General features: G+C 65.8%; 90 protein-coding genes and 1 pseudogene. 38 read left to right on the plus strand and 53 right to left on the minus strand.

All coding sequences use genetic code 11. The features are described from left to right. The 4 genes from VFH65_RS16295 to VFH65_RS16310 form a co-directional block, all read left to right on the plus strand. Positions 1-420: DoxX family protein (locus tag VFH65_RS16295; RefSeq protein ID WP_353322816.1), on the plus strand; the 420-nt coding region annotated here is incomplete at its 5' end. 187 nt (positions 421-607) lie between these two features. Beyond that, complete coding sequence (locus VFH65_RS16300) at positions 608-1810, plus strand: RNA-guided endonuclease InsQ/TnpB family protein (protein WP_353322817.1); 1203 nt, start codon at positions 608-610, stop codon at positions 1808-1810. Then, positions 1702-2121, plus strand: a complete 420-nt coding sequence (locus tag VFH65_RS16305; protein ID WP_353322819.1) for a transposase — start codon at positions 1702-1704, stop codon at positions 2119-2121. Before VFH65_RS16300 ends, VFH65_RS16305 begins: the two co-directional genes overlap by 109 nt. 59 nt (positions 2122-2180) lie before the next feature. Then, positions 2181-2336 carry a hypothetical protein gene (locus VFH65_RS16310; protein ID WP_353322946.1) on the plus strand — a complete coding sequence of 52 codons (156 nt, stop codon included), beginning with the start codon at positions 2181-2183 and terminating at the stop codon, positions 2334-2336. Between the two features lie 77 nt (positions 2337-2413). On the opposite strand, the gene VFH65_RS16315 is transcribed toward VFH65_RS16310, so the two are convergent. From VFH65_RS16315 to VFH65_RS16325, 3 genes are read right to left on the minus strand one after another with little or no spacing between them, the layout of a single operon-like run. Next, the gene (locus VFH65_RS16315) at positions 2414-3412 is read right to left on the minus strand and encodes an NAD(P)H-dependent flavin oxidoreductase (RefSeq protein ID WP_353322820.1); all 999 of its coding nucleotides are present in this window, start codon (positions 3410-3412) and stop codon (positions 2414-2416) included. Next, on the minus strand, positions 3412-4164 hold the full coding sequence (locus VFH65_RS16320) for a 3-hydroxyacyl-CoA dehydrogenase (protein WP_353322821.1): 753 nt from the start codon (positions 4162-4164) through the stop codon (positions 3412-3414). The genes VFH65_RS16315 and VFH65_RS16320 overlap by 1 nt, the downstream gene beginning before the upstream one ends. A gap of 17 nt (positions 4165-4181) precedes the next feature. Beyond that, positions 4182-5273 (minus strand): CaiB/BaiF CoA transferase family protein, encoded by a 1092-nt coding sequence (locus VFH65_RS16325; protein WP_353322823.1) that lies wholly within the window; start codon positions 5271-5273, stop codon positions 4182-4184. Between the two features lie 79 nt (positions 5274-5352). Here VFH65_RS16325 and VFH65_RS16330 point away from each other — a divergent pair, with 79 nt between their 5' ends. Both VFH65_RS16330 and tet(V) read left to right on the plus strand, forming a co-directional pair. Next, entirely contained in the window at positions 5353-6174 is an 822-nt protein-coding gene (locus VFH65_RS16330) for an enoyl-CoA hydratase (protein WP_353322824.1), read from the plus strand. Between the two features lie 127 nt (positions 6175-6301). Further along, positions 6302-7585 (plus strand): tetracycline efflux MFS transporter Tet(V), encoded by a 1284-nt coding sequence (gene tet(V), locus VFH65_RS16335; protein WP_353322825.1) that lies wholly within the window; start codon positions 6302-6304, stop codon positions 7583-7585. A gap of 7 nt (positions 7586-7592) precedes the next feature. Here the strand turns inward: tet(V) and VFH65_RS16340 are convergent, their stop codons facing one another. The 3 genes from VFH65_RS16340 to VFH65_RS16350 are packed head-to-tail and all read right to left on the minus strand — an operon-like array spanning position 7593 to position 10050. Then, positions 7593-8285, minus strand: a complete 693-nt coding sequence (locus tag VFH65_RS16340; protein WP_353322826.1) for a CPBP family intramembrane glutamic endopeptidase — start codon at positions 8283-8285, stop codon at positions 7593-7595. Further along, positions 8282-9430: an NAD(P)H-binding protein gene (locus VFH65_RS16345; RefSeq protein WP_353322827.1), complete on the minus strand. Its 1149-nt coding sequence runs from the start codon at positions 9428-9430 to the stop codon at positions 8282-8284. The genes VFH65_RS16340 and VFH65_RS16345 overlap by 4 nt, the downstream gene beginning before the upstream one ends. Beyond that, positions 9427-10050: a TetR-like C-terminal domain-containing protein gene (locus VFH65_RS16350; RefSeq protein ID WP_353322829.1), complete on the minus strand. Its 624-nt coding sequence runs from the start codon at positions 10048-10050 to the stop codon at positions 9427-9429. Before VFH65_RS16350 ends, VFH65_RS16345 begins: the two co-directional genes overlap by 4 nt. 88 nt (positions 10051-10138) lie before the next feature. Here VFH65_RS16350 and VFH65_RS16355 point away from each other — a divergent pair, with 88 nt between their 5' ends. Next, the gene (locus VFH65_RS16355) at positions 10139-11170 is read left to right on the plus strand and encodes an aldo/keto reductase (protein WP_353322830.1); all 1032 of its coding nucleotides are present in this window, start codon (positions 10139-10141) and stop codon (positions 11168-11170) included. Here the strand turns inward: VFH65_RS16355 and VFH65_RS16360 are convergent. Further along, on the minus strand, positions 11167-11700 hold the full coding sequence (locus VFH65_RS16360; RefSeq protein WP_353322831.1) for a gamma carbonic anhydrase family protein: 534 nt from the start codon (positions 11698-11700) through the stop codon (positions 11167-11169). The two genes, VFH65_RS16355 and VFH65_RS16360, sit on opposite strands and share 4 nt — an antisense overlap. 46 nt (positions 11701-11746) lie before the next feature. On the opposite strand from VFH65_RS16360, the gene VFH65_RS16365 reads away from it, so the two are divergent. Then, complete coding sequence (locus VFH65_RS16365; RefSeq protein WP_353322832.1) at positions 11747-12667, plus strand: SDR family NAD(P)-dependent oxidoreductase; 921 nt, start codon at positions 11747-11749, stop codon at positions 12665-12667. Between the two features lie 101 nt (positions 12668-12768). Here the strand turns inward: VFH65_RS16365 and VFH65_RS16370 are convergent, their stop codons facing one another. Continuing rightward, positions 12769-13725, minus strand: coding sequence for a GlxA family transcriptional regulator (locus tag VFH65_RS16370; RefSeq protein ID WP_353322833.1), 957 nt, complete (start codon positions 13723-13725; stop codon positions 12769-12771). Between the two features lie 82 nt (positions 13726-13807). Between VFH65_RS16370 and VFH65_RS16375 the strand changes: the two genes are divergently transcribed. Together VFH65_RS16375 and VFH65_RS16380 are read left to right on the plus strand one after the other, a co-directional pair. Continuing rightward, positions 13808-15085, plus strand: coding sequence for an MFS transporter (locus tag VFH65_RS16375; RefSeq protein ID WP_353322834.1), 1278 nt, complete (start codon positions 13808-13810; stop codon positions 15083-15085). A gap of 91 nt (positions 15086-15176) precedes the next feature. Beyond that, positions 15177-15902, plus strand: a complete 726-nt coding sequence (locus tag VFH65_RS16380) for a fasciclin domain-containing protein (protein WP_353322835.1) — start codon at positions 15177-15179, stop codon at positions 15900-15902. A gap of 3 nt (positions 15903-15905) precedes the next feature. Here VFH65_RS16380 and VFH65_RS16385 read toward each other — a convergent pair whose 3' ends face one another. Genes VFH65_RS16385 through VFH65_RS16395 form a run of 3 tightly spaced genes read right to left on the minus strand, consistent with a single transcriptional unit; the run spans position 15906 to position 19014 of the window. Next, positions 15906-17048, minus strand: coding sequence for an acyl-CoA dehydrogenase family protein (locus tag VFH65_RS16385; RefSeq protein ID WP_353322836.1), 1143 nt, complete (start codon positions 17046-17048; stop codon positions 15906-15908). After that, positions 17048-17860: a crotonase/enoyl-CoA hydratase family protein gene (locus VFH65_RS16390; protein ID WP_414688436.1), complete on the minus strand. Its 813-nt coding sequence runs from the start codon at positions 17858-17860 to the stop codon at positions 17048-17050. The genes VFH65_RS16385 and VFH65_RS16390 overlap by 1 nt, the downstream gene beginning before the upstream one ends. Beyond that, positions 17857-19014: a thiolase family protein gene (locus VFH65_RS16395; protein WP_353322837.1), complete on the minus strand. Its 1158-nt coding sequence runs from the start codon at positions 19012-19014 to the stop codon at positions 17857-17859. The genes VFH65_RS16390 and VFH65_RS16395 overlap by 4 nt, the downstream gene beginning before the upstream one ends. 206 nt (positions 19015-19220) lie before the next feature. Between VFH65_RS16395 and VFH65_RS16400 the strand changes: the two genes are divergently transcribed. Continuing rightward, on the plus strand, positions 19221-20012 hold the full coding sequence (locus VFH65_RS16400) for a FadR/GntR family transcriptional regulator (protein WP_353322838.1): 792 nt from the start codon (positions 19221-19223) through the stop codon (positions 20010-20012). On the opposite strand, the gene VFH65_RS16405 is transcribed toward VFH65_RS16400, so the two are convergent. Further along, positions 19987-21750 carry a DUF3556 domain-containing protein gene (locus VFH65_RS16405; RefSeq protein ID WP_353322840.1) on the minus strand — a complete coding sequence of 588 codons (1764 nt, stop codon included), beginning with the start codon at positions 21748-21750 and terminating at the stop codon, positions 19987-19989. The two genes, VFH65_RS16400 and VFH65_RS16405, sit on opposite strands and share 26 nt — an antisense overlap. Before the next feature lie 82 nt (positions 21751-21832). Between VFH65_RS16405 and VFH65_RS16410 the strand changes: the two genes are divergently transcribed. Beyond that, a complete protein-coding gene (locus VFH65_RS16410; RefSeq protein ID WP_353322842.1) occupies positions 21833-22534 on the plus strand; it encodes an alpha/beta fold hydrolase in 702 nt (233 codons plus the stop codon). On the opposite strand, the gene VFH65_RS16415 is transcribed toward VFH65_RS16410, so the two are convergent. Beyond that, complete coding sequence (locus tag VFH65_RS16415) at positions 22531-23052, minus strand: DoxX family protein (protein ID WP_353322843.1); 522 nt, start codon at positions 23050-23052, stop codon at positions 22531-22533. The genes VFH65_RS16410 and VFH65_RS16415 overlap by 4 nt on opposite strands. 22 nt (positions 23053-23074) lie before the next feature. Continuing rightward, positions 23075-23839, minus strand: a complete 765-nt coding sequence (locus VFH65_RS16420; protein ID WP_353322845.1) for an SDR family NAD(P)-dependent oxidoreductase — start codon at positions 23837-23839, stop codon at positions 23075-23077. Positions 23840-23864: 25 nt separating this feature from the next. Here VFH65_RS16420 and VFH65_RS16425 point away from each other — a divergent pair, with 25 nt between their 5' ends. Next, a complete protein-coding gene (locus tag VFH65_RS16425) occupies positions 23865-24470 on the plus strand; it encodes a TetR/AcrR family transcriptional regulator (RefSeq protein ID WP_353322846.1) in 606 nt (201 codons plus the stop codon). Here the strand turns inward: VFH65_RS16425 and VFH65_RS16430 are convergent. Continuing rightward, a complete protein-coding gene (locus VFH65_RS16430; protein WP_353322847.1) occupies positions 24412-25692 on the minus strand; it encodes a saccharopine dehydrogenase family protein in 1281 nt (426 codons plus the stop codon). The two genes, VFH65_RS16425 and VFH65_RS16430, sit on opposite strands and share 59 nt — an antisense overlap. A gap of 49 nt (positions 25693-25741) precedes the next feature. On the opposite strand from VFH65_RS16430, the gene VFH65_RS16435 reads away from it, so the two are divergent. Further along, positions 25742-26335, plus strand: a complete 594-nt coding sequence (locus tag VFH65_RS16435) for a QsdR family transcriptional regulator (protein WP_353322848.1) — start codon at positions 25742-25744, stop codon at positions 26333-26335. Here the strand turns inward: VFH65_RS16435 and VFH65_RS16440 are convergent. Continuing rightward, positions 26328-27587 (minus strand): DUF1298 domain-containing protein, encoded by a 1260-nt coding sequence (locus tag VFH65_RS16440; RefSeq protein ID WP_353322849.1) that lies wholly within the window; start codon positions 27585-27587, stop codon positions 26328-26330. The two genes, VFH65_RS16435 and VFH65_RS16440, sit on opposite strands and share 8 nt — an antisense overlap. A 24-nt stretch (positions 27588-27611) precedes the next feature. On the opposite strand from VFH65_RS16440, the gene VFH65_RS16445 reads away from it, so the two are divergent. After that, entirely contained in the window at positions 27612-28415 is an 804-nt protein-coding gene (locus VFH65_RS16445; RefSeq protein WP_353322851.1) for an SDR family NAD(P)-dependent oxidoreductase, read from the plus strand. 15 nt (positions 28416-28430) lie between these two features. Here VFH65_RS16445 and VFH65_RS16450 read toward each other — a convergent pair whose 3' ends face one another. From VFH65_RS16450 to VFH65_RS16510, 13 genes are all read right to left on the minus strand, one after another. Then, a complete protein-coding gene (locus tag VFH65_RS16450; protein WP_353322852.1) occupies positions 28431-29333 on the minus strand; it encodes an alpha/beta fold hydrolase in 903 nt (300 codons plus the stop codon). 5 nt (positions 29334-29338) lie between these two features. After that, the gene (locus VFH65_RS16455; RefSeq protein ID WP_353322853.1) at positions 29339-30019 is read right to left on the minus strand and encodes a hypothetical protein; all 681 of its coding nucleotides are present in this window, start codon (positions 30017-30019) and stop codon (positions 29339-29341) included. After that, positions 30016-30756, minus strand: a complete 741-nt coding sequence (locus VFH65_RS16460) for an Mce protein (RefSeq protein ID WP_353322855.1) — start codon at positions 30754-30756, stop codon at positions 30016-30018. Before VFH65_RS16460 ends, VFH65_RS16455 begins: the two co-directional genes overlap by 4 nt. Then, positions 30720-32228, minus strand: coding sequence for an MlaD family protein (locus VFH65_RS16465; RefSeq protein WP_353322857.1), 1509 nt, complete (start codon positions 32226-32228; stop codon positions 30720-30722). Before VFH65_RS16465 ends, VFH65_RS16460 begins: the two co-directional genes overlap by 37 nt. Position 32229: 1 nt before the next feature. Further along, positions 32230-33384: a virulence factor Mce family protein gene (locus tag VFH65_RS16470; RefSeq protein WP_353322938.1), complete on the minus strand. Its 1155-nt coding sequence runs from the start codon at positions 33382-33384 to the stop codon at positions 32230-32232. Beyond that, complete coding sequence (locus VFH65_RS16475) at positions 33384-34721, minus strand: MCE family protein (RefSeq protein ID WP_353322859.1); 1338 nt, start codon at positions 34719-34721, stop codon at positions 33384-33386. Before VFH65_RS16475 ends, VFH65_RS16470 begins: the two co-directional genes overlap by 1 nt. Then, on the minus strand, positions 34718-36076 hold the full coding sequence (locus VFH65_RS16480) for an MCE family protein (protein ID WP_353322861.1): 1359 nt from the start codon (positions 36074-36076) through the stop codon (positions 34718-34720). The genes VFH65_RS16475 and VFH65_RS16480 overlap by 4 nt, the downstream gene beginning before the upstream one ends. Continuing rightward, positions 36073-37104: a virulence factor Mce family protein gene (locus VFH65_RS16485; protein ID WP_353322862.1), complete on the minus strand. Its 1032-nt coding sequence runs from the start codon at positions 37102-37104 to the stop codon at positions 36073-36075. Before VFH65_RS16485 ends, VFH65_RS16480 begins: the two co-directional genes overlap by 4 nt. Positions 37105-37141: 37 nt before the next feature. After that, entirely contained in the window at positions 37142-38593 is a 1452-nt protein-coding gene (locus VFH65_RS16490; protein ID WP_353322863.1) for an MCE family protein, read from the minus strand. Positions 38594-38597: 4 nt separating this feature from the next. Then, entirely contained in the window at positions 38598-39452 is an 855-nt protein-coding gene (locus VFH65_RS16495) for an ABC transporter permease (protein ID WP_353322864.1), read from the minus strand. Further along, positions 39449-40216, minus strand: coding sequence for an MlaE family ABC transporter permease (locus tag VFH65_RS16500; RefSeq protein WP_353322866.1), 768 nt, complete (start codon positions 40214-40216; stop codon positions 39449-39451). The genes VFH65_RS16495 and VFH65_RS16500 overlap by 4 nt, the downstream gene beginning before the upstream one ends. Positions 40217-40638: 422 nt before the next feature. After that, the gene (locus tag VFH65_RS16505) at positions 40639-41112 is read right to left on the minus strand and encodes a VOC family protein (RefSeq protein WP_353322868.1); all 474 of its coding nucleotides are present in this window, start codon (positions 41110-41112) and stop codon (positions 40639-40641) included. Positions 41113-41172: 60 nt separating this feature from the next. Beyond that, the gene (locus VFH65_RS16510) at positions 41173-41793 is read right to left on the minus strand and encodes a TetR/AcrR family transcriptional regulator (RefSeq protein WP_414688437.1); all 621 of its coding nucleotides are present in this window, start codon (positions 41791-41793) and stop codon (positions 41173-41175) included. A gap of 96 nt (positions 41794-41889) precedes the next feature. Here VFH65_RS16510 and VFH65_RS16515 point away from each other — a divergent pair, with 96 nt between their 5' ends. The 4 genes from VFH65_RS16515 to VFH65_RS16530 all read left to right on the plus strand — a co-directional run bounded on the left by VFH65_RS16515 (position 41890) and on the right by VFH65_RS16530 (position 46567). Next, complete coding sequence (locus VFH65_RS16515) at positions 41890-42747, plus strand: alpha/beta fold hydrolase (protein WP_353322871.1); 858 nt, start codon at positions 41890-41892, stop codon at positions 42745-42747. Next, on the plus strand, positions 42744-45686 hold the full coding sequence (locus tag VFH65_RS16520) for an aminotransferase (RefSeq protein ID WP_353322873.1): 2943 nt from the start codon (positions 42744-42746) through the stop codon (positions 45684-45686). The genes VFH65_RS16515 and VFH65_RS16520 overlap by 4 nt, the downstream gene beginning before the upstream one ends. An 80-nt stretch (positions 45687-45766) precedes the next feature. Continuing rightward, the gene (locus VFH65_RS16525; RefSeq protein WP_353322875.1) at positions 45767-46183 is read left to right on the plus strand and encodes a hypothetical protein; all 417 of its coding nucleotides are present in this window, start codon (positions 45767-45769) and stop codon (positions 46181-46183) included. Positions 46184-46192: 9 nt separating this feature from the next. Then, positions 46193-46567, plus strand: coding sequence for an SgcJ/EcaC family oxidoreductase (locus VFH65_RS16530; RefSeq protein ID WP_353322877.1), 375 nt, complete (start codon positions 46193-46195; stop codon positions 46565-46567). Here VFH65_RS16530 and VFH65_RS16535 read toward each other — a convergent pair. After that, positions 46564-47517: a hypothetical protein gene (locus VFH65_RS16535; RefSeq protein WP_353322879.1), complete on the minus strand. Its 954-nt coding sequence runs from the start codon at positions 47515-47517 to the stop codon at positions 46564-46566. The two genes, VFH65_RS16530 and VFH65_RS16535, sit on opposite strands and share 4 nt — an antisense overlap. 31 nt (positions 47518-47548) lie before the next feature. Between VFH65_RS16535 and VFH65_RS16540 the strand changes: the two genes are divergently transcribed. After that, entirely contained in the window at positions 47549-48331 is a 783-nt protein-coding gene (locus VFH65_RS16540; RefSeq protein WP_353322940.1) for an adenylate/guanylate cyclase domain-containing protein, read from the plus strand. Here VFH65_RS16540 and VFH65_RS16545 read toward each other — a convergent pair. Then, positions 48328-48492, minus strand: coding sequence for a hypothetical protein (locus tag VFH65_RS16545; RefSeq protein ID WP_353322880.1), 165 nt, complete (start codon positions 48490-48492; stop codon positions 48328-48330). The genes VFH65_RS16540 and VFH65_RS16545 overlap by 4 nt on opposite strands. 37 nt (positions 48493-48529) lie before the next feature. Between VFH65_RS16545 and VFH65_RS16550 the strand changes: the two genes are divergently transcribed. Beyond that, the gene (locus VFH65_RS16550) at positions 48530-49207 is read left to right on the plus strand and encodes a guanylate cyclase (RefSeq protein WP_353322941.1); all 678 of its coding nucleotides are present in this window, start codon (positions 48530-48532) and stop codon (positions 49205-49207) included. 126 nt (positions 49208-49333) lie between these two features. Here VFH65_RS16550 and VFH65_RS16555 read toward each other — a convergent pair whose 3' ends face one another. The 6 genes from VFH65_RS16555 to ychF form a co-directional block, all read right to left on the minus strand. Further along, positions 49334-50335, minus strand: a complete 1002-nt coding sequence (locus tag VFH65_RS16555) for a DUF2993 domain-containing protein (protein ID WP_353322882.1) — start codon at positions 50333-50335, stop codon at positions 49334-49336. Between the two features lie 66 nt (positions 50336-50401). After that, complete coding sequence (locus VFH65_RS16560; RefSeq protein ID WP_353322884.1) at positions 50402-51649, minus strand: serine hydrolase domain-containing protein; 1248 nt, start codon at positions 51647-51649, stop codon at positions 50402-50404. Positions 51650-51762: 113 nt separating this feature from the next. Continuing rightward, positions 51763-52149, minus strand: a complete 387-nt coding sequence (locus VFH65_RS16565; RefSeq protein WP_353322885.1) for a RidA family protein — start codon at positions 52147-52149, stop codon at positions 51763-51765. 41 nt (positions 52150-52190) lie between these two features. Then, a complete protein-coding gene (locus VFH65_RS16570) occupies positions 52191-52454 on the minus strand; it encodes a type II toxin-antitoxin system RelE family toxin (RefSeq protein ID WP_353322887.1) in 264 nt (87 codons plus the stop codon). Further along, positions 52451-52735 (minus strand): type II toxin-antitoxin system Phd/YefM family antitoxin, encoded by a 285-nt coding sequence (locus VFH65_RS16575; RefSeq protein ID WP_353322889.1) that lies wholly within the window; start codon positions 52733-52735, stop codon positions 52451-52453. Before VFH65_RS16575 ends, VFH65_RS16570 begins: the two co-directional genes overlap by 4 nt. A 51-nt stretch (positions 52736-52786) precedes the next feature. Then, positions 52787-53860 (minus strand): redox-regulated ATPase YchF, encoded by a 1074-nt coding sequence (ychF, locus tag VFH65_RS16580; RefSeq protein ID WP_353322891.1) that lies wholly within the window; start codon positions 53858-53860, stop codon positions 52787-52789. An 84-nt stretch (positions 53861-53944) separates the two neighbouring features. Here ychF and VFH65_RS16585 point away from each other — a divergent pair, with 84 nt between their 5' ends. Continuing rightward, complete coding sequence (locus VFH65_RS16585; protein WP_353322893.1) at positions 53945-54982, plus strand: DUF6542 domain-containing protein; 1038 nt, start codon at positions 53945-53947, stop codon at positions 54980-54982. Here the strand turns inward: VFH65_RS16585 and VFH65_RS16590 are convergent. Both VFH65_RS16590 and VFH65_RS16595 read right to left on the minus strand, forming a co-directional pair. Next, positions 54979-56700, minus strand: coding sequence for a penicillin-binding transpeptidase domain-containing protein (locus VFH65_RS16590; RefSeq protein WP_353322943.1), 1722 nt, complete (start codon positions 56698-56700; stop codon positions 54979-54981). The two genes, VFH65_RS16585 and VFH65_RS16590, sit on opposite strands and share 4 nt — an antisense overlap. Before the next feature lie 86 nt (positions 56701-56786). Then, positions 56787-57788 carry a 4-hydroxy-3-methylbut-2-enyl diphosphate reductase gene (locus VFH65_RS16595; RefSeq protein ID WP_353322894.1) on the minus strand — a complete coding sequence of 334 codons (1002 nt, stop codon included), beginning with the start codon at positions 57786-57788 and terminating at the stop codon, positions 56787-56789. A gap of 54 nt (positions 57789-57842) precedes the next feature. Between VFH65_RS16595 and VFH65_RS16600 the strand changes: the two genes are divergently transcribed. The 4 genes from VFH65_RS16600 to VFH65_RS16615 are packed head-to-tail and all read left to right on the plus strand — an operon-like array spanning position 57843 to position 61023. Beyond that, a complete protein-coding gene (locus VFH65_RS16600) occupies positions 57843-58406 on the plus strand; it encodes a lipid droplet-associated protein (protein WP_353322895.1) in 564 nt (187 codons plus the stop codon). Beyond that, positions 58403-59638, plus strand: a complete 1236-nt coding sequence (gene xseA, locus VFH65_RS16605; protein ID WP_353322897.1) for an exodeoxyribonuclease VII large subunit — start codon at positions 58403-58405, stop codon at positions 59636-59638. The genes VFH65_RS16600 and xseA overlap by 4 nt, the downstream gene beginning before the upstream one ends. Beyond that, positions 59635-59847 carry an exodeoxyribonuclease VII small subunit gene (locus tag VFH65_RS16610; protein ID WP_353322898.1) on the plus strand — a complete coding sequence of 71 codons (213 nt, stop codon included), beginning with the start codon at positions 59635-59637 and terminating at the stop codon, positions 59845-59847. Before xseA ends, VFH65_RS16610 begins: the two co-directional genes overlap by 4 nt. Before the next feature lie 51 nt (positions 59848-59898). Beyond that, on the plus strand, positions 59899-61023 hold the full coding sequence (locus VFH65_RS16615; protein WP_353322900.1) for a 3-beta-hydroxysteroid dehydrogenase: 1125 nt from the start codon (positions 59899-59901) through the stop codon (positions 61021-61023). Between the two features lie 25 nt (positions 61024-61048). On the opposite strand, the gene VFH65_RS16620 is transcribed toward VFH65_RS16615, so the two are convergent. Together VFH65_RS16620 and VFH65_RS16625 are read right to left on the minus strand one after the other, a co-directional pair. After that, positions 61049-61327: a DUF1876 domain-containing protein gene (locus VFH65_RS16620; protein ID WP_353322901.1), complete on the minus strand. Its 279-nt coding sequence runs from the start codon at positions 61325-61327 to the stop codon at positions 61049-61051. 59 nt (positions 61328-61386) lie between these two features. Then, positions 61387-61845 carry a DUF5994 family protein gene (locus tag VFH65_RS16625; RefSeq protein ID WP_353322903.1) on the minus strand — a complete coding sequence of 153 codons (459 nt, stop codon included), beginning with the start codon at positions 61843-61845 and terminating at the stop codon, positions 61387-61389. A 407-nt stretch (positions 61846-62252) separates the two neighbouring features. Between VFH65_RS16625 and VFH65_RS16630 the strand changes: the two genes are divergently transcribed. From VFH65_RS16630 to VFH65_RS16640, 3 genes are read left to right on the plus strand one after another with little or no spacing between them, the layout of a single operon-like run. Next, a complete protein-coding gene (locus VFH65_RS16630) occupies positions 62253-63797 on the plus strand; it encodes an arylsulfatase (RefSeq protein ID WP_353322905.1) in 1545 nt (514 codons plus the stop codon). Between the two features lie 2 nt (positions 63798-63799). Then, positions 63800-64711, plus strand: a complete 912-nt coding sequence (locus VFH65_RS16635; RefSeq protein ID WP_353322907.1) for an HAD family hydrolase — start codon at positions 63800-63802, stop codon at positions 64709-64711. After that, positions 64704-65582 carry a formylglycine-generating enzyme family protein gene (locus VFH65_RS16640; RefSeq protein WP_353322908.1) on the plus strand — a complete coding sequence of 293 codons (879 nt, stop codon included), beginning with the start codon at positions 64704-64706 and terminating at the stop codon, positions 65580-65582. The genes VFH65_RS16635 and VFH65_RS16640 overlap by 8 nt, the downstream gene beginning before the upstream one ends. Positions 65583-65655: 73 nt before the next feature. Here the strand turns inward: VFH65_RS16640 and VFH65_RS16645 are convergent, their stop codons facing one another. Then, entirely contained in the window at positions 65656-66117 is a 462-nt protein-coding gene (locus VFH65_RS16645; RefSeq protein ID WP_353322910.1) for an SRPBCC family protein, read from the minus strand. 83 nt (positions 66118-66200) lie between these two features. Here VFH65_RS16645 and VFH65_RS16650 point away from each other — a divergent pair, with 83 nt between their 5' ends. Genes VFH65_RS16650 through VFH65_RS16660 form a run of 3 tightly spaced genes read left to right on the plus strand, consistent with a single transcriptional unit; the run spans position 66201 to position 69083 of the window. Continuing rightward, the gene (locus tag VFH65_RS16650) at positions 66201-66974 is read left to right on the plus strand and encodes an SDR family NAD(P)-dependent oxidoreductase (protein WP_353322912.1); all 774 of its coding nucleotides are present in this window, start codon (positions 66201-66203) and stop codon (positions 66972-66974) included. Then, positions 66971-67801: an SDR family NAD(P)-dependent oxidoreductase gene (locus VFH65_RS16655; protein ID WP_353322914.1), complete on the plus strand. Its 831-nt coding sequence runs from the start codon at positions 66971-66973 to the stop codon at positions 67799-67801. Before VFH65_RS16650 ends, VFH65_RS16655 begins: the two co-directional genes overlap by 4 nt. Before the next feature lie 52 nt (positions 67802-67853). Then, on the plus strand, positions 67854-69083 hold the full coding sequence (locus VFH65_RS16660; RefSeq protein WP_353322944.1) for an AI-2E family transporter: 1230 nt from the start codon (positions 67854-67856) through the stop codon (positions 69081-69083). Here VFH65_RS16660 and VFH65_RS16665 read toward each other — a convergent pair. Further along, positions 69064-69891: a dienelactone hydrolase family protein gene (locus tag VFH65_RS16665; protein WP_353322915.1), complete on the minus strand. Its 828-nt coding sequence runs from the start codon at positions 69889-69891 to the stop codon at positions 69064-69066. The two genes, VFH65_RS16660 and VFH65_RS16665, sit on opposite strands and share 20 nt — an antisense overlap. A gap of 8 nt (positions 69892-69899) precedes the next feature. After that, positions 69900-70535 carry a DUF4245 domain-containing protein gene (locus tag VFH65_RS16670; RefSeq protein WP_353322917.1) on the minus strand — a complete coding sequence of 212 codons (636 nt, stop codon included), beginning with the start codon at positions 70533-70535 and terminating at the stop codon, positions 69900-69902. Between the two features lie 54 nt (positions 70536-70589). Here VFH65_RS16670 and glpX point away from each other — a divergent pair, with 54 nt between their 5' ends. From glpX to VFH65_RS16695, 5 genes are all read left to right on the plus strand, one after another. Further along, a complete protein-coding gene (gene glpX, locus VFH65_RS16675; protein ID WP_353322918.1) occupies positions 70590-71618 on the plus strand; it encodes a class II fructose-bisphosphatase in 1029 nt (342 codons plus the stop codon). 22 nt (positions 71619-71640) lie between these two features. Next, a complete protein-coding gene (locus tag VFH65_RS16680) occupies positions 71641-73065 on the plus strand; it encodes a class II fumarate hydratase (protein WP_353322919.1) in 1425 nt (474 codons plus the stop codon). Positions 73066-73115: 50 nt separating this feature from the next. Beyond that, the gene (locus VFH65_RS16685) at positions 73116-75899 is read left to right on the plus strand and encodes a helix-turn-helix transcriptional regulator (RefSeq protein WP_353322921.1); all 2784 of its coding nucleotides are present in this window, start codon (positions 73116-73118) and stop codon (positions 75897-75899) included. Positions 75900-75933: 34 nt separating this feature from the next. Then, positions 75934-78684, plus strand: coding sequence for an ATP-binding protein (locus VFH65_RS16690; protein WP_353322922.1), 2751 nt, complete (start codon positions 75934-75936; stop codon positions 78682-78684). Positions 78685-78765: 81 nt separating this feature from the next. Then, positions 78766-78987 carry a hypothetical protein gene (locus tag VFH65_RS16695; protein ID WP_353322923.1) on the plus strand — a complete coding sequence of 74 codons (222 nt, stop codon included), beginning with the start codon at positions 78766-78768 and terminating at the stop codon, positions 78985-78987. On the opposite strand, the gene VFH65_RS16700 is transcribed toward VFH65_RS16695, so the two are convergent. The 6 genes from VFH65_RS16700 to VFH65_RS16725 form a co-directional block, all read right to left on the minus strand. Further along, positions 78984-79865 (minus strand): polysaccharide deacetylase family protein, encoded by an 882-nt coding sequence (locus VFH65_RS16700; protein ID WP_353322924.1) that lies wholly within the window; start codon positions 79863-79865, stop codon positions 78984-78986. The two genes, VFH65_RS16695 and VFH65_RS16700, sit on opposite strands and share 4 nt — an antisense overlap. A 74-nt stretch (positions 79866-79939) precedes the next feature. Beyond that, on the minus strand, positions 79940-81253 hold the full coding sequence (locus VFH65_RS16705) for a PhoH family protein (RefSeq protein ID WP_353322926.1): 1314 nt from the start codon (positions 81251-81253) through the stop codon (positions 79940-79942). 191 nt (positions 81254-81444) lie between these two features. Further along, a complete protein-coding gene (locus tag VFH65_RS16710) occupies positions 81445-82266 on the minus strand; it encodes an acyl-ACP desaturase (RefSeq protein ID WP_353322928.1) in 822 nt (273 codons plus the stop codon). Between the two features lie 53 nt (positions 82267-82319). Beyond that, positions 82320-83603 (minus strand): serine hydroxymethyltransferase, encoded by a 1284-nt coding sequence (glyA, locus tag VFH65_RS16715; RefSeq protein ID WP_353322945.1) that lies wholly within the window; start codon positions 83601-83603, stop codon positions 82320-82322. A gap of 83 nt (positions 83604-83686) precedes the next feature. Then, positions 83687-85162 (minus strand): glycine hydroxymethyltransferase, encoded by a 1476-nt coding sequence (locus VFH65_RS16720; protein WP_353322930.1) that lies wholly within the window; start codon positions 85160-85162, stop codon positions 83687-83689. 101 nt (positions 85163-85263) lie between these two features. After that, positions 85264-86487, minus strand: a complete 1224-nt coding sequence (locus tag VFH65_RS16725; protein WP_353322931.1) for a DUF885 domain-containing protein — start codon at positions 86485-86487, stop codon at positions 85264-85266. 31 nt (positions 86488-86518) lie between these two features. Between VFH65_RS16725 and coaA the strand changes: the two genes are divergently transcribed. After that, on the plus strand, positions 86519-87457 hold the full coding sequence (coaA, locus tag VFH65_RS16730; protein WP_353322932.1) for a type I pantothenate kinase: 939 nt from the start codon (positions 86519-86521) through the stop codon (positions 87455-87457). 41 nt (positions 87458-87498) lie between these two features. Here coaA and VFH65_RS16735 read toward each other — a convergent pair whose 3' ends face one another. The 3 genes and pseudogenes from VFH65_RS16735 to VFH65_RS16745 all read right to left on the minus strand — a co-directional run. Next, entirely contained in the window at positions 87499-87906 is a 408-nt protein-coding gene (locus tag VFH65_RS16735; protein ID WP_353322934.1) for a hypothetical protein, read from the minus strand. 94 nt (positions 87907-88000) lie between these two features. Beyond that, positions 88001-88405, minus strand: a complete 405-nt coding sequence (locus VFH65_RS16740; protein ID WP_353322935.1) for a hypothetical protein — start codon at positions 88403-88405, stop codon at positions 88001-88003. An 80-nt stretch (positions 88406-88485) separates the two neighbouring features. After that, a pseudogene (locus tag VFH65_RS16745) lies at positions 88486-89146 on the minus strand (hypothetical protein); the annotation flags it as partial.

An 89146-nucleotide genomic window follows, 5' to 3' on the forward strand; every position in this document is an offset into this window, starting at 1 on the left:
ACGTCCGGCTTCATGGAGACCGGTGGCTGGCGGCTACCGAAATTCGCCGCTTTCATGGTCACGGCCGCGGAAACCCTCGGCGGAATCGGGCTGGTTTTGGGCGTGCTGACGCCCTTGGCGGCGTGTGCGGTAATCGCCGCGATGATCGACGCCTGGGCGGTCAACGTCTCGGCGGCCGCATTCTGGTCTGAGCCGTTCAACGTGCCGTTCATGGTGGCGGTCGGGGCGACGGCGCTGCTGTTCACCGGCGCCGGCGCCTACTCGGCCGACGCCAAGATCTTCGGCCGGGCCGGATGGTCTTCCCGGATCGCAGTTGGACTGCTGGTCGTGGCGGTCGTCGCCGCTGTCTTGACCTGGGTTTTGCTGAACGGGACCAACCCCATCCACTTCACCGCCCCGCCAGCGATGCCTACTGGCTAAACATGGCTGTCCACCACGTGGCTACCTTCGGCACGGTGAAATCGGCGATGCGCACCCATACGGTATCCGACAAATCTGAGTCGTAGCGTCGCCGACCGCGAAGGCGTTTCGGGTCACAGCCAGCCGCCCGTGGTCACACCCGGCCGACACCACACTGCGCGTCGGGATGCTGTCGGTGGGTGCTGGAATGCTCGCTGGCGAGATGAGCCGGCACGCCACATTCAAGTTCTGCCTTGACCCCACGGTCGAGCATTGCATGGTGCTGGCTCGGCATGCCGGGGCGTCACGGTTCGCGTTCAACCAGTGCCTTGCGCTGGTGAAAACCGCCCTCACCCAACGCAGCATCGATCCAGGCACCGAGGTGCCGTGGAGCGGGTTTGATCTGATCAACGCGTTCAACGCGTGGAAGAAAACCGAGGACGCCGGCCGGATGTTCGTCGTCGACGCCGAGGGCACCGTCGACACCGAGGCGACCGGTCTCGCCTGGCGTGCCCAGGTGTGCCAGCAGGTGTTTGAGGAAGCCGCCGTTGATCTGGGCCAAGGATTGAAATCCTGGTCGGACTCCCGCTCGGGCAAGCGCAAGGGCAAACGCGTCGGTTTCCCGAAGTTCAAGAAGAAAAGCGGTGCTCTGCCATCGTTTCGACTGCGCAATAAGCACCGCGAGGGCCGCCCGCCTGCGATCCGCGTCGGCGAGAACAATCGGCCCCGCTCGATCACACTGCCGGGTATCGGGCAGATCGGGGTGCACGACGATACCCGGCGGCTGCGGCGCATGCTCGCCACGGGCCGGGCGAAGATCCTGTTCGCCACTATCAGCCGCCGCGCGGGTCGGTGGTGGGTAGCGCTGAACCTGGAGACCGCCGACCTGCACCCGGCCTACCAGCACCCGGCCCACGAACCTAACGATCTCAGCGGCTGGGTCGGCATCGACCGCGGCCTGTCGGCGTTCCTGGTAGGCGCCGACGCGGACGGCACCGAAGTCGCCCGCTTTCAGGAGGGGCCGAAAGCGCTTGCCGGCGGCCTCCAACGGCAACGTCGGCTGGCGAAATCGGTATCGCGCAAGAAGAAAGGATCCCGTAACCGCCATGCCGCCGCAGCCAAGCTCGCGCGGCACCACCATCACGTTGCCAATATCCGGCGGCATTTCCTGCATCAGGTCTCCAACGCGCTGGTCAAGACTCACGACCGGCTCGTCATCGAAGGCCTGAATGTGTCCGGGTGCTGGCCAACCACCGCCTCGCCAGGGCGATCTCGGATGCGGGCTGGGCCGAGTTCGCGCGGATGCTGGCCTACAAACAGGCATGGCGTGGCGGCGAACTCGTCATCGCCGATCGGTGGTTTCCGTCGAGCAGGCTGTGCCCGGTTTGCGGGGCCATCAACCGCGATCTGACCCTCGCCGATCGCGTGTTCACCTGCACGTGCGGCCATTCCGCCGACCGCGACGCGAACGCCGCGACGAACCTCGCCCACTGGGGCGAACAGCATCACCTCGACCCCCGGACCCCCAAGCACGGAGGCCGGGCCACCAACGCCCGCCGACGGGACGGCGCTGACCAGCAGCCTTCGTGTGCCGGTGAAACCGACCCGGGTGACGCGGGAACCGACGTTCGGACTGCGACAGCGGCTTCAGAACCGACGATCGCCCGAGAAGGGCGGTGCCGATCAACTCATAAGAGCGGTTCGGCACGCTTTACTGGCTAGAAACCTACCCGTAAGTAGGATTGCCACCATTTTCCGAATCGTGACTCAAAGTCCTCTTAATGGTGACACCTACTGTTCAGTACATGTGGATCGACGACACCAGTGCTGATGTCATCAAGGTTGACTTCGAGGCGCTCTACCACGGCGATGTCCTGGTAGAGGGCGATACCTCGGAGCAGCTCGACGACGAGCACCCGCTGCCAACCGCAGTCTGAGCAAGCGCGCGCCACGCGGCGCGCGCTCACCCGGGACTAGTTTGCCCGACAGGGCGCCTTGTCGATCTCCTATTTTCTTAGGCCACGTTCTCTTCTGCCGGCGGCTCGAGCATGTCGCCAAGCCGGCCAGTGATCAGGTCTTCGGCCTCGTCGACGATGCGTGACACCAATTCCCCGACCGTCGGGATGTCGTTGATCAGGCCCATCGAGGTGCCGACGGACCAGATGCCGGCGTCGACGTCACCGACCTCATACACCTTGTTGCCGCGCACGCCTGCGACCAGATCCTTCACGTCGGGGAACTGTCCGCCGTTGTTCAGGATCTCCACGACCTCGCGCGACACCGCATTGCTCGCCACCCTGGCGGTGTTGCGCAGCGGCCGGAAGATCAGCTCGGTGTCGAGCTCACTTCCTGCGACGATCGCTTCCTTGACGTTCTGATGGATCGACGACTCCACCGTGCACATGAAGCGACTGCCCATGTTGATGCCATCGGCACCCAGCGCCAGTGCCGCCACCAGACCGCGCGCGTCGGCGAACCCGCCGGACGCGATCATCGGAATCGTGATCTTCGATGCGGCCGCCGGAATCAATACCAGGCCCGGAATGTCGTCCTCGCCGGGATGGCCGGCGCACTCGAAGCCGTCGATGCTGATGCCGTCGACACCCAGACTCTGCGCTTTCACCGCATGCCGCACCGAGGTGCACTTGTGAAGCACCTTGATCCCGTTCTCATGGAACATCGGCAAGTGCGGCGCCGGATTGGATCCCGCGGTCTCCACGATCTTGATGCCGGCGTCGACGATCACCTGGCGGTACTCGTCATAAGGCGGCGGGTTGATGGTCGGCAGGATCGTCAGGTTCACGCCGAACGGCCTGTCGGTCAGCTCCCGCGTCTTGGCGATCTCGCGGGCCAAATCCGCAGGCGTCGGCTGGGTCAGCGCGGTCAGAAAACCCAGAGCGCCCGAGTTCGCCACCGCCGCAACGAGTTCCGCGCGCCCCACCCACTGCATACCGCCCTGCACAATGGGGTGCTCGACCCCGAAGGTCTCAGTGAACTTCGTCGTCAATGTCATCAGCGCGGTGCCATCCGGATCGCGCCGTCCAGGCGAATGACCTCGCCGTTGAGCATCGGGTTCTCCACGATGTGCACGGCCAGCGCGCCGTACTCGTCTGGCTTACCGAGGCGCGACGGGTGGGGCACCTGCTTGCCCAGCGACTCCCGGGCCGGCTCGGGCAACCCGGCCAGTAGCGGCGTGTCGAACAGGCCGGGTGCAATGGTGACGACGCGGATGAGCTCGCGAGACAGATCGCGGGCGATCGGCAGCGTCATACCGACGACCCCGCCCTTGGATGCCGAATACGCCGCCTGGCCGACCTGGCCGTCGAAGGCCGCGACCGACGCCGTGTTGACGATGACGCCTCGCTCCTCCCCGACCGGTTCGGTCTTGGCCATGCGCTCGGCGGCAAGCCTGATCACGTTGAAGGTGCCGATCAGGTTGATCTCAACGATCTTTCGGAACGCATCGAGCGGAAAAGGGCCGTCCTTGCTCAACGTCTTCATCGCGTTTCCAGTGCCTGCACAGTTCACGGCGATGCGAAGCGGCCCAAGCTTTTCGGCGGCGTCGAGTGCGGCGGTCACCGCGGCTTCATTGGTGACGTCGGTCTCGGCGAAGACGGCGCGGTCACCAAGCTCGGCGACGGCCTCCTTGCCGCGGATGTCGAGCACGACGACCTGCGCACCGGCGTCCAGCAGACGCTTCGTGGTGGCAAGGCCGAGCCCGGAGGCGCCGCCGGTGACAACGGCTACGGCGTCTTTGATCTCCACTTAGTGAATTCCTCTCTCTATACCCAGTCGCGTAGAACGGCTTCGGTATCCGCGCCGGCATCTCCGGGCGGGGTTGGCGTCGGGGGCACGCTGCGGGAGAACCGCGGCGCGGGCATCGGCTGCAGGTAGTCGCCGTCGCGGTAGAAGGTGTCGCGCTCGGTGATGTGCGGCTCGGTTTCGACCTCGCCGAACGACAGCACCGGCGTCACGCATGCGTCGCTGTCGGCGAAGACCTTCGCCCAGTGGTCGCGGTCCTTGGAGGCGATGACCTCGGTCAGCCGGGCGCGCAACTCGGGCCAGCGGCTGATGTCGTTCTGGGCGGGCAGGTCTTCGCCATCGAGGCCGAGGCCTTTGAGCATCTCGGCATAGAACTGCGGTTCGATCGCGCCGACCGCGATGTGGCGCCCATCGGAACATGTGTAGGTGTCGTAGTAAGGCGCGCCGCCGTCGAGCATGTTGACTCCGCGCTCGTCGGACCAGAGTCCGTCGGCCCGGAAGGCCCAGATCATTTGGGCCAGCACGCTGGAACCGTCGACCATCGCCGCGTCGACCACCTGGCCCTTGCCCGACGTCTGCCGTTCCCACAGCGCAGCGAGGATGCCGACGAGCAAGAACATCGAACCCCCGCCGAAGTCTCCGGTGAGGTTCAGCGGCGGGACCGGGCGTTCGCCTGCCCGGCCGATCGAGTGCAGCACACCGTTGAGCGAGATGTAGTTGATGTCGTGTCCGGCCTGCAGGCGACGCGGACCCGTCTGGCCCCAACCCGTCATCCGCGCGTAGACCAGGCGCTCGTTGACCTTCGAGCAGTCCTCAGGCCCGAGTCCCAGCCGCTCGGTCACGCCGGGCCGCAAGCCCTCGACGAGCACGTCGGCCTTGGCGACCAGCTTGAGCACGAGGTCCCGGCCCTCGTCGGTCTTGAGGTTGGCGGCCACGGAACGACGGTTGCGCAGCGTGGCTTCGCGCTTGCTGGTCGGAATGCCCCCGAGCTTGCCAGGGCGCTCGATCCGCACCACGTCGGCGCCGAGGTCGCCGAGGATCATCGCGGCGTGTGGACCAGGCCCGATGCTGGCTAATTCGATGACTCGCAAACCGTGCAGTGGTCCCGCCATGCCTATAACCGCCCTCCGTTGGTCGACCGCCGACATAGCTTACTTGTATAACCAAGTCGGCCGGATCTAGGGTGCAGCCATGACAACGATCGACTCCGCCGCGCAGACCTATGCCGGCATCGACGACCTGTCCGTCGCGCTGACCGATGGCGTGCTGTCGGTGACGATGAACCGGCCGGACAGCCTCAACTCGCTGACGGCGGCGATGCTGACCGCCATCGGCGACACGTTGGGACGAGCCGCCGGCGATCCGCGGGTCAAAGTTGTGCGACTCGGCGGATCGGGTCGCGGCTTTTCCTCAGGTGCGGGGATCAGCGAGGAAGACCACGCCAACCCTGGCGCGAGCGGCACCCCGGCCGATGTGCTCGACGCGGCCAACCGCGCGGTCCGCTCGATCGTGAACCTGCCGCAGCCGGCTGTGGCCGTGGTGCAGGGACCGGCGGCAGGCGTCGGCGCATCGTTGGCTTTGGCGTGCGACGTCGTATTGGCCTCGGAAAAGGCGCTTTTCATGCTTGCCTTCACGAAGATCGGGTTGATGCCGGACGGCGGTGCGTCGGCGTTGATCGCGGCGTCGGTCGGCCGTCACCGCGCCATGCGGATGGCGTTGTTGGCCGAGCGCATCTCGGCCGCGGAGGCACTCGACTGGGGACTGGTCACCGCCGTCTATCCGGCCGACGAGTTTGACGTCGAAGTGGACAAGGTGATCTCGACGCTGGTGTCCGGGCCCGTAGTGGCGCTGCGCAAGACCAAGCAGGCCGTCAACGCCGCGACGCTCACCGAGCTCGAGGCTGCGTTCGAGCGGGAGACGCAGGGCCAGTTGCAGCTACTGGAATCCAACGATTTCCGGGAGGGCACCAAGGCGTTTCAGCAGCGCCGGCCAGCGAACTTCACCGACGCCTAACTCCCCGCGACCGACCGTGTTTGCACGGCGACACGCCGCGTAGATGCGTACAAAAGCGGTCGCTCGCGGCGCTTGAAGACCCGAAAATCGTTGGACTTCCCCGCAGTCCGTCGGACACCATCGACGGGTGAGTACGCAATACGACGTTGAACAGCCGGTGGCCAACGCCGGCGGTTGGCGCGTACTCGCACCCTTTCGGTCCCGCGAGTACCGCCTGCTGATGGCGGCGGTGTCCTTGTCGATCTTCGCCGAGGGCATGTGGGCCGTCGTGATGGCGCTTCAGGTCATCGAACTTTCCAACGACCCGACGTCGCTGTCCCTGGTTGCGACGTGCTTGGGCGCCGGCCTGGTCGCCTTCGTCCTCGTCGGTGGAATCGCCGCCGACCGGATCAGCCAGCGCGCGATCATCATCGCCGTCGAAACGGTCAACGTCATCGCCGTCTCCGCCATCGCCGTGCTGGGTCTTCTTGGCGCCCTGCAGATCTGGCACATGGCGGTCGCCGCGGCGGCGTTGGGTATCGCCGCGGCGTTCTTCTTCCCCGCCTACAGCGCCATCCTGCCGCGAATCCTGCCTGCCGAACAGCTGTTGGCAGCCAACGGAGTGGAAGGCGTGGTGCGGCCCGTCTTTCAGCGCGCCGTCGGCCCCGCGGTGGCCGGCGTCGTCGTCGGTGCGACGTTTCCCAGTCTCGGCGCCGTCGCCGTCGCGGTACTGTTCGCCATCGGGCTGCTACTGCTGGTGGCCACCCGCCCGGCGATGAAAACCCCTGCGCAGGAAACGGAACGGCCGCGTCTGCTTCGCGATCTGCGCGACGGCTTCGTGTTCATGCTGGGCACACCGTGGCTGCTTTGGACGCTTCTGTTCGCGAGCATGTTCGTGCTCGTGGTCCTCGGCCCCATCGAAGTCCTGCTGCCGTTCATCGCCAAGCAGCGATTCGAGGACGGCGCCCAGATGTTCGGCTTCATTCTGGCGTTCTTCGGCCTCGGTAGCGCTCTCGGCGCTCTGGCAGTGTCATCGGGCCGGCTGCCGCGTCGCTACCTCACGGTGATGCTGATGATGTGGAGTGTCGGCTCGATCCCACTGGTGGTGTTCGGCTTCACGTCGTCGTTCGCGGTGATGGCCGTTGCGACGTTCGTCATCGGCTTCACCGACGGAGCGGGCATGGTCATCTGGGGCACGCTGCTTCAGCGGCGCGTCCCGACCGAGATGCTGGGCCGGGTATCGAGCCTGGACTTCTTCGTGTCGCTGGCCTTCATGCCGGTCTCGTTCGCGATCGTCGGGCCGCTGTCGAAAGTCGTTTCCATGCAGACGATCTTCTTGGTGGCTGGCATCGCGCCTGTGCTGCTGGCGGCGGTGGCCATGTGGGCCGCGCGGATGCGCCAGGACGAGTTGGCCCACCCCCTGCGGGGATAATCCAGCGTTAGACGCCGAACACCGGCGGCAACGCCAGCACCATGATCAGGCCCCAGAAGAAGTGGGTGAGTACAGGTGCCAGCACCCCGCCGGTGACTCGGCGCTCGTATGCGCACACGGCGCCGAGGATCACTGCGGCGAACGCCAGCATCGGATTACGGGTGGCCAGCACGGCCGCGACGTTGACGATCGTCGAGATGATGGCGGGATAGGCGTTGCCCAACGCGGTGTACAGCGCGCCACGAAAGTACAGTTCCTCGGCGACACCGTTGACCACGGTGATGAACACCACCAGCGCCAGCGGCCCGTAGTCAGCGAATTCCAGTACCCGCGTGATGTATTCGCGCACTCCGGGGATCTCGCGCGCCACCAGGCCACCGACCAGGAACGCGCCACCGGCCGCCACGCCCACCAGCGTCCCGGTGATCCACGGGCGCTGGTTTCGGCCGCGGAACCGCACACACCCCAAGTGCAGCGGGCCCGACGCGAACGCGCCGACGGTCCACACCGCCGCCAGCGCAAGGGTAAGCCAGTAGAACGACGAGTCGCCGGGCTGACGAGTCAGGGAATACCCAAGCAGCGCAGCGCCGATCACCAGTACGACAGCGACGACGATGCGACGGCGCCGAATCAGTGCGGGCGGTTCGTGATAGGGCACAGCAACAGTCGTGGCGATGTCGCGCACTTCGCGCAGGGTCATGCGGGGTTCGCCTTCGGTACGAGGCTGACCAACGTGTCCAGCCCAGTGCGCACCGCGGCGGCGACGGGGCCCGGCACGGCGCCGAACAGACCAAAGACCGGGTGGACGAACGGCGGCGTGATCGCCCGGGCCAACTGCTGAAGGCGCAGTGTGTCGCCGCCGGCCCAGATCGGGTCCGTGTCGGCGAGATGGTGTGGATCGGTGAGCGCGTTGACGGGCTGGGGCCGGTTACTCCTCAGCGCGCGGGAGATCGCGTCGTCAATACAGATCAGGCCGCCAGGCGGGTCCCCTACCACGTCGCGCAGTCGCCCTTCCGACGCCATCATCGGATGGTCAAGGGACTCCACCAGATCCGAGGCCAGCCCGCCCGGCACGGGGAGCACGGCCGACGTCATCCACGACACGACCCCGGTCTTTACGCCATGGATGGGCAGCCCGGCGCGCCACTTGCCCGATATTCGCGCGTAGGCCCGCAGTAGGTCACCGTAGGAGGTGGTCTCGGGGCCGTAGATGTCGTATGCGCCCGCAGGCACCCGGTCGGAATCGGCGGCCGCGACGAGGTAGTGGAGCACGTCGGAGATCGAGATCGGGTCGATCGGGTTCGCCGACCACTCCGGCAGCGGGATGAACAGAAACCGGTCGCCGACGTAGCGGAGCATCTCGAACGACGTCGACCCGGCCCCGATGATCATCGCCGCACCCAACCACACCACCTCGGGCCCGCCCTCGATGCTCAACGCGTGTGCGACCTCGGCGCGGCTGGTCAGGTGCTCGGAGAGGTCCTCTTCGTCGGGGACGAAACCGCCGAGATACACGATTCGACGGACACCGGCCTCCTTCGCCGCGCTCGCGACATTGCCGGCGGCAAGGTTGTCGGCATCGCGGAAGTCGGGCTGGCCGATGCCGTGCACCAGGTAATACAACACGTCGATCGGACCCGCCTCGGCGAAAGCGTTCTTCGCAGACGCCTCGTCATGGGCGTCCAGAGTCACGCCCGTGATGTCGTCGTGCCAGCCGAAATCGGCCAACCGCGCAGGGTTTCGGGTGGCAGCGACGACGTCGTGCCCCGCGTCTAGCAGGGCGGTGACGAGCCGCGAACCGACGTAGCCGGTGGCGCCGGCAACCAGGATCCGCACGGTATTCACCGTACGGCTGTACCCCGCCCACTCCGTACGAAAACGCCAGCAGCGATGCCGGCCATCGCCGCATCCACCGCGCGGTGTGCATCCTTAGCGGTGAGACGTCTTGTGCTGGTGAGGAATTGGTAGTAGAGCGGCGCGGATACCTGCCGGATGGCAGCCGCCGCATCAGTCCCTTGGGGGGCTTCACCCCTGGCGACCGCGTCGACCACACATCCCGACCACTCCGTGACACGGCGGTCATAGAACGTCGATAACGCCTCGGCCGTCCGCTGATCACACGTGGCTGCGGCGATGATCGCCTTGAAAAGCCGGCCCTGCCGGGGATCCGCCAGCGTGCGCCGCACCAGCGCGGCATTCGCACGCAGATCGCCCCGAAGCGATCCGGTATCGGCGCGGGGCAGCGATTGCTCGGCCATGTCGCACAGCAGATCGGTCACCAACGCGGGCACGGACCCCCAGCGGCGGTACACGGTCGACTTGCCAACACCCGCGCGTTGGGCGACATCGGTGAGTTCCAGCCCGTGCAGGCCCGACTCGACCAGCATGTCGCCGGTGGCGCGCAGCACCGCCGCCCGCACGGCGGCGGTCCGCCCACCCGGTCGCGTTGTGCCCGATTCAGTCATGAACCCATGTTAACGGGAACAGAGTTTCATTAGATGCTGTTGTGCCGATAGAGTGTTAACGAAACTACAGTCCTTTTAAGGAGGAAGTATGGAGTATCGACGGGTCGGCGACTCGGGCCTCGTAGTGTCCGAATTGAGCCTGGGTACGGCCACATTCGGCGGAGTAGGCGACTTCTTCGGGGCATGGGGCGACACCGACGTCAAACAGGCCCGCGCGTTGATCGACCTGTGCCTCGACGCAGGAATCAACCTGTTCGATACGGCCGACGTGTATTCCGATGGCGCATCGGAGCAGGTCTTGGGCGAGGCGCTGCGCGGACGGCGCGACGACGTGCTGATCTCGACCAAGGCCAGCCTGCCAACCGGCCCCGACGATTGGGGGTCGTCGCGCTCACGGCTTCTTCGGGCCGTCGACACCGCGCTGTGCCGGCTCAAAACTGACCGCATCGACCTGTTCCAGCTGCACGGTTACGACGCGTACACACCGATCGACGAGGTGCTGCAAACCCTGCAGATGCTCGTCGAGCAGGGAAAGGTCCGCTACACCGGCGTATCCAACTTCTCCGGGTGGCAGCTGATGAAGTCGCTGGCGTGCGCCGACGAGAGCCACCGACCACGCTATGTCGCGCATCAGGTGTACTACTCGCTCGTCGGCCGCGACTACGAGTGGGAACTCATGCCGCTGGGCCTCGAGGAAGGCGTCGGGGCCATCGTGTGGAGCCCGCTGGGCTGGGGCCGGTTGACGGGAAAGATCCGCCGTGGCCAACCGCTGCCCGGTCGCAGCCGGCTGCATGCGACCGCCGCCGCGGGTCCACCCGTGGACGACGAGGCGCTGTTCGCGATCGTCGATGTGCTCGACGAGATCGCGGCCGAGACGGGCAAGACTGTGCCGCAGATCGCCCTCAACTGGCTGCTGCGCCGGCCGACGGTGTCGTCGGTGATCATCGGCGCCCGCGACGAGGCGCAGCTTCGCGACAACCTCGGGGCGGTCGGCTGGCGACTCGACGCCGAGCAGATCGCACGGCTCGACGCCGTCAGCGCCCGCGAGGCCCCGTATCCCTACTTCCCGTACTTCCGCCAGGAGGGGTTCGCGCGGCTCAATCCGCCCATTGCGGTCTAGCTGGTGGCGTCGCGGTGCACCTCGATGAGCCGCTGGTAGACCTGCGCATTGTGGCGGTTGTTGGCGACCTCGGCGTCACTGAGCTCGCGCCGAACACTGCCAGGCACTCCCGTCACCAGTGACCGCGGCGGCACGACGATGCCCTGCGGAACCAGTGCACTCGCAGCGATCAGCGAGCCCGTCCCGATGTGTGCGCCGTTGAGGATGACCGCGCCCATGCCGATGAGCGCATCGTCTTCGACGACGCAGCCGTGCAGGACCGCGTTGTGGCCGACGCTGACGCCTGCGCCGATGCTGACCGGGAACTCGGGGTCGACGTGGATCGTCACCCCGTCCTGGATATTGGTGCCGAATCCGATCTCGATGGGCTCGGCCTCGGCGCGCAACGTGGCTCCGTACCAGACGCTGGCCCTGGCGGCGAGCGTGACCTGACCGATCACGCTTGCATTTGGGGCAATCCAGGATTCGGGATGCAGTTGGGGCGCGCGACCGCGAATGGGCAGGATCAGCGGCTCATGCATGCGCGTCATCGTATTCACCCGTTGTTTGCCGCTCGGCTACGCTCCTCAATTGCTCATGGATAAACCCACCGCCCTCGACGTGGTCGACGGCGTCGACCTGACCGGCAAGACCTGTGTGGTCACCGGCGCCTCGGCTGGGCTCGGGCGCGAGGCCGCACGCGCGCTGGCCGCGACCGGGGCGCACGTCGTGCTGGCGGCTCGCAATGCCGCGGCCCTCGAGGAGACACAGCAGTGGCTGCGTGAGGATCTGCCAGAGGCTAAGACCTCGGCGGTGCGTCTCGACCTGACCTCGCTGGTCAGCGTGCGCGCGGCCGCGGCGGCGATTCAGGACATCGCGCCCGTCATCCATGTACTGATGAACAATGCCGGCGTGATGTTCACGCCCTTCGGCCGGACGTCCGACGGCTTCGAAATACAGTTCGGCACAAACCATCTCGGCCACTTCGAACTCACGCGACTGCTCACGCCGCAGCTCGTCGCTGCCGAGGGAGCGCGGATTGTGATCCTGTCATCGGAGGGTCACCGGATGGCCGACGTGGATCTCGACGACCCCAATTGGGAACGACGCGAATACGACAAGTTCGCCGCGTACGGTGCCTCGAAGACCGCCAACGTCCTGCACATGGTCGAGCTGGACCGGCGGCTGCGTGATAGCGGAGTCAGGGCGTATTCGGTGCATCCAGGCGTTGTCGCAACGTCATTGGCTCGCCACATGACCCGCGATGACTTCGACAACCTGAGCCAACTCGCGCCGGCGGGTCCCAGCACGAAAACGATCGACGTCCGCCGCGATTTCGCGATGCCCGAACACGGAGCGGCCACCCAGGTGTGGGCGGCGGTGAGCCAGGAACTGGCGGACGTCGGATCCGTGTATCTCGCAGACTGCCGGATCCGTGACAACGTCGCGCCGTACGCGCTAGACACTGACCGCGCCATGGCGCTCTGGGAATTGTCGGAAAGCTTGTGCGACGGCTGAGGATTCGGGTTCGAAGTTCTAGTGACGCCGAAAGCGACGTTAGACGGCCAAAGTGCGAGTGGGTCGCCGCAAAACGTCGATTTCGGCGAAAGCCCAGAGCCTCAAACGCCTTGGTACGTCTTGCGATAACTCGACGGCGACATGCCAACCCCGCGGCGCAAGTGGTGGCGCAGGTTGCCGCCCGAGCCGAGGCCGGAGAGCCGGGCAACCTCGTCGACGGGCAGATCGCGCGACTCCAACAACTCACGGGCCCTGTCGATCCGACGGCGCCGTACCCAGACGCCCGGTGACTGACCGGTCTCCTCGCGGAATCGACGGTTGAACGTGCGGGCACTCATCTTGGCGTGCCGCGCCAATCGCTGCACCGACAGTTCCTCGTCGAGATGCCGCAACGCCCATTCCCGGGTTGCCGCGGTGGAGTAGTCATCGGGTTCGGGCACCTGCCGGTCGATGAACTGGGCCTGACCGCCTTCACGCCACGGGGGCACCACGCAATACCTCGCCACCGCGTTGGCCACCTGTGCCCCGTGATCGGAGCGAATGATGTGCAGGCACAAGTCAATTCCCGCGGCCAGCCCCGCAGAGGTCAGCACATCGCCGTCGTCGACGAACAACACGTTCTCGTCGACCCGCACCTCGGGGAACATCCGCCGCAACGTGTCGGCGAATTTCCAATGCGTGGTGGCTGGTCGCCCATCGAGCAGGCCAGCTGCGGCGAGCACGAAGGCGCCGGTGCAGATCGACACCATCCGCGTGCCGGGCCGGATCGTCGCGAACGCCGCCGTCGCCTCCGGTGTGAGAACGCCGTCGACGCGAGCCGGCGCATAACGCGTCCCTGGGATGACCACCGTGTCCGCGGTGGCCAGCGCCTCCGGACCAGCCGCGGGCACAATGTCGAAGCCGGTGGTCGACGCGACCGGTTCCCGCGTCAGCGCGCAGGCAATCACCTCGTAGAGCGGATCGCCGCCGGCGTCGGTCGCATTGGAGAACAGCGTCGGCGCGATCGTGGCGTCGAACCCCACCACCGGCGGCAGCAGCAATACCGCGATGCGATGCATGCCGCCATTCTGGCATGTTTTTGACGAATAGTGTCATTCATGCCACTGGTCAGGTCGTGGACCTTTCGGCGACAGTGATCCGGTGACGTTGGCCGCCGCAGAGAAGAACACGCCCCTGGGCCGCATCCACTGGGCGTGGGTGGTGGCCGCCGTCAGTTTCATCGCGATCCTCGGCGCTGCGGGTTTCCGCTCAGTGCCCGGCGTGATGATGAACCCGCTGCACCACGAGTTCGGCTGGTCGCACGGCGTGGTCGGGTTGGCGATGTCGGTCAACATGACGCTGTTCGGCCTGACCGCACCGTTCGCAGCGGCGTTGATGGACCGCTTCAGGGTGCGTCCGGTGCTGTCGGCGGCGCTGATGCTGATCGCGACCGGATCGGCGCTGAGCGTGACGATGACGGCCAGCTGGCAGCTGGTGCTGTTGTGGGGCGTACTGGTCGGTGTCGGCACCGGCTCCATCTCGATGGGATTCGTCGCCACCGTCGCGACGCGATGGTTCGAGGCGCGCCGCGGCGTGGTCACCGGCGTGCTGACGGCCGCGAGCGCGACTGGTCAGTTGATCTTCCTGCCGGTCGTCGCCGAGGTCACCACCAGGCACGGCTGGCGATGGGCATCGCTGATCGTCGCCGCAGCCGCGCTTGGCGTGGTGCCGCTGGTGGTGGTCTTCATGCGAAACTACCCGCAGGACAAGGGCTTAACGCCCTACGGCGCAACGACAGCCGAGCCGGCCGTGGTACCCGCATCGAGTTTCCGCGCGGCGTTCGACGGGCTGCTGCTGGGTGTTCGCGTGCCGGCGTTCTGGCTGCTGGCCGCCAGCTTCGCCATCTGCGGGATGACCACGAACGGTTTGATCGGCACCCATTTCATTCCCGCCGCCAATGACCACGGCATGCCCACCACCGTCGCCGCCGGGCTGCTGGCCACCATCGGCATCCTCGACGTCGCAGGAACGGTGTTCTCGGGCTGGCTCACCGACCGTGTCGACCCGCGGTTGCTGCTGGTCGTGTACTACACCGGGCGCGGCATCTCGCTGCTGTTGCTGCCCTCTTTGCTATCGCCCCAGGCCGAACCGAGCACGTGGGTATTCGTGATCTTCTACGGCCTGGACTGGGTGGCCACCGTGCCGCCGACCATCGTGTTGTGCCGCAATTACTTCGGCGCACGGACGCCGGTCGTGTTCGGCTGGGTCTTCGCGTCGCACCAGCTCGGCGCCGCCGTCGCTGCCGCGGGTGCCGGCTGGCTGCGTGACCTGCAGGGCGGCTACGACACGGCGTTCTACCTCGCGTCTGGCCTCTGCTTCGTCGCCGCGCTGCTCTGCGCAAATGTGCGAAAAGCGCAGGTCAGCATGCCTGGAGTGTGATTCGGGCCAGATGGTGACTTTGCCGTGGAGCATTGGCTGCCTTTAACATGCGATGCGGGTTGAGGGGACCTGACGAGCCGAGGAGCCGGAGTTGAAGACGCGCATCAGCAAGACCATGGGCGCTGTAGCGGGCGTTGCCGCGATCGCAATGTCGATCCCGCTGGCGATCAACGCATACGCCGAGCCCGCGGAGCCGACACCGACGCCGATCGAGAATCCGTACCCCGATCTGCAGGGGCCCGGCTGCGACGCGTTCAGGACATCGCTGCCCAATTACAAGACGCTGGCGAACGTGCCGGTCGGGCAGGCAATGGCCAGCATCCCCGACATTTCCACCTTCAACTCGCTGGCGTCGGGCCAGGCGAACCCCACGGTCAACATGGTGCCGATGCTCGACAACGGCCCGTACGTGGTGTTCGCGCCGACCAACGAGGCATTCGCCGAGCTGCCACAGCTCGATGCGCTGAAGGCGGATCCGGCGGCGCTGACCAAGCTGCTCTACTACCACGTGTTCCTCGGCCTGCTCGGTGTCGACGACGTGAAGGGCCAGCGCCCCACGCAGGAGGGCACCGAGATCAAGGTGACGGGCAAGGGCGGCGACATCAAGATCAACGACACCGCCAAGGTGCAATGCGGCGCGATCCAGGCCGCCAACGCCCGGATCTACTTGATCGACACGGTCCTCGATCCGGCGCTCGGCCCCGAGCCGATCACGCCGTCGGCGACGTCAAGCACGACGACCACCACCACGACGACGACCACCGAGACCACGGCGTCGCCGACCGAGACGCCTGCCGCGGACGCGCCGATCGGCTGAGGCCTACAGCCCTAGGTCGCGGCCGATGATCTCCTTCATGATCTCGGTCGTGCCGCCGAAGATGGTCTGGATGCGTACGTCGACGTAGTCGCGGGCGACCTTGTACTCGTTCATGTAGCCGTATCCACCGTGCAGCTGCACGCAGTTGTCGACGACTCGCTTGCCGAGCTCGGTGCACCACCACTTGGCCTTGGAGGCCTGCACCGCGGTGAGCTCGCCGTCGACCACTGCGCGCAGGCATCGGTCGACGTACTGTTCGGCGATCTCGAGCTCGGTGTCCATCTCGGCCATCAGGAACCGGTTGTGCTGGAAGCTGCCGATCGGCTGCCCGAACGCCTTGCGGTCCTTGACGTATTGCAATGTCTCGCGCCAGGTTTCGCGGGCACCGGCGACCGCGGCGATCGCAATGGAGAGGCGCTCGGACGGCAGGTTGTGCATCAGGTGATAGAAGCCCTGCCCTTCCTTGCCCAGCAGGTTGTTACCCGGCACCCGGACGTTCTCGAAGTGAAGTTCGGCGGTGTCGGCGGCGTGCAGGCCCATCTTGTCGAGCTTGCGGCCGCGTTCGAAGCCCTCCATACCGCGTTCGACGACCAGCAGCGAGAACCCCTTGTGCCCGGCTTCGGGGTCGGTGCGGGCGACGACGATCACGAGGTCGCAGTTGATGCCCGCGGAGATGAATGTCTTGGAGCCGTTGAGGATCCAGTCGTCGCCGTCGCGCACCGCGGTGGTCTTGATGCCGGCCAGGTCGCTGCCTGCGCCCGGTTCGGTCATCGCGATGGCGCCGATGAGTTCACCGGTGATGTAGCCGGGAAGCCACCGCTGCTTCTGCTCTTCGGTGGATAGCGATGCGAAGTACGGGCCGACGATGTCGTTCTGCAAGCTCAGGCCCGGAGTGGCAGGGCCGAATTTCGAGAACTCCTCGACGATCACGGCATTGAAGCGGAAGTCGTCGACGCCCCCGCCGCCGAACTCCTCAGGCATGTTGAACCCGATGAGGCCGTATTTGCCTGCGGCGACATACGATTCGCGGTCGACGAGTCGCTCCGCTTCCCACTTCTCGACGTGCGGGGCGCATTCCTTCTCGAGGAACTGCCTGGCGGTTTCCCGCAACTGTTCGTGCTCGGGTTCGAATACCAGTCGTTTCATTAGCGGGCCTTCCAGACGGGCTGCCGCTTCTCGGCGAACGCCCTCGGTCCTTCCTTGGCGTCCTCGGACATGATCAGCGTGGAGATCTCGCGCATGGTGCGTGACCAGCCGGCCTCGTCGTCGGTGATCACGCCGTCGTCAACACCGACGGCCACGCGCTTGCTCGCCTGCACGGCCAGCGGCGCATTTACAGTGATCCGGTCGGCGAGCGCCAGCGCGGCGTCCAACTCGGTGCCGTCGGGAACCACCGCATTGATCAGTCCCCACTTCAGCGCGTCGGCCGTCGACATCGGCTCGCCGGTGAACAGCAACTCCATGGCCACCTTGCGTGGGAGCTGATCAGCGATGCGGAATGCCCCACCGGCGGCAGCGATCAGACCCCGCTTGACTTCGGGCAACCCGAACGACGCGCTCTCCCGCGCGACGACAAGATCACTGGCCAAGGCGAGCTCAGTGCCGCCGCCCAGAGCGGTGCCGTTCACCGCGGCGATGGTGGGCTTGTCGATGAAGTGGCGGACGTAGCCGCCGAAACCCCACTTGGGTTGTTCGGGGTGCATGATGTTCTCGCCCTTGGCCAGTGCCTTGAGATCGGCTCCGGCGCAGAAGGATTTGTCGCCGGAGCCGGTGATCACCACGACGCGTACATCGGGATCCTGCTGGGCTTCGGCCATCGCGTCACCAACGGCAATGCTGACCGCGGCGTTGACCGCGTTGCGCGCCTCGGGTCGGTTGATGGTGATGACCATGACGGACCCGCGGCGCGTAACAAGCGCCGCAGAGTCGAGCCGAGCTTCGGTCACCGCCTCATTCACAACAGCTCCAAGATGGTGGCGTTGGCCTGGCCGCCGCCCTCACACATGGTCTGCAGACCGTACTGAATTCCCTTGTCCCGCATGTGATATAGCATCGTGGTCATGATGCGTGCACCGGACCCGCCAAGCGGATGGCCGAGCGCGATGGCCCCGCCGTTCGGGTTGAGCTTCTTCTCGTCGGCACCGATGTCCTTCAGCCAGGCCAGCGGCACAGGGGCGAACGCCTCGTTGACCTCGAACACGCCGATGTCCTCGAGCCGCAGCCCGGAGCGCTTCAGCACCTTCTGGGTTGCGGGGATCGGCGCGGTCAGCATGATCACCGGATCGGCGCCGGCAAGCGTGGCGGTGTGCACCTTGGCGATCGGCTTGAGCCCCAACGACTTCGCCTTCTCGGCCGACATGAACAGCAGTGCGGCCGACCCGTCGGAGATCTGCGACGAGTTGCCGGCATGGATGACGCCGTCCTCCTTGAACGCCGGCTTGAGCTGAGCCATCTTCTCGATGGTGGTGCCGCGGCGGATCCCCTCGTCCTTGAGCACTACATTGTTTTCAGAGCCGCCCTTCTGCTCCTTGATGGCCACGATCTGGTCGTCGAACGCGCCCGAATCCTGAGCGGCAGCGGCCTTGTCGTGTGAAGCCAACGAGAACTCGTCGACCGCGGTGCGGTCGAAGCCCCACTGCTCGGCGATCATCTCGGCGCCGATGCCCTGGTTCGGGGTCTGCGTGTAGCGATTGCGGAACGCCTCGGGGTAGGGATGGCCGCCGTTGGCCAGCGAGGAACCCATGGGCACCCGCGACATCACCTCGACTCCGCCGGCGACCACCACGTCGTAGTGGCCCGCCACCACGCCTGCCGCCGCGAAGTGCACTGACTGCTGACTCGACCCGCACTGCCGGTCGACGGTCACGCCAGGAACGCTCTCCGGCCAGCCGGCGGCCAGTACCGCGGTGCGGGCGATGTCGAGCGCCTGCTCGCCTGCCTGCATGACGCAGCCCCAGATGACGTCGTCGACGATGCCGGGGTCAACGCCGGCCCGCTCCACGAGGCCGTTGAGCACCTGCGCGGACAGCTCGCCGGGATGCACACCCGACAGCCCGCCGTTGCGCTTGCCAACCGGCGATCGCACCGCCTCGACGATTACCGCTTCAGCCATTGGATTCTCCTTCGAAGTTGCGTGGGGCTATCCCAGACGGGTCCACTGTCGAACGTAAACGAACAAGGTTTACTAGGTCAACCTACTGGTTGGTAGGTCTCAGACTGCGGCGGGCACTACGATCAGCAGGTCGGCCGTCCTCCCACATGGTTTACTGAGTTGCATAACAGGCCGGCAGGCCGATGAGGTTGTTATTGGGAGAGGTAGTGACTCGAAGCACACCGCTGGCGCCGATGATGGGCCCGAATGCCATCAACGCGAGTGCGGCGGTCCGGTCCCCGAAGACGGCCGAGCTCGTCGCGGGCACGCTGCGCCGCATGGTGGTCGACGGTCAGCTCAAGGATGGCGACTTCCTGCCCAACGAGGCCGAGCTGATGGCCCACTTCGGCGTCAGCCGGCCGACACTGCGCGAGGCCGTTCGAGTGCTGGAGTCCGAGCGCCTCGTCGAGGTGCGGCGTGGCTCGCGCACCGGCGCCCGGGTGCTGGTGCCTGGGCCGGAGATCGTCGCCCGCCCTGCAGGCCTATTGCTCGAGCTGTCGGGCGCCACGATCGCCGACGTCATGGTGGCGCGCGCAGGCATTGAGCCCATGGCTGTGCGGCTGCTGGCCGAATCCGGCACCCCTGAGGCGTTCGACGAGCTCGACAAGATGCTGCAGGAGCACATACCCGCCGGCTGGCAGTCGGGCCGCCTTGCGGAAACCACCGGCGACTTCCACCGCAAGGTGGTTGAGCTGTCCGGCAACTCGACGCTGGGGATCATCGCGGGCATGCTGCACGAGATCACGGTGCGGCACACCGCATTCGTGTTCAAGAAGGGCCGGCCCGTATCCAAGGCGGACTACGAGAAGCTGATGCGGTCCTATCGGCGGCTGATGCAATTGTTGCGCTCGGGCGACGGTGCCGGGGCGGAGGCCCATTGGCGCAAGCACCTCGATGTGGCACGCAACCTGATGCTGGAGGGACTCGAGACCGTCAAGGTCCGCGACGTGATGGGCTGACCGCGCCGTCGCTGTCCTTCTGCCACGTCACGTGCACGGGGACATCGTCGTCCCAGGGCTGACGCGTCACCATATCAGCGACTTTCACGTAACCCCTTTCGAATTCGCCGGTGGCGGCGTCGACCAGCCGGTATTGCTGGGTCTGCCGCTGGATCGGTTGCGCGTCGAGAAGTAGTACGCGAACTTCGCCGGGTTCGAAGTGGCATCGCTCCTGCAGAGCCTCGATCAGCTGCTCGTTGTGCATGTGGCCGTCGCCGAAGTTCCAGCCGATAGCGGTGCTGCAGATCCGCTCGCCGTCGGTAAGGACATAGTCGCTCTCGTTGTGTCCTGCCATCGCACGGTGCGCAAGCGTGAACATCGCACGGCCGTGAGTGTTGAAGGCGCGGAACGCATATCCCATGTAGAGGTACATCTGGGCGGTTTCCGGGCTGCCGTAGTACCGCTCCATCTGCGCCTGCGGCATGCTCGCAATTGACACGACGCCCTTTTCGATCTTCTCTGCGGCCGACGGCTTCACGCACCACAACCCGGTGTCCCAGTTGCCGGCGTAGTACCGCATTCCAGGGAGGAAGGAAACCTTGCGCGGGAACAGGTTTCCGACAATCACCGTGCCTGCGACGACGACGAACAACACAATCGGCCATGGGCTCTGCAGGTCGCCGAGGCCAAGCCCGGAGTGGCCGACGAACAGCGCCAGCACGGAGAACATCATGAACACGTTCCACTCCAGCGGCACGCCCATCGGTATCGACGACAGAATTCCGAAGTGGAAGCACAGCATGATGAATGCGGCGATCGCCGTCGCCCAGCCGCCATGGGAGAAGAACAACACCAGCGGGACGAGCCCCTCGATCGCGGTGCTGAAGTGAGCGAGGATCCGCGACAGCCGCCCCGGCCGCAGATCGTCGGGAAACCGTTCGAAGAACTTGCGTTTGATCCACCGCGGCCGGAACACCGGGTTGTTGCTCATCATCGTCGAGATGACGAACGGAAAGTGCTTGTTGAGTTTCGAGGTCGCCGCACCGAGCCAGATCACCAGGCACACCAGCTTGGCGGCGATGATCATGTCGACGCCGGTGAACAAGAACGTGACGGTCAGCGACGCGTAGACCTCGCCACGGGCGGCCAGAAAAATCACCTTGTCGCGCAGGCCGAGCACCGCGAGCAGGCCCAGGATCGCCCAGATCTGCCATAGCGGCAGCACCCCGATGGTGGTGTTCAGCGCCGGAATCGGTCCGGTGCCGTCCGAGAACAAGGCCCAGATCAGCACCGCCACCAGTGCGCCGTACAGCAGGGCATCGAATGGCGTGCGCTCGGTGCCCTTGGTCAGCGGTATCCGGTTCGGCCACGGCGGCAGCCGAATGGTCTTGGGCCGCAACCAGTACAGGAGCGATCCCATCGGCGGGAAGAAGCGGTTGTTCAGTGGGCCGAATCCACATCCGAGGCCGACCACCTCGAACAGCATTGTGTAGAGGACGACCTTCTGGAACACGATCGGCTCCGACCACCACTGCCCGACGTCGGTGAAACCGTCGACGCCCGTGGTCGCCAGCGCGAACAGCCAGCCGCCGAGGATGTAGAGCAAGATCTTGACGACGTAGAACAGGTGCAGCACGACGGGCGTTCCGAAGCCCACCTCGGCCCAGTGCCGGGCCATCGGCTTGATCTTCTCCGCGCGAGTGCCTTTGCTCCACTGCTCGTAGTCGACTACGGGTGCGTCCTGCTTGAGAAAACCCATGACCAGTAAGACTAGAACGTGTTCTAGTCGAAGGGAATCAGTTCCCGCATGCCGACGCCGTCGTCGCCCTAGCCTTACCGGAATGACCACCTTTGCCCTGGTACACGGCGGATGGCATGGCGCGTGGTGTTGGGAGCGGTTGACCCCGTTCCTGCAGCAAGCCGGTCATGACGTGGTGACGATGGATCTGCCGAGCGACGACGGAACGGCCAGTTTCGACACCTACGCCGACGTGGTGTGCGCGGCGCTCACCGGATGTGACGACGATGTCGTGCTGGTCGGACACTCCTTCGGCGGAAACACCGTGCCGCTGGTGGCGGCCCGCCGCCCGGTCCGCCATCTGGTGTACCTGTGCGCGATCGTCCCGGACATCGGCCGCAGCGTGGCCGATCAATTGGGCGACGAAATGGAGATGCTGAACCCGGCGTATCTGGACGGGCTGAGCGTGCCGGACGAGCAGCTACGGCAGATGTGGGCGGATCTCCATATTGCCCGAACGATGTTCTACGGCGATTGCGACGAGCCGACCATCAAGGCCGCCCTTGACCGTCTCCGGCCGCAGTCGGGATTTCCAGCGCTGCAGCCGTTCTCACTCGCCGAATTCCCCGCTGTGGAAACGACATCCATCGTGTGCGGCGAGGATCAGATCCTGCGCCCCGAATGGTCGAGGCGAACGGCTCGCGAGCGGATCTGCGCAGAGCTCATCGAGCTTCCGGGAGACCACTCGCCGTTCTACTCACGGCCATCGGTGCTTGCCGATGTTCTGCTCGGCCTGGCGAACTAGGCGTCGGCCTTGGCCGGTGGCCGATAGAAGATGGCCAGCTGGCCGATGCCGCCGGCCAGGCCCAGGCCGGCCGAGATCAGCAGACCCCACCAGCCGTGGAGGAATTCGTAAAGGCCGGTGGTACCGAAGAGCACGTAGTCCAGGCTGAGCTTGCCCGCACCGATGGTCGCCACCGCGACGGCGGACACCGCGAGCACCAAGTTGTACTCCCAGCCCTCCTTGACGATGAAGAAGCCGTTGGGCCGGTGCACAGTCCAGGCGGCGACGAGCATCAGGGCGACGAAACCGGCGGCGGGGACCGGGGTGAGCAACCCGAGCGCCAGGCCAATGCCCGCCGACATCTCTGTTGTCGCCGCGATCCTCGCGTGGAACATGCCCGGCTTCATCCCCATGCTGTCGAACCAGCCCGCGGTGCCCTTGAGGCCCCCCGGCCCGAAGAACTTGTTGTAACCGTGGGCGGCCATGGTCAGACCCAGCGCCACCCGCAGGATCAGCACTCCGACGTCGTAGGCAGTCATGCAACAGAATCTAGGCCATGTGTTAAGCCGCCGCCCAGCCCCCGTCCACGCTGAGGATGGCGCCGTGAATGTTCGCGGCGTCGTCACTGGCCAGGAACACCACCGCGGCGGCGACCTCGGCCGGGGTGCTCATCCGCCGCGACGGGATGCGCGCGAGCACGGGCGCGACGTGGTCGGCGAACTGCTCCTGGCGTTCTGTGGCGATCGGCCCCGGGGCGACGGCGTTGACCCGCACTCCGAACGGCCCGTACTCCGCGGCCCACGACTGGGTCAACGAATGAATCGCCGCCTTGTTGGAGCTGTAGACGGCGGACCCGTCGCCGCCGCGCAGCCCGGTGATCGACCCGATGTTCACGATCGCGCCCTCACCCCGCTGCACCATCGCCGGAGCGAGCGCCCCGGTCAGCAGGAACGGCGCGAACACGTTGACCGCGAACGCATCACGCAGCAGTTGCTCGGAGATGTCAGCGGTCGGCGTCGGCATCAGCAGCATCGCCGCGTTGTTGACCAGGATGTCGATGTGCCCGCCCGCAGCGGCGGCGGCCTGCTCGGCAAGGCGACGAACCTCTACTCCTCCTGCGCCGATATCGGCGGCGACGAACTCGGCGCGGCCCCCTTCGGATCGGATGCCCGCGACGACGGCATCGCCCCGTTGCTTATCGCGACCACTGACGACGACGAATGCTCCTTCACCGGCCAACGCGGAAGCGATGGCCACGCCGAGACCGCCTGTCGAACCGGTGACAAGTGCTGTGCGGCCTGTCAGCCGCGTACTCTTTGGACTCATGAGTCCATATGCTCCGCTTCTAAAAATGGACCGGCAAGTCCAGACGTTGACCGCGAAGGGGCAGGCGACGCGGCAGCGGATCATCGAGGGCGCGGCGGCAGAGATCCGCGACCGTGGTATTTCCGCGACGACGCTGGACGACATTCGAGCACGCACCCACACGTCGAAGAGCCAGCTGTTCCATTACTTCCCTGACGGCAAGGACCAGCTGCTGCTCGCGGTCGCCGAGCAGGAAGCGCAATCGGTGCTTGACGATCAGCAGCCTCATCTGGGCGCGCTGACGTCATGGGCGGCGTGGCAGCGGTGGCGCGACACAGTGGTAGACCGCTACCGGCGCCAAGGCCAGCACTGCCCGCTAGCGGTGCTGATGTCGGAGATCGGCCGCACAACGCCCGGCGCCCAGGCGGTCACGTCCGCATTGATGCGCAGGTGGCACAACGAGATCGCCGCAGGCGTGCGGCACATGCAATCGCAGGGCAAGGTCGCCGAGCGGCTAGATGCGGAGCGGGTCGCCGCTGCACTACTCGCAGGCATCCAGGGCGGAGTTGGCGTGATGCTCGCCACCGGTGACCTCAGCTATCTGGAAGCGGCGCTCGACGTCGGGATCGCGTCGCTGCGCTGGCGGCACTGATCGAGTAGGTGATGCCCGCACGACGGAGCCGGTCCAGAAACTCCGACCCAAGCGCAATCGTCGGGGTGACGACACCGGCGCGGCCGCTTCCCGCCGCAAGCGCCAGGCCGGCTTCGGCGAGGATGTTCGGCGTCGACCGGTAGCCCGCATTCCCGTCGGCATCGAGTCGGGCGGTCAGCGAATGTCCGGCCTCGGAGACCGCGAGCGCATGCAGTCGGTAGCCGAGCATGTCCAGCGTGGCTTCGTTGGGGCCTCGCCCCGCCGTTGGCCCCATACGCTGCATCGCCGCGAGACGGAACCGATCGCCACGTCCGCCCCTGCCTTCGGACAGCGCGACAATGCTGCGCATCATCGCGGAGAAACCGTGTGCCATCAGTCGCGCAGCGCCCGGCATTCCGTCGAGAGTCCGGGTCGCGTTGAACGCCTCCTGATAAACGAACCCCGACGCATAGCCGTCGCCGCCGAGAAGCTCGTTAGTCCGATGAATGACCGCGGGGTTGACGAAGGGCGCAGGCGCCAGCGGCAGCAGCCAGTCCCCGGTGACCGGATCGCGACGGGCTCGCAGATCGATAGCGTTTGCGGATCCGTCACCGCGACTGGCGACAAGCGCGAACGGATCGGTCAGCCCCTTGGCTCTTGCGAACGCGACTGTGGTCGCGATCGTTCCGCCACTCATGCCGAGACCCACCCGCAGCGGATGACGCCGATACGTGAAAGCCGTTTGGATGTGGACTGATTGAAGCCGGGAGCCCTCGGCGCGCAACCGCTGGTGAAGTGCATTGACGAGCAGGTCGAACGGCACCGCCTCGTAGCCGCAGGACGGGACCACGGTGACGCCCTTCGCCGTCGCCTCTTCATGATGGCGACCCTGCAACTCGCCCGTGAGTCCGATCTCACCAGAGAGGTCCGCGTAGTGCGTGCCGGTGTCGATGCATGCCGCCACCAATGCTTCGGCATGCGGGCGATAAGGCCCTGCCAAGTTGAGCACCACCCGGGTTCGCTCTGTCATCGCGCGCAGCGCTGCCGCGTCGTCCAGCGACGCGACGATCACTGGAATGTGCGCCGGCCGTTCGCTCAGGTTGTCCAGTGCTGCCCATCGGCGACCCGCGACGGCCCAGGTCGGGCGCGCGGGATGGTCGGCGAGATAGCGCAGGAGTTGACGAGCGGTGTAGCCATTGGCGCCGTACACCACCACGTCCATGCGTTCGGCCTGACCGTGCATTACACTTAAGCTAGATGTTTCAATCAGTTTACACAATGGATCACATGTAATGCCACGTGAGACGCCGCTCGCTCGCGCGCTGGCCGGAACCGACCTCCGGCCGACGCCGCTGGATGCGCTGCACGTAGCGCGTCGTCGATTCCTCGCCGGCGAACGGGTCGATATGAGTTCGGTGGCTGAAGAACTCGGGGTCAGCCGGGTGACGCTGTATCGCTGGGTCGGCAACCGCGGCGCGCTGCTCGGCGAAGTAATGGGGACGCTGGCGATCCGCTCGCTGGAAGCCGAGGACGCGCGCATCAAGGCGATCGGTCGCGAACGGATCGCCCATCTCGCGACGCATATTGTGCAGTCACTGATGGCGCATCCGGGCATGCAGGCGTTGCTCGCCGCCGAACCGGAATTCGCCCTGCGGCTACTCACCACTGCGGAGGGCAGCGTTCAGGCCCGCATCATGGATTGGTGGGAACGGGCCTTGACTGAGGAGATCACCGCGGGACGGATGCGCAGTCCGCTACCCGCGCGCGATATCGCGTATTTGATTGTGCGGCTGTGCGAATCGTTCGTGTACAAGGAGGTCATCGTCGGCGAGCAGGCCGACCCAGACCAGGCCGCCGTGCTGTTCCGGATGGTCCTTCCTAGCTGAGCGCTGCGTCCAGGCGCGCCACATACGCGTCGACATCGCCGATCGCCGACTCCGCCGCATGGACACTGATCGCGATGGTGCCGCCGATGCCGTGCACACCGTGCGTGAGCCCCATCATCGGTGACAGGCCCGGATACCCGGCCGTCAGCACAACTGGCGCCTCACCGAAGTTCAAGTCCGCTGCACCGCGGTTGACGCTGGAGACCACTGTGTTGCCGATGACCGTCGGCGATCGCACGTCGGCGTCGAATTGCGCTACGCCCCAACGCAGGAGCGGCGCCGGGACGGCTGCGGACGCCCGGCTCGCCGCGGACATCCCCGGATGGGCGGCACGACGGCGGCGCTGCGCAAAGTCCTCCGCGATGCGGCTCGTCCGCTCATCGAAGTCGAGATCCGGATACAGGCCGATGCCGACATTGCCGAAGTGGTTATGTCCTTGTCTAACTCCGCTTTTCGCCATCGGCACCTCGGCGCCAAGCGTGGACGTGTCGTCGCCGAATTCGCGCAGATGTGCCGATAGCGCCGTCGATACCGCGGCCAGCACCGCAACGGTCACCGTCGGTCCCGACAGCTGATCGCGGTGCCGGAGGATCGTGCGGACGCTACGAACCCCGGTCGGACGCGTGTTGGTGTGCAGCGCGGGACGCAAATCCGCCTGCGGGGGAACCACTCCGGCCTCGGTGTCGCGGACCAGTTGCCGATGCATGCGGGCGGCTCGAACGCTGCGCCAAGGCAGCGCCACGCCAAGAAACGGTCGGGGCGAGGCCACCGCGGGCACCCTTCCTTGCCGACCAAACAGCTTGGCGGCCAGCGCCGAAACCCGGATGCCGTCGCCCAGCGCATGGATGGCCTGCAACACCACGACCGTTCCGGTGCCTCCGCCAGGCACTCCCTCGACCGGCGTGAAGACGTGTAGCCGCCACGTCATCGCCCGCGCGTCGAGTTGGTTCTCCCCCAACCGGGCTACCGCGGCCAGACACCCGCCCCAGGTCCGGTCGGCCAAGTCATGCACCACGAACTGGTCGTCGGTGATCTCACCGGCCACCCACGCCGGATATGTCAGAGGCCCGCGATCCTTAACCCGCAGTGTGAGCTCCGGAGACACCCGCGCCTGGTCACGAATCTCCGCCAACGCCGTCTCGAAGTCGGACGGCACGCCGGCGAAGCCGTACAACAGGAACTGGTCGTTGGGAATCTTCGCCGACATCCACAACGTCTGCGCATCGACTGCAGAGAGTCCGCGCTCGCGCATGCCATCAGGCTAGGCTCTGAGACCATGCTCCCGCCTGTGAACAAAGACGGGGCGGCGGTCATCACCGGTGCCTCTTCCGGGATCGGCGAGCAGATCGCACGCGAATTCGCCCGCCGCGGTTACCCATTGGTGTTGATCGCCCGAAGGGCCGAGCGGCTGCGCGAGTTGGCTGCATCCCTGGATGGCGTGGCGCATGTCGTACCTGCCGACCTGTCGCGGGCTGCCGATCGGGCCGCCCTCCCGGCGCAGGTGGCCGCCCTTGGCGTCACCACGGACATCCTGGTCAACAACGCCGGCGTGTCGAATCTGGGCCCGGTGGCCAGCTCGGATGCCGAGGCCGAACTCAGGCTGATCGAGGTCGACGTCAGCGCCGTCGTCGACCTGTGCAGCCGGTTCGTGCCCGGCATGGTCGCGCGCGGCAGCGGCGTCGTGCTCAACGTCGCATCGGTCGGCGCGTTCGGTCCTGTGCCTGGGCAGGCCACCTACGGCGCCGCCAAGGCGTTCGTACTGTCCTACACCGAGGCGATGCGACAAGAGCTTCGTGGCACCGGCGTCACGGCGGCCACGCTGTGCCCAGGGCCGGTGCGCACCGGGTTCGGCGAAGCCGCGGGCATATCCACCGAAGAAGCCGAGAAGTCGCTGCCGCAGTTCCTATGGGCCGACGCCGACGACGTGGCCCGGACAGGGGTCGACGGCCTGGCTGCCGGCAAGGGCGTGATCGTGCCCGGAGTGCCCAATCGGATCGCGGCGGCGATCTACCGGCACGCGCCGCGGCGGCTGCTGCTGCCGCTGATCGCCCGCAACCACCCAGGGCTCAAGCAGTCCTAGGCCGGCGCGAGCACGCTAGGCCGCGCGGCCGACGAAGTCGACGATGTGGCGCGCAACGACGTCGGGTTGTTCAAGCTGCAGGAAGTGCCCTGCGCTCTCGACGATTGCGAGTTCGCTTCCTTCGGGCAGCACCCTCTGTATCCACGGCGTGTAGTCGCCTGAACACCCATCGTCTGCCCCGTGCAGATACAGCGTCGGCAATCTGGGCGCCGACAGCCAGTGCTCGTGCAATTCTGCGTACTGGCTGGGCGGCCGGCTGTTCCGGATCGTGGCGCGGTAGTAGCCGAGCGCGGCGCGCCACCGCTCGGGTGCGCCGATAGCCGCATCGACGTGACGCAGATCCTCCTCGGCGCGGTACCCAGGCGACCATTGCCGCCACAGTCGCGGCACCACCCACGACGCGGAACGATCTGGCAGCCAAGGCAATTGGAAGTACATGATGTACCAGCTGCGGAGCAGCTGACGGGGCAACCGCGCGGCAAGCCTGCCCGGCTGCGGTACCTTGCCCAGCGGCCGAAACGCCGCACTCAACGGGACGGACATCACCACCGCCTTCTCAAACGGGCTGTCGGGCATCGCCGCGAGGCCGGGAGCGGTGATCGCACCCCAGTCATGGCCGATGATCACATCACGACCTGTCGGACCGACTGCGTCGAGAACTCGCAGCGCGTCGTCCATCAGGGCGCCGACGTGATAGCTGCCGTCCGACGGCAGCGACGACGGCACGTAGCCACGCATGAACGGCGCCACCACCCGCCACCCGGCATCGACCAGCCGCGGGGCGACCTTTCGCCATGAATAGGCGGTGTCGGGAAAACCGTGGAGGCACAACGCGATCGGTGAATCGGCAGCACCCCACGTTAGTGCCCGAAGCTGCCCGGACGGGGTCTCGACGTCAATCCACTGTGGTTCGGCCACGACTCCTACACCGGGTCGAACTTCGAAATCAGCCAGCGGTCGTCAACCTTGTCGAGCGTCACGCGCACACTCGACGCGGTGTCGGTGGGTGCATCCTGGCCTACCACCACGGTCTGGTTCACGAACAGGAGAACCACGGCGTGATTCGGGTCAGCGGACACCGAGGCGGCGCCCTGTTCGGGCACGCTGGCCACCGCGGTGATCTGCTTCTCCTTCGCGCCGGGGATCACCACATCGTTGATGAGCGACGTGTACTGGTCGCGGAAATCACCAGTCAACAGATTCCGGGCGTCGTTGAGTTGCTGCTCGACGCTGTCGGGCTTGTAGGACAGCATCTTTATCGTGGTGTCCTTGGCGGCCTGAACCGCCTCGATGCGGGCGGCCTGGCTGTCGCGCACCGAGTTGTCTTGCCACTTGAGGAATCCCGCGGCCATTGCCAGCACCAGTGCCAGGCCCGGCAACACGCCGAAGGCAAACACCCGCGGCCAGTTCACCCGCGACTTGGGCTTCTCCGGCTCAGTGGTCTCCGACGACGCTTCGGTGATTTCCGTTGGCTCGTCGGCCTTCTCGGTCGACTCGCCGACAGTCGACTCGTCGGCCGCCGAGTCCGTGGCCTGCTCGACTTCGGCGTCGACAGGCGTGCTCGTCTCGTCCTCGACCATGCTGTCTTTATCGTGTTTACTCACGGAACGAACTCCACATTCGACACCTTCGCCTGGTCATCGACCTTCTCCACCGTGAGCCGCATTCGCCAGGCGCGTGGCTGTTGTTCGGGCGCACCCGCATTCGATGACTTGACCGTCACCGCCACCAACACCTCGGCGCCGTTTTCGGATGCGGATTCAAGCCCCGCCTCGGCGATGGTGCCTTCGGACTTCGACTGGGCTTGCTTGACGACCTCGATGAACGGCTGTGCGCGCTGCTGGAAGTCGTCGTAGAACGTACCGGTCGCCGAGTCCAGGATGCGCTGCACGTCGGCCTCGGCGTGCTCGAAGTTGATCGAGGTGAGGTTCAGCGCACCCTGCCTGCCGACCTGAAGGAAGAGGTTGCGTTGTTCATCGGCCTTACGCGACTCGTAGGCGCGGAATCCGAGCCAGCCCGTCAAGCCGCCCAGCGCCAGCACCAGCACCAGGCCCGCGATCGTCGCCATCTGCACGTGCGACAGCCGCGGCTTGGCCGGCGCTTCATCGCCTAGGTCGTCGTCCAGATCCTCGGCACCCTCGTCCTCTGCACCCTCGTCCTCTGCGGCCTCGTCCTCTGCGGCCTCGTCATCGGACGTCTCGGGCGTGGTCGTACCGTCGTCGGCTGGCTTGTCGGCGGGCTTATCGGCGACGGCCCCCGTCTCCTCGACGGCGGTGGACTCAGGCTCGGCTGCTGTGGTCTTGCTCAGTTCCCCTTCGGGGGCAGCAGCATCGTCTGCCATGTTTGCTCCTCTGCGGCGCTCTGGGCCAAGTTGGACTGTGTATAGACACGTCCGTCCGGTCCAACGTACGTGCCGGTGGCTGGGTCGTATTCGGCGGCCGCTATCGGCGGCGGAGCAGGACTCGGCGGCTGAGGCGCTTCCGCAGGTGACGGCTCCGGGGGCACATGTGGGATCGCCTGCCCGGACAGCGTCGCGTTCGGATCGCCCTTCCAGTTGTAGCCGTCGTTGAGCGGCACGTAGTACTCGTTGCTCTCGCACTGCTTCCATGTCGGGGCCCGTTTGCCCGGAACGGTGATGCACGGCAGGTTGCGGGCGCCGCGGACGTTGAATGGCGCGTCCTGCGGCACCCTGCAGTAGAGATCGCCTTCAGGTCGGTCAGGGTAGTCCTCGAATGTGGGCACCCGCTGCTGCTGGGCTGGCAGGAAGCCGGTGGTGCACGGCGGCGGTAGCTGCTGCGGCGGCAGAGGGATGGGCTGCGGCAGCGCGGGGATCATCAGGTTCAGGTTGAAGACCAACGCATCGCCTTCGTAGTCCTGTTTGGTGTTGCGCTTGTGCACGCCGACGGCCTGCGTGACGGCGGTGCCCTGGGGCAACAGCACCAGCAGCTGCTCGAGGCTGGGTTGGTAGGTGACGGCCACCTCGCCGATGCTGACCAGGTTGGCCAGCACAATGGGCAGCGTTGGCTGCAGCCGATCGAACAGGGATCGCACCTCATCGGCGGCGCCGGGGCCGTTCTGAAGGATGCCGGCCACGGCTGGATCCTGGCTCTGCAGCTGGCCGGTGACGCTCGCCAGGTTCGCCGCCCATTCCTGGATCGAGCCTGCGGTCTCGGTCTGGGTGTCCAGGACCGGCTTGGATTGATCGATCAGTGTTGTCAGGGGGTCCAGGTTCTTGCGAGCGTCGATGGCCAGCGCGGTGCTGCCGTTGACCAGCCGGCGAAGCTCCGGCCCGAGGCCGCCGACCGCCACATAGGCCTCGTCGATGACCGTCTTGAGGTTGTCACGCGGGATCGCCTCCAGACCGCGCGTCGTGTCGTTCAAGACCGTGTTGATATCGGTCGGAATCGTGGTGCGGTCCACAGGGATGACGTCGCCGTCTTGGAGTGCCGGCCCCTGCCCACTTCGCGGGATCAGCTGCACGTACTGCTCCCCAACGGACGAGACGCTGTGCACTTCGGCCTCGACGTCGGCGGGGATCTTGATGTCCGAGGTCAGCTTCATCACCGCCTCGACACCGGCACCGGAATCGGTCAGCTCGACGCTGTCGACTGTTCCCACCTGTGCACCGCGGTAAGTGACGTTGGCCCGCGGATACAACCCCCCGGTCTCTGGCAATTCGACTGTGACGCGGTACTGCCCGATGCCGAACATCTCGGGCACCCGCGCATACCCGAACAACATGATCGCGAGTGCCGTGGTCGCCACCACGGCGAAGATCGCCATCTGAATGAGGATCCGCCGAGTCAAAATCATGTCAGGGTCCCTGATCGAATCGGTACGGAGCGATCAGCGGGTTGCCGGCGCCGTTCGGCGGGGCGCTCCCAGTACACGGGCTGGGGAATTGGCCGATGGTGCGGCCCCACTGAATCTCCAGCCAGGTCAGATCGCACTCCCACCGCGACCCGGTGAAGATTCCGGAGTCGATCCGACTCAACGTCAGGTCGAGGATCAACGTCAGGTTGGCATAGTCGCCACGCATCCAGTTGGTCAGCGTCTCCTTGGGGAACGGGAACGTGGGCAGGAAGCTCAGCGCACGGGTCAGCGCGGGGCCGGCGTCGGCCAGTGACTGCAGCACCGGCCCAATGTCTTTGAGCTCTTGGACGAGTGCTTCCTTGGTCTGGTTGACAGAGTCGGCGGCCAGGGCGCTGAACTTACCCAGCTGCGCGAGCGCTTCGGACAGGTTGTCGCGCTGATCCCGCAGCACGGCCAGCGCATCGGGGATGGTCCGTAATGCCTTGTCCACCACCGGTTTCTGCTCGGCGATCTGACCGAACAAGTTGTTCAGGCTCTCCGACGCCGCGATAATGTCGCCCTTTTGATCGTCGAGGTAGCCGATCGCCTTGTCGAGCTGCTCGATCAGGCTGCGCAAGTCGTTCTCGCGGCCGGCGAACGCGGTGCTCAACGCCTCGGTGATGTCATAAATGTTTCCGAACCCACCGCCATTGAGCAGCAAGGCAATCGCGGCCAGCGCCTGCTCGGTAGTCGGGTATGCACCAGCCGAGGCCAGCGGAATCACCGAACCTTCACCCAATTTGCCTTCGGGCGCAACGTCGGCCGGTGGCGCCAATTCGATGTGTTGTGACCCGAGCAGGCTGGTCTGCCCGACCTTGGCCGTCACATTGGCCGGCAACTGCACGTCGCGGTTGAGTGTCATCGTCACCAGCGCATGCCAGCCCTGACGCTCGATCTTGCTCACCGTGCCGACATTCACATCGCCGACCCGCACGCGGGAATTCTGTTCGACGTTGTCGACGTCGGGCATCTGCGCCTGGACGGTGAACGAGCCGGGGCCGACGCCCTGAACCCCCGGCAGCGGAACTGAATTCAGCCCTTGCCAGCCGCACCCGGACACCGCGAGACCAAGCACCAGCATTCCCGCCGCGACACGTTGCCACGTAGCCCGCATCATCATGGTCCGACTCTCCCCGGCTCGCGCGTGGGCCCAGGCGGCGCCATCATCCCGTGCAGGCCGTCTGCCGGATTGGTGGCCATCGCCTCTGCAGGCAGCGGCGGGCCCGGCGGTGCAGGCGGCGCAGGCGAGCCGTCCGGTAGCGGCGGGGCCTGGGGCGCAACCCCCTGCGGCGGAATGTAATCCGGCCGCATCCAGTCCTCGCTGAAGGTGAGCTCATTCGGTCGCGTCGTGGCACCGACGAAGACGTTCTGCGAGACGGGCAGGAAGTTGTACTGGCGATTCTTCATGATCGGCGCCAGGTATTGCACGCACAGCTTCGCCGACTCCTCGGCGCCCAGCCGTGATGCTGCTTGAACAGCGCCGCACAGAAAGGAAATCGGGTTGGCGAAGTTGTTGATCATCGGCACGCTGCTGACCGCGCCCTGCGCTGGTTGCCAGATGTTCACATAGTTCTGCAACGTGTTGGGCGCCACGTGCAGGAACTGTTTGACGTCGTCGAGGCTGTCGGTCAGCGCCTGGGTCACTCCTGCCAACTTGTCCGACGTGGTGCCCAGCGCTTCGCGGTTCTCGGCCACGAACGACTGCACTTGGGGCACAACGGCGTTGAGGTCGCGCACGGCGCTGGCCACTTCATCCGGGTTGTCCGCGAGCAGCCCGGTCACCGACGCCAGGTTCTGGTTGAGCTGTCGCATCAAGTCGGTGCTGTCCTGAAGCGCCGACACCAGAATCGCCAAATTCTTGACGGTCGAGAAGATGTCGGTGCTGTGATCACCGAGAGCCGAAAACGCCTGCGACAGTTTGATGACAGTGTCGCGGATGTTGGCGCCCTCGCCGCGCAGGTTGTCCGCAGTGGTGTTGATGAGCGAACCCAGCGGGCTCACCCCGCCGGGCTCGGTCGGCTGCAACGTGTCGGCAAGCTTCTCCAGCTGCTGACGCACCTCGTCCCACTCGACCGGCACAGCAGTTCGTTCCCGCGGGATGACCGTGTCGGCCTTCATCACCGGCCCACTGGTGTAGACGGGGGTGAGCTGAATGGCGCGTGCAGTCACCAATGTCGGCGACAGGATCGCCGCTTTCGCGTCGGCAGGCACCTTGTACTTGCTGTCATACCAGAACGAGATCTTCACCTGCTCTGGCTGCGGCTCGATTTCGGTGATCTTGCCGACATTCACACCGAGGATGCGAACGTCGTCGCCAACGTAGATGCCCGTGCTGTCCTCGAAGTACGCGACAACCTTTGTGCGGTTGATGGTTTCAGTGGTCCGAAACAGGACGACCACGCCGGCCACCAACAGCACTACAAGGCCGACTCCTACCCAGGCTCTGCGGTTCATTGCCCACCCTCCTGAGCTGGAAGGTGCGGCGCCTCACCCGGTGCGGGCACCAGGACAGGACTCGGTGTCGGCTGCGGCGTGGAATCCAAACCAGCCGGTGCTTCGGCGGGCGGTCCAGGAGGCGGACCACCGGGCGGGGGTGCGGGCAGCGGTTCGCGGTACGGGTAGCAGCCTGTCGGCCCGGGCAACGGCAGGCCGGGCGGACCGCAACCCTGATCGCCCGGATTGCCGGTAATGGCGTCGGGCAGCGTCAGACGCGGGTCGCCGCCTTGGCCGGTGCGCGGGTAGGGCACCGGCAACGCCGGTGTCCCCGGCTGGCCGACCTGTGGGTCGCTACGTTCCGAAGGCAGCAGCACGTTGGGATCCAGACCGAGGTCGGAGAACGCCGCGTCGATGAACGGCTGCACGAACTGCCCCGGCAGCAGGTTTGCGACATAGGTCTTGAAGAAGGGCCCGGATGCCACCGATTCGCCAAGCGACATCGAGTATTTGGTGAGCAGTTCGAGCGACTTCTGCAGGCGTTCCTTGCGGTTGTCGAGGATCGTGAGCACCCCGTTGAGCTTGTCGAGTGCGGGTTTCATCGTCGCGCGGTTCTCACCGATGAAGCCCTGCAACTGCTGGCTGAGCGCGGAGACGTTGCCGGAGATCTGATCCAGTGCGGCGCTTTGGTTTTGGAGCTCGATCAGCAGCGCGTTGGTATTGGAGACGAGGCCGACGATCTGGTTGCTGCGCTCAGCCAAAACCGCGGTCGTCTTGTCGGCGTTGGTCAGCAGACCACGCAGTTGCGAATCGCGCTCGTTGAGCGTCTCCGAGAAGCGCGCGACACCTTCTACCGCGATCTTCAGTTCGGGAGGAGTGTCGGCGAACGTTTCCGACAACACCCTCAAGGAATCCGACAACTGGTTGGTGTTCAGACCGCTGATGGTCGTCGCGAGCTCCCCTAACGCGTCGGGCAGCTGATACGGCGACGTGGTGCGATCCAATGGGATAGTGCCCTCCTGTTGGCCATCGCCACGGGAATACACCTCGAGGATCTTCGTTCCCAGCAGGCCTTTGGTCTTGATCGCCGCCTCGGTACGATCCCCAAGCCGGATGTTCTTTTGGACGGTGAACTTGATGAGCACCCGCGGACCATCCAGCTCGATCGAGGTCACCTTGCCCACCTGGAAACCCGAAACCTGTACGCCCGCATCACCTGTGATACCGCCGGCCTCGGCGAAGTAAGCCGAGTACTCCTTGGTCTGGCTGAGGAAGGGCAGCTTGTCGTATTGCAGTGCGCCGACCACGATGCCGATGGTGATCGCCAGCCCGATGGCCCCGATGACCAATAGATTCCGCTCACTGAAAGGCTTCACTTCGGCGCGCACCTCCCCGTGCTCTGGCCCGCGACCTTGACGTACACCGGCTGGCCGCCCTTGCCGTTGAGCTTGAGCACGATGTCGCACAGGTAGAAGCTGAAGAAGTCGCCGTAAATGCCTTGCCGCGCAAGTGCTTGATAGGCATCCGGCAATGTGTTGATCAGGTTGTCGAAGTATTCGTGATCTGCCACCACGATTCCCGCGGCCCGGTCCGTCTCCTGGATCGTCTTCGCAAACGGCGGACGGGCCTGTGCCAGCAGGTCGGTGATGCTTCCTGCGGCTGCGTTGGTGTACGCCAGGCCGTTGCTGATGTCCTCTTTACGCTCCGCCAGGCCCTGCACCAGTTCGGCAAGCGCGTCGACAGCCTTTGAGAATTGGTCGTTCTGGTCCCCCAACGATCCGAGTACCACGTTGAGGTTGATGATGACCTCACCGATCAGCTGATCCCGGTCGGCCAGTGTGGTCGTCAGCGCGGCGGTCTGGGCGAGGAACGAGTTGATGGTTCCGCCCTGGCCCTGCAGGGCAGCAATCAACTGGCCCGACAACGCGTTTACCTGTTCCGGATCCAGTGCCCGAAACAGCGGCCGGAACCCACCGATCAATGCGTCCAGGTCCAACGCCGGCGACGTGCGCGCCATCGGGATCGTGTCACCCATGTTGAGCTTCTTGGTGGCGCCCGTGCCTTCTTCCAGTGCCAGGTACCGCCCGCCGATCAAGTCGTCGTAGCGGATGACGGCTCGGCTGCCCTCCGTCAGCACCACCGAATCGTCGGCGGTGAATTCAACCAACGCCGTGGTGTCGGGCTGAATCTCGACCTTCTTCACCTGGCCGACCTCGACGCCCGCGATGCGGACGAAGTCGCCGTTCTCCAACCCAGTCACGTTGGCGAACTCGGCGTTGTAGCTCCTGGCTTTCTCGCCGAACCGCAGCTGCCCGAAGACCGCGTAGAGGCCGAACACGCCCAGCAGGCACACAGCCAGAAAGACGGCAAGGCGTAATCCGACGCCTCCCAGGCTTTCTCTCATGGCCGGTTACCTTTCCTTGTTGCCGGTCTGCGGACGGTCATGGTGACGGGACCACCGCCGTCGGCAGTGGAATAGGCGGTAGCGGGGTCGGCTGCATTTGTGCGGGGGCGTGGACGATGAACGGCTCCGTGCCCGGCGTCGGACCCGGCTCCCGTGGCGCCATCGGCGGAGGCGCCGGCGGCAGACCCGGCCACAATGGCGTGCCGTCCGGCGCGTAGAGGTCCGCTCCGTACGCAGGGGCGCCTGGATACGGAATCGGTCCCGGCGCAGGCCCGCCGAACAGATTACGAATGCTCGGAGGCTCTGGCACCGCACGGGTGACGGGTAGGTAGTTGGCCCAGGCCGGGAAGCCGATGCCGGGATTCGGTCGCCAATCCACGCCGGTGCCGAATCCGGTGTTGGTGACGAGATTGCGCACCGGCCAGTTCTGCGCGACATCCGGCAGAGAGCCGCAGCTTGGCTTGCCGCCGGGTCCGCCCTTGGCGCCGATCACCGGCAGGTTGGTCGGGTAGTGGTACGGGTCGTCCCCGAGCGCCAGCGAAGTGTCGAGCACGAGAGTTCGGCCATTGCCGCCGGGCGCTTCGTAACCTCCGGTATCCAGCAAGGTTTTCGCGCCCACCAGCAGACAGGTGTACTCGGGATTGTACTTGTACAACAGGTTGGTCGTCGGCTCCAGCACGTTGATGGCCCTGATGAGATTGGCCTGATTCGGAGCCAGCAGGCTGATGCCACTGTTCGAAAGCCCAATCGTGGCCAGCAGCAACGCATCCAACTGTTTTGCGTGGCTGGTGATTGTGGTACTGGTCGTGCTCGCCGCGTTCAGAACGGACAAAATGTCTTGCGCCGCAACACTAAAGGTGTCGTTGAAATCCTTGAGCGCACGCCAGTCGGCTCGTAGCGTCTCATCGCGCGAGTTCAGTTCGAGCAGAACCTGATTGGCATCGGTGGTGGCCTGACCGATCCGTTCGCCCTGTCCACGGACGCCTTCGGCGAGTGCGGACAGTGTGCTGTTGAGCTTGGCCGGGTCGATCGTGTCCAGCACAACAACGACGTTCTCGAACACCGTATTGACCTCGGTGCTGACGTTCGTCGACTTCAGCACCTGACCGGACGCCAGCCGCTGCGAGCTGGGATCGCTGGGGTAAACCAGGTCGACGAACTTCGCACCGAAGACCGTGGTGGCCCGGATCCGCGGTTCAACGTTCGCTGGAATGTTCTTGAGCTGCGTCGAATCGATCTCCAGCTTCAGCACCACGGGCTCCTTGCCGCCACTGATCTCGGCGACGCGCCCCACCTGGACGCCACGCAGCTTCACCTTGGCGTTGGTCTCCATCACCAAGCCCGCCCGGTCGGAGGTCAACGTCACCGGCACGGACCTCCGGAACGTCCCGGTGAACAAGGCATACGTCAGCCAGATAGCGGCGGCGAGCACCACCACCAGGATGAGCGTCGCCCATCCGGGATGCATGCCTTCTTCTCTGTCGTCCATTGCACTAACCAGCCAGGTTGAAGTTGCCGGATTGGCCGTAGATGGCGAGCGACATCATCACGAGAACGAACGCGGCAATGATCAATGACATGCGCACCGCACGCCCGACCGCCTCACCAACGCCGGCGGGACCGCCGCGTGCGGTGAAGCCGTAATAGGTGTGCACGAGCATGATTACCACGGCGAGCGCCACGCACTGGATGAATGACCAGAACAAATCGGTGGGGTTCAGAAATGTTCTGAAGTAATGGTCGTAAACGCCCGTCGATTGGCCGTAGAGGACGGTAGTGCCGAATCGCGCCGCCCAGAACGCCGCAAGCACACCCACGCAATAGAGCGGAATCACGACGAGTAGGCCGGCCACCACCCGAGTGGACGCGAGGTAGGCGACGCTGCGGATGCCCATCACCTCCAGCGCATCGATCTCCTCGTTGATCCGCATGGCGCCGAGTTGTGCTGTGGCGCCAGCGCCGATCGTCGCCGACAGTGCAACCGCGGTCGTGGCGGGCGCGATCAGCCGCACATTGAAGAAGGCCGACGCGAATCCCGTCAAGGCCTCGACACCGATCTCCGAGAAGTCGGTGTACCCCTGCACGGCCACGAGCGCGCCGGTGGTCACCGTCAGGAACCCGACGATCGCGACCGTTCCCCCGATGATGATCAAGGCACCTGCGCCCAATCCCATCTGGGCGATGAGCCGGATCAACTCGACCCGGTACTGGGTGACGGCGATGAGGATCGACCGAAGGGTGCGGCCGTAGAACTTCGTCTGCCGCCCAACGCTATTCCAGCCGTCAACCCAGGGACGCGCCCGGCCTTTCAGCCACGGGAACTGGGAATGGGGCTTCGAGACTGTCACATTGTCACCTTTACGGCGACGGCGGTGGCGACGACATTGATGGCGAACAACGCCATGAAAGTGAACACCACCGTTTCGTTAACGGCATTTCCGACGCCGGCCGGGCCGCCGCGCACGGAAATGCCTTTGTAGCAAGCGATCAGGCCGGCCGACAGCCCGAACAACGCGGCCTTCAGCAGCGCGATCGTGACATCGGCAGCGCCAATGATGAGTGTCAGGCCGGACGCGAACGCACCCGGCGAGACGTTCTGAATGTAGATGCAGAAGAAATAGGCGCCGGCCAGACCGACGAGGATCACCGAAGCGGAAAGGGCAAGCGACACCAGCGTTGCGGCCAGCACGCGGGGAACCACAAGGGCCTGAATGGGGTTGACACCCATCACCCGCAACGCGTCGAGCTCCTCTCGAATCGTGCGCGCACCGAGATCGGCACACATGGCGGTCGCACCGGCGCCTGCGACCACCAGCACGGTGACGATCGGCCCGATCTGACGCACCGTGCCGAGCGCGGCACCGGTTCCAGAGAAATCGGCGGCACCGAACTCCCGCAGCAGGATGTTGAAGGTGAACGTGAGCAACACCGTGTAGGGGATCGTCAACATCAGCGTCGGCACGATCGACACTCGCGCGACAAACCAACTCTGTGTGACGAACTCGCGCCATGCGAATGGGGGCTGGAACATCGCGACGAACGTGTCAAGAGCCATCGCGTAGAAGCCACCGAAGGCGCGCACCGGCTTGGCGACGACGTCGGAAGCGACCATTAACCAGTCCTTCCTCGTACGTTCGACGTTGCCATGGGCCACTGCGCCCACGATCGCATCGACCTGTACCACTGTGACACGCGACACACGACGTTGACCGAAGAACGGTACATCAAATTTTTCGCAGCTAGCAACACGTAACAGGGGCAACGTGACCATCGCCACGTGTGCCGCCTGGTATGCGACGACCAATGCCGGAATCCCTTCTGGGACAACGTCAACCAGGCGCGAATTGCCACACCATGACGCGTTTTGGGCGGATCGCGGCCCAAAACTGTTGGCAGCGGCCACTGCACGCCATGCATTAGGGCCAGGGCTCGGCGGCGACCTTCAGCAAACTTCCGCATCCTCGGCGAGTTGGGCCACCGCGCAGCGCTGGGGAACAAAAATCCTCTTCAACCGGCGTCAGCCGTTGCTGAGCCTCAGACGCCTGCGACGGCGTCCTCCAGTTCGGCGACGATGATCTTGCGCATCCCCAGCATGGCCTTGGTCGCGGCCACTGCACGAGCCGGGTTGGGGTCTTCGGTCAGCTCGAAGAGCCGGTCAGGCACGATCTGCCAGCTGAGTCCGAACCGGTCCTTGAGCCAGCCGCATTGGGACTCCTCGCCGCCGTCGAGCAGGCGTTCCCAGTAGTAATCGACCTCGGCCTGGTCCTTGCAGTTCACCATGAACGACACCGCTTCGGAAAACTGGAAGGCCGGGCCGCCGTTGATGCCGAGGAACCGGTTGCCGTCCAGCACGAACGTGCCGTACACCACCTCACCTGGCGTACCCGGGCCAGCCTCGGTGTAGCGGCTGAACTTCTCGATCGACGAGTTCGGGAAGATCGACGTGTAGAACTGCGCGGCCTCCTCGAGGTCGTTGTCGAACCATAGGCACGGCGTGATCGACGGCATTGCGGGTCCTCCTTCTTTGTGACGACTTCTCTAGGGGCAGACCGCCGGGCCGTCACGAATTCATCGCCGGTCGGCCGCTTCCCGTTCGGCGCCCAGCGCCCGCAACGCGAAGTCCACCACGCGCGCCAGCGAACGTTGCAGTTGCCGTTCGTCATCGGGCGACTGGCTGGTCATCTCGCGGCTCACGACGGCGCTGATTGCTATCGCGTCGCGCTCAGGGTCCGCGAGCGGAAAGGACCCGTCTTCTTTGCCCCGCCGCAGGATCTCCACCAGCGAGCGTTCGCGGTCGGCGTGGGCGCGTTCACGCGTTTCGCGGTACCCCTTCGCGGCGCGAACCTCGTCCGAGTCGATCACGATGAGGTGCATCCGCAGTTGCGCGTCTTGCACCCAGCCGAACATCTGGCTGATCCAAGCCTTGAGCTGTTCAACAGGTGGGCCGGGCGTCGCCTCGACGATCTGGTCCAGCCGGTGGGCCAGGGCTTCGCTTTCCTGCCTCAGCATCGCCAGGAACAACTCGTCCTTGGATTCGAAGTGGCGATAGAACGCCCGCGTCGACACCCCGGCGCGCTGCAGGATGGCGGCAACCGGAATCGGCCCGCTGTGCGGCGCCGACAGGCAACCGTAGGCGGCCTCGATGATGCAGCCACGATCGTCGTCATCGGGCCTGTCGGGCTGCACCATCGGAATTCTAGGGACGCCGCCCACCCGCCGGGTTGCGGATTGGCGCAAATTGTCCCCTGGGTAACGTGAGGCCCTGGGGCCACCGGAAGGACGTCTGTGAGCAGCACACGCAGCGAACCGCAGATCACGAAGTTTCATGGTGTCGAGGGCATAACTCTGGTGGCCGACGAGTGGAATCGTGGGGTGTCATCTAGTCAACCGACAGTTCTGCTCCTGCACGGCGGCGGGCAGAACCGGCACTCGTGGAAGAACACCGGGCAGATCCTGGCTGACCAGGGCTTGCACGTCGTCGCGCTGGACAGCCGTGGCCACGGCGACAGCGATCGGGCGCCCAACGCCAACTACACGGTGGACGCGCTGTGTGCCGACACCCTGGCGGTGCTGGACCAGATCGGCCGGCCGGTGATGCTGATCGGCGCCAGCATGGGCGGAATGACCGGGATCCTCGTCGCGGATGCAGCGGGGCCGGAGAAGGTGACGAAGCTGGTGCTCGTCGACGTGGTGCCGCGCTACGAGAAGGACGGCAGCGCCCGAATCCGCGACTTCATGTTCAGCCATGTGCACGGCTTCGACTCGCTGGAGGAGGCCGCCGACGCGGTCGCGGAATACCTGCCCCACCGGACCAAGCCGCGCAGCCCAGAAGGCCTGAAGAAGAACTTGCGCCGACGTGATGGCCGCTGGTACTGGCACTGGGATCCGAAGTTCTTGACTGTGCCCACGGACGACCCCTTCGTCCGGGTCGAGAAGCTGGAACAGGCCGCGATCAATCTCACCATCCCGATCCTGCTGATCCGCGGCAAACTGTCCGACGTGGTGAGCATGGAGGGCGTCAGGGATTTCCTGGCCAAGGTGCCGGACGCAGAGTTCGTCGAGTTGTCCGAGGCGGGGCATACCGCCGCCGGCGACGACAACGACGCGTTCTCCGACGTCGTGGTGCAATTCGTCAGCCGGTGACGATCAACCGCCGCACCGTCGGCTTCAATTTCCTCGAATCGCCGGAGCTGCCTGCGCCCCAGGTGAGCGAGGCGCAAGCCGAAGAGATCCTGGCCACCCATTACGGCGTGCACGCGCGTGCCACGTCATTGGGCAGCCAGCAGGACAAGAACTTCGTCGTCACCGACTCCAGCGACGTGATCATCGGGGTGCTGAAGATCGCGAACCCCGCGTTCAGCGCTACGGAACTGGAAGCTCAGGATCTGGCGGCAGAACAGATCGCCGAGGCGGAGCCGTCGCTGCGCATTGCGGTGCCGCTGCCCAACCTGGCCGGTGAGAAGTATACGGCGATAACGGGTTTGGTTGACGGCGCGGCCTATGTCCGGCTTCTTCGCTATCTGCCCGGCGGGACGCTGCTGGCGTCCGGCTACTTGTCCCCGACGTCGGTCGCGGGGTTGGGCGATGTGGCTGGGCGGGTGAGCCGAGCGTTAGCGGACTTCCACCATCCTGGCCTTGACCGGATTCTGCAGTGGGACCTGCGCTTTGGTGCCGATGTTGTGGCGGAATTGATTTCGCACGTCGACGACGCCAGGCATCGCGTCCGCCTCGAGGCCGCGGCGCGCGATGCGTGGTCGCGGATCGTCCCGCTCGCCGATGAGCTGCCAACGCAGGCTGTGCATCTGGATCTCACCGACGCCAACGTGGTTGTGTCGCGCGCTGCTGAGACAGCCCATTGCGACGGCGTGATCGACTTCGGTGATCTGTCGGACACCTGGGCGGTATCCGAGTTGGCGATAACGATCTCATCGGTGCTGGGACATCGGGGTGCCGATCCAACCTCGGTGCTGCCCGCGGTGCGGGCCTTCCACCGTGTGCGGCCTCTCACCGCTGCGGAAGTGAATGTGCTGTGGCCGCTGATAGTTCTGCGCACCGCGGTGCTGATAGTCAGTGGTGCCCAACAGGCGACGCTGGATCCGGACAACGAGTACATCACCGAGCAATCCGACGCCGAGTGGCGCATGTTCGAACTTGCCACCTCGGTACCGATGGATGTGATGACCGCGGTGATCCGGGCCGATCTCGGGCTGGCCGAGCACCTGGGTGCCCTCGTCGCCGAAACACCGCTTGTGGCGGTTGATCCCGCGGCGGTGGTGACGCTCGACCTGTCGACCACCTCCGATGTCTACGACCGCGCGTTCGACGCCGACGGTTCATTGAAGTCTGGCGTCGAGGACGAATTGGCCAGGGCCGCAGTAGGAAACGGTGCAGCGCTCGTTGTCACTGAGTGGGGGCAAGCGCGGCTGGGCCGGACCGAGAAGCTCAGTCAGCAGAGTCCCGCCGTGGTGCCGACCGGCATCAGCGTGTGGGCGCCGCAGCCAATGGGCGTCGTGGCGCCGTGGGACGGCGAAGTCATCGATTCCGCGGCCGACCGCATGACATTCCGCGGGGCCGGCGTTGAACTGACGCTCGCCGGGGTCAAGCAGGTGGCGTCGGGGGCCGTTTCTGCCGGGCAGCCACTGGCGGAGATCCTCGGTGATCGATGGGTTGAACTCGGTGTACGACCCGACGGCGCGCCGGCTGCGCCGTTGTTCACCTCGGCGGAACTGGCCCCTGGGTGGCTGGCGCTGACCCGGGACCCACGACCGCTTCTTGGGCTGCCCGCGCTCGACGCACGGGAGACGGGTGATCTGCTGTCACGGCGCGACGCGAGTTTTGCGCCGGTGCAGGAGTTTTACTACCGGCGGCCGCCGCAGATCGAACGGGGCAAGCGGCATTTCTTGATGTCCACCGCCGGACGCTGCTACCTCGACATGGTGAACAACGTCACGGTTCTCGGCCATGCACATCCGCGGGTCGCCGAGACGGCCGCCCGCCAGCTGCGCAAGCTCAACACGAATTCGCGGTTCAACTACGAGGCGGTCGTCGCGTTTAGTGAACGCCTCGCGTCGACGTTGCCCGAGCCGCTGGACACCGTGTTCCTGGTCAACTCCGGTTCGGAGGCAAGCGATCTGGCGATCCGGCTCGCAACGGCCGCGACGGGCAGGCGTGACGTCGTGGCGGTTCGCGAGGCCTACCACGGCTGGACGTACGGTACCGATGCGGTGTCGACGTCGTTGGCAGACAATCCCAATGCGCTTGCCACCCGTCCTGATTGGGTGCACACAGTCGAGTCGCCCAACAGCTTCCGCGGAAAGTATCGGGGCGGCGAGGCGGTGCGGTACGCGGGCGAGGTAGCAGCGCAGATAGAGCGGATGATCGCCGACGGGCGGCCACCGGCGGCGTTCATCTGCGAAAGCGTGTACGGCAACGCGGGTGGCATGGCGCTACCCGACGGGTACCTACAGCAGGTGTACGCGGCGGTCCGGGCGGCAGGCGGGCTCGCGATCTCCGACGAGGTTCAGGTCGGCTACGGCCGTCTCGGTGAATGGTTTTGGGGTTTCGGTCAGCAGAACGTGTTGCCCGACATCGTGTCGATCGCGAAGTCAATGGGCAACGGCTATCCGCTGGGCGCGGTGATCACCAGCCGCGCTGTCGCCGAGGGCTTCGCGTCGCAGGGCTACTTCTTCTCCTCGACCGGCGGCAGTCCGTTGTCGTGCGCGATCGGCATGGCAGTCCTGGACGTGCTCCGTGACGAAGGGTTGCAGGAGAACGCCGCGCGAGTCGGCGCCCACCTCAAGTCGAGACTGCAGGCACTACAAGCCAAGCACCCGATCATCGGCACCGTGCACGGCATCGGGCTGTACCTCGGAGTTGAATTGATCCGCGACCCAGGCACTCTGGAACCCGCGGCGCAGGAAACGTCGGCGATCTGCGAGCGCATGCTCGAACTCGGTGTGATCATCCAGCCGACCGGTGATCAGATGAACATTCTGAAAACCAAGCCGCCGCTGTGCATCGACATCGAGTCCGCGGACTTCTACGTCGACACGCTGGACCGGGTGCTGACCGAGGGCTGGTAGCCGTCGCTGGCCAGATTCTTGCGGAACCTGTCCAGAAGCGAGAGGTTCGGATCTCACTTTCTGCTCTAGCGTATGGATCGATGTCCGCGATTCTGCTCAGCGCCCATGTGATCGTCGCGATCCTGGCCGTAGGACCAATCGCCGTCGCGGCCAGCATGTTTCCCCGCTACGCACGGGCAAACCAGTCGCTTCCGGTGGCTCACGTCCTCTATCGGATCTGCCAGACCTACGCCGTGGTGGGCGTGGCGGTACCGCTGCTGGGCATCGCGACGGCGGTGTCAATGGGCGTACTGACACAGGCATGGGTGCTGGTGTCGATTGCGCTTACCGCCGTCGCGGCGGTGGTGCTCGTCGTGAGCATCCTGCCGGACCAGCGCGCCGCGTTGGACGGCACGACCGTCACCCGGCTGGCCATGACGACCGGCATCTTCAACCTGCTGTGGGTCGTGGTCACGGTGTTGATGATCGTGCGGCCCGGTTCGTCGACGGGTGTCTAGCATCGAGGCATGACACGCTCCGCTGACGACCTGGTGACCGAGTTCTGCAAGAAATGGGCGACGCCCGACCCTGATGAGCTGGCCGGCTACTTCACCGACGACGCCGTCTACCACAACATTCCGATGGAGCCGGTGAAGGGCCGGGAAGCGATCAAAGAGTTCATCGCCGGGTTTCTTGCCGGGTTCGAAGGCATCGACTTCCAGGTGCACCGGCAGGTCAGCGACGGCACGTTGGTGATGAACGAACGCACCGACGTGATGCGCCGCAAGGATGGCGACGAATTCCCTCTGCCCGTGATGGGTGTGTTCGAAGTCGTCGACGGCAAAATCGCGGCGTGGCGCGACTACTTCGACATGGCGACCATCACCAGCGCGTTCGGTTAGGCCAGCAGCGGCACCGCATCGTGTCGGGTGTCGGTCAGAATCTCGAACATCACGCGTCGGGTGGCAACAAGCTCGGTGCGCTCAAACGCCTTTCCCGCCAACTGGATTCGACATGTCGCGAGCGCAGAGTTATAGCAGTACTTCGAGCCGCCGTCGGTGTCGGTGTACGTCAGGCCGATGACGTCGTCCGGCTCGGTGACGATCTCCCCCTCGATCATCCGCTCCCCCACGCGCGCCCCGAATTGCCAGGAGAACGGCCGGTAACGGCCATGGGTGTGCAGGCTGCCCCGGATCGAGCGGACCGCGAACTCTTCTCCGGCGTGGCGGAACACGAACAGCGTGGCGGCAGGCAGCAAGACCGGGCCGATCGCCGCGCGTGCGGTGACGATCTCCAGGCTCGAATCGGGTGCGTCGTCGAAGCCGCACACCTGACCGAACGCGTAGGCAGGCGTGTGCCGGGTGCCCCAGTTCTGGTTGACGCTGCCGGTCCAGCCGTCGATCCCGAGGCGGAGGTCGTCGAGTTCGAGCTGACCGTCGAACTGCGCCAGCGGATGGCGGACCATGGTCTTGGCCGTCGGGAATCGGGCCGCGTATCCGCGTTCGGTGAGGAGCTTGACGGGCGCTTCGGCGCCCGGCGTGATGCGCAGATCCCAGCGTGCCGAGCGGCTTCGGCCGGTGATCACGCCCTGCGCTGACCGGTCGTCGATCGTGGTCGCACCGATCCGCGCGGTCCACTCGTCGTAGTTGTAGTCGGCGGCGTCGATCGAGTACGGCTCCTTGAGCGCGCGATTGCCCGCGCCCTCGGGGTCGAACACCATCACCCACACATCGGCGACCGGATCACCGTCCGTCGGCAGCAGCAGCGTTTCGCGCAGCCATATCGCTTGCGGCAGGTCGGGGTCGTTTGCGCGGAGGTAACGACTCTCGTAATAGGGGGCGGTGGCGGGCATCACGGCTTCAGCATCCAATACTTGACCGGTGATGGGAGCGCAGATCGCGGCCTACGTGCTTGCCGGGGTCGCCGTGGCGGAGGCCGTGGGGCTGGTCGTGCTGTGGGTGTGGCTGCGGCGCAGTCGAGCCGAGGTACAGGAACTGCGCCGTCGCGTCGACACCAGGAACATGCTGTTCACCGGTGGGAGGGAGGCCGTCAAGCAGGTGTGGCAGACCGCCAACATCTTGCGCAAGGACGGGTTGGAGGCGGCGGTACGGTCCTCGATCGAGGACCTCGCCGACTGGGCCGAGGTGGAGCGGCCGGATTTGGCGCGGCTCGCCCCCAGCGGCAAGGTGGCGATCCTGTTCTCCGATATCGAGGAGTCGACGGCGCTCAACGAGCGCATCGGCGATCGGGCGTGGGTCAGGCTCATCGGCAGGCACGACAAGATGGTGCGCCGTCATGTCAAGAACCACTCGGGGCATGTGGTCAAGAGCCAGGGCGACGGTTTCATGGTCGCGTTCACGCACCCCGAGGAAGCGGTGCGTTGCAGCCTCGACGTCCAACGCTCACTTAGCAGGCGGCCCAACGGAATTCGGGTCCGCATCGGCATACACATGGGTAAGTCGGTGCGGCGAGGCGATGATCTGTTCGGGCGGAACGTCGCGATGGCGGCGCGCGTGGCCAGTGAAGCCGACGGCGGCGAGATCCTGGTAAGCGAGGTGGTGCGCGACGCGCTGCGCGACCTCGACGACGTCACGTTCGACGACGGACGAAACGCCGAGCTCAAGGGGTTCTCTGGCTCGTATCGGCTCTACGCGGTTGCCGCTTAGTCCTTGGCTTTGCCGGCTTCGGCTACGCGTTGGTGCAGCCGGGAGCGGATGTCCTCGGCGGAGTACGAATTACGGCGCCGCTGATCACGCGCGACGAGCACTCCGCCCGCCACCACGCCGGCGACGCCAGCCATGCCGATCCACTTCCATATCCCGCGCATGACAAGAGCCTAAGCTTCGGGCGTGAAGGAAAGCACCGTGTCCCTCGAGCGGGCATTGGACGAGACCCGGACCGGAGACATCTGGCTGTTCCGTGGCAGTTCCGGACCGGACCGGGCGATCCAGACGATGAGCAACGCGCCGGTCAACCACGTCGGGATGGCCATCGCGATCGAGGACCTGCCGCCGTTGATCTGGCATGCCGAGCTCGGCGACAAGCTGACCGACATGTGGACGGGGGGTAATCATCGTGGTGTGCAGCTCAACGACCTGCGCCTGGCCGTGGAGCGCTGGATCAACAACTACGGGCAGCGATGCTGGCTTCGTCAGCTCACGCCGTACGCCAACCGCGAGCAGGAAGACCGCGCACTCAAGGTCGTCGCCCGCATGGACGGCACACCATTTCCCAGCACCGCCCGGCTAACCGGTCGATGGTTCCGCGGCCGATTGCCAGGAGTCGCCGACTTCACCAGGGGAATCCCGTTCGTGCACAGCAAGGTTCGTGAGAGTACGCAACGCAGGAAGGCCGAGAAGCTGCAAGTCGGCCTGGAAACGGCCTATTGCGCGGAGACCGTCGCGATCACCTACGAGGAAATGGGCCTGCTCTCGACAGAGAAGCACTACAACTGGTTCGATCCCGGCAAGTTCTGGAGTGGCGACGCGCTGCCGCTGGCGCAGGGATACCGGCTCGGCAACGAAATCGCCGTCATCCCATAGGGTCCCGCGCCCGTCGCAATGGGTCAGTCCGGACCACAATGCGAAGTGCCAACCTCACAGCGACAATGTCGCTGACCGCTGAAAGGTTTACCGGTCGCTGCGGCCAAGATAACGACTCACGACACTCTAGAGCCGCGCGAAACAGGGGTTCGCATCCTCTTTCGGGATGGATGCGTTCTGGCTGGAGAACTTCCCGACGACTCCGGTCTCGGTCACTTCGACGCTATCGGCGTGAATACCGAGCGGATAGTTGTCGTTCAGTTTCTTGGTCAGCTCGTTCAGCGCAGTCTGTATCGCGTCCCTCGGCAGCGGGCCGACGACGTCGAGAACCTCGAGATTGAGGTCACCGTCGGTGACAACAGGTTTGGCCGTGACGCTGTTGCTGCCCGCTTCCAGGACGATGGCGCCCGCGCCGGGTTCCGTGCTCACACCGGTGATCAAATTGCCGACACCAGGAAGGTTCTCGGCCACGGTTTCCTTGATGCCCTCGGACTTCCAGGCCAGTGTCGCCGTCAGCGATCCGATGGTGCCCTTGGAGTCCGCGGAATCCTGCAACCGCACATCCTCGAGCGTCACGTCGGCCGTCATTCCCTTGGCGTCCTGGACCCGGTCCCCGGCCGTGGAGACCGAGATGTTGGTGTAGTGGCCGGTGATGTGCTGCCACAAGAATGGCGGATTCACGCCGAACGAGATGGTGACGCCGTCCTGAACGACGCATTCGGCAACCTCCACCAGAATGCTGTCGGCGCGATGGCGCGCGTACAGCTCGCCGCCGGCCAGACCGCCCGCCAGCAGCGCGACGATGATGATCGCGATCAGAACGATCGACTGCCGGTTGCGCAGCGAACCGCGCGGCTTCTTGCCGCCGGGTTGCGCAAGGTTGGGGGCCGCCGGAGGCGGTGGTGGCGGCGCCGGCGGTCGTGGCGGTGGTGGCGTCGGTGGCGGTGGTGGCGGCACGCGCCGGATCTGTTGGGTCGGTAAGAAATCGGCTGGCGACTGGGGCTTGCGGATGTGGTCGGTCGGTGAGTCCGGCCGTCCAGGGCGCGGGAGCCGTCGCGTCGCGGGGTCGGGCGGTGTCCCCCTGCCGCGCCATCCAGGCTGATCGGGGCGTTGCGGCGGCGTCGTCACCTGCGCGATTCTGCCTTATCTGCGCGACGTAGCGGGCGAATGGCGGCCACAATTGTCTTCAGTCGCCTACCTGGTGGTCGTCGGAGTCTGCGGGGGTACCAACGACAAGCCGGCGTAGATCTCGTCGAGCAGCGGGGCAAGCATGGCCTGCGCCGTCGTGTTGCCGTCCGGCGAGAGCGTCAGATTCGTCCAAATAACGAGCGCCACATCGTTATCGGGGTCGTACCCCATAAAGGAGTTGAAGCCGGGGAGCTCGCCGCCGTGGTAGTACATGGCGGCCTGCGGGCCGAAGCGCTGATACGAGATGCCGTACCCGTATTTCTGTCCGTCTGGCGCGTCGGGGTCCTCGGCCTGCAGGCTCGTCAGCCACTGTTGGTGATAGTCGGAATTCAAGATCTTGCCCGTGACGAGTGCCTTCATCCAGGTGGCCAAGTCTGCGGCCGTGGAGATCGCTCCCCCGGCCGCGGTGGCGTACGACGGGTTCTGGTTGGTGTAGTCGATGGGTTGCAACGTTCCGGCCCGCGCGGCGGCCTGCATGTCGGCGGGATACGGATCGTCGGCGAGTGCGTAGAAGCTTCCTCCGTACATGTAGCCGTGCGAATAGGGAGCCGGAATCGATGTGTCGTCCGTGGCGGGCAGGGACGTCTGCGTGAGGCCGGCCGGGCCGAACAGCCGGTCCTTGAACTGCTGGGCCAGCGGTTGCCCGCCGGCTTTCTCGGCGATGAGACCGAGCAATGCGTAGTTGGTGTTGGAGTACTCGTAGGAGGCGTCGGGCGCGAACTGCGGCGGATGCCGGAATGCGATGTCCAATACTTCCTGCGGCGTCCAGGCCTTGCCGGGGTCGGCATCCATAACGGCCGAGAGTTCGGGGTCGGCGGTGTAGCCGTACAGGCCACTGCGCATCTTCAAAAGCTGCGCGACGGTGATGTTTTCACCGTTGGGAACGTCCGGAACGAAGGCCGAGACCGGGTCGCTGAACTTCAGCTTGCCGTCCTGGGCAAGCAACACGATCAGCGCCGCCGTCATGGTCTTGGTGTTCGAGGCGATGCGGAAATGAGTGTTGGCATCCGGCGGCGTCTGAGCTCCGAGTTCGGTGGTGCCGAAAGCGGCGTTGAAGTCTCCCTGAGGGGTGCGCAGCAGCACCGTCGCGCCGGGGACCATCAGCTTCTCAGCGGCGGTGTCGACGACGGCCTGAAATGCCTTGGGATCGATGGTCTTTAGCGCCGAAGCCTCCGGCGCAGAGCTGGCCGCGGTCGTCGTTGCCGTTGGTTGCGTCGTAGGCTCGGTACTGGACGAACAGCTTGTGATCACCATGGCCATGCACGCAGCGAGCCCGACGCATCGCATTCGGGAAACGATCATCGTCGCCACACCGCCTCAGTTGGGTAGCCGGAGCGTAGCCCCGTTCGCACCACCAAGATCGGTGTTCACGCTGCAGCGGCGATGGCCTCGATCTCCAACTTCCACTTCGGGTCGAAGATCTGCGCGACGACGACAGTCAGAGCTGGACAGTGCTCACCGAGTACCTCTTGCCTCACGGCAGTGTTGACCGGCGCAAGATCGCGGCTGCTCAGGAACGTCGTCACCTTGACAAGGTCGGTAACGCCCATCCCCGCCGACCGGAGGCAGGCCACGATGTGCTCCCAGACCAGGCGGCACTGATCCTCAGCGCTCTCGAGCACGACACCCGCCGGTGTCTCTGGAATCTGACCGCTGATGTAGAGCAACCGCTGACCGGGCCCGACCTCCATCGCGTTGGTGTAGCCGCCGATCGCTGCCGGCACGCTGGCGGGGTCGTGAGGATGATGAGTCACGTCACTCCTTAAACGTTGAAGCGGAACTCGACCGGATCACGTCATCGATATGCGTCACGACGATGTGAAATATGGATGACACGGACGACGATTCGTTGGTCGAAAACCTGGTAGATAACCCGGAATTCGCCTCGCCGCGCCGAGTATCGCCCCTCCAGTTGATCGCGAAGCGGCTTGCCAACGCGATACGGATTCTCCGCGAGCGGGCCTCTAATGAACTCCCAACATGCGGCGGCGACTGCTTCGGGTAACAGTTCTGTCAGCGCCTTCTTCGCAGATTTTGTCAACTCAATGCGATAGGTCACCGCCTGAGCCGCCCAGCGGCGCGCATCTCCTCTGTTACCTCATCGAGGGTGTACACCTCGCCGCTCTCTGATTCGGCCTCCGCATCACGCAACTCGCGCATCAACTCTTGATCACTGAGAATCGCCAGGGTCTCCATGATGGAGTCGAAGTCCTCCGCACTGAGAATCACAGCGGCCCGACGACCTTGTCTGGTGACCTCTATTCGCTCATGAGTGCGGACCGCCTCATCGACGAGTTTCGAGAGGTTCGCACGGACCTCTGCCAGCGGAAGAGTAGCCATGTACAGAATTCTAGCGCGATCGGCGGTACGGCCGCCTCTCGACCGTGACGACTACACGTTGAAGCGAAACTCCACCACGTCGCCGTCGGCCATGACGTAATCCTTGCCCTCCATCCGGACCTTGCCCGCGGCCTTGGCTGCGGCCATCGACCCGGCCTCGACCAGGTCGTCGAACGACACGATCTCGGCCTTGATGAAACCCTTCTCGAAGTCGGTGTGGATGACACCAGCGGCCTTCGGCGCCGTGTCGCCCTGGTGAATTGTCCAGGCGCGCGACTCTTTTGGGCCAGCGGTCAGGAACGTCTGCAGACGCAGCGTGTGAAAGCCCGCCCGCGCCAGCGCATCCAGTCCGCGTTCGGTCTGGCCGATCGACTCGAGCAATTCGGCCGCCGACTCGTCGTCCAGCTCCTGCAGCTCAGCCTCGATCTTCGCGTCCAGGAACACTGCATCCGCCGGCGCGACCAGCTCCCGCAGCGCCGCCACCCGAGCGTCGTCGGTCAGCACCGCCTCATCGGCGTTGAACACATACAGGAACGGCTTGGTGGTCAGCAGGTTCAACTCACGCAGCGCCGAAACATCAACTCCCGCCGCGAACAGTGTCTTGTCGCCGTTGAGAATCTCCTGCGCCGCCACCGCAGTCTCATGCACCGGCCGCCTGTCCTTGTTGGTACGGGCTTCCTTCTCCAGCCGCGGCAGCGCCCTCTCGAGTGTCTGCAGATCCGCGAGGATCAGCTCCGTCTCGATCACCTCGATATCGGACTTGGGATCGATCCTGCCGTCGACGTGTGCGACGTCGTCATCGGTGAAAACCCGCACCACCTGGCAAATCGCATCGCTCTCGCGGATGTTGGCCAGGAACTTGTTGCCAAGACCAGCGCCCTCGGACGCGCCCTTGACGATGCCTGCGATGTCCACGAACGTCACCGGCGCAGGCACGATCTTTTCCGAGTCAAACATCTTCGAGAGCTCGGCCAACCGCGAGTCGGGCAGCGGCACGACACCCTCGTTCGGCTCGATCGTCGCGAACGGATAGTTAGCCGCCAGCACGTTGTTGCGCGTCAACGCGTTGAACAGCGTCGACTTTCCGACATTCGGCAATCCGACGATTCCTAGGTTCATGCCCACAGGGTCCAGAGTGTAGGAGACTGTGACGGGCTCGCCAGAATCGCGCTGACGGCTACTTTTACCTAGAGCCGGTACGGTCTACCTGTGTCAGCACAGCGTGCACGGTCGGCGGTGACGGCCGACCATCGCTCTGCGCACCCCAACTTTCCGGGTGTCCCGTGGTGGGGTGCTGTGCTGGTCGCCGTCACGGCGACCGCCATCGGCTTTGCTTATGACGCCGGTTCCGGTGCCAAAGAACTCAGCCTGGTTTTCGCGGCGTCGTACATGGTCGGCTGCATCGTCGCAGTTCTCGCGGTGCGGCAGAGCGGCGTCTTCACCGCGGTCATCCAGCCCCCGCTCATCCTGTTCGTCGCGGTGCCGACCGCGTACTTCCTGTTCCACGGCGCCGCGTTCACCGGTGTCAAGGACGCGCTGATCAACTTCGGCTATCCGCTCATTGAGCGGTTCCCAGTGATGTTTTTCACCTCGGCCGCCGTGCTGATTATCGGGATGGCGCGATGGTATTTCGGCATGTCGACGCGACGTGCGACACCGGGTACAACGGCCAAGGAGGCGACGAGCTCCAGCTTGACGTCGAAGGTGTCGTCGCTGCTGTCTCGGGAGCCTGCCGAAGAAGAAGACGAGGCCGTCGAGTCCCCGACTCGCAAGCACTCCATCGAGCGGTCCAGCCGCCGTGCAACGAAGCCTGCCGCTGACCAATCCACCCGCGCCGGCCGACCCACCAAGCGCGCCAGGCCTCCGCAGTCACGGCACGCGCGCCCTCCGGAAACGGAACTCATCGAACCGGTCGTCGAACGTCCCCGCCGGCCTCGCTCAGCCCGGCAGACCGAGCCACCGCCTGTGCCTCCCGCCGAACCGCGGCGCCGGCCACGCACCTCGTCGACCCGAGAGCCCCGGAAAAGGGTGCCGCCCGCCGACCGCCGCATCCCCAACGAGCGCACCGAACGTCGCCGCCGCTACGACGACTACCAGCCGTCCGAACCCCACGGCACCAACGGCAACAGCACCCATCACCCCGTCTCGCGGGTGCGCTACCGCGGCGACGTGGACGACGCTGAGAATCGCACCCCCCGGCGGGCCCGACGCGATCGCGAACCCGAACGCTGGGAGTACGACATCTAACTCGGCGCGCGCAGGAATCGGCCGGCGGCGTCCACCGCAGGCGCAGAACTGCCGGCATCGCTGATGAACACCGCCAGTGCCAGGTCGCCGCTGATGCCGACGAACCAGCCATGAGCGTGCTGGTCGTCGATGTATTCGGCGGTGCCCGTCTTGCCCAACATGTCGGGAATGTCCTGCAACTGGGACGCGGTGCCGCCCGTGACGGTCTCCCGCATCATCGCCTTCACCTGGTCGGCGACGGTCGCGGGCAGCGGATCCAGGGTGCGGTCGGGCTTTCCGGGTTGTCCCGCAACGATCGTCGGCGACGGCACCGAGCCGTGTGCCAGCGCCGCGGCCACCAGCGCCATACCGAACGGTGACGCGGTCACCTGACCCTGCCCTATCCCCTCTTCCACCCGAAGCGCTGGCGTGTCGGCGACGGGCACGCTTCCGGTGACGGTCGTCATGCCGGGGGCCGTGTAATCGATCCCCAGGCCCAGCGCAGCGGCCGCCTTCGTCAGGCCGTCAGGCGGCAGATTGACCGCCAGGCGCCCCATCGTGGTGTTGCACGACCGCGCGAACGCCGTGTGCAGCGGCACCTCGCCAAGGTCGAAATTGTCGTCGTTGGGGATCTGGCGGCCCTCGATGTTCTCCGTGCCGGGATAGGGCAGCACCCTGTCGGGCGTGACCTGGCCGGCCTGCAGAGCGGCCGAGACGGTCACCGTCTTGAACGTCGACCCTGGCGGGTACAGGCCCGTCAGCGCAATCGGGCCCTGGGCATCGGCCGCGGCGTTCTGCGCGACGGCCAGCACGTCGCCCGTCGACGGCTGGATCGCGACGATCGCCGCTGGAGTCGCAATGGACGCCAACGCCTCCTCCCCCGCGCGCAGCATGCCGCTGTCGAGCGTGCTCGCGATGTCGCCGACGGGTTTTGGGTCCTGCCCGCCGACACGCTTGAGGCCTGCGGCGGTCTGCGCGTTCACTGCCCAGCCGCCGGCATCGTCGGTGCGCTGCTGCCAGAGATCCGAGAGCCCGGACAGCGCCGGGGAGGTGAGGGTCTTATCGGTGGCCAGCAGCCTGGTTTGCGGCGCCAGCGTGACGTTCGGCAGCTCCGACAGCGGCGCCTCGATGGGCGCCAGGTCGTCGGGGCGCAGGGTGACCGCGGTGATCGGCTGGCCGCCCGCAGCGGCGAGATCCGACTGCAATGAGTCCGCGGTGATACCGGAAGCCACCGGGTTCACCAGTGCCGCAACGGCATTCAGGTCAGCGCCTGGTGAAACGTTGACCAGCGTGACCACGTGCTGGGTCAGCAGTTCCTCGCCGGTGCGGTCCAGCACCCTTGCCGCTGGGTCCGGGGCGAGCGTGCTGTACGACAGCGGGCCGGCGTCCAGACCGGGCGCGACGGTCGCCGGATTCCACGCGATCTTCCAGTTGTCCCCGTCCGCGGTGGCGTTGCCGGTGGTGGCGTAGGTCCACTGGTTACGGCCGTCCTGGAACTTCCACGTCGCTTTGAGGCTGAATGTCGCTGCGTTGTCTTGGCGCTCGACCGAGCCGACCTCGAAATGCACGTCTTTGCCGAGACTGTCGAACAGCTTGCCGACGGTGTCCGACGCCTTCGCCGCATCGGACGTGACGGCGGCGGCCGCAGATGCGTCACCGCGGCTGAGCGCGTCGGCGAAGCTCTGCACCGCGCTGTTCAGCCGGTCTTCGGAATCCGAGCAACCGGCTAGCACCAGCATGAGCGTCGCGACCAGCGCGATCAGCGAACGTGAAGCTATTGCGCTGTTTTGCAACGTTTTTCGCAGTGGGTTCACGCTCGACGAGGCTACGCGCGCGCCGGGCGGATCTCCCTTGGCAGTGCGAACACCAGCGTCTCGTTGGCCGTCGTCACCGGCTGCACCACGTCATAGCCGTAATCGGCCAGGCGTTCGAGCACACCGCGCACCAGGATCTCGGGCACCGAGGCGCCGGACGTGACGCCGACCGTCCTCACCCCGGAAAGCCAGGCCGGGTCGATGTCGTCGGCGTAGTCCACCAGATGAGCGGCCTGTGAGCCGGCGCCGAGCGCCACCTCGACCAGCCGCACCGAGTTCGACGAGTTGCGCGACCCCACGACGATCACCAGCTCGCACTCCGGCGCCATCGCCTTGACCGCGACCTGGCGGTTCTGCGTGGCGTAGCAGATGTCGTCGCTCGGCGGATCTTGCAGCGTCGGGAACTTCTCGCGCAGCCGACGCACCGTCTCCATCGTCTCGTCGACGCTCAGCGTGGTCTGCGACAGCCAGATCACCTTGTTCTCGTCGCGGACGGTGACCTTCTCGACCGCCTCCGGTCCGTCGACCAGCTGCACGTGATCGGGCGCCTCCCCCGCGGTGCCGACGACCTCCTCGTGACCCTCGTGGCCGATCAGCAGGATGTCGTAGTCGTCGCGGGCGAACCGCTTGGCCTCGTTGTGCACCTTGGTGACCAGCGGGCAGGTGGCGTCGATGACCTTGAGATTGCGCTCGGCGGCGGTCTGGTGGACGGTCGGGGCGACGCCATGCGCGGAGAACACGACGATCGAGCCCTCGGGCACCTCTTCGTTGTCCTCGACGAAGATCGCGCCGGCCTTCGCCAGGGTCTCCACGACGTGGCGGTTGTGCACGATCTCGTGACGGACGTAGACAGGCGCACCGTGCTTCTCCAGCGCACGCTCCACCGTTTCGACGGCCCGATCGACGCCGGCGCAGTACCCCCGCGGCTCGGCGAGCAGCACACGCTTGCCGGTAACGCCACCGGTGACCGAGCTCGTGGCGCCCGGAATCCCCATGTTGATTGTCGGCGGCATGGCTTCCAGGGTACGGGCCTACAACGCGCAGCAGCCAGCCGTAGGCTGAACGCCATGGCAACTGCACCGTACGGGGTCCGTCTGCTGGTGGGTGCCGCAGCGACCGCCATCGAGGAAACCCGCAAGCTTCCGCAGACCATCCTGATGTACCCGATGACCATCGCGAGTCAGGTTGCGCACCTCGTCATGAAGGTGCAGCAGGACGTGGCGGACCTGGTCATCAAGGGCGACGAGACCCTCGACACTCTGTTCCCGCCGAAGGATGAGCAGCCCGAGTGGGCCACCTTCGACGAGGACATCGACGACGGACAGGCCCGGCCGGGAACAGACGGCGAACGTCGCACCGAGGGCCGCTTCGCGCTGTTCACCGGCGGTGAGCCGGACACCTCGAACGACGATCCGGCGGCGAAGGAGGCCAAGCTCGCCGAGGCCGACCCGCCCGACATCGTCGTGGAGCTGGATTACGAATCGTTGACGCTGGCACAGCTTCGGGCCCGGCTGTCGTCGCTGCGGGTCGCCGATTTGGAGGCCCTGCTGGCCTACGAAGGCGCCACCAAGTCACGCGCGCCGTTCCAGACCCTGCTGGCCAACAGGATCACCCGCGCGACCGCCAAGTGACCTCGTCCGCTCCGCCGAACTCCGCCGAGAATCCCTGGCCCGTTCGTGCCGTGGCCATCAGGGTGGCGGGCTGGATCGACAAACTCGGCACCGTCTGGGTCGAGGGCCAGCTGACCGAACTGAAGGTGCGGCCCGATTCCAAGACGGTCTTCATGGTGCTGCGCGACCCGGCCGCCGACATGTCGCTGTCGCTCACCTGCCCGCGCGACCTCGTGCACAACGCGCCGGTCAAGCTATCGGAGGGCGTGCAGGTGGTGGTGTGCGGCAAGCCGACGTTCTACACCGGCCGTGGCTCGTTTTCCTTGCGGGTCAGCGAGATTCGCGCGGTCGGCATCGGCGAGCTGCTGGCCCGCATCGAGCGGCTGCGCCAACTCCTGCACGCCGAGGGGCTGTTCGACCCGCGGCTCAAGCGGCCGATCCCGTTTCTGCCCGACACCATCGGCCTGATCACCGGACGCGCGTCCGCCGCCGAACGTGACGTGATGACGGTGGCCACCGGACGCTGGCCCGCCGTGCGATTCGCGGTGCGCAACACCGTAGTCCAGGGACCCAACGCCGTCGCGCAGGTCGTCGAGGCGCTGCGGGAGTTGGACCGCGACGCGGGCGTTGACGTGATCGTGATCGCCCGCGGTGGCGGCAGCGTCGAGGACCTGCTGCCGTTCTCCGACGAGACGCTGTGCCGCGCGATCGCCGCGTGCACCACGCCGGTGGTGAGCGCCGTTGGCCATGAACCCGACAACCCGCTGTGCGACCTCGTCGCCGACCTGCGCGCGGCCACCCCGACCGACGCCGCCAAGCGCATCGTCCCCGACGCCGCGGCCGAGCAGGCGCTCGTCTCCGATCTGCGCCGCCGCAGCGCGCGGGCCCTTCGCAACTGGGTGCACCGCGAGCAGCACACCCTGTCGGCGCTGCGCAGCCGGCCCGTGCTGGCCCAGCCGCTGGCCGCCCTGACCGCCAGGGCCGACGAAATCCACCGGGCCCGCGCCGCCGCCCGTCGCGACATCACCCGGCTTGTGGCCGCCGAGGCCGACCGGATCGGACACTTGTCGGCGCGGCTGTCCACACTGGGGCCTGCGGCCACGCTGGAGCGCGGTTACGCCGTCGTGCAGGCGGTCCCCGACTCCGGCGAGCCCGTGGTCCTGCGGACGACGGACCACGCGCCTGCGGGCACCCGGCTGCGGGTCAGGGTCGCCGACGGAGCCATCACCGCGGTCAGCGAGGGTAGAGAATGAAGCCTATTAGTGAACTGGGGTACGAAGAGGCCCGCGACGAGCTGATTGAGGTCGTGCAACGGCTCGAGCAGGGCGGACTTGACTTGGACGCGTCGCTCAAACTGTGGGAAAGAGGTGAAGAGCTGGCTAAATGCTGCGAACAGCATTTAGCTGGCGCCCGCAAGAGAGTCGAGGATGCACTGGCCGCCAAGGAGCCGGAAGAAGGTTGAGTTCGAAACGAGTTTCTGCGAAGAGACTCGAAATTGAAACACGTTTCAATTATGCTCGCCGGCATGGGTGACTCAACGCTGACCACCGATCTTGGCCGGGTGCTCGTCACGGGAGGCTCCGGCTTCGTCGGCGCCAACCTGGTGAGCGAACTGCTCGACCGCGGGCATGAGGTCCGCTCGTTCGACCGTGCCCCCTCCCCGCTGCCTGCTCACCCGCGGCTGCAGGTGATCGAAGGCGACATCTGCGACGAGGACACCGTGGCCGGCGCCGTCGACGGCATCGACACGATCATCCACACCGCGGCCATCATCGATCTGATGGGCGGCGCGTCGGTCACCGAGGAGTACCGGCGGCGAAGCTTCGCGGTCAACGTCGACGGCACGAAGAACCTGGTGCATGCCGCACAGATCGCCGGGGTGAAGCGGTTCGTGTACACCGCATCCAACAGCGTTGTGATGGGTGGCGAGAAAATCTCCGGCGGCGACGAAACTCTGCCCTACACAAAGCGATTCAACGATCTTTACACCGAGACCAAGGTGGTCGCTGAGCGATTCGTGTTGTCACAGAACGGCGTTGACGACCTGCTTACGTGTTCCATCCGGCCCAGCGGCATCTGGGGCCGCGGTGATCAGACGATGTTCCGCAAGGTTTTCGAGAACGTGCTGGCGGGCCACATCAAGGTGTTGGTCGGCAGCAAGCGCGTCAAGCTCGATAACTCTTACGTACACAACCTGATTCACGGCTTCATCCTTGCCGCGGAGCATCTGGTTCCCGGCGGAACCGCACCCGGGCAGGCGTACTTCATCAACGACGGCGAGCCGATCAACATGTTCGAGTTCTCGCGGCCGGTGGTCGAGGCGTGCGGACAACCGTGGCCGAAGCTCTGGGTGTCCGGACGGCTGGTGAAGTTCATTATGACAGTGTGGCAGTGGTTCCACTTCCGCTTCGGCCTGCCCAAACCGCTGCTGGAACCCCTTGCGGTGGAACGGCTTTACCTCGACAACTACTTCTCGATCGCCAAGGCTCAGCGCGACCTCGGATACCAGCCCCTGTTCACCACCGAACAGGCGATGGCCGAATGCCTGCCCTACTACGTCGACCTCTTCCACCAGATGAAGGCCGAAGCGACGCCGCACGCGGTCACCCTGGTCACCGAAGAGCCTGCAGTGGGCTGAGCGCCCCTCCGCTTGGCCGAACGCCTCAGCGGTAGAGGTGCACCGGCCGGTGGGTCGTCTGCTCGATCCGCGACGACGCGCTTTGCAGCAGCTCGGTGCCCAGCGCGATCAGGCCCCTGGCCGCGGCAATCTCCTCGCCGATCATCGGCTGGCTGCTGTCCTTGGGGTTGCGGTAGGCATCGCCACGGGCGGTCAGTGTGTCGTCGTCGCCCCGCTTGGCGCGCACCGTCGCATGCGTGTGGGTTTCGTCCTCGTCGAACTCGACCTCGACGTGCCACTTGTGGTCCAGATTCTTGTCGTACATCGCCATCACCTTCCCTTTACCAGGGTGCGCCGCAAGCTAGCGGTCGACAAGAGGCAGGCTTATCTGGCCTCGGAGGCCCCGGCAGCGGTCGCCGATTGCCGGATGAGCGTCCGCAGCACGGGCACGCTCATCGGTTGTGTGCCGTCGCTGACCGCGCGCAGGATGTGCAGCGCGGCGTCACTGCGGGTGGCGGGTGGCACGACGTAGAGCACGGCGTTGCGCGCGTGCGTGCCGACGAGGTAGATCGTGTCGCGCGAGACCATTGCGTAGGGGTCGACGGAGATCACGGCGGTACCCCGGATGATCCGCGACGGTGCATGCGGCCACATCGAAGGGTCGTATACGACGCGATGTACCGGGCCGACCACCAAACCAAGAACGGCGACGAGGTCGGGCAGCTGCGTCCTCAGATCGGAGTTGCTGGGCCACCACGCGCCGTCGACGGCGCCGGGAAGGGTAGAACGCTCACACAACGCCAACCGGGCCGCACCTGAGGTCTGGGACGCGATTTGCACCATTAGAGGTGCTCCCGTCAGCTATAAGAGCAATCGCAGACGGTAACCGAAGTTGCGGACACGCGACAAACCTACGATTCATCAAGGATAGCCCACGGCCCTGTATGCACCGGCGCCTCACCGCGGCACCAATCGTGCGATACGTCGAATCAAAAGGGCCACAAAGCATTTATCGAACTCGATCAAATGCACGCCGAAATGGGCGCCAACTCGTGGCATCGACTAGGAAAAGTAGTCGAAATGGCGGGAAAATCAACCTCTTGCACTAGCTCACCGGAGAGCTCGGACCGCTTTGTCGACCACATTCCTCGAGAGGTTCGAGAATTTCCGCCGCGACGTCAACCGGCAAGCTCTAGCGTCGAGGAAGCCGACGAGAAGCTGCGCAAGATTCCTAGCAAAGGACTAAGACCATGCCTGATTCCAAGCCCAATATCCTGGTCATCTGGGGCGACGACATCGGGATCTCGAACCTGAGTTGTTACAGCAGGGGGATGATGGGTTACTTCACGCCCAACATTGACCGGATCGCCGATGAGGGAATGCTTTTCACCGATTCCTACGGTGAGCAGAGCTGCACCGCCGGTCGTTCGTCCTTCATCACCGGCCAGAGCGTCTACCGCACCGGGATGAGCAAGGTGGGGATGCCCGGCATGGATATCGGACTGCAGAACGAAGATCCGACGATCGCCGAGCTGCTCAAGCCTCTGGGGTACGCGACCGGCCAATTCGGCAAGAACCACCTCGGTGACCTCAACAAGTACTTGCCCACTGCGCACGGGTTCGACGAGTTCTTCGGCAACCTCTATCACCTCAACGCCGAGGAGGAACCCGAGAACGCGGATTACCCCACCGAGGCAGAGGCGCCGATATTGCGCAGAGCCCTGCTCCCGCGTGGTGTCATCCACTCTTGGGCCACCGATGAAGACTCTGGCGAGGTGGACGATCGCTACGGCCCGGTGGGAAAGCAGCGGATCGAGGACACCGGACCGCTGACCAAGAAGCGGATGGAGACTATCGACGACGAGACCACCGGCGCCTGTGTCGATTTCATCCGGCGCCAGCATGAAGCCGAAACGCCGTTCTTTGTGTGGATGAACATGACGCACATGCACTTCCGGACCCACACCAAGCCGGAGAGTCTCGGCCAGTCCGGTCGGTGGCAGTCGCCCTACCACGACACGATGATCGACCACGACCGCAATGTTGGTCAGCTGCTTGACCTTGTCGACGAACTCGGGATCGCCGAGGACACCATCGTCATCTACAGCACCGACAACGGCCCACACGCGAACAGCTGGCCAGACGGCGCGACCACGCCGTTCCGCAGCGAGAAGGCCACCAACTGGGAAGGCGCGTTCCGAATCCCCGAGATGATCCGCTGGACCGGCAAGATCAAGCCCCGCTCGGTGTCGAACGAAATTGTGCAGCACCATGATTGGCTGCCGACATTCTTGGCCGCCGCCGGCGAACCGGACATCGTCGACAAACTCAAGAAGGGCCACAAGGCCGGAGATATGACCTACAAGGTCCACATCGACGGCTACAACCTGCTGCCGTACCTGACCGGTGACGTGGACAAGAGCCCACGGCGCGGAATGATCTACTTCTCCGACGACTGCGACGTGCTGGGGATCCGCGCGGAGAACTGGAAGGTGGTCTTCCAAGAGCAGCGGTGTCAGGGCACCCTCCAGATCTGGTTCGAACCGTTCACGCCGCTGCGCGCCCCGAAGTTGTTCAACCTGCGCACAGACCCATTCGAGCGCGCAGACATCACGTCAAACACCTACTGGGACTGGGTGATCGATCGCATCTACCTCGTGTTGTACGGCTCGGCGATCGCGACGCAGTTCCTTGAGACGTTCAAGGAGTTCCCCCCGCGCCAGGAACCGGCGACGTTCACCATCAACCACGCGGTGGAAGAACTGAACAAGTTCCTGGCCTCCCGAGGCGGCTGACCGTGGCAGAACTGCAATCATGGGCCACCGGCACCACGACGTCGGCGATCGTCGACTTCGTGGCACGCGTGACCACCGAGGGGCCGGACTTCGTCGAGCCCGAAGCACGTGTCGCCGTCTTCGACAACGACGGCACCCTGTGGTGTGAGAAGCCGGCGTACATCCAGCTGTACTTCATCGTCTACCGGCTGGCGGAGAAGGCGGCGGCCGTCCCGTCGCTGCGCGAAGAGCAGCCATTTCGAGCAGCAGCCGACGGCGATATGAACTGGTTCGGCGCCGCCGTCACCAAGCACTACCAGGGCGACGACAGCGACATGAATACCCTCATGTTCGCCGCTCTGTCATTGCACGATTCGGTATCCGTGGATCAATTCGCCGAGCTGGTGGCAGCGTTCTTCGACCGTGCAAAGCATCCGACGCTGGGCAGGCTCTATCGCGACTGCACCTATGCACCGATGGTGGAATTGCTGCGCTATCTGGAGGCCAACGACTTCACGTGCTACATCGTCTCGGGCGGCGGCCGTGACTTCATGCGACCGATCACCAGCGCCATCTACGGCATCCCGCCGGAGCGTGTGATTGGCAGCGCTCAGGCGCTGCGCTTCGTGGGCCGCGACGGCGACGGCGAGTTGCTCATCACGCCCGCGCTGGACATCTTCGACGACGGGCCCGAAAAGCCCGTTCGCATCTGGAGCCGCATGGGGCGACGGCCCATCGTCGCCGTCGGCAACTCCAACGGCGACGACGAGATGTTGCAGTACTGCCGCGGCTTGCGGCTGTTGGTGCTGCACGACGATGCGGAGCGCGAATTCGATTACACCGCAGGGGCAGAACGTGCGCTTGAGCACGCTGATCAGTACGGCTGGACGGTCGTCAGCATGAAGAACGACTGGACATGCGTCTTCAGTGACTGACGACTTCGCCTGGATACCCGCGCAGACCGCGACCCTGGGATCCGATCAGCACTACCCCGAGGAGGGGCCCGCTCGTCCCGTGACCGTGGACGGATTCTGGATACAGACCGTGCAGGTGACGAACGTGCAGTTCACCGAATTCGTCGCTGCGACAGGCTATCTCACCGTGGCCGAGCGGCCACTGAACCCGGTTGACTACCCCGACGCACCGGCTGAGAACCTGCAGCCGGGTTCCATGGTGTTCACCCGCACGACGGGCCCGGTCGATCTGCGGCACCTGAACCTGTGGTGGACCTGGACGCCAGGCGCATCGTGGCAACATCCGGTTGGCCCGCACTCGTCGATCGACAAGCGAGCAGACCACCCGGTGGTGCATGTCGCCTATGAGGACGCCGAGGCGTACGCGGCCTGGGCCGGACTGTCACTGCCGACCGAAGCGGAGTGGGAGACCGCCGCCCGGGGCGGACTCGAGCACGCAACGTACACGTGGGGTGACGAACCGGAGCAGCAGGGCGAGCGGCTGGCCAACTACTGGCACGGCGACTTCCCGTGGCGTCCCGACCGCGGGTACGGCCGCACCAGTCCGGTCGGCAGCTTCCCTCCCAACGGCTATGGGTTGTTCGACATGGCGGGCAACGTGTGGGAGTGGACCACCGATTGGTACGTCGACACCCGCGCCGCCTCGTCGTGCTGCGAAGCGGACAGCTACGACCCGCGGCAGCCGCAGTTCCGGGTGCCCCGCAAGGTCGTCAAGGGCGGCTCGTTCCTGTGCGCCGACAATTACTGCCTGCGCTACCGGCCCGCCGCCCGCCGGCCGCAGCCCGTCGATACCGGTATGAGCCACATCGGCTTTCGCTGCGTCAAGCGCTGAACCCCCACCGCCGAAACGGTATTCCGGCAGAGAAAGTTCGAGAAGAGGCCTGCCGGAATACAGTTTCGGCGAATTAGGACTCGGCGGCTTCCTTGATCGCCCCCAGCGTCGCAGGGATGCCAGTTCGGGCCGATTCGCGACGATTCTCGATCTGCGCGTCAGCCTCGGCGCCCCACCGCTCGCGGAACCCGGCGATGCCAGGCGGCAGGAACTCCCACGACTCGGTGAGCCGGGTGCCGCCCTCATCGGGCTCGAACGTGTATCCCCAGCGGACCCAGCCGTTGTTGACCTCCCACGCAAACTCTCGACCGGGATCGGCGGCCACCACCTGACAACGGGTCTCCCACGTCCTCCCCGGGACCTCGTTGCGGCCGGTGAACCACGCGCCCACGCGCGGGCCGTCTCCCTCGTCCCACCAGCAGGCCCGGCAGATCGGGCTCCAGTCGCCCATCCTCGTCACATCCGACACCAGCGCATACAGCTCATTGGGTGTCGCGGCCACGGAAATCGATTCGGATATCTTCAAATCGGTCACGAGTCGAGTCTGCTCTATTGCACTTTCGGCCCGCGAGTGTGAAGTTGGAACACGTTCTACTTCGCCGTCGAAGGGCCCACCGGATGAGCAAAAGTAGTGAGCGCGTCGCCGTCGTCATCGGCGGCGCCTCCGGGATCGGGTGGGCGACGGCCCGCGCCCTTGCCCACGAAGGGTGCCGTGTCACGGTGGCCGACCGCAACGCCGGCGGCGCACGAAACCGGGCAGCCGAGCTGGGCGACCCGCACACCGCCGCGCACGTCGAGGTCACCGACGAGCAGTCGGTGCAACAGCTTTTCGACCAAACCGGGCCGCTCGACGTCGTGGTCAACTGCGCCGGGTTTTCCAACGTCGGCATGATCACCGACATGCCGGTCGACGAGTTTCGCTCGGTCGTCGACGTCTGCCTCACCGGCGCGTTCATCGTCGCCAAGCACGCCGGCCGCCACCTGACCGACGGCGGGGCGCTGGTGTCCATCAGCTCGCTGAACGGCCGCCAGCCCGCCGCAGGGATGAGCGCCTACTGCTCGGCCAAGGCCGGCCTTTCGATGCTCACCCAGGTCGCGGCATTGGAGTTCGGACCGCGCGGCATCCGGGTCAACGCCGTGGCGCCCGGGTTCGTCCACACCCCGCTCACCGAACCGGCCGCGTCGGTGCCTGGCGTCGTCGAGGATTATCTGGACAACACCGCGCTCGGCCGCGCAGGCACACCCGAGGACATCGCCGAGGCGGTGCTGTACCTGTGCTCACCGAAATCCTCCTGGCTGACCGGCGAGGTGCTCGACCTCAACGGCGGCGCGCACCTGAAACGCTATCCGGACCTCATGAGCCACGTCATGAAACTTGTGAACTCCCAATGAGTTTCGCAGGCAAGCAGGCGATCGTCACCGGGGCCGGTTCTGGCATCGGCGCGGCACTGTGCAGGGCACTTGTCAGCGCGGGCGCCGAAGTGGTCTGCACCGACATCGACGGTGACGCCGCCGCGCGCACCGCCGCCGCGCTTGGCACCGGCGCGCATGCGGCCCGCCTCGACGTGACCGACGCGGCCGCCGTGCAGTCGGCCGTCGACGAGGTGGTCAACCGCAGTGGCCGGCTGGACCTGTTGTTCAACAACGCCGGCATCGTATGGGGTGGCGATTCCGAGTTGCTCACGCTCGAGCAGTGGAACGCAATCATCGACGTCAACATCCGCGGCGTCGTGCACGGCGTAGCCGCGGCCTACCCGCTGATGGTCCGGCAGGGCCACGGCCACATCGTCAACACCGCGTCGATGGCCGGGCTCACCGCGGCCGGGCAGATCACCAGCTATGTGATGACAAAGCACGCCGTCGTCGGCCTGTCTCTGGCATTACGATCCGAGGCCGTCGCGCGCGGAGTCGGCGTGCTGGTCGTCTGCCCTTCCGCCGTCGAGACCCCCATCCTCGACAAGGGCGCCATCAACGGCTTCGTCGGCCGCGACTATTTCCTGCAGGGCCAGGGCGTCAAGACGGCCTACGACCCCGACCGCCTCGCGCGCGACACCCTTCGCGCCATCGAACGCAACAAGGCCGTGCTGGTGAAACCGCGACGCGCCCACGCCCAATGGGTGTTGGCCCGGCTCGCGCCAGGCCTGATGCAGCGCATGTCGGTCGGTTTCATCGAACGGCAGCGAGCCAGCCAGTCGAGGGCGCGCACAGAAATTCACTGAGCAAATCCCCTGTCAGGCCGCCCGACCTGACTACCGTCACATCGTGACCGGAATGAATACCGAATTCACAGTGACGCAGAAACGCGCCCTGGCCATCTTCACGGTGATCGCCGTGCTCTTCGGAGCGTATTTCCTGCGCGGCTACTTCATTCTGATCGTGGTCGCCGCCGTCGCTGCCTATCTGTTCAGCCCGCTGTTCGATCGGCTCAACAAGCGGCTCGGCACCGGCGCCTCGGCCACACTGACTCTGTTGGCGGCGATCGCCTGTGTCATCGTGCCTGCCAGTCTGGTGGTGATGCTGGCGGTCGTCCAGATCACCGACATGGTCAAGGGCGTCGCCGACTGGATCGCCAGGACCGACATGAGCGCGCTCGGCGACCGGGTGTTGAGCATCGCCAACGAGCTGATCGCCAGGGTGCCGTTCCTGGATATCAAGCTCACCCCCGAGTCGATCCAGCGCGGGGTGACCACTGTCGCCCAAGATGCCGGCCAGTGGGTGCTCGGCTTGTTGCAAGGCGCGGCAGGAGGCGTCGTCGGCGCGATCACCGCGGCAATCCTGTTCCTCTACGTGTTCATCTCGCTGCTGACCAACAAGGAACAAGTACAGACCCTGATTCGCCGGCTCAACCCGCTAGGCGAAGAGGTGACCGACCTCTATCTGGCCAAGATGGGCGCGATGGTGGGCGGCACCGTCAAGGGACAGTTCGTGATCGCCGTCTGTCAGGGTGTCGCGGGGGCGGCGTCGATCTACATCGCCGGCTTCCACGACGGATTCTTCATGTTCGCAATACTTTTGAGCGCGCTGTCCGTCATTCCGCTGGGCGGAGGCATCCTGAGCATTCCGTTCGGCATCGGAATGATTCTGTTCGGCAACGTGATCGGCGGCGTTTTCGTCATCGTCTTCCACATCGTCGTCGTGACGAACATCGACAACTTCTTGCGACCGATCCTGGTGCCGCGCACCGCACGCCTCGACTCGGCGCTGATGTTGCTGGCGGTGTTCGCCGGGATCGCGATGTTCGGCGCGTGGGGAATTGTCATCGGTCCGGTCATCATGATCGTCATCGTCACCACGATCAGCGTCTACCTGGCGGTTTACAAAGGGGTGCCGATAGACCAGCCCGATGAAGACGACAAGCGACCTCGACAGAGACGGCTGTTAGGATGGCTCACTCGCAGGGCCAGGCGAGCGGCGAAGCCGGAAGTGAGCAAGCCGGAACCGGACAAGGCGGACGCGGAAGCAGGCAAGCCGGGCCCGGAGGTTAACCCAAGCGCTCCGTGAGGAATTGGACGACGCGCTTGCGCGCCTCGTAGGCCGGGTGTAGTTCGACCTCGCGCACCTCCAAGGTCAGCACCGAGTGAGCCATCTTGCCGAAGCCGTGCTCATTGCCCTTCTTGGAGCTGATCTCGATCACCTCGAACGCGTCGCCGAGTCGCGCCTTGAGAGTCTTGAAGCGTGCGCCCGGCGCCAGGGGGTCTTCGCTGAACCGCAGGCCCAGCGCGCATAGACCATCGTTCTCGGCTCGCTGTTCGACGATCTTCAATTCGGCTTCGGACAAACCGGGATCGCTGCGCTGCTTCGCTGTTAATCCCAGCGGCAGTGACGGTTGGCTCAGTACCGGGGCGAGCACGCTGTCATCGACCGCGGCCGCCAGTGCGAAGCCGCCGCTCCAGCACTGGCCGATCACACCGACTCCCTTGCCCGGGGTCTTCTCGTTCAGATCGCGGGCCAGCGCACGCAGGTAGTGCGCCACCGGCCGGTCCGCGTTGGTGGCAAATGCGGCGAATTCCTTTGCCACACAACCACGCAGCATCACCGGCACCGCGCCCGGCCTGACGCCCCGTGCGCCCGGCGTGCCGTACAGCGAAGGACAAGCCACCGTGAATCCGTTGTCCACCAAGTAATTACCCAGCCCCAGCACGCCGGGGTGGATGCCAGGCATCTCGGGGATCAACACGACACCTGGGCCTTCGCCCTTGCGGTACACGTCGTAGGTGAAGCCGGCCGCGGTGAACGGCTCGGCGGTCCATCCGGTCAGGTCGGCTTCCGGAGCCGCCTCGGCGGCGCCATCAGATTTGCGCGAAGTCATGGTGTCTCCTATTTGGCGGACAGCGGCGACTGGCCCTGCGTCGCCGCCGCCAGCGTACGGTACTCGTTGGTACCGGCACTACCCGTGATGGCGATCTGCGCTGGGCCGCCTGCGCCGTTGAGCCGAGTCGTCCACACCGGCTCCGCGTCCTCGCCACCTTCGTAGACCACCCACTTGACGCCATCCACGTCGACGGTGCCGGTCGGAAACACATCGGCGTTGATAGAGCCGATCAACTTGTCTTCGTCGGCATTGCTCTGGGTGAGGCTCACGTACATCCCGCTGGGGGCCAGGTATCCGACCGTCGAGCTGACCGCGCGGACCAGCTGGCCCGAGGCCGGATCGGTGCGGCCGCTGTCGATGCCCTTGCGACTTCCGGAATTGGATTGCCAGCCGGCCGGCAACTTCGGCAGCCGGATGGGAATCTTCAGCGCATCGGCGTCGGCCTGCAGGGCGGCCGGAGCGTCGTATTCAGGTACCGGCCCCGGACGCGGCCCGCTGGCCTGAAACGAGCACATGCCCAGCACCCCGGCCAGCACGATGCAGGCAAGCACCAGCGGAGCCATCGACCAGAACATGTCCCGGCCGTCCTGCAGCAGCCGCGGCTTTGCCTGCTTCGGCGTGGGTAGCGGCTGTTCCGTCATAGGAGCCAGTATCCCAGCTCACAAACGACGATCCGCTTCTGGGACAATCTGCGCATGAGCCCCACGCGTGGTGAAGCCCCCGACCGCAACCTCGCCCTTGAACTGGTGCGCGTCACCGAAGCCGGGGCGATGGCGGCGGGCCGCTGGGTAGGCCGCGGCGACAAGGAAGGCGGCGACGGCGCGGCGGTCGACGCCATGCGTGAGCTGGTGAACTCGGTGTCGATGCGCGGCGTCGTGGTGATCGGCGAGGGCGAGAAGGACAACGCGCCAATGCTCTACAACGGCGAACACGTCGGCAACGGCGACGGGCCGGAATGCGACTTCGCCGTCGACCCGATCGACGGCACCACGCTGATGGCCAAGGGCCTGCCCAACGCGATTTCCGTGCTGGCGGTTGCCGAACGCGGCGCGATGTTCGACCCGTCGGCGGTGTTCTACATGAACAAGATCGCCGTCGGGCCCGACGCGGTCGATGCCATCGACATCACCGCGCCGATCGGCGAGAACGTCCGCCAGGTCGCCAAGGCCAAGAAGCTGTCGGTGTCCGACATGACGGTGTGCATTCTCGACCGGCCGCGCCACGAGAAGCTCATCGCCGAAGTCCGCGATGCCGGCGCCCGGATCCGGCTCATCACCGACGGCGACGTGGCGGGCGCCATCTCGGCCTGCCGGCCCAACTCGGGCACCGATCTGCTGGCCGGCATCGGTGGCACACCCGAAGGCATCATCACCGCGGCCGCGATCCGCTGCATGGGCGGTGCGATCCACGGTCAGCTCGCCCCCAAGGACGACGACGAGCGCCAGAAGGCCATCGACGCCGGATATGACCTGGACCAGATCCTCACCACCGAGGACCTCGTGTCGGGGGAGAACGTCTTCTTCTGCGCGACCGGCGTCACCGACGGTGACCTGCTCAAAGGCGTGCAGTACTTCAGTGGTGGCTGCACCACCCAGTCGATCGTGATGCGCTCGAAGTCGGGCACCGTCCGGATGATCGAGGCGTACCACCGGCTTTCGAAGCTCAACGAGTATTCCGCGATCGATTTCACCGGCGATAGCAACGCCGGCTATCCGCTGCCGTAACAACAACTAGCGAGGGATATACGTGAGCGTCGACTCAGTCACTCCACAGGACGTCGAGTACCGCATCGAGCACGACACCATGGGCGAAGTCCGGGTGCCGATCACGGCGCTGTGGCGCGCCCAGACGCAGCGGGCGGTGGAGAACTTCCCGATCTCAGGCCGCGGGCTGGAGCGCACCCAGATCCGGGCGCTCGGCCTGCTGAAGGGCGCCTGCGCACAGGTGAACAAGGACCTCGGCCTGCTGGCGCCGGAGAAGGCCGACGCGATCATCGCCGCGGCAGGCGAGATCGCCGACGGCCTACACGACGACCAGTTCCCCATCGACGTGTTCCAGACCGGCTCGGGCACCAGCTCCAATATGAACACCAACGAGGTGATTGCCGGCATCGCCGCGCAGAACGGCGTAACCGTGCATCCCAACGACGACGTGAACATGTCGCAGTCGTCCAACGACACGTTCCCGACCGCGACGCACATCGCGGCCACGGAAGCCGCTGTGCGGCACCTGATTCCGGCACTGGAAGTGTTGCACGAAGCCCTGGACTCGAAGGCCCACCAGTGGCGCACCGTCGTCAAATCCGGACGCACGCACCTGATGGACGCCGTGCCGGTGACCCTTGGCCAGGAATTCTCCGGCTATGCCCGCCAGATCGAGGCCGGCATAGAAAGAGTGCGCGCGTGTCTTCCCAGGCTGGGCGAACTGGCCATCGGCGGCACTGCCGTCGGCACCGGGCTCAATGCCCCTGACGGGTTCGGCACCAAGGTCGTCGAGGTGCTGGTGGACCAGACCGGGGTGGCCGAATTGCGCACGGCCGCCAACTCTTTCGAGGCACAGGCGGCGCGCGACGGCCTCGTCGAGGCGTCCGGCGCGCTGCGCACGATCGCGGTGTCGCTGACCAAGATCGCCAACGACATTCGCTGGATGGGCTCAGGTCCGCTGACCGGCCTTGGTGAGATTTTGTTGCCGGATCTGCAGCCGGGCAGCTCGATCATGCCCGGCAAGGTCAATCCGGTTATCCCCGAGGCGGTTACGCAGGTGGCCGCGCAGGTTGTCGGTAACGACGCAGCGATCGCATGGGGCGGTGCGGCCGGCGCGTTCGAGCTCAACGTCTACATCCCGATGATGGCCCGCAACCTGCTCGAGTCGTTCAAGATCTTGACCAACGCCTCCAAGCTGTTCGCCGAGCGGTGCATCGATGGGCTGATCGCCAACGAAGAGCGTCTTCGCCAGCTGGCCGAATCGTCGCCGTCGATCGTGACCCCGCTGAACTCCGCGATCGGCTACGAGGAGGCTGCGGCGGTGGCCAAGGAGGCGCTCAAGGAGCGCAAGACCATTCGCCAGACCGTCATCGACAGGGGCCTGATCGGCGACAAATTGTCGCTCGAGGAGCTCGATAAGCGCCTGGACGTGCTGGCAATGGCCAAGGTCAAGGACGGCGAGCGGTAACAAACGTCTGAAACCAACACAGGCGGGGAGTTAGCTGAGATTCTTCAGCTATGGCCGGGGACCTGTTGACCCGCCCCGCTGAGGCGGCGGTGGTAAGCGAGTTCCTGGATTCCGCGTCCATCGCGCCGTCGGCGTTGCTGATCGATGGTGAGCCAGGCATCGGAAAGACCACGCTGTGGTCGGCCACTCAGGTGCGGGCACGCGAACGCGGATTCCGGGTGTTGTCGGCCAGGGCGGCCGCTGGTGAGCCCGTTTCGGCGTACACCTCGCTCGCCGACCTGCTCAGTGGGCTGGATCCGCACATGTGGGCCGACTTGCCGCATCCGCAGCGCATCGCGATGGACCGCGTTCTGTCACGAGACCAAGCTGGCGGCGCGGCCACCGACCAGCGCGCCGTGGCGGCGGCGTTCCTCTCGATCCTCGACCTGCTCACCGATGACGGACCGCTGCTGCTCGGGATCGACGACCTGCAGTGGCTTGATCCGTCGAGCCTGCACGTCATGGCATTCGCCGCGCGGCGGCTCGCCGGTCCTGTCGGCGTTCTCGGCGCGTTACGCTCCCAGCTCGAGGACCCCACCGCCGCGGAGTGGCTACAGCTGCCCAGACCAGACGCGATCAGCCGAATACAGCTGCGCCCGTTGAGTATTGGCGCTCTGCACACGGTTCTTTGCGAAACGCTTGGCCGATCTTTGCCGCGCCCGGCCATTTCCCGCATCCATGCGACGTCTGGCGGGAATCCGTTCTACGCGATCGAGTTGGCCCGTGCGCTCGACCATCAAGCATCCAGCGTCGAGCCGACACTACCGGGCAGCCTTGCCGAGCTGGTTCGAGCCAGGATCGGCAGGTTGGGCCCCGACGTTCACGACGCGCTGCTCGCCGCGTCCTGCCTGGCCACCCCAACGGTCGAGCTTGTCGCGGACGCCACCATGACCGGCGTCGACCGCGTGATCGCCCTGCTCGAAGAGGCCGAGGCCAAGGGGATCATCGCGATAGCGGGCAACCGCGTGCGCTTCGCGCATCCGCTGCTGGCCAGTGGCGTCTACACCGATGCATCTGAGGAACAGCGCCGCACCATGCATCGTCGTCTCGCGACCATCGTCGGCGAGCCGGAGTTACGCGCCCGGCATCTGGCGTTGGCGTCGACCCGTGGTGACGCGGTCACGCTGGCGGCGCTGGACGAGGCCGCGGAGTTGGCGCACCAACGCGGTGCGCCGGCAGCTGCGGCCGAACTACTCGAATTGGCGATCGGCCTCGGCGGCAACACCACGCAGCGCCGGATCCGTTTGGCGACACACTATTTCGATGCCGCGGATCCGGACCGGGCGGGTTCGCTGCTGGAAGAGACCATCGTACGAACGGGCCCTGGCGTGGTTCGCGCACAAGCCCTGAGCACGCTGGCGCACGTACGTCTGCACGACGACGGCCACCGCGAGGCGGCACGCCTGTTGCAGGAGGCACTCGCAGAGCAGGGCGTCGATCTCGCGTTGCGAATTCGCATGCTGACCACATTGGCCTACGCCCATTTCAACACCGGAGAGACCGATGTCGCCATGCAAGCGGCCGAAGAAGCCGTGGTGGACGCCGATCGGCTCGGCAATCCCGGCCTGATCAGTCAGGCGCGCGCGGTGCGGGTCATGCTGGGGTTCCTGCGTGGAGACGGAGTCGACGAGGCGAGCTTGCAATTGGCACTCGAGCTGGATGATCCGACGCTGTCCGCACCGATAGCACTGCGTCCCACCATGATCAACGCGCTGCTCCTCGACTGGACCGGACAACTCGGGCTTGCCTACTCGGAAATGCGTGCGATCCAGCGGCGCTGCATCGACGTTGGCGAAGAAGGCGAACTCGTGTTGATCGCTTTCTATGTTGGCCTGAACACGATCTGGCGCGGCGATTTCGCGGACGCCCACCTGGTGGCCGAGGACGCCATGGAGCGGGCGCGCCAACTCGGCGGCGACTTTCCACTGTTCACAGCGCTGGTATTGCGCGCATGGCTGGCGACGTTCGCCGGCCGTGAGGACGAGGCCAGGCAAGCCATCGCCGAGGCGCTCGCGGCGAGCGAGCGCAGCGGCTCGCGGCGGCTGGCCGAATGGGTGACGACGGGTCTGGGCTTTCTCGAAGTCTCCCTTGGCAATTGGGAGGCGGCACTGGAAGCCCTGCAACCGTTGCTGGCTATGCACCGGACGATGCCGGATTCCACCGAGATCGTCGCCGCGTCGTTCATACCCGATGCGGTCCAGGCACTGGTCGAGTTGGGCCGGGTGGACGAGGCCGAACAGCTTGCCGATGCCCTTGACCGAAACGGACAACGACTCGGGCGGGCCTGGATGCTGGCAGTGGGTGCCCGCTGCCAGGCCATGGTGCTGGCGGCCCGCGGCGACTTGGCGACGGCCGCCGCCGCCGCACAACGATCCCTCACCGAACACGACCGGCTACCAATGCCGTTCGAGCGGGCGCGAACTCAGCTGCTACTCGGCCAGTTGGCGCGTCGCCAGCGAAACAAAGATGCCGCAATCGCCGCGCTGCGCGGCGCGCTCACGGTCTTTGACGAACTGGACACTCCGCTGTGGGCCGAGCGTTCACGTGCTGAGCTGGCGCGCGTCGACGTCGCACTGCAGACGTCGGGCGAGCTGACAGCGGCCGAGCAGCGGGTGGCTGAACTCGCGGCGTCGGGCATGACAAACCGCGATGTGGCAGGTGCGTTGTTCATCAGCCCGAAGACCGTCGAGGCAACACTTGCGCGCGCCTACCGCAAACTGGGCATCCGGTCCAGGGCTGAACTTGGACGGATCATCCAGCCAAATGACCAAAAAAGTAGTCAGCTGCGGCGTTAGCTGGAATTGTGGTGGACATGCCGTGGGGGATGGCATGACGAGCCGTCCGGAAGCGATCCGGACGACAAGTCGCTTCTTGGCTTCGGCATCGGCTGAGCCCTCGGCGTTGCTCATCGAGGGCGAACCCGGGATCGGTAAGACCACACTCTGGTTAGCTGCGGTGGAGCAAGCGCGAGAGCGGGGGTTCCGCGTACTGGCCGCACGGGCCGCAGCCGCCGAATCCGTGCTCGCCTACACGGTGCTCGCCGACCTGTTCGATGACGTCGACGCCGCGTTGTGGCCCGACTTGCCCGAGCCCCAGCGTGTCGCGGTAGATCAGGTGTTGCTGCGGGCTGACCACGGCACACCAACGGACCAGCGTGCGGTGGCGGCGGCGTTCTTGTCGGTCGTCGAGAGCCTGTCGGACAGCGGGCCGGTCATGCTGGCAATCGACGACGTGCAGTGGTTGGACGCGTCGACGACGCACGTCGTCGCATTCGCCACACGACGGCTTTGCGGGCCGGTCGGCGTTCTTGGCAGCGTGCGCACGCAAAACGGCGGTGGTTCCAGCGCGACGTGGCTGCAGATGCCACGGCCGGACGCGCTCAACCGACTTCGATTGCACCCCATGGGTATTCAAGATCTGCACGCCGCGGTGTCGGCCCGGCTGCATAGATCGTTCTCCCGTCCGACGATCAGCCGCATCCACGAGGTCTCCGGCGGAAACCCGTTCTATGCCATCGAATTGGCACGCACAATCGATGAGCGGGTGCCAGGCTTCGAGACGACGCTGCCACCCACGCTCGCCGAACTGGTGCGGGCGCGGATCGGCAAGCTCGATCCCGACGTCGGGGAGGCGGTGCTCGCCGCGTCATGTATGTCGACGCCGACGGTCGAGCTGGTCTCGAAGGCGACGATCAGCGACGACGATCGGGTGGTCGAACTGCTCGAGCTTGCCGAGAGCAAGGGAATCATTTCGATCGACGGCAACCGCATTCGCTTCGCGCATCCGTTACTGGCCAAGGGCGTGTACACCGAGGCAACGCCGGCAGAGCGGCGCGCGATGCACCGGCGACTCGCCGATATCGTCGATGAGCCCGAACTGCGCGCCCGGCACCTGGCGCTGGCTGCGACCAGGGGTGATGACCTGACATTGCGCGCACTCGACAAAGCAGCAGAGTCGGCGCGCCTGCGGGGTGCCCCCGTCGCGGCTGCTGAGCTGGCGGACCTGGCGATCGGGCTCGGCGGCGATACCGCCCGTCGCCGACTGCAGTCGGCGACGCATCATTTCGACGCCGGCAACCGGGCGCGCGCGGAGGCCATGCTGGAATCCGCAATCGGGGAACTGCCGCCCGGCGACCTCCGCGCCGAAGCTCTGTCCCGGTTGGCGGTGGTGCGTCTCTACGACGCGGGCTTCTTCGAAGTGGTCCGCCTGCTCGAACGGGCGCTGGCCGAAGTCGAGGACAACGAACCGCTGCGCGTCGCCATGCTGATTATGTTGGCGTACGCCCAGATTCACGCCAACCAGGCAACGGCCAGCCTGCAGAACGCGCAGCTCGCGGTCACCGGCGCCGAGTCCCTCGGCCTGCCGCACCTGCTGAGCGTTGCACTGGGGATGCTGGTCACCGTCCGGTTCATGCGCGGACACGGCATCGATGAGCCAAGCCTTCGGCGGGCGCTCGAACTGGAGGATCCGACGGTCGCATTCACACCTCTGGTGTTTCGGCCAACCGTTCAGCATGCGCTGCTACTGGATTGGTCGGGCCAGCTCGCACAAGCGCATGTCCAGTTACAGCGCATCCGGCGCCGCTGCGTGGAAAAAGGCGAGGAGGGCGAAAACGTCTTCATCGCGTTCCAGATCGGGGTCAACGCGATGCGCAGGTGTGATTTCGTCGAGGCCGACCTGGTCGCCGAGGAAGCCATGGAGCAGGCGCGTCAACTCGGCGGCGACACCGCACTGTTTCTGGCCACCAGCCTTCGCGCGCAGTTGGCGCCGTACGCCGGCCGCGAATCCGACGCCAGGCGTGCCATCGACGAGGCCATGGAGATCAGCAGGCGCACCGGCTCATTTCGGTTGGCGGAGCGCGTGGTTGGCGCATTGGGCTTCTTGGAACTGTCGCTGGGCCGCTACGAGGCGAGCTTCGCGGCGCTGCAACCGCTGGTGTCGAGGTTCGACCCGGCGTCGAGTCCCACCGAGCTGCCGAACGCGGGATTCCTGCCCGACGCGATCGAGGCGCTGATTGCCCTTGGCCGGCTCTCCGAGGCGGAGCCGCTCATCGACGCGCTCGAACGCAACGGTCGCAGGCTTGACCGACCCTGGATGCTGGCGGTCGGCGCACGCGGGCGGGCCATGATGTTGGCCGCGCTCGGTGATCTTGACGCAGGCAGCAAGGCGGCGAAGCGGGCGATGGCCGAGCACGACCGGCTTGCCATGCCGTTCGAGCGGGCGCGCACCCAGCTGCTGCTGGGTCAGCTTCAGCGTCGGCTACGCAGGAAGGACCCCGCGTCGGCGAGCCTGCAGGAAGCCTTCGGCGTCTTCAACAAGCTGCGCATCCCGCTGTGGGCCGATCGCGCGCGCGCCGAACTCGCCCGCGCGAAAGTCGGCCCGCACCCAAACGGGGAGCTCACCCCGTCAGAACTGCGGGTCGCGGAGCTGGCGGCGTCGGGCATGAAGAACCGAGATGTGGCGACGGCCCTGTTCATCAGCCCGAAGACGGTCGAGGCGAACCTCGCCCGCGTCTACCGAAAGCTCGGCATCAAGTCGCGGGCCGAGCTCGGCAGGCGCATGCGCACACCGAACGAATAGGGAAACACCCTATTTCTCAACGCTCTTCTGCGAATTAGCGTGCAATGCGCCCCCATGAACAAGCCATCTGCAGGAGGACCGGTGCCCGCAAATCACAACCCCGTGGCCGTCCAGAGCACTGGTGCTCTGGTCACGACGGCGACCAGCCAGCCCGCTCTGCGCACCGGCTTCGCCGCGCTGGGTCTGGTGTCGCTGCTCGACCTGTCCACGGCCGACCGCGAGCGCGGCGCCGATCGGATGCTGGCGGTGGGTGGCGCGGCGGCCGCGGGCTGGTTCCTGGTGCGGGGCCACCGTCGCCGTTAGCTCCCGTTGTTGGGGCCGCCTGAGTTCTGGTCAGGGATATCGGTGATCGGGAAGTTCGGCATCGGCGTCGGCGACGGTGTGTCAGGCAATGGCGGGATCTCGCCCGCTGGAACATCCCGAATATCGTTGGCGGGCAACCCGTTATCGCGGCCGCCGTAGCTGCTTCCTGGTGCGCGGGAGCCGAGAAGTTGGCTGACTGTCACGAGGTGATAGCCGTTGGCCTTCAGCACAGGGATGAACTGGTAGACCACATCGACGGTGCTGGAGTAGGTGTCGTGGAACAGCACGACAGAGCCCGGCTTGATCTGCGTCTTGAGCATGTAGGTGGTGGCGGCCGTGTTTGAGTCGTTGACCCAGTCGAAAGGAACGACGTCCCAAAGGATTTCGGCCATACCGAGTTTCTTGGCCGCCGCCAGCACGGCGTCGTTGGACAGACCCCCGGCTGGTCGGTACAGCGTCGGGGTGATACCCGTCGCGGCGGCGATGGCATCATTGGCCTTCGTCAGCTGGCTGCCGATCAGCTCGGGCGGGATGGTCGTCAGGTTGGGGTGTTCCCAGGTGTGGTTGGCCACCTCCATGCCGGCGTCGGCAATGCGCTTCGCGCCCGCAGGGTTGGCCGCGACCTTGTTGCCGATCAGGAAGAACGTCGAGCGCGCGTCGTTGTCTTTGAGGATCTGCAGCAACCGGTCGGTGAACGGGCTCGGCCCGTCGTCGAACGTCAGTGCCACACACTTGACCTGTGCGCAGTCGACCTCGTCCGCATTGGCGCGGCGGATGTGTCCGGTGAGGCCGCCGACGACCAGCACCGTGGCGGCCACCAGCACACCAAGCACGGTGCGCCAGTAGCGCCAGGCCTGGCTGTCGGGTCGTCGCGGCACGCTGGCAGCCTACCGAGTATGCGATTTGTGGAGCGCGACCGGCGCTCACCGCCGCTGCGGCGCCACAAACCGCGTCAGGGCAGCGCGCCGGGGCTGATCTCCTCGAGCATCTCGGTGACCAGCGCCGCGATCGGCGACCGCTCGCTGCGCAACAGCGTGATGTGTGCGAACAACGGATGGCCCTTCAGTTTCTCGATCACCGCCGCCACGCCGTCGTGCCGGCCCACCCGAAGGTTGTCGCGCTGGGCGACGTCGTGGGTCAGCACCACCCGCGATCCGGCGCCGAGCCTCGACAGCACGGTCAGCAGGACGTTGCGTTCCAGGGACTGCGCCTCGTCGACGATGACAAACGAGTCGTGCAGCGAGCGTCCGCGGATGTGCGTCAGCGGCAGCACCTCGAGCATGCCCCGCGCCAGCACCTCTTCGAGCACCGCGGGGCTGGCGAGACCTTCGAGGGTGTCGAAGACGGCCTGCGCCCACGGGCCCATCTTCTCGCTCTCGCTGCCAGGCAGGTAGCCGAGTTCCTGGCCGCCGACCGCGTACAGGGGCCGGAACACGACGACCTTGCGTTGGGTGCGGCGTTCCAGCACGGCTTCAAGGCCGGCGCACAGCGCGAGCGCGGACTTGCCGGTGCCCGCCTTGCCGCCGAGCGACACGATGCCCACCGACTCGTCGAGCAACAGATCCAGCGCCACCCGCTGTTCGGCGGAGCGGCCGCGCAGCCCGAAGACCTCGCGATCACCGCGCACGAGCTGCACCCGCTTCTCGGCGTTCACCCGCCCAAGCGCGTGCGAGCTGCCGCCCAGCAATCGAATACCGGTGTGGCACGGGAGATTACGGGCCGACTCCAGGTCGATCTCGCCGTCGGAGAATAGTCCGTCGATCTCCTCGGCCGAGACCTCGATCTCGTCCATCCCGGTCCAGCCCGACGTGATGACGTCCTGGGCGTGATACTCGTCGGCGGACAGGCCGACGGCGCCGGCCTTCACCCGGAGCGGAATGTCCTTGCTGACCAACGTGACCAGCTTGCCTTCGGCGGCGAGGTTCGCCGCGCAGGTCAAGATCCGCGAATCATTGCTGTCGGTCCGAAAGCCCGCGGGCAGCACCGACGGATCACTGTGGTTGAGCTCGACGTGCAGCGTACCGCCTTGCGTCCCAACGGGAATCGGCTGATCCAGCCGTCCGTGCTCGAGCCGCAGGTCGTCGAACAACCGCAGTGCCTGCCGAGCGAACCAGCCAAGCTCATGGTGATGCCGCTTGGCTTCCAGTTCACTGATGACCACCAACGGGACCACAACTTCATGTTCGGCAAACCTTGTGCAGGCCCACGGATCGGACAGCAGCACGGAGGTGTCGAGCACGTAGGTCCGGACGAGCGAATCAGTCACGTAGCGCTCCTCAAGCACGCGCGGCCCCGCACGAACTTCTCGGCGGACACTGCGGTACCAGGACCGGGGCCGGTCCTCTCGTGATCGAAACGATCGGTACCGCCCGGACAGCAGAGCATGTCGCTAGCCATCGCGAACGACGCTACTCTCGTCGCGCCATATGCGCCGCGCAGGCGCGCCGTGGCTAACCGTCAGACGTAGGCGCGCAACGATGGTTCGTCGGTCAGTCCCCACGCGGTGATCCGGTCGGAGATGACCTGGCGCAGCTGCTCCGGCCCGAATATGCCGGCGTCGGCCATGTGCTTGATCTTGTCCGCATACGCGTCGATGTCGCCGCCAACCACGTCGAGTTCGGCGGCGCGGGCCGCGATGGCCGCAATGGTCTCGTCGCGGTTGGAGGACAGCAGATGCGCGACGAGGTTGGCGAAGAACTCCTCGTGGCGCTCTTCGTCGCGGGCGATGCGGCCGATGAGTCCCTTGAGCACGGGCTCGGTGATCTGTGCCTCCAAGTTGCGGCAGAACACAGCGTGCTCGCGTTCGAAGAAGGCCATGAACACCAACCGCTCGATCTGGCTGTAGGTGTCGGCGCGGTAGCCCTTCATCACGTGCTGGACGCGCACGTCCTCGTTGGCGGCCGGGTCGATCTCGCGGGTCACGACGAGGTAGTTGCGCAACGCGATCGCGTGCAGGTGCTCCTCGGCGGTCCACCGGCCGATCCAGCGGCCCCACTTCTCTTCCAGAATGAAGCTGAACACGAACTCGCGGTGGTAGGCGGCCAGGTTGTCCTTGGTGATCAGCAGGATCTCCAGCGCGTCGGTGACGGCCTTGGGCAGCGTCACCTGCGAGGGTTCCCAGTCGTGTCCACCGAGGAAGGCGAAGTTCTCGCCCTGGTCGAACGGCACGTAGTCGTGCGCGTACCAGAGGTCCTCCGAGTCGACGTGGCGTCGCAGCTCCTGCTGCACGACCGGTTCGAGCTCGAGGATCAGCGCATTAGGTACAGGTTTCTGTGCCATAAAAGTAACTGTAACCCGAGTTCACATGTTTTTTCAAAACCGGGCGCCGCGTGTCATCGCCTGCCGTGCAGCTCCCAGTCTTCCAGCCCGTCGTACAGCGGAAACTCCCTGGCCAAGCGGGTGACGCGGTCGCGCAAGCCGGTGATGTCAGCCGACGGGCCGGCCGTCAGCGCGGTCGCGATGATGTCGGCGACCTCGGTGAATTCGGCGTCGCCGAAACCGCGGGTGGCCAACGCGGGAGTGCCGATCCGCAGGCCCGAGGTGACCATCGGCGGCCGCGGGTCGTTGGGTACGGCGTTGCGGTTGACGGTGATGCCGATCGAGTGCAGCAGGTCTTCGGCGGCCTTGCCGTCCAGCGCGGAGTCGCGAAGGTCGACAAGCACCAAGTGCACATCGGTGCCACCGGTGACCACGCTGACGCCGGCACGGTTGGCGTCGGCGGCAAGTAGACGCTCGGCGATGATCCGCGCGCCCGACAATGTGCGCTGCTGCCGTTCGGCGAATTCCGGCGTTCGTGCGATCTTGAACGTGACGGCCTTGGCCGCGACGACCTGCATGGCCGGGCCGCCCTGCGTTCCCGGGAACACCGACGAGTTGACGGTCTTCGCGTAGGCCTGCTTGCCAAGGATCAACCCGGAGCGCGCCCCGCCAAGCGTCTTGTGGACGGTCGTCGACACCAGGTCGGCGTGCGGCACCGGGTTCGGGTGCAGACCGGCGGCGACCAGACCGGCGAAGTGCGCCATGTCCACCCACAGGTGCGCGCCGACCTCGTCGGCGATCGAGCGGAACGCCGCGAAGTCCTGCATGCGCGGGTAGGCCGACCAGCCCGCGATGAGCACCTGGGGCCGCAACTCTTTGGCACGGGCCCGCACGGCGTCCATGTCGATGAGTCCCGTGCCGGGATCCACTCCGTAGAAGGCGGATTCGTACACCTTGCCCGAGAAGTTCAGCTTCATGCCGTGAGTCAGGTGGCCGCCGTTGGCGAGATCCAGCCCGAGCAGCCGTTCACCTGGCGACATCAGAGCGGCCAGCACCGCCGCGTTGGCCTGTGCGCCGGAATGTGGTTGCACATTGGCGAATTCGGCGCCGAACAGCGCCTTGGCCCGTTCGCGGGCGATGTTCTCGATGACGTCGACGTGTTCGCAGCCGCCGTAGTAGCGACGGCCGGGCAGTCCCTCGGCGTACTTGTTCGTCAGCACACTGCCCTGCAGTTGCAGGACCGAACGCGGTGCGAAGTTCTCCGACGCAATCATTTCCAGCGTGTCGCGCTGGCGGCCGAGCTCTTTGTCCAGCAGCGCGGCGATATCGGGATCGACGTCGGCGAGCGGAGCCGACATGACGGACGTGGGCATACGAACATCGGGCGTCGCGGTCACGGCGGCGAGTCTGGCATACCCGGGCCGGGTATTGGGGGCTACGTCTAGAGCGTCAGTCCCGGATAGAGAGGGTTGGCTGCCAGGAGTTCGCTGGCCGCGGCGTGCACGCGGTCGGCGGTGCCGTCGGCCAGCTTGTATTTGGCCTTAGAAGTGCCAGCCGTGCCTTGCGCCGGCGTGGTGTTGGACAGCACGTCGACGATGAGTTCGGCAACGCGGTCGAAGTCGTCGGGCCCGAATCCGCGCGTGGTGAGCGCAGGGGTGCCCAGCCGGATGCCGCTGGTGTACCACGCGCCGTTCGGGTCGGCGGGAACCGAGTTTCGGTTGGTGACGACGCCGGAGTCCAGCAGTGCGGATTCGGCCTGACGACCGGTCAAACCGAACGAGGTCACGTCGAGCAGCACGATGTGGTTGTCGGTGCCGCCGGTGACCAGCCCGGCGTCGCGCTTGAGGAAGCCGTCGGCCAGCGCCTGAGCGTTATCGGCGACGCGCTGCGCGTAGGCCTGGAACGACGGTTGACGGGCCTCGGCCAGCGCGACGGCCTTGGCGGCCATGACGTGAGACAACGGCCCGCCGAGCACCATTGGGCACCCCTTGTCGACGGCGTCGGCGTATTCGGGCGTGGAAAGCACCATGCCGCCGCGAGGTCCGCGCAGCGACTTGTGCGTCGTGGTTGTGGTGACGTGGGCGTGCGGCACCGGGTCCTCATCGCCGGTGAACACCTTGCCTGCGACCAGACCGGCGAAGTGAGCCATGTCGACCATCAGGGTGGCGCCGACCTCGTCGGCGATCTCACGCATGGTCGCGAAGTTGATCCGGCGCGGGTAGGCGGAGTACCCGCCGACGATGACCAGCGGCTTGAATTCGCGGGCGGCGGCGGCGACGGCGCTGTAGTCCAAGAAGCCCGTATCCGGGTCGGTGCCGTAGCTGCGCTGGTGGAACATCTTGCCGGAGATGTTGGGCCGGAAGCCGTGGGTGAGGTGGCCGCCGGCGTCCAGCGACATCCCGAGCAGCCGCTGATTGCCGAGCTTGTTGCGCAGCTTCTCCCAGTCGGCCTCGGACAGGTCGTTGACATGCTTGGCGTTGAACTCGGCCAGCCCCGGCGTCTCGACGCGGGTAGCCAGGATCGCCCAATACGCAACGAGGTTGGCGTCGATGCCGGAGTGCGGCTGGACGTAGGCGTGCGGGGAACCGAACAGCTGCTCGGCATGCTCGGCGGCGACGCTCTCGACGGTGTCGACGTTCTGGCAGCCGGCGTAGAACCGGTGCCCGATGGTGCCCTCGGCGTACTTGTCGGACAGCCAGCTGCCCATCGTCAGAAGCACCGCAGGGGAGGCGTAGTTCTCGCTGGCGATCAGCTTGAGCGAATCCCGTTGGTCGGCAAGCTCTTTGCGTGTCGCCGCGGCGATGCGGGGTTCGACGGACTCGATGACCTGCAGGGCTGCCTGGTAGGCGACGCTTGCGGTGTCGGCGTATTCGGCGCCGGGCGCGGCGTCGGAGGTCACGGTCGGGTCTGCAGCCATGGGGTTCAGCCTAATCCCCGCCTTTCGGCGCCCACTGTGCGCATTGATACGGCTGAGCGGCGAGTCGCGTATGAAACCGCACCGTCGCGGCGCGCTCCAAGCTATGCCGCGCGCAGCGACGACGGGATCAACGGCTCGTCGAGCAGCCTGCCGAACCGCTCGGTGAGGCCGACGCCGTCGGGCCGGGCCTCCAGCCAGCCGCGCAGCAACCGGTAACCCTCCACATAGGTGCTGGTGTACGCACGCCATAGCGGCGACGACAGGAACCGCAGGCTTTGCCGGGCACGCTCGTCGTTGACCAGCAGCCAGCGCTTGAGGAAGGCGGCGACATTGTCGGCGTCGCGGTGCTCGTCGTGCAGCATCAGCGCGGCGTCCTGTCGGACGTCAGCCAGCGCGGCCGCGGCTTCCGACACCGCCTCGGCGCGTTCCCCGTCGAAACGAAGCCCCAGGTCGGCGTAGATCTCTTCGGCCCATCGGCCCCAGCCCGGGCCGATCGCGGCGTGCAGCGCCAGGTCGGCCAGACCCTCCGCCATCAGGCATTGCGGGGTGTTGACCAGGAAGATGGTCTGCTCGGCATGGCCCTTGCCCTCGACGAGCCCCGCCTCCTTGCGGCAGTGCTCGGTGTGGTGACCCGGATAGGACTCGTGCGCCACCAACCGCGGCAGGTTGGACATCTGCTGCTTGAGATCGGCGTTGACCGCAACCGTCGAGCGGTAGTCGCCGAGGTAGTAATTGAACCCCGACCAGGGCTTGTCGGTGACGACCTCGTAGGTGATGGTCTCGGTCTCGGGCAGCGGGTACTGCGCGCGCACCCGGTCACGCAGTGCGCTCGAGAACGCGTGGATGGCCTCCTCGAGCCGTTCGGGCGGGATCTCCTCCCCCGCCCGGTAGGCAGCCATGCGCTCGGCAAGCGGCCCGGTGCCGCCCAGCGCATCGTCGAGCTTGCGGTGCGCCTGCCGGTACTGCTCGGGGTCGCCTTTGGCGATGTGCACGTCGAAATACGCCTCGACCTCGTCGACGAACCCGACATCCTGGCCGGCGAACTTGCGGGCAGCGCAGGCCAGGGCGCGCAGGTGAGCGCCGAGGTAGTCCGCCCGGGACTGGTCGAAGCCGTTGCCGCGCGGCACGTTCGGCAGTTCGGCCAGCAGCTGCTCGGCTTGACGGGCCAGATGCGCGGGATCCGGTTGCGGCTCGTCTCCGACGACACGGCGCAGCGCCGGGTCTCCGGTGAAGGAGTCGACGTAACCCTCCTCGACCCGGTCAAAGCGCAGGCCGAGCAGCAGATACTCGCGGATGAGGGTCGCCGAATCAGTACCGGTGTCCATGGCACCCAACGCTAACTGCAAGACTGTGCCCATGCCGCGGCTGAGCGAGCCGAGCCCCTACGTGGAGTTCGACCGGAGTCAGTGGCGTGCGCTGCGCATGTCGACGCCGTTGAAGCTGAGCGAAGACGAAGTGCTGCGTCTGCGCGGCCTCGGCGAGAAACTCGATCTGCTCGAAGTCGAAGAGGTCTACCTGCCACTTGCCCGGCTGATTCATCTTCAGGTCGCCGCCCGCCAACGTCTTTTCGCAACGACGGCCGAGTTCCTCGGTGAGCCACAGCAGAATCCGGACCGGCCGGTGCCGTTCATCATCGGCGTCGCTGGCAGCGTCGCGGTCGGCAAGTCGACCACAGCCCGTGTGCTGCAGGCGTTGCTGGCACGGTGGGGACACCATCCGCGCGTCGACTTGGTCACCACCGACGGCTTTCTGTATCCGAATTCCGAGTTGTCGCGCCGAAACCTGATGCACCGCAAAGGTTTTCCGGAAAGCTACGACCGTCGCGGGCTGATGCGATTCGTCACGACGGTGAAGTCAGGGGCCGATCAGGTTTGCGCACCGGTGTATTCGCACCTGCTCTACGACATCGTGCCTGGCGAGAAGCAGATCGTGAAGCATCCGGACATCCTCATTCTCGAGGGCCTCAACGTGTTGCAGACCGGCCCGACGCTGATGGTCTCGGACCTGTTCGACTTCTCGGTGTACGTCGACGCGCGCATCGAAGACATCGAACAGTGGTACATCGCACGGTTTCTCGGCCTCAGGTCGACCGCATTCGCCGACCCGGCGTCACACTTCCACCACTACGCGACGCTGACCGACGAGCAGGCCGTCTTCGCCGCGCGCGACATCTGGCATTCGATCAACCGCCCCAACCTGATCGAGAACATCCTGCCGACGCGGCCGCGGGCCACTTTGGTGTTGCGCAAGGACGCCGACCACTCGATCAACCGGTTGCGTCTGCGCAAGCTGTAGGCCCGCCCGGCAGTTACCGAGCGGGCCCCAGCGGCAACGACTTACGCCTTCATCCGGCGCAGGCCGGTGTACTGCAACTCGGCGAAGACGGCCGTGTAGACACCGGTCGCCAGCGTCAGCACCACCCCTAGCGTGGTCATGGTCCACACATCGGTCAGCACGACCGCAACGGCCGCGACCGTGTACAGCAGGTTGGCGATGATGACGGCGATGCCCGGTACGCGCACCGACGGCAAGGTGGACAGACCGAACACGACGATGCCGTAGGCGATGAAGAACGCCGCAAGGGAGTACTCGATCGCTGGCGTCGTGCCTGAGACATCGGCAAGCCAGCCGGCAAGTGGAACCCCGGCTACACCGGCGAGGCCGGTGAGGATCGCGTCGGCTCGCATCGCGAAACGCAGCAGCGAATCGGTCGATTCGTTCAGTCGGGTTGAGATGGCGGTCATGAGTTTCCCTTTCTGGTTGGGTTTTTCGGCGACCGGTGCCGGAGTCGACGCCGCAACCTCTGACGACGGCGACTCCGGACCAGTCATGAGGGAGTCACGCCAGGCGGCGGACTCCGAGGTACTGGATGTAGGCGATGCCCAATGTGGCGACCGTGAAGGCGATGGCCATGACGACACCAAGGTCGGTCAGCGGCAGCCAGCCAGCCGCCAAGACGACACAGCTGGCCATGGCGAAGGCGACATTGCCGCCGACGACGCCAAGGCCGACGTGCCGCACGTCGGGTACGGCGGCGAGCACGTACATCAGCGCGCCGTAGGCGACGAGCGCCGCGCCGACGATCCACTCGGCGGTGGGCGAAAGACCGGTCAGCCGCGACAGTTGATCGGCGGCCATCGCGACGAACAGGCCGAGACCGGCGCACAGCGTGGCGTCGGCCCGCATGGTGAAGCGCAGTAACGAGTCAGCTTCGGTGAACTGACGATTGGTGATGGCGGTCATGACTTCGATGCTGCGCAGAAGCCACTGCCAGATCGACGCCAGGCACTGCCAGCTACTGCCAAGCCCAGGTCAGAGGGTTTTCAGTCTTGTGCGGTCACCAGCTGGCCGCGCAGATCCGCGGCGATCAGCCGCGCCGCCGCGTTCTGCCAGTTGTGCAGCGACCGCTGCGGCACCTCGGTGACGAACCATTGCCAGGCCTGCCGCGCGACGGGGTCGAGCCCCGCGGCCGTCGCGTTCTGCGCGTAAGCACGCACACCGACCACGTACGGGAAGTACAGCGAGTTGTAGTAGCGCCATTGCTCGGTCGTGCCGAAGTCGCCGCCGTCACGGGGCTTCAGCCGCGCTATGCGGTCGGCCAGCAGGGCTTTGAGTTCGTTGGCCCGCTCCAGCGGCTGGTCGGGTGCGCCCCGCGCAGCGAGCCGCTCGTCGATGATCGGTAGCGCGGTCAGCGGGCTCGCAACGAGCTTCGACAGGTCGCCGTAGTGGCCGAGCGCGCGGCGGGTGAGCCGGGCGAAGGTGTCCTCGTCGACGCCGTCGAGCGGATTGTTCGACCGCAGCGGCAGCGCCGCCTCGGTGCGACGAAGCGCGGCCCGGTCGGCCCGCAGCGCGGGTGAACGGGAGAACGCGACGCGGTCGAGCACGCCGGCAAGCGGATCAGCCAGCACGTTTATCGCGATGGCGATCGCCAGGCTGGTGAACAGCAGCACCGTCAGCGCGGTCTGCCCGCCGGTGACTGCCAGC

This window comes from Mycobacterium sp. (assembly GCF_035697385.1).
In the GTDB taxonomy this organism is placed as follows: domain Bacteria; phylum Actinomycetota; class Actinomycetes; order Mycobacteriales; family Mycobacteriaceae; genus Mycobacterium.

Excerpts from the sequence above, each read along its gene's own strand:
- VFH65_RS16300 (WP_353322817.1), top strand. The coding sequence starts at position 608 with ATGCTCGCTGGCGAGATGAGCCGGCACGCCACATTCAAGTTCTGCCTT.
- VFH65_RS16305 (WP_353322819.1), top strand. The coding sequence starts at position 1,702 with ATGCTGGCCTACAAACAGGCATGGCGTGGCGGCGAACTCGTCATCGCC.
- VFH65_RS16310 (WP_353322946.1), top strand. The coding sequence starts at position 2,181 with ATGGTGACACCTACTGTTCAGTACATGTGGATCGACGACACCAGTGCT.
- VFH65_RS16315 (WP_353322820.1), bottom strand. The coding sequence starts at position 3,412 with ATGACATTGACGACGAAGTTCACTGAGACCTTCGGGGTCGAGCACCCC.
- VFH65_RS16325 (WP_353322823.1), bottom strand. The coding sequence starts at position 5,273 with ATGGCGGGACCACTGCACGGTTTGCGAGTCATCGAATTAGCCAGCATC.
- VFH65_RS16330 (WP_353322824.1), top strand. The coding sequence starts at position 5,353 with ATGACAACGATCGACTCCGCCGCGCAGACCTATGCCGGCATCGACGAC.
- VFH65_RS16340 (WP_353322826.1), bottom strand. The coding sequence starts at position 8,285 with ATGACCCTGCGCGAAGTGCGCGACATCGCCACGACTGTTGCTGTGCCC.
- VFH65_RS16350 (WP_353322829.1), bottom strand. The coding sequence starts at position 10,050 with ATGACTGAATCGGGCACAACGCGACCGGGTGGGCGGACCGCCGCCGTG.
- VFH65_RS16355 (WP_353322830.1), top strand. The coding sequence starts at position 10,139 with ATGGAGTATCGACGGGTCGGCGACTCGGGCCTCGTAGTGTCCGAATTG.
- VFH65_RS16360 (WP_353322831.1), bottom strand. The coding sequence starts at position 11,700 with ATGACGCGCATGCATGAGCCGCTGATCCTGCCCATTCGCGGTCGCGCG.
- VFH65_RS16365 (WP_353322832.1), top strand. The coding sequence starts at position 11,747 with ATGGATAAACCCACCGCCCTCGACGTGGTCGACGGCGTCGACCTGACC.
- VFH65_RS16370 (WP_353322833.1), bottom strand. The coding sequence starts at position 13,725 with ATGCATCGCATCGCGGTATTGCTGCTGCCGCCGGTGGTGGGGTTCGAC.
- VFH65_RS16385 (WP_353322836.1), bottom strand. The coding sequence starts at position 17,048 with ATGAAACGACTGGTATTCGAACCCGAGCACGAACAGTTGCGGGAAACC.
- VFH65_RS16395 (WP_353322837.1), bottom strand. The coding sequence starts at position 19,014 with ATGGCTGAAGCGGTAATCGTCGAGGCGGTGCGATCGCCGGTTGGCAAG.
- VFH65_RS16405 (WP_353322840.1), bottom strand. The coding sequence starts at position 21,750 with ATGGGTTTTCTCAAGCAGGACGCACCCGTAGTCGACTACGAGCAGTGG.
- VFH65_RS16410 (WP_353322842.1), top strand. The coding sequence starts at position 21,833 with ATGACCACCTTTGCCCTGGTACACGGCGGATGGCATGGCGCGTGGTGT.
- VFH65_RS16415 (WP_353322843.1), bottom strand. The coding sequence starts at position 23,052 with ATGACTGCCTACGACGTCGGAGTGCTGATCCTGCGGGTGGCGCTGGGT.
- VFH65_RS16420 (WP_353322845.1), bottom strand. The coding sequence starts at position 23,839 with ATGAGTCCAAAGAGTACGCGGCTGACAGGCCGCACAGCACTTGTCACC.
- VFH65_RS16425 (WP_353322846.1), top strand. The coding sequence starts at position 23,865 with ATGGACCGGCAAGTCCAGACGTTGACCGCGAAGGGGCAGGCGACGCGG.
- VFH65_RS16430 (WP_353322847.1), bottom strand. The coding sequence starts at position 25,692 with ATGCACGGTCAGGCCGAACGCATGGACGTGGTGGTGTACGGCGCCAAT.
- VFH65_RS16435 (WP_353322848.1), top strand. The coding sequence starts at position 25,742 with ATGCCACGTGAGACGCCGCTCGCTCGCGCGCTGGCCGGAACCGACCTC.
- VFH65_RS16440 (WP_353322849.1), bottom strand. The coding sequence starts at position 27,587 with ATGCGCGAGCGCGGACTCTCTGCAGTCGATGCGCAGACGTTGTGGATG.
- VFH65_RS16445 (WP_353322851.1), top strand. The coding sequence starts at position 27,612 with ATGCTCCCGCCTGTGAACAAAGACGGGGCGGCGGTCATCACCGGTGCC.
- VFH65_RS16460 (WP_353322855.1), bottom strand. The coding sequence starts at position 30,756 with ATGGCAGACGATGCTGCTGCCCCCGAAGGGGAACTGAGCAAGACCACA.
- VFH65_RS16465 (WP_353322857.1), bottom strand. The coding sequence starts at position 32,228 with ATGATTTTGACTCGGCGGATCCTCATTCAGATGGCGATCTTCGCCGTG.
- VFH65_RS16470 (WP_353322938.1), bottom strand. The coding sequence starts at position 33,384 with ATGATGCGGGCTACGTGGCAACGTGTCGCGGCGGGAATGCTGGTGCTT.
- VFH65_RS16475 (WP_353322859.1), bottom strand. The coding sequence starts at position 34,721 with ATGAACCGCAGAGCCTGGGTAGGAGTCGGCCTTGTAGTGCTGTTGGTG.
- VFH65_RS16485 (WP_353322862.1), bottom strand. The coding sequence starts at position 37,104 with ATGAGAGAAAGCCTGGGAGGCGTCGGATTACGCCTTGCCGTCTTTCTG.
- VFH65_RS16490 (WP_353322863.1), bottom strand. The coding sequence starts at position 38,593 with ATGGACGACAGAGAAGAAGGCATGCATCCCGGATGGGCGACGCTCATC.
- VFH65_RS16500 (WP_353322866.1), bottom strand. The coding sequence starts at position 40,216 with ATGGTCGCTTCCGACGTCGTCGCCAAGCCGGTGCGCGCCTTCGGTGGC.
- VFH65_RS16505 (WP_353322868.1), bottom strand. The coding sequence starts at position 41,112 with ATGCCGTCGATCACGCCGTGCCTATGGTTCGACAACGACCTCGAGGAG.
- VFH65_RS16510 (WP_414688437.1), bottom strand. The coding sequence starts at position 41,793 with ATGGTGCAGCCCGACAGGCCCGATGACGACGATCGTGGCTGCATCATC.
- VFH65_RS16525 (WP_353322875.1), top strand. The coding sequence starts at position 45,767 with ATGTCCGCGATTCTGCTCAGCGCCCATGTGATCGTCGCGATCCTGGCC.
- VFH65_RS16530 (WP_353322877.1), top strand. The coding sequence starts at position 46,193 with ATGACACGCTCCGCTGACGACCTGGTGACCGAGTTCTGCAAGAAATGG.
- VFH65_RS16535 (WP_353322879.1), bottom strand. The coding sequence starts at position 47,517 with ATGCCCGCCACCGCCCCCTATTACGAGAGTCGTTACCTCCGCGCAAAC.
- VFH65_RS16540 (WP_353322940.1), top strand. The coding sequence starts at position 47,549 with ATGGGAGCGCAGATCGCGGCCTACGTGCTTGCCGGGGTCGCCGTGGCG.
- VFH65_RS16545 (WP_353322880.1), bottom strand. The coding sequence starts at position 48,492 with ATGCGCGGGATATGGAAGTGGATCGGCATGGCTGGCGTCGCCGGCGTG.
- VFH65_RS16560 (WP_353322884.1), bottom strand. The coding sequence starts at position 51,649 with ATGGTGATCACAAGCTGTTCGTCCAGTACCGAGCCTACGACGCAACCA.
- VFH65_RS16575 (WP_353322889.1), bottom strand. The coding sequence starts at position 52,735 with ATGGCTACTCTTCCGCTGGCAGAGGTCCGTGCGAACCTCTCGAAACTC.
- VFH65_RS16590 (WP_353322943.1), bottom strand. The coding sequence starts at position 56,700 with ATGCTGGTGCTAGCCGGTTGCTCGGATTCCGAAGACCGGCTGAACAGC.
- VFH65_RS16595 (WP_353322894.1), bottom strand. The coding sequence starts at position 57,788 with ATGCCGCCGACAATCAACATGGGGATTCCGGGCGCCACGAGCTCGGTC.
- VFH65_RS16600 (WP_353322895.1), top strand. The coding sequence starts at position 57,843 with ATGGCAACTGCACCGTACGGGGTCCGTCTGCTGGTGGGTGCCGCAGCG.
- VFH65_RS16610 (WP_353322898.1), top strand. The coding sequence starts at position 59,635 with ATGAAGCCTATTAGTGAACTGGGGTACGAAGAGGCCCGCGACGAGCTG.
- VFH65_RS16615 (WP_353322900.1), top strand. The coding sequence starts at position 59,899 with ATGCTCGCCGGCATGGGTGACTCAACGCTGACCACCGATCTTGGCCGG.
- VFH65_RS16620 (WP_353322901.1), bottom strand. The coding sequence starts at position 61,327 with ATGTACGACAAGAATCTGGACCACAAGTGGCACGTCGAGGTCGAGTTC.
- VFH65_RS16625 (WP_353322903.1), bottom strand. The coding sequence starts at position 61,845 with ATGGTGCAAATCGCGTCCCAGACCTCAGGTGCGGCCCGGTTGGCGTTG.
- VFH65_RS16630 (WP_353322905.1), top strand. The coding sequence starts at position 62,253 with ATGCCTGATTCCAAGCCCAATATCCTGGTCATCTGGGGCGACGACATC.
- VFH65_RS16650 (WP_353322912.1), top strand. The coding sequence starts at position 66,201 with ATGAGCAAAAGTAGTGAGCGCGTCGCCGTCGTCATCGGCGGCGCCTCC.
- VFH65_RS16655 (WP_353322914.1), top strand. The coding sequence starts at position 66,971 with ATGAGTTTCGCAGGCAAGCAGGCGATCGTCACCGGGGCCGGTTCTGGC.
- VFH65_RS16660 (WP_353322944.1), top strand. The coding sequence starts at position 67,854 with ATGAATACCGAATTCACAGTGACGCAGAAACGCGCCCTGGCCATCTTC.
- VFH65_RS16665 (WP_353322915.1), bottom strand. The coding sequence starts at position 69,891 with ATGACTTCGCGCAAATCTGATGGCGCCGCCGAGGCGGCTCCGGAAGCC.
- VFH65_RS16670 (WP_353322917.1), bottom strand. The coding sequence starts at position 70,535 with ATGACGGAACAGCCGCTACCCACGCCGAAGCAGGCAAAGCCGCGGCTG.
- glpX (WP_353322918.1), top strand. The coding sequence starts at position 70,590 with ATGAGCCCCACGCGTGGTGAAGCCCCCGACCGCAACCTCGCCCTTGAA.
- VFH65_RS16685 (WP_353322921.1), top strand. The coding sequence starts at position 73,116 with ATGGCCGGGGACCTGTTGACCCGCCCCGCTGAGGCGGCGGTGGTAAGC.
- VFH65_RS16690 (WP_353322922.1), top strand. The coding sequence starts at position 75,934 with ATGACGAGCCGTCCGGAAGCGATCCGGACGACAAGTCGCTTCTTGGCT.
- VFH65_RS16710 (WP_353322928.1), bottom strand. The coding sequence starts at position 82,266 with ATGGCACAGAAACCTGTACCTAATGCGCTGATCCTCGAGCTCGAACCG.
- glyA (WP_353322945.1), bottom strand. The coding sequence starts at position 83,603 with ATGTCGGCTCCGCTCGCCGACGTCGATCCCGATATCGCCGCGCTGCTG.
- VFH65_RS16720 (WP_353322930.1), bottom strand. The coding sequence starts at position 85,162 with ATGGCTGCAGACCCGACCGTGACCTCCGACGCCGCGCCCGGCGCCGAA.
- VFH65_RS16725 (WP_353322931.1), bottom strand. The coding sequence starts at position 86,487 with ATGGACACCGGTACTGATTCGGCGACCCTCATCCGCGAGTATCTGCTG.
- coaA (WP_353322932.1), top strand. The coding sequence starts at position 86,519 with ATGCCGCGGCTGAGCGAGCCGAGCCCCTACGTGGAGTTCGACCGGAGT.
- VFH65_RS16735 (WP_353322934.1), bottom strand. The coding sequence starts at position 87,906 with ATGACCGCCATCTCAACCCGACTGAACGAATCGACCGATTCGCTGCTG.
- VFH65_RS16740 (WP_353322935.1), bottom strand. The coding sequence starts at position 88,405 with ATGACCGCCATCACCAATCGTCAGTTCACCGAAGCTGACTCGTTACTG.